General features: G+C 60.4%; 85 protein-coding genes and 8 pseudogenes. 49 read left to right on the top strand and 44 right to left on the bottom strand.

The annotated features are described in order from the left end of the window. Positions 1–196 precede the first annotated feature (196 nt). Both I2H38_RS18700 and I2H38_RS18695 read right to left on the bottom strand, forming a co-directional pair. A complete protein-coding gene (locus tag I2H38_RS18700; protein ID WP_196273382.1) occupies positions 197–1,192 on the bottom strand; it encodes a LacI family DNA-binding transcriptional regulator in 996 nt (331 codons plus the stop codon). A 144-nt stretch (positions 1,193–1,336) separates the two neighbouring features. Then, positions 1,337–2,053: an IS6 family transposase gene (locus I2H38_RS18695; protein WP_407664109.1), complete on the bottom strand. Its 717-nt coding sequence runs from the start codon at positions 2,051–2,053 to the stop codon at positions 1,337–1,339. 434 nt (positions 2,054–2,487) lie between these two features. On the opposite strand from I2H38_RS18695, the gene I2H38_RS18690 reads away from it, so the two are divergent. From I2H38_RS18690 to uxuA, 10 genes are all read left to right on the top strand, one after another. Next, positions 2,488–3,189 (top strand): 6-phosphogluconolactonase, encoded by a 702-nt coding sequence (locus tag I2H38_RS18690; RefSeq protein WP_196273393.1) that lies wholly within the window; start codon positions 2,488–2,490, stop codon positions 3,187–3,189. After that, positions 3,179–3,955, top strand: coding sequence for a sugar isomerase domain-containing protein (locus tag I2H38_RS18685; protein ID WP_196273380.1), 777 nt, complete (start codon positions 3,179–3,181; stop codon positions 3,953–3,955). Before I2H38_RS18690 ends, I2H38_RS18685 begins: the two co-directional genes overlap by 11 nt. Position 3,956: 1 nt before the next feature. Further along, positions 3,957–5,102, top strand: a complete 1,146-nt coding sequence (locus tag I2H38_RS18680; protein WP_196273379.1) for an N-acetylglucosamine-6-phosphate deacetylase — start codon at positions 3,957–3,959, stop codon at positions 5,100–5,102. After that, a complete protein-coding gene (locus tag I2H38_RS18675) occupies positions 5,099–6,352 on the top strand; it encodes a neutral/alkaline non-lysosomal ceramidase N-terminal domain-containing protein (RefSeq protein WP_196273378.1) in 1,254 nt (417 codons plus the stop codon). Before I2H38_RS18680 ends, I2H38_RS18675 begins: the two co-directional genes overlap by 4 nt. Positions 6,353–6,464: 112 nt before the next feature. After that, the gene (locus tag I2H38_RS18670; protein WP_196273377.1) at positions 6,465–7,790 is read left to right on the top strand and encodes an extracellular solute-binding protein; all 1,326 of its coding nucleotides are present in this window, start codon (positions 6,465–6,467) and stop codon (positions 7,788–7,790) included. 78 nt (positions 7,791–7,868) lie between these two features. After that, positions 7,869–8,753: a carbohydrate ABC transporter permease gene (locus I2H38_RS18665; RefSeq protein ID WP_196273376.1), complete on the top strand. Its 885-nt coding sequence runs from the start codon at positions 7,869–7,871 to the stop codon at positions 8,751–8,753. 32 nt (positions 8,754–8,785) lie between these two features. After that, complete coding sequence (locus I2H38_RS18660; protein WP_407664110.1) at positions 8,786–9,622, top strand: carbohydrate ABC transporter permease; 837 nt, start codon at positions 8,786–8,788, stop codon at positions 9,620–9,622. Beyond that, positions 9,619–10,854, top strand: coding sequence for an AGE family epimerase/isomerase (locus I2H38_RS18655; RefSeq protein WP_196273374.1), 1,236 nt, complete (start codon positions 9,619–9,621; stop codon positions 10,852–10,854). Before I2H38_RS18660 ends, I2H38_RS18655 begins: the two co-directional genes overlap by 4 nt. Before the next feature lie 4 nt (positions 10,855–10,858). Then, a complete protein-coding gene (locus tag I2H38_RS18650) occupies positions 10,859–11,953 on the top strand; it encodes an ABC transporter ATP-binding protein (RefSeq protein WP_196273373.1) in 1,095 nt (364 codons plus the stop codon). Positions 11,954–11,984: 31 nt separating this feature from the next. Next, a complete protein-coding gene (gene uxuA / locus I2H38_RS18645; protein ID WP_196273372.1) occupies positions 11,985–13,163 on the top strand; it encodes a mannonate dehydratase in 1,179 nt (392 codons plus the stop codon). 75 nt (positions 13,164–13,238) lie between these two features. On the opposite strand, the gene I2H38_RS18640 is transcribed toward uxuA, so the two are convergent. Together I2H38_RS18640 and I2H38_RS18635 are read right to left on the bottom strand one after the other, a co-directional pair. After that, on the bottom strand, positions 13,239–14,240 hold the full coding sequence (locus tag I2H38_RS18640) for a Gfo/Idh/MocA family protein (protein ID WP_196273371.1): 1,002 nt from the start codon (positions 14,238–14,240) through the stop codon (positions 13,239–13,241). A 591-nt stretch (positions 14,241–14,831) separates the two neighbouring features. Continuing rightward, on the bottom strand, positions 14,832–15,092 hold the full coding sequence (locus tag I2H38_RS18635; protein WP_196273370.1) for a hypothetical protein: 261 nt from the start codon (positions 15,090–15,092) through the stop codon (positions 14,832–14,834). Between the two features lie 1,558 nt (positions 15,093–16,650). Between I2H38_RS18635 and I2H38_RS18630 the strand changes: the two genes are divergently transcribed. The 5 genes from I2H38_RS18630 to I2H38_RS18610 all read left to right on the top strand — a co-directional run bounded on the left by I2H38_RS18630 (position 16,651) and on the right by I2H38_RS18610 (position 19,837). Beyond that, positions 16,651–16,998, top strand: a complete 348-nt coding sequence (locus I2H38_RS18630; protein WP_196273369.1) for an HPF/RaiA family ribosome-associated protein — start codon at positions 16,651–16,653, stop codon at positions 16,996–16,998. A gap of 160 nt (positions 16,999–17,158) precedes the next feature. Continuing rightward, on the top strand, positions 17,159–17,716 hold the full coding sequence (locus I2H38_RS18625) for a PTS sugar transporter subunit IIA (RefSeq protein ID WP_196273368.1): 558 nt from the start codon (positions 17,159–17,161) through the stop codon (positions 17,714–17,716). A 545-nt stretch (positions 17,717–18,261) separates the two neighbouring features. After that, positions 18,262–18,690 carry a nucleoside diphosphate kinase regulator gene (gene rnk, locus I2H38_RS18620; protein WP_196273367.1) on the top strand — a complete coding sequence of 143 codons (429 nt, stop codon included), beginning with the start codon at positions 18,262–18,264 and terminating at the stop codon, positions 18,688–18,690. A 110-nt stretch (positions 18,691–18,800) separates the two neighbouring features. Then, positions 18,801–19,391 carry a RidA family protein gene (locus tag I2H38_RS18615; RefSeq protein ID WP_196273366.1) on the top strand — a complete coding sequence of 197 codons (591 nt, stop codon included), beginning with the start codon at positions 18,801–18,803 and terminating at the stop codon, positions 19,389–19,391. Beyond that, positions 19,388–19,837, top strand: a complete 450-nt coding sequence (locus I2H38_RS18610) for a GreA/GreB family elongation factor (RefSeq protein ID WP_196273365.1) — start codon at positions 19,388–19,390, stop codon at positions 19,835–19,837. The genes I2H38_RS18615 and I2H38_RS18610 overlap by 4 nt, the downstream gene beginning before the upstream one ends. A 39-nt stretch (positions 19,838–19,876) precedes the next feature. On the opposite strand, the gene I2H38_RS18605 is transcribed toward I2H38_RS18610, so the two are convergent. The 9 genes from I2H38_RS18605 to I2H38_RS18565 all read right to left on the bottom strand — a co-directional run bounded on the left by I2H38_RS18605 (position 19,877) and on the right by I2H38_RS18565 (position 28,557). Beyond that, on the bottom strand, positions 19,877–20,173 hold the full coding sequence (locus tag I2H38_RS18605; RefSeq protein ID WP_196273364.1) for a sensor histidine kinase: 297 nt from the start codon (positions 20,171–20,173) through the stop codon (positions 19,877–19,879). A 41-nt stretch (positions 20,174–20,214) separates the two neighbouring features. Next, positions 20,215–20,919, bottom strand: a complete 705-nt coding sequence (locus tag I2H38_RS18600) for an IS6 family transposase (protein WP_196273363.1) — start codon at positions 20,917–20,919, stop codon at positions 20,215–20,217. Between the two features lie 36 nt (positions 20,920–20,955). Next, positions 20,956–21,504, bottom strand: a complete 549-nt coding sequence (locus tag I2H38_RS18595; RefSeq protein ID WP_196273362.1) for a chromate transporter — start codon at positions 21,502–21,504, stop codon at positions 20,956–20,958. A gap of 1 nt (position 21,505) precedes the next feature. Next, positions 21,506–22,111, bottom strand: coding sequence for a chromate transporter (locus I2H38_RS18590; RefSeq protein ID WP_196273361.1), 606 nt, complete (start codon positions 22,109–22,111; stop codon positions 21,506–21,508). 13 nt (positions 22,112–22,124) lie between these two features. Beyond that, on the bottom strand, positions 22,125–24,146 hold the full coding sequence (locus I2H38_RS18585; protein WP_196273360.1) for a tripartite tricarboxylate transporter permease: 2,022 nt from the start codon (positions 24,144–24,146) through the stop codon (positions 22,125–22,127). A 38-nt stretch (positions 24,147–24,184) separates the two neighbouring features. Further along, entirely contained in the window at positions 24,185–25,402 is a 1,218-nt protein-coding gene (locus I2H38_RS18580; protein WP_196273359.1) for a Gfo/Idh/MocA family protein, read from the bottom strand. 115 nt (positions 25,403–25,517) lie between these two features. Further along, complete coding sequence (locus I2H38_RS18575; protein ID WP_210324867.1) at positions 25,518–26,141, bottom strand: GntR family transcriptional regulator; 624 nt, start codon at positions 26,139–26,141, stop codon at positions 25,518–25,520. 83 nt (positions 26,142–26,224) lie between these two features. Continuing rightward, on the bottom strand, positions 26,225–27,631 hold the full coding sequence (locus tag I2H38_RS18570) for an MmgE/PrpD family protein (protein ID WP_196273358.1): 1,407 nt from the start codon (positions 27,629–27,631) through the stop codon (positions 26,225–26,227). Continuing rightward, a complete protein-coding gene (locus I2H38_RS18565) occupies positions 27,631–28,557 on the bottom strand; it encodes an isocitrate lyase/PEP mutase family protein (RefSeq protein ID WP_210324866.1) in 927 nt (308 codons plus the stop codon). Before I2H38_RS18565 ends, I2H38_RS18570 begins: the two co-directional genes overlap by 1 nt. Positions 28,558–28,747: 190 nt before the next feature. On the opposite strand from I2H38_RS18565, the gene I2H38_RS18560 reads away from it, so the two are divergent. The 3 genes from I2H38_RS18560 (at position 28,748) to I2H38_RS18550 (ending at position 34,252) form a co-directional block, all read left to right on the top strand. Next, positions 28,748–29,800 (top strand): Bug family tripartite tricarboxylate transporter substrate binding protein, encoded by a 1,053-nt coding sequence (locus I2H38_RS18560; protein WP_196273357.1) that lies wholly within the window; start codon positions 28,748–28,750, stop codon positions 29,798–29,800. Positions 29,801–29,869: 69 nt separating this feature from the next. Then, on the top strand, positions 29,870–32,503 hold the full coding sequence (acnA, locus tag I2H38_RS18555; RefSeq protein WP_196273356.1) for an aconitate hydratase AcnA: 2,634 nt from the start codon (positions 29,870–29,872) through the stop codon (positions 32,501–32,503). Positions 32,504–32,599: 96 nt separating this feature from the next. Then, positions 32,600–34,252, top strand: a complete 1,653-nt coding sequence (locus tag I2H38_RS18550) for a thiamine pyrophosphate-binding protein (RefSeq protein ID WP_196273355.1) — start codon at positions 32,600–32,602, stop codon at positions 34,250–34,252. Between the two features lie 281 nt (positions 34,253–34,533). On the opposite strand, the pseudogene I2H38_RS18545 reads toward I2H38_RS18550, so the two are convergent. Both I2H38_RS18545 and I2H38_RS18540 read right to left on the bottom strand, forming a co-directional pair. Next, positions 34,534–34,864 (bottom strand): annotated as a pseudogene (locus I2H38_RS18545) (transposase); the annotation flags it as partial. Positions 34,865–34,933: 69 nt separating this feature from the next. After that, the gene (locus tag I2H38_RS18540) at positions 34,934–35,326 is read right to left on the bottom strand and encodes a DDE-type integrase/transposase/recombinase (protein ID WP_196273354.1); all 393 of its coding nucleotides are present in this window, start codon (positions 35,324–35,326) and stop codon (positions 34,934–34,936) included. Between I2H38_RS18540 and I2H38_RS21570 the strand changes: the two are divergent. The 3 genes and pseudogenes from I2H38_RS21570 to I2H38_RS21105 all read left to right on the top strand — a co-directional run. Beyond that, positions 35,304–35,423, top strand: a pseudogene (locus I2H38_RS21570) (IS6 family transposase); the annotation flags it as partial. The gene I2H38_RS18540 and the pseudogene I2H38_RS21570 sit on opposite strands and share 23 nt — an antisense overlap. 211 nt (positions 35,424–35,634) lie before the next feature. Beyond that, complete coding sequence (locus tag I2H38_RS21110; protein ID WP_229426798.1) at positions 35,635–35,913, top strand: hypothetical protein; 279 nt, start codon at positions 35,635–35,637, stop codon at positions 35,911–35,913. Positions 35,914–35,948: 35 nt separating this feature from the next. Further along, entirely contained in the window at positions 35,949–36,095 is a 147-nt protein-coding gene (locus tag I2H38_RS21105; RefSeq protein ID WP_324617440.1) for a hypothetical protein, read from the top strand. A 466-nt stretch (positions 36,096–36,561) separates the two neighbouring features. Here I2H38_RS21105 and I2H38_RS18530 read toward each other — a convergent pair whose 3' ends face one another. Next, positions 36,562–37,416 carry an MBL fold metallo-hydrolase gene (locus I2H38_RS18530; protein WP_196273353.1) on the bottom strand — a complete coding sequence of 285 codons (855 nt, stop codon included), beginning with the start codon at positions 37,414–37,416 and terminating at the stop codon, positions 36,562–36,564. Positions 37,417–37,564: 148 nt separating this feature from the next. On the opposite strand from I2H38_RS18530, the gene I2H38_RS18525 reads away from it, so the two are divergent. Next, positions 37,565–37,771, top strand: a complete 207-nt coding sequence (locus I2H38_RS18525; RefSeq protein WP_196273352.1) for a tautomerase family protein — start codon at positions 37,565–37,567, stop codon at positions 37,769–37,771. A gap of 114 nt (positions 37,772–37,885) precedes the next feature. On the opposite strand, the gene I2H38_RS18520 is transcribed toward I2H38_RS18525, so the two are convergent. Further along, positions 37,886–38,587, bottom strand: coding sequence for a helix-turn-helix domain-containing protein (locus tag I2H38_RS18520; RefSeq protein ID WP_229426797.1), 702 nt, complete (start codon positions 38,585–38,587; stop codon positions 37,886–37,888). Positions 38,588–38,976: 389 nt separating this feature from the next. Between I2H38_RS18520 and I2H38_RS18515 the strand changes: the two genes are divergently transcribed. From I2H38_RS18515 to I2H38_RS18500, 4 genes are all read left to right on the top strand, one after another. Further along, on the top strand, positions 38,977–40,014 hold the full coding sequence (locus I2H38_RS18515) for an extracellular solute-binding protein (RefSeq protein ID WP_196273351.1): 1,038 nt from the start codon (positions 38,977–38,979) through the stop codon (positions 40,012–40,014). 110 nt (positions 40,015–40,124) lie between these two features. Beyond that, complete coding sequence (locus I2H38_RS18510) at positions 40,125–40,967, top strand: ABC transporter permease (RefSeq protein WP_196273350.1); 843 nt, start codon at positions 40,125–40,127, stop codon at positions 40,965–40,967. After that, the gene (locus tag I2H38_RS18505) at positions 40,964–41,752 is read left to right on the top strand and encodes an ABC transporter permease (protein ID WP_196273349.1); all 789 of its coding nucleotides are present in this window, start codon (positions 40,964–40,966) and stop codon (positions 41,750–41,752) included. The genes I2H38_RS18510 and I2H38_RS18505 overlap by 4 nt, the downstream gene beginning before the upstream one ends. Continuing rightward, positions 41,749–42,867, top strand: a complete 1,119-nt coding sequence (locus I2H38_RS18500; protein ID WP_196273348.1) for an ABC transporter ATP-binding protein — start codon at positions 41,749–41,751, stop codon at positions 42,865–42,867. Before I2H38_RS18505 ends, I2H38_RS18500 begins: the two co-directional genes overlap by 4 nt. A 672-nt stretch (positions 42,868–43,539) precedes the next feature. Here the strand turns inward: I2H38_RS18500 and I2H38_RS18495 are convergent. Then, positions 43,540–44,577 carry an IS110 family RNA-guided transposase gene (locus I2H38_RS18495; RefSeq protein ID WP_196273390.1) on the bottom strand — a complete coding sequence of 346 codons (1,038 nt, stop codon included), beginning with the start codon at positions 44,575–44,577 and terminating at the stop codon, positions 43,540–43,542. Positions 44,578–44,761: 184 nt separating this feature from the next. On the opposite strand from I2H38_RS18495, the pseudogene I2H38_RS18490 reads away from it, so the two are divergent. Next, positions 44,762–45,451 (top strand): annotated as a pseudogene (locus I2H38_RS18490) (IS6 family transposase); the annotation flags it as partial. Between the two features lie 320 nt (positions 45,452–45,771). Here the strand turns inward: I2H38_RS18490 and I2H38_RS18485 are convergent. The 3 genes and pseudogenes from I2H38_RS18485 to I2H38_RS18475 form a co-directional block, all read right to left on the bottom strand. Further along, positions 45,772–46,778 (bottom strand): annotated as a pseudogene (locus tag I2H38_RS18485) (IS110 family RNA-guided transposase). A 1,124-nt stretch (positions 46,779–47,902) separates the two neighbouring features. Next, positions 47,903–48,430: pseudogene (locus tag I2H38_RS18480) on the bottom strand (IS6 family transposase); the annotation flags it as partial. 96 nt (positions 48,431–48,526) lie between these two features. Further along, positions 48,527–49,795 carry a methyl-accepting chemotaxis protein gene (locus I2H38_RS18475; RefSeq protein WP_196273347.1) on the bottom strand — a complete coding sequence of 423 codons (1,269 nt, stop codon included), beginning with the start codon at positions 49,793–49,795 and terminating at the stop codon, positions 48,527–48,529. A gap of 240 nt (positions 49,796–50,035) precedes the next feature. Here I2H38_RS18475 and I2H38_RS18470 point away from each other — a divergent pair, with 240 nt between their 5' ends. Next, on the top strand, positions 50,036–50,740 hold the full coding sequence (locus tag I2H38_RS18470; RefSeq protein ID WP_324617437.1) for a Crp/Fnr family transcriptional regulator: 705 nt from the start codon (positions 50,036–50,038) through the stop codon (positions 50,738–50,740). A 140-nt stretch (positions 50,741–50,880) separates the two neighbouring features. Here the strand turns inward: I2H38_RS18470 and I2H38_RS18465 are convergent. Then, a pseudogene (locus I2H38_RS18465) lies at positions 50,881–51,513 on the bottom strand (IS6 family transposase). Between the two features lie 112 nt (positions 51,514–51,625). Next, a complete protein-coding gene (locus tag I2H38_RS18460) occupies positions 51,626–52,126 on the bottom strand; it encodes a MucR family transcriptional regulator (RefSeq protein WP_196273345.1) in 501 nt (166 codons plus the stop codon). A gap of 709 nt (positions 52,127–52,835) precedes the next feature. Here I2H38_RS18460 and I2H38_RS18455 point away from each other — a divergent pair. The 5 genes and pseudogenes from I2H38_RS18455 (at position 52,836) to I2H38_RS18435 (ending at position 56,135) form a co-directional block, all read left to right on the top strand. After that, the gene (locus I2H38_RS18455; RefSeq protein ID WP_196273344.1) at positions 52,836–53,441 is read left to right on the top strand and encodes a hypothetical protein; all 606 of its coding nucleotides are present in this window, start codon (positions 52,836–52,838) and stop codon (positions 53,439–53,441) included. Beyond that, positions 53,408–54,098: pseudogene (locus I2H38_RS18450) on the top strand (IS6 family transposase). The gene I2H38_RS18455 and the pseudogene I2H38_RS18450 overlap by 34 nt, the downstream one beginning before the upstream one ends. Before the next feature lie 57 nt (positions 54,099–54,155). Next, positions 54,156–54,797 (top strand): annotated as a pseudogene (locus tag I2H38_RS18445) (amino acid ABC transporter ATP-binding protein); the annotation flags it as partial. A gap of 62 nt (positions 54,798–54,859) precedes the next feature. Beyond that, a complete protein-coding gene (locus tag I2H38_RS18440; RefSeq protein ID WP_196273342.1) occupies positions 54,860–55,867 on the top strand; it encodes a succinylglutamate desuccinylase/aspartoacylase family protein in 1,008 nt (335 codons plus the stop codon). Between the two features lie 142 nt (positions 55,868–56,009). Beyond that, the gene (locus I2H38_RS18435; RefSeq protein ID WP_324617436.1) at positions 56,010–56,135 is read left to right on the top strand and encodes a hypothetical protein; all 126 of its coding nucleotides are present in this window, start codon (positions 56,010–56,012) and stop codon (positions 56,133–56,135) included. A gap of 117 nt (positions 56,136–56,252) precedes the next feature. On the opposite strand, the gene I2H38_RS18430 is transcribed toward I2H38_RS18435, so the two are convergent. Then, positions 56,253–57,407 (bottom strand): M20 aminoacylase family protein, encoded by a 1,155-nt coding sequence (locus I2H38_RS18430; RefSeq protein WP_196273341.1) that lies wholly within the window; start codon positions 57,405–57,407, stop codon positions 56,253–56,255. A 2-nt stretch (positions 57,408–57,409) separates the two neighbouring features. Beyond that, entirely contained in the window at positions 57,410–58,483 is a 1,074-nt protein-coding gene (locus I2H38_RS18425; RefSeq protein WP_196273340.1) for a pyridoxal-phosphate dependent enzyme, read from the bottom strand. An 82-nt stretch (positions 58,484–58,565) separates the two neighbouring features. Between I2H38_RS18425 and I2H38_RS18420 the strand changes: the two genes are divergently transcribed. Then, on the top strand, positions 58,566–59,054 hold the full coding sequence (locus tag I2H38_RS18420; protein WP_229426795.1) for an Lrp/AsnC family transcriptional regulator: 489 nt from the start codon (positions 58,566–58,568) through the stop codon (positions 59,052–59,054). 205 nt (positions 59,055–59,259) lie between these two features. Here the strand turns inward: I2H38_RS18420 and I2H38_RS18415 are convergent, their stop codons facing one another. Together I2H38_RS18415 and I2H38_RS18410 are read right to left on the bottom strand one after the other, a co-directional pair. Continuing rightward, the gene (locus I2H38_RS18415; RefSeq protein WP_196273339.1) at positions 59,260–61,893 is read right to left on the bottom strand and encodes an AAA family ATPase; all 2,634 of its coding nucleotides are present in this window, start codon (positions 61,891–61,893) and stop codon (positions 59,260–59,262) included. 4 nt (positions 61,894–61,897) lie between these two features. Then, positions 61,898–63,022, bottom strand: a complete 1,125-nt coding sequence (locus I2H38_RS18410; RefSeq protein WP_196273338.1) for a metallophosphoesterase family protein — start codon at positions 63,020–63,022, stop codon at positions 61,898–61,900. 233 nt (positions 63,023–63,255) lie between these two features. Between I2H38_RS18410 and I2H38_RS18405 the strand changes: the two genes are divergently transcribed. Together I2H38_RS18405 and I2H38_RS18400 are read left to right on the top strand one after the other, a co-directional pair. Then, the gene (locus tag I2H38_RS18405) at positions 63,256–63,489 is read left to right on the top strand and encodes an AbrB/MazE/SpoVT family DNA-binding domain-containing protein (RefSeq protein ID WP_196273337.1); all 234 of its coding nucleotides are present in this window, start codon (positions 63,256–63,258) and stop codon (positions 63,487–63,489) included. Further along, the gene (locus I2H38_RS18400) at positions 63,490–63,906 is read left to right on the top strand and encodes a type II toxin-antitoxin system death-on-curing family toxin (protein ID WP_196273336.1); all 417 of its coding nucleotides are present in this window, start codon (positions 63,490–63,492) and stop codon (positions 63,904–63,906) included. A 58-nt stretch (positions 63,907–63,964) separates the two neighbouring features. Here I2H38_RS18400 and I2H38_RS18395 read toward each other — a convergent pair whose 3' ends face one another. Further along, positions 63,965–64,378 carry a hypothetical protein gene (locus tag I2H38_RS18395; RefSeq protein WP_196273335.1) on the bottom strand — a complete coding sequence of 138 codons (414 nt, stop codon included), beginning with the start codon at positions 64,376–64,378 and terminating at the stop codon, positions 63,965–63,967. A gap of 35 nt (positions 64,379–64,413) precedes the next feature. Here I2H38_RS18395 and I2H38_RS18390 point away from each other — a divergent pair, with 35 nt between their 5' ends. Genes I2H38_RS18390 through I2H38_RS18365 form a run of 6 tightly spaced genes read left to right on the top strand, consistent with a single transcriptional unit; the run spans position 64,414 to position 68,319 of the window. Further along, on the top strand, positions 64,414–65,322 hold the full coding sequence (locus I2H38_RS18390; protein WP_324617439.1) for an amino acid ABC transporter permease: 909 nt from the start codon (positions 64,414–64,416) through the stop codon (positions 65,320–65,322). Further along, complete coding sequence (locus tag I2H38_RS18385) at positions 65,319–66,086, top strand: amino acid ABC transporter ATP-binding protein (protein WP_196273334.1); 768 nt, start codon at positions 65,319–65,321, stop codon at positions 66,084–66,086. Before I2H38_RS18390 ends, I2H38_RS18385 begins: the two co-directional genes overlap by 4 nt. 18 nt (positions 66,087–66,104) lie before the next feature. Then, positions 66,105–66,953, top strand: coding sequence for a transporter substrate-binding domain-containing protein (locus tag I2H38_RS18380; protein WP_196273333.1), 849 nt, complete (start codon positions 66,105–66,107; stop codon positions 66,951–66,953). A 45-nt stretch (positions 66,954–66,998) separates the two neighbouring features. After that, positions 66,999–67,475, top strand: coding sequence for a hypothetical protein (locus tag I2H38_RS18375; protein ID WP_196273332.1), 477 nt, complete (start codon positions 66,999–67,001; stop codon positions 67,473–67,475). Then, a complete protein-coding gene (locus I2H38_RS18370) occupies positions 67,475–67,912 on the top strand; it encodes a DUF3830 family protein (RefSeq protein WP_196273331.1) in 438 nt (145 codons plus the stop codon). The genes I2H38_RS18375 and I2H38_RS18370 overlap by 1 nt, the downstream gene beginning before the upstream one ends. Further along, on the top strand, positions 67,909–68,319 hold the full coding sequence (locus tag I2H38_RS18365) for a hypothetical protein (protein ID WP_196273330.1): 411 nt from the start codon (positions 67,909–67,911) through the stop codon (positions 68,317–68,319). Before I2H38_RS18370 ends, I2H38_RS18365 begins: the two co-directional genes overlap by 4 nt. Positions 68,320–68,436: 117 nt before the next feature. Here I2H38_RS18365 and I2H38_RS18360 read toward each other — a convergent pair whose 3' ends face one another. Further along, positions 68,437–69,399, bottom strand: coding sequence for a LysR family transcriptional regulator (locus I2H38_RS18360; RefSeq protein WP_196273329.1), 963 nt, complete (start codon positions 69,397–69,399; stop codon positions 68,437–68,439). Positions 69,400–69,551: 152 nt separating this feature from the next. On the opposite strand from I2H38_RS18360, the gene I2H38_RS18355 reads away from it, so the two are divergent. After that, the gene (locus I2H38_RS18355; RefSeq protein ID WP_196273387.1) at positions 69,552–70,436 is read left to right on the top strand and encodes a polysaccharide deacetylase family protein; all 885 of its coding nucleotides are present in this window, start codon (positions 69,552–69,554) and stop codon (positions 70,434–70,436) included. 13 nt (positions 70,437–70,449) lie between these two features. Then, the gene (gene speB / locus I2H38_RS18350) at positions 70,450–71,496 is read left to right on the top strand and encodes an agmatinase (protein ID WP_196273328.1); all 1,047 of its coding nucleotides are present in this window, start codon (positions 70,450–70,452) and stop codon (positions 71,494–71,496) included. A gap of 63 nt (positions 71,497–71,559) precedes the next feature. On the opposite strand, the gene I2H38_RS18345 is transcribed toward speB, so the two are convergent. The 6 genes from I2H38_RS18345 to I2H38_RS18320 form a co-directional block, all read right to left on the bottom strand. Then, positions 71,560–72,585, bottom strand: a complete 1,026-nt coding sequence (locus I2H38_RS18345) for an ABC transporter ATP-binding protein (protein WP_196273386.1) — start codon at positions 72,583–72,585, stop codon at positions 71,560–71,562. A gap of 2 nt (positions 72,586–72,587) precedes the next feature. Further along, positions 72,588–73,637 carry an ABC transporter ATP-binding protein gene (locus I2H38_RS18340; RefSeq protein WP_196273327.1) on the bottom strand — a complete coding sequence of 350 codons (1,050 nt, stop codon included), beginning with the start codon at positions 73,635–73,637 and terminating at the stop codon, positions 72,588–72,590. A gap of 40 nt (positions 73,638–73,677) precedes the next feature. Continuing rightward, on the bottom strand, positions 73,678–74,601 hold the full coding sequence (locus I2H38_RS18335; RefSeq protein WP_196273326.1) for an ABC transporter permease: 924 nt from the start codon (positions 74,599–74,601) through the stop codon (positions 73,678–73,680). Further along, positions 74,588–75,535: an ABC transporter permease gene (locus I2H38_RS18330; RefSeq protein ID WP_196273385.1), complete on the bottom strand. Its 948-nt coding sequence runs from the start codon at positions 75,533–75,535 to the stop codon at positions 74,588–74,590. Before I2H38_RS18330 ends, I2H38_RS18335 begins: the two co-directional genes overlap by 14 nt. 147 nt (positions 75,536–75,682) lie before the next feature. Then, positions 75,683–77,194 (bottom strand): ABC transporter substrate-binding protein, encoded by a 1,512-nt coding sequence (locus tag I2H38_RS18325; RefSeq protein ID WP_196273325.1) that lies wholly within the window; start codon positions 77,192–77,194, stop codon positions 75,683–75,685. A 43-nt stretch (positions 77,195–77,237) separates the two neighbouring features. After that, entirely contained in the window at positions 77,238–78,410 is a 1,173-nt protein-coding gene (locus I2H38_RS18320) for an NAD(P)/FAD-dependent oxidoreductase (protein ID WP_196273324.1), read from the bottom strand. A gap of 128 nt (positions 78,411–78,538) precedes the next feature. Here I2H38_RS18320 and I2H38_RS21540 point away from each other — a divergent pair, with 128 nt between their 5' ends. Together I2H38_RS21540 and I2H38_RS18310 are read left to right on the top strand one after the other, a co-directional pair. Further along, the gene (locus tag I2H38_RS21540; protein WP_407664107.1) at positions 78,539–78,943 is read left to right on the top strand and encodes a GntR family transcriptional regulator; all 405 of its coding nucleotides are present in this window, start codon (positions 78,539–78,541) and stop codon (positions 78,941–78,943) included. A 3-nt stretch (positions 78,944–78,946) separates the two neighbouring features. After that, complete coding sequence (locus I2H38_RS18310) at positions 78,947–80,119, top strand: MFS transporter (protein ID WP_196273322.1); 1,173 nt, start codon at positions 78,947–78,949, stop codon at positions 80,117–80,119. On the opposite strand, the gene I2H38_RS18305 is transcribed toward I2H38_RS18310, so the two are convergent. From I2H38_RS18305 to I2H38_RS18270, 8 genes are all read right to left on the bottom strand, one after another. Continuing rightward, the gene (locus tag I2H38_RS18305) at positions 80,104–80,958 is read right to left on the bottom strand and encodes a GNAT family N-acetyltransferase (protein WP_196273321.1); all 855 of its coding nucleotides are present in this window, start codon (positions 80,956–80,958) and stop codon (positions 80,104–80,106) included. The genes I2H38_RS18310 and I2H38_RS18305 overlap by 16 nt on opposite strands. 34 nt (positions 80,959–80,992) lie before the next feature. Continuing rightward, complete coding sequence (locus tag I2H38_RS18300) at positions 80,993–82,156, bottom strand: NAD(P)/FAD-dependent oxidoreductase (RefSeq protein WP_210324865.1); 1,164 nt, start codon at positions 82,154–82,156, stop codon at positions 80,993–80,995. After that, positions 82,153–83,547: an FAD/NAD(P)-dependent oxidoreductase gene (locus tag I2H38_RS18295; protein ID WP_196273320.1), complete on the bottom strand. Its 1,395-nt coding sequence runs from the start codon at positions 83,545–83,547 to the stop codon at positions 82,153–82,155. The genes I2H38_RS18300 and I2H38_RS18295 overlap by 4 nt, the downstream gene beginning before the upstream one ends. 1 nt (position 83,548) lies before the next feature. Next, positions 83,549–83,836: a (2Fe-2S)-binding protein gene (locus I2H38_RS18290; protein ID WP_196273319.1), complete on the bottom strand. Its 288-nt coding sequence runs from the start codon at positions 83,834–83,836 to the stop codon at positions 83,549–83,551. Next, entirely contained in the window at positions 83,833–84,243 is a 411-nt protein-coding gene (locus I2H38_RS18285; protein ID WP_196273318.1) for a helix-turn-helix transcriptional regulator, read from the bottom strand. The genes I2H38_RS18290 and I2H38_RS18285 overlap by 4 nt, the downstream gene beginning before the upstream one ends. Before the next feature lie 58 nt (positions 84,244–84,301). Then, complete coding sequence (locus tag I2H38_RS18280; RefSeq protein WP_196273317.1) at positions 84,302–85,462, bottom strand: M20 aminoacylase family protein; 1,161 nt, start codon at positions 85,460–85,462, stop codon at positions 84,302–84,304. A gap of 150 nt (positions 85,463–85,612) precedes the next feature. Then, a complete protein-coding gene (locus tag I2H38_RS18275) occupies positions 85,613–86,311 on the bottom strand; it encodes a cupin domain-containing protein (RefSeq protein WP_196273316.1) in 699 nt (232 codons plus the stop codon). 39 nt (positions 86,312–86,350) lie between these two features. After that, positions 86,351–87,838, bottom strand: coding sequence for an aldehyde dehydrogenase family protein (locus I2H38_RS18270; protein ID WP_210324864.1), 1,488 nt, complete (start codon positions 87,836–87,838; stop codon positions 86,351–86,353). Between the two features lie 779 nt (positions 87,839–88,617). On the opposite strand from I2H38_RS18270, the gene I2H38_RS18265 reads away from it, so the two are divergent. The 3 genes from I2H38_RS18265 (at position 88,618) to selD (ending at position 91,466) form a co-directional block, all read left to right on the top strand. Further along, entirely contained in the window at positions 88,618–89,304 is a 687-nt protein-coding gene (locus I2H38_RS18265; protein ID WP_196273315.1) for a D-lyxose/D-mannose family sugar isomerase, read from the top strand. Beyond that, a complete protein-coding gene (locus I2H38_RS18260; RefSeq protein ID WP_196273314.1) occupies positions 89,301–90,242 on the top strand; it encodes a carbohydrate kinase family protein in 942 nt (313 codons plus the stop codon). The genes I2H38_RS18265 and I2H38_RS18260 overlap by 4 nt, the downstream gene beginning before the upstream one ends. 177 nt (positions 90,243–90,419) lie before the next feature. Next, positions 90,420–91,466 (top strand): selenide, water dikinase SelD, encoded by a 1,047-nt coding sequence (selD, locus tag I2H38_RS18255; protein WP_196273313.1) that lies wholly within the window; start codon positions 90,420–90,422, stop codon positions 91,464–91,466. A gap of 501 nt (positions 91,467–91,967) precedes the next feature. Here selD and I2H38_RS18250 read toward each other — a convergent pair. After that, entirely contained in the window at positions 91,968–93,116 is a 1,149-nt protein-coding gene (locus tag I2H38_RS18250) for an amidohydrolase (protein ID WP_196273312.1), read from the bottom strand. Between the last annotated feature and the right edge of the window lie 2,263 nt (positions 93,117–95,379).

The raw sequence follows: 95,379 nt of genomic DNA, 5'->3' as shown, positions 1-95,379 counted from the left end.
CCACCTGCACCGCCTCCGGGCCATGGCAGAATGGAAAGCCGCAGCCGGTGTGCTTGCTTGAAATCAGCGAGGCAGGGTCCATTGCGTCCCCCTCCGGTTGCCGTGACATCCCCTTCGGCGCGCCGTTCGGGGCAGACGCCGAAATGCCCCTGCCCTTCACAACTTCCGATTATACGCAGCAGAGCCGTCTACCCCGTTATTCACCATGGCCAATGGTTGTGTTCCGCACGACCAAGTGGGTGTCGAGCACATAGCGAACGTCACGGACAGACTGACTCTGCATTAATTCAAGGAGGAGCGACAGCGCCGCCTTGCCAGCCTCCACAGACCGGTTCGAGACGGTTGTCAGGGACGGATATGTGGCGGCGCCCAGCACATCATCGCATCCTACGACGCCGAACTGTTCAGGGACTCTGATTCCGCGATCGGCCAATCCGGCGAGAATCCCCTGCGCCGTCAGATCGTCGAATGCGATCGCCGCCGTGGCTCCAGTCACGAGAATGGATCCGACAGCTTCGCGACCGGCCTCGAAGCTCGCAACAGCCGCCGCGACGATGTCCACCTTCAGCCCCAAAACGTCGGCGGCCATGCGCACGGCGCGCCGGCGCTGCTTGTTGGACCAGGATTTGGTCGGGCCGCTGACATAGACGATGTGCCGATGGCCGATCTCGGCCAGATGCGCGACGGCCTCGCGAACGCCTGATCCACTGTCGATCAGGACGCGGGGAATCCCCTCCACGTCACGGTTGATCAGAACCAAGGGGCGTAGTGCCGCATGGGCCTGAATGCGCTCATCCGAGAGGCGGGACGATGCGAGGATCAGCCCCTCCACTTGCCCTGTGAAGCGGCCAACGAGCTTGTCTTCCTGCTTCGGATCCTCGTCCGAATTGCCGAGAAATACGCACAGGTCCGATCGGTCCGCCTCCATCTGAGCGGCCCTGATCAAGGGAGGGAAGAAGGGATTTGCAACGTCCGGGACGATGAGCGCCACGTTGCCGTGGCGCCCGGTGCTGAGCGCACGCGCCGTTTGGTTGGGAACATAGCCGAGTTTCTCGGCTGCCTCCCTGATTCGCTTCACCGTTTCGGGACTCAGCATCTCCGGACGCGTAAAGGCGCGCGAGACGCTGGAGCGGGCCACACCGGCCGCTTCCGCCACCTGCTTGATTGTCAGCCCCTCTTTCTGCCCGTTCATCCTTCTTCCCTCACCGCGGGCCAGAAGACCGGCCCGGTCTTCCATGTATGCATGTTAATCGCACTTCGTTTGTGCGACATCGTCACAAAAGGGTTCCGTTGCAACCCCTGACGTAGGCCAAGCGGAGGCCGATAGGGACTCAGGTTAGGCAGCGGCGCTGAAGAGAGCAGTCACGAAATCACTCTGAGCCATCATGTCGTTTGCTGGGGCGCTCGCCACGTGGCCCTTGCACATCATCGCCATTGCCTCATAGCCGGCAATCGTCCCCGAGCCAGACACGAAGCTCTTGAAGCCCAGCCCGGGTAGGACTAGCCGCTTGATGCGCCGGTGATCCTGCTCAACGATGTTATTCAGGAATTTTACCTGTCGGAATTTGGCGAACCGCCCCAGTTCTCCATCCCGCTTCATGGCTTTTGCGGCGATCGGATAAGCGGCACCCTTGTCAACCGTGATGGTTCGCGGATTGACCGTATGAGGCTGCTTCAGTGCCTCCCGGAAGAAGCGTCTTGCGGCCGCGGCATCTCGTCTGGGCGAGAGCAGAAAGTCGATGGTCTGCCCGCGAGCATCAACGGCCCCGTAGAGATAGATCCACTGACCCTTCGCCCGAATGTATGTCTCGTCTACACGCCAGGATCCGTTTGTCATTTGGAGGTGTGGACGAACGCGCTTGTCAAGTTCGGGGGCATAAGCCCGGATCCAACGAAAGAGGGTCGTGTGGTCCACCTTGACGCCGCGATCCGAGAGCATGTGTTCGAGGTCTCGATAGCTGATCGGAAACTGCAGATACCAGCGCACCACCCACAGGATGATATCCGCCGTGAACTGCAGACCCTTGAACGGGTTCCTGTTATTTTGCTTCACCGCCATCCCCTCTTAACACCCTCACGTCATAGCTGGGGCGACGAAGCTTCAACGCTGCAACAGAACCAGGCGCGGGACACACTTGAACGCGCCACGCCGGCAGCCTCAGCGACCTGCTTGATCGTCATCCGCCCCTGCGTTCGGCATGCCCCTACCCTCGCAGACCCAATCCGGATGCAATACCGGCGGGCGGCTGAACGCGCAACCTATCCGGTGTCCGCGACGGGCCGTCCGACTTCCCCTCGCTTGACATGCAACCGGTTGCACGCAATATTTCATGCCATCGGCGACCGGAAAGAGCAAGCCCTTCCCACTGCCGTGCACCGCGAAACCAAGAGGTCAATTTGACGGATTCTATCGCTCCGGATCCCGCCCCGACGAGCCTACGCAAGGTCGATAAGCTCCTCATCGAAAGCTTTCCCACCCGGGCCGAAATGGGCGTCGCGAGCGCTCGGGCGGTTGCCGCCGAGTTGCGGGCCTGCCTAGAGCGCCAGTCCGGCGCTCGCATGATCTTCGCCGCGGCGCCGAGCCAGCTCGTGACACTGAAGGCCTTGTGCCACCTGCCGAATATCGACTGGCGTCGGGTCACCGCGTTCCACATGGACGAGTACATTGGCCTTCCCGCGCGTGCGCCGCAGCGGTTCGCGCATTGGCTGGAATCCAACCTCTTTTCTCAACTGCCCTTTGCTGTCGTGCATCCCATTCGTCCCGAGCCAGATCCGGCGACCGCGGCGAGGGTGTATGCCGAGCGCCTGAACGAAGCTCCAATCGACATCGTGTGCCTCGGCATCGGCGTGAATGGCCATCTCGCGTTCAACGATCCGCCCGTTGCTGATTTCGACGATCCGCTCGACGTCAAGATCGTCGAGCTCGATGATACTTGCCGACAACAGCAGGTGGACGACGAGTGCTTCGCAACGTTCTCGGATGTGCCGGAGCGCGCTATAACGCTCACGATTCCGCGCCTCCTCCGAGCGGGGAAAATGTTCTGCGTCGTGCCGGGAGCAGTAAAAAGGAATGCCGTGCGGGCGACCCTCCACGGCCCGCTGACCACCGATTGCCCGGCGAGCATCTTGCGCGGCCAGGCGAACTGCACGCTCTATCTCGATCAGGAGTCCGATCCCGATGCCCCTTGACGGAATTGATGCGGATGCGCTGTGCCAGGGCTACCTCGCAGCTTCGACCGGAATCATGCAACGGATCCTGTCCGAGGAGCGCCGCTCCCTAGACGAGGCGTCGGCGCGTCTGGCGGATCAGATCGCCGCGGACAGGCTTGTCCATATCTTCGGCCCGGGTGGTCATTCGAACCTCGCATCCCAGGAAGTCTTCTTCCGCGCCGGGGGGCTGATGCATGTGAGCGCTATCCTGGACGAGGGCACGCTCCTCTCCAACGGCGCATTGCGCTCGATGGCTGTCGAACGCACACCCGGCTACGGCAAGATCGTGATCACCAATCAGCGTCTGGGGGCCGGTGACCTTCTGATCCTTGTGAACGCCTACGGCATCAACGCCGCTCTGATCGATGCGGCGCTGGAGGCGAAGAGCCGCGGCGTCTTCTTGATTGGCCTCAGCTCGCGCGAGCACGCCGCCAGCACGGCTCCGAACCACCCAGCCCGGCACCCGACGAAGGCTAATCTTCACAATGTGGTGGATATCGCCGTCGACACGAAGGTGCCGATCGGAGACGCGGTGGTGAGGGTTCCGGGCATGGGCGAGAACATCGCGGCGATCTCGACTTTCGCCAATGCCTTCGCGTTGAACTGCCTAGTAATCCGGACGGTGGCGAAACTTGTCGAACGCGGAATCGAGCCTCCGGTCTGGCGCAGCGGCAATGCCCCGGGCGGAGACGAGGCGAATGCCCGCTTCATCGCCAAGTTCCACGACCGGGTCCGAGCCCTCTGACATGACTGGCGAGATCATGGGGCGGGATCCGTCAACCGGAAGAACCCTCGTTGTTTCGGTGGGCGACGGATACATCACGGCTATTGATTCACCACCGGTCGCGAGCTCTCATTACCTGGCCCCCGGTCTCATCGATCTCCAAGTGAATGGGTATGCTGGCCTCGATCTCAACGACGGTACACTGACCCCGGAGCGCGTAGGGGCACTCGCCGCAAAGATGTTGGCGGTGGGCGTCACCACGTTCCTGCCGACGCTGATCACGGCTTCGGAAGCGGATATCGTACGTGCGCTGTCGGCCATCGCCGCCGCTCGAAGACTTGATCCGTTGGTCGCCGGAATGGTGCCTTTCGTTCATGTAGAAGGTCCTTCGATCTCGCCTGAGGACGGACCACGGGGCGCCCATCCCCTCGCCCATGTTCGCCCGCCATCCCTTGATGAGTTCGCTCGGTGGCAGAAAGCGGGCAACAATCTCGTCGGCCTTGTCACCCTCGCCCCCGAGCATGAGGGTGCACTCGACTATATCCGCGCCCTGACCTCTCGAGGCGTCCATGTTGCTATCGGACACACTGCGGCGGATCAGTCTCGGATCCATGAGGCAGCCGAGGCGGGAGCCGTTCTCTCCACCCACCTCGGCAATGGCGCCGCCGCGACCCTACCGCGCCACCCCAATTTCCTGTGGAGCCAACTCGCGGACGACCGGCTGACGGCGAGTTTTATCGCCGATAGGCATCATCTGCCCGCTGACACCTTCAAAGCGATGGTCCGGGCGAAGGGGCTAGAACGCTCCGTTCTCGTCTCCGATGCGGTGTCGCTCGCCGGGATGCCACCCGGTCGTTACGATCAACCGGTCGGCGGGTCGGTTGAAGTATCGGCAGAGGGTCGGGTCGGGGTCACCGGCACCCCATACCTCGCGGGAGCTGGCCTGCCGCTTTGCGCCAACGTCGCTATCGCGATCTCAATGGCCGGACTGTCTCTCGCGAACGGGCTGGCACTGGCGACGAGAAATCCCGGCCGTTACGTGGGCGGGCGCGGCCGTCTCGAAGTCGGAGCAAGGGCCGACCTCGTGCTGTTCGACTGGCAGGACGGCGCCAGCCGCCTCGACATCGCGGCTACCTTCGTCGAGGGGCGAAAGGTGTTCACACGATGATCACAGCCGGCACTGCCTCAGTCGACATCACGCCGCCCGTCGGGCTTTCCTTATCGGGTTTCGCCGCGCGGAAGGACCCGGCGGTCGGCGCTCACGATCCTTTGACGGTCCGAGCACTCGTCGTCGGGGACACCGCCTTGGTGGTGGCCGACGTGATCGGTCTTCGAAGTGACATGACTGAACGCATTCGAGATCGGTGCACGTTGCCTGCAGACCGGGTTGTGATTGCGGCGCTCCACACCCACAGCGGACCCGTTTCCATGGCGGGTCGCCTGAGCCAGGACGCCGACCAAACCTATCTCGACCGTCTCGAGGCCGCTTGCGTGGAGGCGCTCGACACGGCCGCCTCCCGCGCCCGCCCCGCCTTCCTCACCGCAGGGTATGGACGCGATCCGGATGTCGCCCGCAACCGCCGCCATGCAGACGGTCCGATCGATCGGGCACTGCCAGTCCTGCGTATCCGTGACGCCTCTGGTGCCTTGATGGCCATCGTCGCCTCTTACGCCTGCCATCCGGTCGTCCTGGGCGCCGACAACCGGCTTTGGACAGCGGACTATCCCCATTTCGTGCGCCAGCGTCTCGAAGCGGGACAGGCCGGCGCGACCTCCTTCTTTCTCACCGGGTGCTGCGGCGACAGCAATACCGGCCATTCCGCACACGCGTCCGTCAGCCTCACGGCAAGCGAGTATCGCAGCTTCGCATCCGCCGAAGCCTTCGGCGAGCGGATTGCGGCAGCCGCACTCGCGGCACCGGAAGTCCCGTTGAAGGACCACGTATCGACCGCCAACGACGCAGTTTTTCTTCGCTATGAGCGCCGGGAAGCAAAGCCGCTCTATGCGCTCGCGAAACAATGGGCGAATGAGGAGGCGAGCGCAGATCCCGCACGAGCCGAGTTGCTACGTCATTGGCGCGCCTGGGCGAGCCGGGCGAACGGGCAGGCTCTCGGCACTCTCGCCGCGCGCGTGACGGTGCTGAATTGGGGCGGCATGCCGATCGTCGCGCTTCCGGGCGAAATTTTTGCTGAAACGGCGCTGGAGATCAGGAGCCGGATACCGTCCTCCCCGGCCTTCGTGATCGGATTCTGCGAGGACAATCCCGGCTATATCCCGCCCGCGGGCGAGTACGACTCCGGGGGATACGAGGTGGAGGAGGCGCACCGCTATTACGGCCAGCCTGCCACCTTCGCACGTGGTTCCGCAGAGATTTTGGCAAGCTCGGCGGTCGAGCTCCTTCGCCGCGAAGAGCTGTAAAAAAACCGCTCATCGTCCGCGAGGGCGCAGGCGGGCCGCTTCTTGACGTGCAACCGGTTGCATGACACCTTGCGTATGGTCAAGCTGGGACACCAAGAAAAAGGGGAACGGGATGATCAGCGCACCGAAAGTCAGAACTCACACTACGATCCGCCTGCACCGCCGTCGTGCCGCTCTATTTGGTTCGATTGTAACCGCCGTCGGCCTTCTGGTAAACCTGCCGGCTTTCGCCCAGACAATCACCGTCTGGAGCGGCTATCCGGAAATGGCGCCGTTTTATGAACACGTGGCGCAAGGCCTTAAGGCCAAGAATCCGAACCTCACCGTGAAGGTCGAGGCTATCGCCCTACGCGAACATGAGAAGCGCATCGCACTCGGCCTGACCTCCGGCTCGGCCGGCGCTACGGTCATCGAGCTCCAAGGATCTACCGTTCGCCGCTATCTCGAGAACGACCTCCTGCCCAAGGCGCCGGACGCCGTCGCCACCTTCGTCAAGAACCCGGCGAATTTCGGCGAATTCTTCTCGTCGAATGCGAGCTACAACGGCACCGTCTACGGTATCCCGCTCTTTCGCGGTCAGGCGGCTCTCTTCTACAACACCGACATGTTCAAGGCCGCCGGGCTTTCTGCGCCGCCGAAGACCGTGGACGAATACACGCAATACGCGGAGAAGCTGACGAAACGCGACGCGACCGGTAATGCCACTGTCTCCGGCTGGAGCCTGCGCCTCTCTGGCGGGGGGCAGGGTATTGCGGAAAAGTTCTGGATCAACCTGTTCCAATTCGGCGGATCCGTCCTTGAGCAAACTCCCGACGGAAAATGGCGCGCGAACTACGCCAACGAGGCCGGCCGCGCGACACTCAAGCAATACCTGCAGAACGTGCATGTGCTCAAAACGGTCACGCCGGAAATGCCTGCCGACGCTGAGGCGCTCGAACGCGGACAGACCGCCATGTTCATCCGCGAGTCGTGGGTCATCGGCGATATTGCGTCGAAGGCGCCGAACCTCAACTACGCCACCGCTCCCCTTCCGCGGGGCTCGATTGCCCTTCCGACAAATCTCTACGTGAAGGCAAATGGCGACGCGGCGAAGGCGGCCTGGGAATTCGCGCTCGCCACGAACGAGCCCGAGAATCTTGTCTGGCTGCTCAAGAATGTCGGTTGGCTGCCGAACCGGACAGGTGTCGACTTTAGCAGCGTCACAAAGGCCGCTCCGGCCTTCGCCGCCTTCGTCGACTATCCGAAGGACTACAAGTTCTTCACCCTTCCATCCATCGCGCCGATCGAGGAGGTGCTGACCCGGCTGGCGGCCCATCTCACGAACGCATTCCGCAATAGTGCCCTTGCCAAGGACGACGCGGCGATCGATGCCTTTCTGAAGACGGCTGCCGACGAGACTAATCAGATCCTTCGTCGAGAAGATCTCCTGGGCAAGTAACTGGCGAAAGCACACCTCCTCCAACGCTTCGTCCGGTGCGGCCTCCCGCACCGGACCGACCTTCGAAGGTTCTGACCGGTGCAGCGCAAGAAATGGATTTTTGCGACCCTCGCGATCCTGCCGACATTGGTGATCTTCGCCTACGTCCGCATCTATCCGATCGGCGATACGCTGCGGCTCAGCCTCCACAAATGGGACATCCTGTCGAAGAACAAGCCGTTCATCGGTCTTGCCAACTTCGAAGAGCTGATGGGTGATCCGCTGTTTCTGGACGCCTTCGTAAACACGACGGTCATCGCCTTCGGCGTCCTGTTCATCACCATTCCACTCGCTCTCGTCCTGGCTGCGCTGATTCACCATCGCACGCGCTCGCATTTCGTCGGATTCTACGAGACGTCGATCTTCATTCCGCACATCGTCTCTCTCGTGCCGGCCGCCATGGCCTGGAAATGGATCTTCGACGCCCGTCTTGGCCCTCTCAATGCCTTGCTGACCACATTCGGTTTCTCGCCCAAGGCATGGCTCTTCGATCCCGTGCTGTCGGTGATCTGCATCATCGTCCTCTGCTCGTGGCAGGCGCTCGGCTATGCGGTGATGATCTATCTCGTCGGCTTCAAAAGCCTGCCGACCTCACTCTACGAGGCAGCAAAGCTTGATGGCGCCTCCGGCCCGCAATCCTTCTGGCGCATCTCCGTTCCGTTGCTGAAGCCGATCACCCTCTACGTCTCCGTGGTGACCCTCGTCTCGGGCTTCAACGTCTATGCGCAGGCCTTCGTGCTCGCTTCCGATTCACAGGGAGCGCCCGGACGACAGGTCCGCGTTCTCGTGCTCGATATGCTTGAGAACAGCTTCCGCAACTACCGCGTAGGATACGCAGCTTCCGAGGCGGTGGTACTTCTGGCGATCGTGCTCGTCCTCACCCTCATTCAATTCAGATTGCTGCGCGAGAAAGGCCGCGCATGAGCACCGTGACCGACCGAACCCGTGCCCTTGGAATGGCCCGCATCCGGCGACGCAGCTTCGTCGACCTCTCGATCGACGTCGTGCTGACCCTGTTCTGTCTCCTGATGATCCTGCCGCTGGTCCTTCTCGTGTCGAATGCGTTCAAGACCCCGCAAGAGATGCTGGCTTGGCCGCCGACCGTCATTCCGGATGTGCCGACGCTCTCGAATTTCAAGGCCGTGCTCGCTGATACGCCGCTTCTGCGCTGGGTCGCCAACAGCCTCTCCTTCGCGCTGTTGTCGACCTTGTGCATCCTCATGACCTCCGCGATCACCGGATACATCCTCGGCAAGTTCCGGCATCGCCTGCTCAGCGTCTTCTTCGCGATCATTCTCGCAACGGCCATCGTTCCGTTCGAAGTCTACATGATACCGCTCTATTTCCAGGCGCAATCGCTCGGCGTCCTCAACAGCACCTGGGGTCTGCTCTTAGGCTATCTCGTCATGAGCTTCGGCATCTTCCTGGTGCGGCAGAACGTCATTCACTCCATCCCGGATGAGCTTCTTGAGGCTGCCCGCATCGACGGTGCGGGTGAGCTCTGGATCTTCTGGCGGATCGTACTGCCGCTGCTGCGCGGGACCCTTGGCGCCCTCGGTATCCTGGCCTTCTTCCAGGCCTGGACCTCCTTCGCCTGGCCGCTGATCGTCGCCACCACCCGTGAAACGTACACGATCGAGGTCGGTCTTGCCCTGTTTCAGACCGGCTTCACGGTGGATCTCGGCCGCTTGAGCGCAGCGTCGGCCGTCGTCCTCATTCCGAGCGTGACCCTGTTCGTTCTGTTGCGTCGCAATTTCGTTCAGGGCGTTGCAAGTACGGGACTCAAGGAATGAGTGATCAAGCGTCGTTCCTGAAAGGCGCGTCCGATCGCTACGTCGCGGCCAATGCCGCGACCCTGCGCTGGATGCTTGCGCGCCCCGGCCTTCACGGCCCCTTCCTCGACACCAAGGTCAGCAGCCTGACTCTGACCGACTATACGAATCGGGACGGCCTGCGCGGCCCGGATTACACCTATGGCTGGATCCAGGGCCGTGGCCTCGAGGCGCTCGCGAGCCATGCCGCCTTTTTTGCCAATCAAGATGCGCCCCTTGCGACGGCACTCGATAACAGGGGACGCCGCCTCTACGATGCCCTCCTCGCCCTTAAGCGGCGCGATGGGCACGCTTATTTTTGCTATGATCGCGCGCTCCAGCCGATCGTTGCCGATGCATCGGGTAGCGTTAGGCACCAGGACGCGGCACCGACGATCTTCACTTACTCGGATGCCTTCGTCGCCAAGGGACTGATCGCAGGTGCCGTGCGCTACGCACCACAGGATCTTCCTTTGCACCTCGATTATTTCATGCAAGTGATCGCGGCAATCGAAAGCGGCCGCTTCCAGATGGACGAGCGATGCCCCCTCTCCGAAGAAGCCGCAGCGGCGCAACCCGACGATTTCGGGCCCCGTATGATCCTCCTCGGAGCAGCGGGCCTGCTCCATCGACTCGGTCTGAGCGAGCACACGAACTACGCAGACCGCTTCATCGCCCATGTCCTCGAGCACCATTTCGAACCGAGCAGCGGCCTGCTGCGCAATGTTCCTGGCGATGACGCATGCAATGTCGGCCATGCGCTGGAATTCGTTGGCTTCGCTTATGACCATACCCAGGAGGACGGTTCGAGCGATCTCCTGGCTCGTCTCGAAACGATCCTCATCGCATCGTTCGACCGCGGTTTCGTCGGACCGGGCCTCGCACTCGCGGTGTCGATGACAACGGGTGCTCCGCTAAACCCCTACTGTCCCTGGTGGTCCCTGCCTGAAACGATCCGCGCCGCCTCCCTGTGCCATGCACGAACAGGAAGCGACGAAGCGCTACGAATCTGGCGAGATGCGGACGAGGCATTTTTCCAGCACTACTGGCGTGGCGCCATCGCGTATCAGGCGCTCACTTGCGACGGACCAGTGGACTATGTTCCGGCAACCCCGGATCTCGATCCGGGGTATCACACCGGGCTGAGCCTCCTCGCTGCGATCGGTGCCGCCAATCGAACGCTCACCTCCCTCCTCCCTCAAGCCGCAGGGTAGTTTCATGGCTTCGGTCGAGATTCAAAACGTCCGCAAATCATATGGCACGGTCGAAACCATCAAGGGGGTGAGTGTCGATGTTCCCGACGGCGCGTTCGTTGTTCTCGTCGGGCCGTCTGGCTGTGGCAAGTCGACCTTGCTACGGATGATCGCCGGTCTCGAAGAGATCTCGGGCGGGACGATCAGTATTGGCGGCCGGGTCATCAACGACGTGGAGCCGAAGCATCGGGACATCGCTATGGTGTTCCAGAACTATGCGCTCTATCCACACATGACTGTGGCGGAGAACATGGCCTTCTCCCTGCACCTGGCGAAAAAATCCCGGCAGGAAACTGATATGCGGGTGTCGGAGGCTGCCCGCATCCTCGGTTTGTCCGATTATCTCGATCGTTATCCGAAGCAACTTTCCGGCGGTCAGCGTCAGCGGGTCGCCATGGGTCGCGCGATCGTCCGCAATCCTCAAGTCTTCCTCTTCGACGAGCCCTTGTCCAACCTGGATGCGGCGCTGCGTGTGCAGATGCGGGCCGAACTAAAGGACCTTCATCGCCGCCTGAAGACCACGTCGGTTTACGTGACGCACGATCAGACTGAAGCCATGACCATGGCCGACCGCATCGTGGTTATGCGCAACGGCGTCGTGGAACAGGTCGGCGCGCCGCTGGACCTGTATGATCGACCTGACAACATGTTCGTCGCTGGCTTCATCGGTTCGCCGGCGATGAACTTCTTGCGCGGCACCGTTGCGGAGACCGGGGTCGACTTGGCGTTTGGGCAAGGCGCCCGGCTACCTCTTGGAGCGAGGCTCACACCAGGGACAGAGGCCGTCTTAGGCATCCGCCCGGAGCACCTGTCCGTTTCGGATCAGGGCGAAATCTCCGGGCAAATCACCAATGTCGAGCCGACCGGCTCGGAAACTTTCATCCAGGCGGAGGTTGGTGGACAGAAGCTCTCCACTCTCGTCCGTGATCGCATCGCTGCGAGGCCCGGCGATCCTATCGCCTTCAGCCTTAAGTCTGACACCGTCCATCTCTTCGATCCGGCGAGCGGCCAGAGAATCGGCCGGTCTCCCTCAGCAGGGTCGACACCTGCGACGCGCTAGCACCTCGAACTGAGAGATCAGGAAGACGATCATGAAGCAGACCTGGCGTTGGTTTGGACCGGACGATCCCGTGACCCTTGCCCATGTCCGCCAAGCGGGCGCGTCCGGCGTCGTCAGCGCCCTGCACCATCTCAACGACGGTCGGGCATGGCCTCTCGACGAGATTCTTAAGCGCAAGGCCGGGATCGAGAAAGCCGGGTTGGTCTGGTCGGTGGTGGAGAGCATCATCGTCCACGAGGACGTGAAGACCCGTACAGGCCGTTTTCGCGAGCTTCTTGAGAACTACAAGGCTTCCATCAGAGCCGTTGCAAAGGCAGGCATTACCACCGTCTGCTACAACTTTATGGCGATCACCGACTGGACCCGTACCGACCTCGATTTTCCCATGTCCCATGGGGGAACGGCCCTGCGTTTCGACATGGTCGACTTCTGCGCCTACGATGTATTCATGCTCAAGCGGACGGGAGCCGAAGCGGACCACCCCGCGGATCGCATCGCCGCCGCCCAGGCCCGCTTTGCCGCCATGAGCGAGAGTGACCGCTCGCGCATCGAGCGCAACCTGATCGAGTGGGTGCCTGCCCGCGAATTCGTCTACGATCGGGAGAGCTTCCGCCGGATGCTCGACATCTATGGCGAGATGACGACCGACGATTTCCGCAGCAATCTGTTCGCTTTCCTCGCTGAGATCGTGCCGGTCGCGGAGGAGGCTGGTGTCCGCTTGGCGATCCACCCCGACGATCCGCCCTTCCCTCTTTTTGGGCTCCCGCGCGTGGTCTGCCGGGCCTCGGACGCCAAGGCGTTGCTGGATGCAGTCGATTCACCCACGAACGGACTAACCCTCTGCACGGGATCCTACGGGGCGAGCGGCGCAAATGATCTGGTGGCCATGGCGGAGGCTTTCGCGCCACGAATCCATTTCGCACATCTGCGCAACGTGACCCGCGAGCCGGACGGATCGTTCCATGAATCGGAGCACCTCGACGGTGACGTGGACATGATCGGCGTCGTGGTTGCCCTTCTCTCTGAGGAGCGTCGGCGGAAGGCCGAGAGTCGCGCTGATTGGGAAATCCCCATGCGGCCCGATCACGGGCACGTCCTCCTCGACGATGTGGGAAAGAAAGTGAATCCTGGCTATTCAGGCATCGGACGGTTGAAAGGCTTGGCCGAACTGCGCGGCGTCATGCGCACCGTCGACGCACTCCGGCCCTGAAGAAGATCAAAGGTTTTCAAACCGCACGCGCAGACGCACGGCGGGGTGGGATTGTCCATCGCCCCGCCAGCGCCGTCATGAAATGCTCGGGCCCGGCAAGGGAACTTCGCGCCGCTCAGCGTTGGCTTGATACGCCGCCTCAATGCAGGCCACGACATGGCGCCCATAAGCCCCGCTCACGGGACTGGGCGTTCCTCGAATGATACTGGCAGCCATTGCCTCCCATTCCCGCTGCACGGCCTGCTCCATCCAGTTTGGCTCGATGGAATTGGGAACGGCGGTCCACTGCCCGTCCTGACCGACCATGACGCCATGGTCAAAATCGATCCGGAGTGATCCGTTCTCGCATATGAGATCCATAGCGGAAGCGACTGCACCATCGCGATAGCCAACGCTAGCGACCTGGCCGATCCGGCCGTCACGAAAGCGCAGCCCGATCAGAGCGGAGTCGTCCGCTTCCTGATCATGAAAGTAGGTGCCGGCCAATGCGGTTACTCCGGTCACGGGCTGCCCCATCAACCAGATCAGCCGGTCGAGTGCGTGGATGCCCGCTGTCAGCAACATGCCGCCGCCTGATCCTCGATGGAGATGCCAGGAACGCCGGTTGCTTTCCATCCAGAGCTTGATCATCCAGCTCGAACCGAGGACGGCGGCACCAAGCTTACCTGAATCGAGGATCTCTTTGGCCTTGAGGCACGGCAGCGCGAAATGCATCACGTGACCGATCATGAGCTTGATGTCGTTGACGCTGGCGGCCGCCGAGATGGCGTCACAAGCGGCGACGCTGGGCGCCATCGGTTTTTCGAGCAGGATGTGTTTGCCCGCCTGGGCCGCACCGATGGCGATCTCTTCGTGAAGGTGGTGGGGCGTTGCGATCACAACCGCGTCGACAGCAGGATCTTCAAGCAAAGTTCGCCAATCACGGTAGCTTTTCCCACCGTGTTCGGCAGCAAAAGCCGCAGCGGCGGCAGCATCCCCCCGACAGGAGGCCACGAGCCGAACGTCACTGACGCGGGCCATGGCGCGTGCGTGAACATGACCGAAATAGCCTGCCCCGATAATTCCTACACCGATCATGATTTCGCCTTCTCGTATGCGGTGCCCATGAGCTGCGTGGCAGATACGGCGGTCTCTGCCGACCGCAGGGGGAACCAGGGCCGGACAAGATGATACTCAGGACTGACGGAAAAGGCGATCAAACTGCTTGATCCTAATCCTCGGAACAAGAGCACTATGCCCCAATGACAGGGGGGAGGGTCAACAGTCCTCGGACTAGATCGTCAATCATGGCGTCGAGCGCGGCCTTGCCTTCGGCTTGTGTAGCAAGCGTCGGATCTCCCCGGGGCGCCTCGTGCCGTATAGTCCGCGCCAGAGCTCTCATCGGTATTGAAGATCGTGGCCTGGTAGAACACGGTCCTCGGCGGTCTTGTCGCAAACCCCGGACCGGGTCGAAAACATGCCGGTGCGCGTTCCTTGACGCTTATACCGCCAGCCGCTCAAACGGGGATGTCACGGTAACCGGAGGGGGACGCAATGGGCCCTGCCTCGCTGATTTCAAGCAAGCACACCGGCTGCGGCTTTCCATTCTGCCATGGCCCGGAGGCGGTGCAGGTGGGTAAAATGGCCCAGCCGAGAAGACATTATGCGGTGAACTTTAGATTCACGTGACTAGCGACGCTTATCAGCGGATATTCCTACTACCTGCGAGCGGTAGGTTTCGCGCGAGACCCAGGCAGCAAATGCGATCACGGCGGCAATGAACATCACCAGGATCCGCGGATCCTCGATCAGCAGGTAACCAAGGGCTCCAAGCTTGATCACAATCATTGCGAAGAGGACGGCAACGGTGATGATGATCTTCGACTTCGACATTTCTTCAGCTACGCTCTTCTGATTTCGTTTGGGACTAGCGGCGACGCCAATACGCACCGCTGCCTCTGTCTCAAGGATGCGTGGCTTCCCGGGCATGGGCGGTATGCGCGACTTGTCTGCGCTTGAAAGGAATTCCGGACCGGGAGCGCAAGCATGCCTCCAACAGGTCCGTACTAGACACCCGTTTGGAGGCGTCCTGCGCGGAGGTGGGATCTACTACGATGCACCAAGCTGGTCATGCGAGGGATCATGGCCCTTTCCCGCCGATTGTCAAATCTCCGAGATTCGGTGGCAAGCGCCATCTGATTTCCGCGACCTGATCGGGTACAGGTCTCACTCGGTCAGATGGCTTCTGACGGCATTAATAATCTGGGTTCGCTGACGCACCAGGAGATCACGGCTCACGGGCTCGAAACACCAGAGCGGCTTGTGTCTTTTCGCTGTTGGGTACCACGAAGTGCAAGGCCGGGGGGCTGAACCTCCTCTCAGTTCGCCTCGGCATCCGCTATGGTGCTGTGCTCCCGGCAATTCTGCTGACCGAGCTCGCACTGAGCCCAGCCGGATGCCGATGGTTGTGTAGCTCAGGCCCTGTGCCTTCAGCGCGATGACGAGCTCGGAACGTCTCTCGATCTCGGCTTCGCGCTTGGCTCGCTCCTCGGAGATCGTGACCAGATAGCTTAAGGTACTTTTCGCGACGCTTTGCTTATATTGCCCTGCTGCGCCGCACGTCCTGGTCTTCGATTTTTTGTGCTTTGGCTGCGTCATGTCTTTGCAGACATAGAGACACGCGGATCGATGCGCACCTCATGCTTCCGGATCTCTGTTATCTTAAATGTGGGTTAGGCTGCCGCAAGGCTTTGTCAAACGATGCGTTCTGACGCGGGCAGCAGCCTTGACATTGGTGGGGGCGCGGCCGAGATTGGCGGTGTCATGTCCACGATCCGTACCATTTCCGTATTTCGCGCGGGCCGTCTGAAGACGGGAGCCTGAGCCCCGGACGTCGCAAGTCCGGGGACCTTGGCACGCGGCAAAAAAACTCCGCCACATTGCTTTGCCATCCACCGCGTGGATCGTGCGGGTTGCCATCACAATTGGAACGTCAGAAACGGCCGTCTCGCTGAGACCGCCGATTGGTGAGGTCATGTCGATAATCGTCCTTGCAGCTTCTTCGCGCTGCCGATCACCCAGCTCATCCTGTGGGAGAGCCTAGGCGGGGTATTTGGATTCGCGGCCTATGTCGCCGCGAGTCATACCTTGGGCGCCACAGGCAGGAGCCGATAGGCGGGATCCCGCAAGACAACAAGGGCCCGGTGATGGTGGGACAGTGGCTCGTTCCACCCCGATCCAGACATCGCATGTGCACATTGGCTCCCCGGGGAACGGCCCGCGGCAGGATATGAATGATGCTGAGGCGCGAACGACGATCTGTCTGCAATATTTGCGGGCGCTGTTTACCAAGGGCCGCGGCGCGGTGCCCTTGGTGTTCCTACAGGAACGACGAAGCGACTCCCCAGCACTCCACGGTGCCCGGGCAACACGCTTCTTCCGCGGCTGATGAGGCGCACGCCCCATCAGGACATCCCCCACGACACCATCTTATGAAGGAGGTATACCCATGAAGCCAAATGGCGCAGGAACGCCGATCAAGGTCAACGGTTCCGGCATCGACCTTGGCGAGACATTGCCCCATGAGGTGCAGGCAAAGCTCATGCACGTTGTCGGAAGGTACTTCGACTGTTTGAACCACGGGACAGTCGGGTTCACTCGCGAGGGGCACTCGTGCGGCTGCACCATCAACGTCCATGTCGGCAATCTCAAGATGATCATCGCGGAGGGCTCTGCCACCAACTGCCATCTGGCGTTCGGTCAGGCTCTTGCGAATGTCGAAAAACAACTGCACCGGAGGAGGAGACGGATGGCGGATGGCAGCCGAATCCAGCCCCCGTCCCGAGCGCTCGCTTAAACCCTCGCTGGGCCGGAGGCGCACACCGGCCCTTCCCTATCTGAAGAGCACCATGGCCCCGTTCTCTGGAAACCGCACTCCAGGCCATCCAGGCGGCGGCGATGGCTCATGCCCGGTTTTTGAAACCTGAGGCGGCCCGAGATTCGGGCCGGCATTGATAATGGCATCCACCCTGATGGCGTCCCTCATCACCCCCGCACGTGTGGTTCCACGCCTGCGCGCGTGCGACGTTCGGCATGTTGTCCATGAACTCGTTCGCATCGCGATCGCGGAAACCGCTCTGGACCACGACGCGGTCTGCCGCGCGGTTCTGAATCGCGGCGAGGCGTCCACGTTCGGCTTCGGGCGGGGCGTCGCGATCCCCCATGCGGCGGTCTCAGGGCTCGACCGACCCGTTGGCGCCTTCGCGCGTCTTCACCCGCCGCAGGACTTCGGCGCAGCAGACCACATTCCGACTGATCTCGCCTTTCTGCTGTTGAGCCCGGATGGAGACGCCTCTACGCACCTACGAGCCCTGGCCTGCGTGGCGCGCCGGTTGCGCGACCGTGAGATTGCGGCGCACCTCAGGTCCGCGAGAGATGTGGAGGCCATCCACATTGTGCTGATGAGCAATGCCTGGCGCGAGTCTAACGAGGTCGGGACAGGACATTCCGCCACACTGAATGCCGGAGGTTTGACAAACGGATCTACGTGCACCAGCTTGGAAGAACTATGTTGAGCTTCGCACCATATCCCCGCGGCCTGCTTCGTTCGGGCAACCTCATCGCCGGCGAATAGCCCCGAGCTCGACGCGCACCGCGCCCGAGTTCGGGGTTGCGCGAGATCATTACGCATTTGGACATCTCATGAGGCCGGGTGCTGACGCATCCGGTGACGCAGCATGTTCAACACGTCTTCGAACTTATGATCCGCATCGCGGAGACAAACTCATTCATCCATCTAACCGGCGTAGACTGCCGGCGGAAGATGCGTGTCCGGAGTTGCGGTCTACCGCACCCGATTTCCCGACGCGCGCTCAGGCCGGCACTTGTTTGCCCCGTAGCCGACACACAGGAGGACGCGCCGTGCAGAAGCCCTCAAACGAACAGACTCCCCAGCCTGAAGGCCCGGATACGGAGCAGCCGGACGGGAAGGTCATCCGGCTGATATCGCGGCGCCCGGCGTCGGAGCAGGCCCCAGAACCGCCGACACCCGACGACGGTGACCCCGGCCCGTCGGCGGCCTGAGTCCCGCCTTCGCGTCCAACAGAACAGGAGCCTTCAAATGACGAAGAGAACCACCGGCGGCGCGAAGCCACTGATCATTCTGACGATTGCCGATCACGAGAAGCTGTCCGTGCTTGCCAATGCTGCCGCGAATACCCTGCCTGCAGTTGCGGCCGAACTCGCGGACGAGCTCGACCGCGCGCATGTCCTTACCAAGGGGCGCCATCCCATCGACACCGTCTGCATGGGTAGCGAGGTCGAGTTCCGCGACGAGATGACGGATCGCGTGCAGACGGTGACCCTCGTCTACCCGAACGAGGCCGACATCTCGCAGGGGCGGATCTCTGTGCTGACGCCCATCGGCACCGCCCTCGTTGGGCTTTCCGTCGGCAAGTCGATTGATTGGATCACGCGCGCCGGCGAGCTGAAGCGGTTGACGGTGCTGCAGGTGCGGGAATCAACCGTCACGGAGTCCCAGTCCGCGTAAACGCGCATGCCGCCAGCAAGCCGTGCGAACGATACGCGACGCGGCCTCTGCCGGCCGCGCGGCTCTCTATTTGCTGCAATCGGCAGGACGTCCTGCCAACGGAGAAATGAATGCCCGAAACCATCCGTCTCAGCGTGATTGCCACCCCTGGCACGCGCCCGCCGGCGCGTGGGTTTGAGAGTCACCCGCGTCACGCTGACAAGACCACCCCACTCCGGAAGATCGATCCTGCCAAATGGCCGAGCCCGCGCGGCTATTCGCACGCAGTTGCCGGCACAGGTACTTTCGTGTTCGTCGGTGGGCAGATCGCCACTGACAATGCGGGAAGAGTGAAGTCCGTTGGACTCGTTGCCCAGGCGCGCCAGGCACTGCGGAACGTGCGAACGGTCCTCGCGGAAGCAGGCGGGTCGCCTGAGCACATCGCGCAGATGACATGGCACGTGCTCGACATCGATCATTACCGCGCTCGGCTCCGGGAACTCGGCGCAATCTATCGCGAGATCATGGGAAGCCATAATCCGGCGATGGTAATAGTTGAGGTCTCCGCACTCCTCGAGCCGGCGGCCCTCGTGGAGATCGCGGCGACGGCGATCCTTCCCGTCGGCGGCGGTTCCTCGCCTGTGTGCGTTCATCCCGCCCTGTCAGGCGGCGCCTTTCCAGCGACGGCTGAGGCATCCGGATACGGGACTGCATCACCATGACCGCACACCTGCCATCCATCACCGTCACGAGGCGTGACCACCGGCGACTGATGCATACAGCGGAATGCCTTGCCGGACAGGCGCACCCGCTCGCGGCGCCGCTCCTGCGGGAGCTGCGACGGGCGACCTTGTGCGCACCCGACGAACTGCCGGACGACGTCGTCACGCTGGACACGTTCGTGACCTACCGGATCGCCGGCGAGGACAAATCAGAAAATCGCATGCTGATCCACCCGGATGACCGCATATGGCCCCCCGCCGAGTTGTCGATCCTAACGCCGGTCGGGCTGTCCCTCTTCGGGCTGCGCGCTGGCGACCGGATGCAGTTGAGCGGTACAGGCGGGGCAAGGGTTACGTGGGTTGAGGTCGACGCTGTCGGGCCACGAGCGACGGGAGCATTCGTCCCATTTGGAACCGCAGCTCCAGACCGTACCGGCGACAGTTGACGGTGATGCGGGACCGTTCACGCGCCCGCTGACGCACTCTCAAGACGTATGGCGTTGAGTGCCTCGGTTTGCTGACTCCTTGCTGATCAGCGCAGTGTCCTGTCTCTGGCCGGCCAGCAGAAATGCTTCGATCATGCAGATAACGCCGGTGGGTTCGTAGACGACGCGAACCTCGCCGCCGAGTTCCTGCGCCAGCGCCCGCTCAAGCAGGCGCGAGCCAAAGCCCTTGCGCTGCGGCGGGACCACTTGTGGGCCGCCGCGCTCCGCCCAACGCAAACTCAGCCGGCGACCGTCGGCGTCGCCTTTGAGGCGCCACACAATGTCGGGTGATGTCACGTAAACTTGCGGAGACCGCAGCAAGCCCTGCTTCGCTGGTTTCAGGCGATCACGCCTGCCGCGGCTTTCCACGCTGCCATGGCCTGGAGGCGGTGAAGGTGGGTGGCGAGAGCAGACTGGCTCGAATGGGGCAGAACGAACAGGTTTCTGACGGCTGAAAAGACTGAGGTGAACCGCTGCAGGCCTCCTACGGACCGAAAGCCTTGCATCATCCGCTCCCGCTTTCCCAGCGGGAGATGCGAGTTCTCGGCCCTGTTGTTCAGCCCCTTGTGTGAACGATGCTCGATCCTCGGCATGATCTGCCGCCGGGCGGCCGCATAGGAGCCGAGCTTATCCGTGATCATCCGTCGCGGTGGGCAGCCCTGCCTCTTCAACAGACGCTTCAGCAAGCGTTTGGCCGCCTTGGTGTCGCGCCGCGTCTGGACGATCTCGTCGAGGACGTATCCATCCTGATCAACGGCACGCCACAGCCAGTGCTGCTGGCCGGCAATGCTGATCACGACCTCGTCCAAGTGCCAGATGTCACGAGGGCTTGGCGTCTTGCGCCTGAGGCGGCGGGCGTGAGATGGCCCAAACTTCATCGCCCAGCGCCGCACGGTCTCGTAGGACACGACGATACCACGCTTCAGCAGCATTTCCTCGACCAAGCGCAAGCTCAGTGGGAAGCGGAAGTACAACCAGACAGCATGAGCGATGATCTGAGGTGGAAAGCGGTGGCGCTTGTAGCTGGTAGCCGGCAGGTTCATGCCGTTGGGCCTACCGTAGGATATCCTGACGTCAGGTTACCGTGACATCACCGGTATCAGGTGCTCGGCCGCCGACAACAAAGCTCCAAGGCATAGCAGGATCAACACGGGGAAATTTGGACGCCAAAGCAATAGCGCGGTCGAAAGAGTGGCGACGACAACTGCCATGACGCCACCGCCGGATAAGCGGAAGATCGTAATGCACCCGGCAATGACAAGACCGACTCCAACAGGCGCCAATCCTTCGCGCATGGCTCGATGCCATTTCCTGTCTCGGTGCGTATTCGTCAGTTTCAGCGTGGCGTAACAGAGCAAAGAGGATGGAGCGATCAGCGCAATGGTGGCGACTATTGCGCCAGGCCAACCAGCCACCTTCCATCCTATTAATGTCGATAGCATCGAGCCTGGTCCAGGCGCTGCCCGTGCTACGGCGAACAGGTCGACAAATTCCCGCGGGGTAATCCAGTTATGAACGACGACGGTCTCGTGTTGAATCCCGGCGATTACTGCCGAACCACCACCTATCGACATGAGCGAGAACGGTACGAAAACGGCGACGAGTGCGAATAATATGTCGTCACGCATGTCAGAGCCTCCGCCAAGCCATTCCCACCCCGATCGCCGCCATTCCAATCACGACCGGAATCAGCGGCCAATTCAGGACGCCAACAGCAACAGCAGTAGTGGTTACGACGCCGACCGAAGACGGGAATCGCATCGCGCGTTTGATGCCGCGGATGCATAGGATCATCATCAAACCGAGGGCCGTAAAGGCGACGCCGTTAGAAGCTGCCTGAACCAAGCCGTTGTTGGCGACACTCTCGAACAAAACGCTGACCGCGATCACAACGAAGAACGGACCAACCACAAAACCAACGAGGCAAGTCAGTGCTCCAGCTGTTCCGCGGAGTTGGTCGCCGATACAAATCGCCAGGTTCGCAACGTTCGGCCCAGGAAGCATCTGCGAAATGGCTTGTAAGCTGGCGAAATCATCGTCGCTCATCCAGCCGCGCAGAAGGACAAACTCGCGATAGAACCAGCTTGTCAAGCCGCCGCCGAAGCTTACTAGTCCGATCCTGAAGCACAACAGAAATAGTTTAGCCAGCGAAGGCGGAACTGTTGATGGGGAAGAAGCAGACGCGCTCCCCGGTTCGGGGAGCGCGTCTGGTGAGCCGCCGTTATCGGAAGGCATCGGTAACTTCTCGCTAGACCGAGGGGATCATCTTCAGAGCAGGAAACACTTGTCCCATGAGCGTTGGGGGCCATGGAATATGCATGATACGATCAAAGACGAAATAGACGAAAGCCGTCATTCCAATCGCCTGCGGCAACACAAGCGTCCAACGTTCTTCTGCCTCCAAGCGCATGAAGAGGATAACGAAAATCGGAATGCTCGGAATAAGCCCGATCACTGCCATCGAAATCATCAGACCGACGAGCCAGCCAAAGAATATCGCAGCACGCTTTACGATCACGCGGTTGCTCAGATGGGCAGTGTCAGACTCAAGATCCATGTGAAGGCCGTCGTCTCCAGATTGGGACGCTTTAGGCCGACGAGTCATATCGATCAGAAGACTTAGAACGGCTAGGGCCAGCCCAGTGTGACCGAGGATCGACGGCACAATTCGCGAACTTTCGTTCCAGCGGGGTACTTCAGAAAGTGCGAAAAGCAGCAGACAGATGACAAACACGTGGACGAGCTGCGATGGTCGAATCGTGGGGCGTCCGAATTCGGCGACAAATCCTGTGCCGCGACTGCGCAGGTTCCGAAGGATTGGCATTACGAAGCCCGCGATTGCCAACCCAAAGAACAGAACCACGATCGGGCGCAGCAACCATGCGTCATCGTAACGCGCGACCGAGATAAAGAGGTAACGTTCAATAGTTCCCCCAAGAACAAGTCCGAGAATAAGCGGTGGGCGGGCCCATTTCAGCTGCTTCATCGTCCAGCCAATCACCCCGAAGGTCAGCAGGGTATAGATGTCGCCCCACTGCCGTGATTCCTGGAATGCGCCGATATAGATAATGCAGAGAACGGTGGGCAGTATCAGTGTGTAGCGAAGCGTCGCAAGCTTGGCGAACTGACCGCTGAAGGCATAGCACAGACCAGCGCCCAGAATGTTGGCGAGCGCGATGCTCCACACCATAGAGTAGGTGACGTCGAGGTGCTTCGTCAGCATCGCAGGACCAGGTGTTAGGCCGTGCATCTGAAAAGCGCCGAGAAGGAGCGCCATACTCGCGGAGGCGGGGACGCCGAAGACGACTGTAGGCACCAGCGCGCCGCCTTCCTTGGCATTGTTGGCACTCTCCGAGGCGATGACTCCTCGGATGTCCCCCTTGCCGAACGTATCCTTGGCTCCGCGTTCGGTTTTCAGTGCATGTCCGTAAGCCAGCCAATCGATAACGCTTCCGCCTATACCGGGGAAGGCTCCGAACGCGGCACCGAGCCAGCTGCACCGCAAGATCAGCCACCATTTGCGGAAGCAGTCCAACGCACCCTGAAGGATACCAGACTTTGCGCTCTCGCTTATTGAGCCAGCGATAGCCGTGCGTGTGATAAGCAAGTCGCAGAGTTCGGGAAGTGCGTAAAGTCCAAGTACGACAGGAACAAGCGGTAGGCCGTCATAGAGATACAGCCCTCCGAAAGTCCAGCGCAATGAAGCGCCTTGCTGGTCCGAGCCGACCAGTGCCAGCATGACGCCGACGATCGCAGCCACGAGCCCACGTAGCGGTGATTTACCAGAAAGGATCGCAACCATCGATATGCCGAACACTGCAAAGGCGAGCAACTCCGGCGCGCCGACCAGCAGGATCACCGGCTTCATGACAGGTAGCAGCGCGGCCATGAGGATGGCACCAAATATCCCGCCAAGCATGGACGACATGTACGCTGCGCTTAACGCCCGACCTGCCTGCCCTTTCTTCGCAAGAGGCAGGCCATCCAGCACCGTTGCAGCGGAGCCCGCCCCACCCGGGACACCGAATAGAATGGCCGGGATAGGGTCACCGGTGGCTGTCGTTGCAGCGAGACCAAGCAAGAACCCGAAAGCCGTGTAAGGATCCATGCCGAAAGTGAACGGCAATAGCAGCGCGACACCGGAAAGTCCGCCGATACCAGGGATGATCCCGAGTATGACGCCGCAGACCACACCCAGTGAAAGGAATAGCAGCCGGCTGGGCTCTAGCATCAACCCCAGAGCATGAATCGCAACATCGATCGATTCCATATCGTCCCCCAAGTACCGCCGAAGAGGCGCTTCAATCTTTAGAGTTTTGAATAGTCAACCTTCTGCCACGAACCAGTAGCAACTGAACGTTCGGCGGCATCGAGGACGTAATGGATCTTGATAACGTCAGTGAAATTTGGGCTGGATGTCTTTTCGCCGCGAATGCCCTTAGCAAAGGACGACCAAGCCTGGGCGACCTCGAATGCAGCTTGCCCGTGACTGAATCCACTTACTGCCGTGTGGCGCGCAGGAATCTCAATTTCCTTGAACTCGCGCTGCAGGCGCTCGGGAGCGATTGGGTCACCGTACAGCTGCTCATGGCTTGCGCGCGCGCCATAGAGCTTGAGCATCCCACGGGTGGGATCGCCATCACCTTTTTGTTTGTCCCAATTCTTGGGCGTTTCTACCGCAGCAAGCATCAGCATGCCTTCTGTCCCGTAGATTTCGAACCGGGTGCCTGTTCCGAACCAGCTCGTAAGCGACGTCTGCATGGTTCCGATCACATCGCCCCCGACCCTGAGCAGGTAGTTCATGTTGTCAACCTGATTACCCTTGATCAGGCCGTCGGTGTCTGTGTTGCGGCGCTCGGGAACCATGACGCGCATCTCGGCGCATATATCGGTCACGTCTGCTCCAAGAACCGCCATCAACCTTTGAAGGCTTTGCCCGCTTCGATAGCCCGGATGTCCTCCATCCTCAGCCTGGAAGAGCCATTCGCGGTGCCCAGGTCGCGGCATGATGTAGGCGCCGGAGAAGAATGAATGGGAGAAGCTGAGCGGCTTGCCGATAAAGCCGGATTGAATAAGTTCAGCCATGTGCAATGACGCCGGCTCGAAATGATGCTGATACCCGACCTGCGACTTGAGATTCCCCGCCTTCGCAAGCTCATACATTTCTTGCGCCTGCGCCGTCGTCACTGCCATGGGGAGCTCGCAATAGACGTGCTTACCTGCCTTCAGCGCCGGTAAGGCCACGCGATGATGCACCGACGGCCTGACCGAGACGCAGACGATGTCGAGATCAGGAAGCTCGGCGAGCATTCTGTCCACACTGTCGAATGCATGTGGGATCCCGAAGCGCTGGCAGGTCTCAGATGCACTAGACATTTTGGTAGTGCAGACGGCGGCCAGATTGAAGGTATCCGATTGCTTGAGCAGCGCCGGAATATGAGCCCGGACCGAGAACCGTTCACGCCCATCTGGACTATGGGCGAAAGCAGCTCCAACAATACCAACGTTCAACCTTCCGTTCGACATTAAATTCCTCCCCAAGAATTCAGAATAAGTTGACATGTCAACTGTCGACAGTCAACGACCAAGCGCTCTGTTCGGACTCGCTCCTGCTTCAACTCAGAAGCGAACCATGGATTAGCTAACCAGGAAGACTATTTCTGATGCTCGCGTGAGCATTCAAAAGATGCTGACGCATAGCTGCTTCAGCTTTCTCCGGCGAGTGTTCGCTGAGTGCGTCGAAGATTGCCTGGTGTTCGCTCGCAACGCTCTCAGAGCGCCCGGGCCGACCACCCGAGCGGTAGCGATAGAACCGCATCAGGTAGTAGATGTCATCACGCAGAATGCTGATCAGCTTTTGATTGCCACTTGCTACAATAATCGCAAGGTGAAAATCCTGATCCGGAGACTGATGATAGCTGCGATCTACCGAGCTTCTTGAACGATTTCGTTTCAGGATCGCTTCCAGGGCCTTCAATTCGGCAGCAGTGATGGTCTGGGCTGCGAGCCTGCATGCCAAAGCCTCCAATGACTCCCTTATCACCAGAACCTCCTCCAGGTTCTGCGTGAGGAGCGTGGTCACGCGGGCTCCGATATTGGGGATGCGCTCGATTAGTCCGCGACCCTCCAGTCGACGCAGGGCTTCGCGCAACGGGCCACGACTAATACCCATACTGCTTGCAATTGCCTGCTCGGACAAACGCTCGCCACTGGCAAGTTCGCCAGTGATGATAGCCGACTCCAAGCGGTCAACCACCTGGTCCACGACCGAACTCGGTGCCACGACTTTTACAAGTGATGATGGTGCCTTCAAGGATGTGTCCGCCTCGTTAGAATCTGGATCGCAATCTATGTTGTTATATCTCGCCCCGATGCAAGACGCAGCAAGTGGCGGAGTTCCCTACCGTCAAGTGTTTCGATACGAGAGGCCATGTCAACGACGTCATCGATCTGGCCGCCAGATAGAAATGTCGCCAGACAGGTGCGTACTTTCGTCTCGTGCTCAGCTAGCGATATTGGCTCAGCCCCCCAGGACCCTCGGGGATTTGAACATCTGGCATGGAGAGCGCTGCCATCTGACATGTGCACCGCGACGTCCGCATATCGGCCCGTATTGTACAAGCTAGGCATATCGGGCGGCATCGATATCTCGATTTTCGACAGCATCCTCTGCATGTCGCCCCGGAAGAGCCGGCCGTCGGTAAATGTCTCCAGTCCAACGCTCCCATCGAGGAGCGCCGCCGCGATCGTGTATTGCACGCTGAACTTTCCGTCGAGCCCCGACTTTGGAAAAGGTCGATTACTCGACGGCACGTCTGCTACAACGATCTCGATACGATCGACATCGTCGGGATCGCCGATTTTCTCATGGAGTTCCAAAGCCGCAGAAATACCGTAGTGAGTACTGAACTTAGCGGGAAAAATCTTGATCGCGAAGCCCGGATCCAGAATCCTGTATCCGTTGCCGAGCTGGAGTAATTTCAACACATCGAATCTTGGCATGAATGCCTGCAGGTAGCCCTGCGTCGCGGCGTCAAAAACTGCATTGTCGGCGCTGAACCCTGCTCTCGTGAGAAGGGCGCTTTCCAGACCGCTCGATGCAGCGAACCCACAATGCGTCGATTTGGTCATTGTGCCGAGATTGGTGAACAAAGAACCACACCGCGACGCGGCCATTCCGATCGCGTTGGCCATTCCAGCTCCGTCGAGGCCAAGGAGTGTGCCGCAAGCTACAGCCGAACCAATCGGCCCTACTACTCCAGGAGGATGAAACCGCAGCTCGCGGGACTCTGATTGTCCCCCTTCACGCAACCATCCCTGGATCTCGATGCCCCTCACCAAGGCTGTAATGAGTTGACGACCGCCGATTTCCTTATCCTCAGCCAGGGCTAGGGCGGCAGCCAGCACCGGGGACAAAGCATGGGTTGCGGGACGCCACATTGGCTCGAAGTCGAGTACGTGCATGGAGGTGGCATTCAGCAAAGCCGCCGACACTGCGGACAGACCAAACCCAAGGCCAAGGACGGAAACGTCACCAGCCCCTCCTTGTGCTTGCAGGTGGGTTGCGAGGATTGGCGGAGCCTCTTCCAGCCGCGCTCCGGCGACAGCCACGGCGATGCCGTCGATAACCAGCATCCGGGCCGCCGCGATCAGTTCGTCGGGAAACCCGTCGAACGTCATTGCTTCTATTTTTGATATGACAGCTTCGGTGACGTTGCTGTAAATCGAATCCTTTGCCGCGATGTTCGAGCTCATTAGACGGCCACCCGTTCGTACTTCGCGCGCAGAGTGTCCTGCGGCAGAACCTTTTTCTCGAGCGCCCGCGCACCTTCGTAGTCCATCAGCTTCATGATATCGTCGATTCCGACGAGAAGGTCTGGGCGGTCAACGGCGATGCCCTGCTCATACGCTTCCTTCATGATACGTAGCGCGTCCGTCATGGCCTTTATCGCCGCCGCGGGTAACATGCGGGGGAGGCTGACACGGCGAACGCCCCAGGCACGCAGATCTGCCAAGGGGATCAACGGTGTGGTCGGACGTTTGCGGATGCCGAAGCCCATGTTGATGCTGAGTGCGATTCCCGCATCCACAAGGCGCTTGATATGCTCCTCCGAGCCTACGGCATCCGGAAAGATCAGATCGGCTCCCGCCGCAGTGTAGGCCCGTGCGCGTTGAATCGTAGCTTCCATTCCCTCGACGGCGAGCGCATCGGTCCGCGCAATGATGACGAATGCGTCGTCGCGGCGCGCCATGCACGCGGCCTCGATCTTCTTCACCATCTCGTCGAGAGGGATGACCTCTTTGCCCGACATGTGCCCACAACGCTTCGGGCTCACCTGGTCCTCGATATTGATGCCGGCGATGTCAGCTTCCTCGAAGAGCTTCGTTGTGTGATATACATTCACCGCATTGCCATAGCCAGTATCCGCGTCGCAGGTGAGCGGGATTGAGATCGAACGGGCAATGTTGCGGCAGTGATTGAGGTTTTCCGTGAGGCCCATCACACCGATGTCAGCAATTCCGAGTATCGCATTAGAAACGGCTGCACCGCTGGTTGCGGCGGACTTGAACCCAGCTGCCTCCACAAGGCGCGCGCTATAGCCGTCATACACGCCGGGAGAGACAATAAACTCGCCCTGCGTGAGAAGGCTTCTGTACTGTTGCGCTTTGGTCCGCATCATTTCCTCTTAACTTTGCAGCAACGAGCCATCATCCGGCCCATGCCTTGAACATAGCCCCATGATGATCCATGCCAGCGCATTTCGTCAACTGAAAACTGTTGACAGTTAGCGATACATATGACCTTCTTGAATCAAGGCTGCAATGTCGCAGCTCAACCATAGGGAGGGAGGCACCATGAAAAGAACAATAATGAGCCTGCTGACAGCGGCGATGACTTGGGTGGTGGCGCCGGCGAATGCGGATCCATATTTTGCCAACAAGGAATTTCGAATTGTAGTGGGTTTCGCTCCCGGCGGGGGGAATGATCTTTTTGCGCGCGTCTTCCCTCAGTACCTGCCGAAATACATTGAAGGTAAACCGGCTGTACTCGTCGAGAACCGGCCGGGGGCGGGAGGTGTCACGGCCCTGAACTGGTATGTGGATGCAGCGCCACGCAACGGGACCGTGGCATATGTGACCAGTGGTGGATTAGTCACCCGCATGGTTCTGGGATACGACGGTGTCACGGCGAAGGTGAGTGACCTGAAGCCGTTGATTGCGGGTCCATTGGGTCGCACAAACTATATCAGCCCGGCTACGGGCTATAGGCAGCCCAAAGATATAACGAAGCTGAAGGAGCCGCTCTTCCTCGGATCAACTGACCCGCTTTCGACAATCGGCTCGGTCATTGGGCTAACTATGCTCAAAGTGCCGTTCAAGGCTGTGAAAGGATACCCGGGAAAGAATGATGCCATGCTCGCCTTCCAGCGCGGTGAGGTGACCGTCGGCGATATTGCAACGCCGATCTTCAACGATTCGATGGCGCCACTTGTCAAGGAAGGCAGCGTAATTCCGCTCTACGCACAAGGCATTCTCGACGGGGATAATCTTGTCCGCGACCCCGCCAATCCGGATCTTCCGACAATCGCCGAGTTCTACAAGGAAGTGTACGGCGAGAATCCTTCAGGACCCGCGTGGGAGGCTTACAAGGCCGTTATCCGCGCGATCGGCAATGGCGGTAAGATCCTCATGATTCATAAGGATACGCCACCTGCGGCAGAGGCTGCGCTGCGCAAAGCCTTTGAGGACGTTCAGAAAGATGAAGAATTTCAGAAGAACGCGATCGCTGCGCTCGAAGGGTACGGCTTCTCGTTCGGTGACGCGTTGATACAGAACGTGCAAGCCATCGTCGATATCAAGCCCGAAACGAAGGCTTGGATGCAGGCACTGTATTCGCGCGGCTATGGCATGAAGTTTAACTAGCCAACAAGACTAGGTACCGGCACGCGGATGCAATCGCTCCGCGTGCCTGGCATTCTTGAGGATGCATTCATGACAATGACTGAGCGGTTCATCAGCGGCGGCGTCGCGTACGGCTTTGCGGATGTACGCAAACACCTGACGGCGGATGCTTTTGATCGTTTGCCGTACGCGGCCCGAGTGCTGGCGGAAAGTGTGGCGCGCCATCTCGGTGAACCTGGGTTCTCCAGCAAAGAACTCGATCTCCTTGCAAACCGGAAAAACGTGACGGGCCATAGTGCGATCGCGCTTCGCATTCCCCGAGTCATACTGCCGGATTCGTCCGGGATACCGGTGCTCATGGATCTGGCTGCCCTTCGCTCGGCCGTCGCGCGGCGTGGAATCGCGCCGGGTAGCGTCGACACATCGGTTCCAGTCGATCTGGTTGTCGACCATTCACTGCAGGTTGACGCGTCTGGTGTGCAAGGAGCGGATGCTATGAATCTTGTAAGTGAAATGAAGCGAAACGCCGAGCGCTACCGCTTCTTGCGCTGGGCGCAGTCGGCGTTCAGAAGTCTGACAGTATTTCCGCCCGGATCGGGCATTATCCACCAAGTCAACATTGAGCAGATCGCCAAGGTCGTTCGTACCGTTGCCGCGGGAGAACTTCCCATTGCCTTCCCAGACATGGTGATTGGCGGCGATTCCCACACACCGATGGTGGCGGCGCTTGGCGTCGTCGGCTGGGGCGTTGGCGGCATTGAGGCGGAGGCCGTCCTGCTCGGCCAAGCCTATATCCTACCAGTACCCGAATTTGTTGGTGTGCGGTTAAGCGGAAAGCTGCGGTCTGGCATCACCGTTACGGACCTTGCCCTGACGGTCACCAAGATTCTGCGCACCAAAGGTGTTGTCGGCAGTTTCGTTGAGTTCTTTGGGCCATCTGTACTGGATATGTCCGTGCCAGATCGGGCGACGCTGTCGAATATGGCTCCCGAATATGGCGCGACGACCGGATTCTGGGCGGTTGACCAACGTACCATCGAATATCTTCGGATCACTGACCGTTCTGAAGAACATATAGCCCTGGTCGAAGATTATTGCCGGGCTGCCGGCATGTTTCGCGATTCCTCGGCACCGGTCCCCGAATACGACCGGGTTGTAGAAATCGATATTTCGGAAGTGGGGAGATCTGTTGCCGGACCAAGCAAGCCACACAATCTCCGTCCGCCAGGAACGATGGCGGCAAGTCTCCAAGCGCGTTTAGAGGAGCGAAAAAGTCCGCTGCCGCAGGGGCTCGAAGGTATCATAGCCATGGCGGCTATCACGTCATGCACCAATACGGCCAATCCGCATGCGATGGTGCGAGCCGGCCTGGTGGCCAAGGCGGCGGCTATGCGCGGACTGGCGCCGCCAACCTGGGTCAAGACTTCCCTCGCCCCCGGCTCATTGGCTGTTTCTCGTTATCTGGCAGATGCGGGCCTCATGGCACCTTTGGAAAGGCTGGGTTTCCACGTCGTCGGATTTGCCTGCGCATCTTGCGGTGGGAAATCCGGCCCGTTGAAGCCCGAAACGATCAAGCTCGCGGAAGCGGAGCATCCACTGGTCGCCGTGCTGTCCAGCAACCGTAACTTCGACGGCCGCATTCATCCGATGTTGGATGCGAGCTATTTGTGTTCTCCTGCTCTGGTCGTTGCGTATGCTTTGGCTGGCAAGGTGAACATCGACATTGAGAACGACCCTATAGGCGCAGATGTGACTGGCGAGCCAGTTTATCTATGCGACCTGTGGCCGACAGACGAGTTGGTCGATGATATGGTAAAAAAGTACGTCACACCGGAGGTTTTCAAGAGCCGCGGTGCCGTACCGTCCTTAGCAGCCTGGCGAAAGCTCGAAGCGCCCGAGGGAGAACTATTCCCTTGGGATCTTGCTTCAGCCTACATTCTCGAGCCCCCATTTCTCGATCGGATGCCAAGCGGATCTAACAGCGAGGGGTCCATCCGTGGCGCCCGGGTGCTTGGCCTGTTCGGCGATGGACTCACGACAGATCATATCTCGCCTGGCGGTGAAATTCTGCTCGACAGTCCCGCCGGCCAATATTTGCAATCGATCGGAATTTCGAAGCCGGACTTCAACACCTATGTTGGCCGGCGGGGAAATCACGAAGTCATGGCCCGCGCCACATATGCGAACGTGCGAATTCAAAATCACATTGTCCCCGACCGAGAGGGCTGGTGGACAAAACTCTGGCCAGATGGCGAGTTGACGTCATTTTACGACGCCAGCGAGACCTATCGCGTGCGGGGCGTGCCTCTCATCATTCTGGCGGGAAATGATTTCGGCGTCGGCAGCAGCAGAGATTGGGCTGCAAAGGGGCCCGCTCTGTTGGGCGTAAGGGCTGTGATCGCGAAGTCGTTCGAGCGCATCCATCGTTCGAATCTGATAGGCCTGGGTATTGTTCCTCTTCTTTTTGGCCAAGGCGAAGGACCGGTCGAGCTCCGCCTGGACGGCAGCGAGACCTACGATATCGACGATCTTTCTGCGGCGATTGAGCAGGGCACGACTGCACGTGTACGGGCCGAGCGCCGTGATGGCACAATCGCGACCTTCAATATCAGGGTCGATATCCGTTCCGACGCAGAAGCGTCCCTTCTCGCCGGCGGAGGCATGTTCCAGGCTGCGCTGAACGAGATCGCTGAAACAGGGTCACAAGGCTCAGTGCCCTCCTGAGGTTTATCGCCTCGCCTGTCCGCCAAAGGTCCTCGGTGCGGAGTCACACCGCCCCTACCGATGGCGCATCCCTTCTGGACTGGAGTTTTTAAAACCATGAAGAGTGGCGGACAACTGATCGTCGACTCGCTCGAAGCGAACGGGGTCGACCGCATCTACTGCGTGCCCGGCGAGTCGTATCTTGCCGTGCTCGACGCACTCCACGATTCCAAGATCGAAAGGATTGTCTGCCGGCAGGAAGGTGGTGCCGCGATGATGGCCGACTGCTACGGGCGGCTCACCGGCAAGCCTGGCATCTGCTTCGTCACGCGGGGTCCGGGGGCAACCAATGCATCCGCCGGCGTCCACATCTCCATGCAGGACTCAGTCCCGATGATTCTGTTCATCGGCCAGGTTGCGAGCCATGCCAAGGAGCGCGAGGCCTTCCAGGAAGTAAACTATCGAGCTTTCTTCGGCGACATCGCCAAATGGGTGGTCGAGATCGACGATGCCGCGCGTATTCCTGAATTGGTGACGCGGGCTTTTTCGATCGCAACCTCCGGTCGACCGGGCCCGGTTGTCGTGTCACTTCCTGAGGACATGCTGACCAGTCAAGTCGAGACGACGACCGTCGCGCTGCCAGCAATACCGGTTGAGACCAGGCCCGGTGAGGAAGAGATCGCGAAACTGGAAGCACTGCTCAACGATGCAGAGCGCCCCTTCGTCATTCTCGGTGGCACACGCTGGAATGCCGAGGCTGTCGAGCGGATGAAGAGGATTTCGAAAGCCTGGGCGTTGCCCGTCGGCGTGTCCTTCCGGCGCCAGATGCTGTTCGACCATCTGCATGAGAATTACGCCGGCGACATCGGCATTGGCGTCAACCCAAAGCTTGCCAAGGCGATCAAGGAAGCGGACGTCGTGTTGCTCGTTGGCGGCCGTTTCAGCGAGATGCCATCTTCCAACTACACGCTGATAAAGAGTCCCTACCCCAACCAGACGCTGATCCATGTTCATGCCGATGCCCACGAGCTGGGGCGCGTCTATCGCCCGACGCTCGCCATTCACGCATCACCCGCGGCCTTTGTCGAAGCCTTTGCAAGACGCGAGCCTGCCGTGAGGCCGGCATGGGCAGATGTCGCCAAAGCGCTTCATGCGGCCTATCTCGAATGGTCAACGCCGCCACTCACCGGCCCTGGTGCCGTTCAGATGGGGCCTATCATGAACTGGCTGGAAGAGGTCCTGCCGGACGATGCAATTCTGACCAACGGTGCAGGCAACTACGCCACCTGGGTGCATCGGTTCCACCGCTTTCGTCGCTTCGCCACGCAAGGCGCACCCACCTCAGGTTCGATGGGCTACGGCACCCCCGCCGCAGTCGCGGCCAAGGGTCTTTTTCCTGATCGGGAAGTGATCGCGTTCGCTGGCGATGGCTGCTTCCTGATGAACGGACAGGAGTTCGCCACCGCCGTTCAATATGGCCTGCCGATTGTCGTTATCGTCGTTAACAACGGCATCTACGGTACAATACGCATGCACCAGGAGCGCGAATATCCCGGCCGCGTCGAGGCGACGGATCTTAGGAATCCAGATTTCGCAGCGCTTGCCCGCGCCTATGGCGGACATGGCGAGACCGTGCATGAGACCGCGGAGTTCGCCCCGGCCTTCGAACGTGCGCGCAACAGCGGCAAGCCCGCGATCATCGATATCAAGCTTGATCCCGAGGCAATCACGCCGACCCGCACACTGAGCGACATTCGCGAAAGGCGATGAACAGGGCTCTGTCTCGCTTCGATCCAAAGGTGCCGGAGATTGGCGCGGTGTTGTCACATTAACTCGAACATGATGACGCGCCGGCTAGAAAAGCAGGTCTTCCTCAGAGTGTGTGGTGAATTGCTCAGCGTAATGGCCATGCGTTATACGCGCGCGTGCGTGCGTTCCCGAGACAGGCGCGCTTCTTGCTGCGCTCCTGCATGCACGGGAAACGCGCCTTACCGCACGATTGGAAAGCCGGAGCCGGCAGATGGACTCCCACGAGTAGAGGCGGTAGCCTCTCACGCCGCTTTCGGCATAGGCATTCGGAACAGCTCTGCGAGTTTGCGGAGGTTTTGGGCGGCGGCTGCGAGGTGGAACTCGTCGCGGGCGCCGTTTGGTCCTCGCAGTCGTAGGCGATCAAACTTCAGGATGCGCTTGAGGTGGGCGAACAGCATCTCGACCTTCTTCCGCTCTCGGCGCTAGATGACATAGACATCCGCCGTGGCGATGTCGCGGGCCATGTCTCGAGCGCCCTCGTGGATCGACCGCAGGACCTTTCGGGCGGGAGCGTTCGGACAGCAGCGGCTTGAGGGCGCAGGCGTGGCAGTCGAGCTTTCTGGCGCGGTATCGATCCCGCGCTTATGCGGCTTTGTTGCAGTAACTTAGGTTGGGCACACCGAACCCACCCGAAGCGTTTCGTCAGGCGGCAAGATCGAACAGCTGATTGACAAGGCGGATTTCGGCTGTCGGTCCTGGCTGCATCAGGGCGCAGTGTCCACGTCGGATCATGCGCATGACCTCAAAGCCCTTCAAAGTCGCGTAGGCCGTTTTCATCCTCTGGAAGCCGCGCGTCGGCCGGATGAGGCGCTTGAGCGCCCCGTGATCCGCCTCGATGATGTTGTTCAAATACTTCGACGTCCGATGCTCAACATCTTTCGGCAGCCGCCCTTCGTTTTGCAGACGCCGGATTGCCTTGGGATAGGACGCCAGTTTGTCGGTCGTGATAGAGGATGGTGGGTAGGCGCTCATCGTCTTCAGGGCTTTTCGCAAGAAGCGGTAAGCTGCTCTGGTGTTCCGGCGATCCGCCAACATCGTTCCACCCCGTTCGCGCCGCTCCTCCCTTGCCACGCATCTGCATCGCCTCACCGCGGTGGCGGAATGGAAAGCCGTGATCGGCGCCACCGCTTGAACCAACGACGCCGTTAATCAAGTCTCATTGCGTCCAAAGGCGGTTAACGTGACAAGCCCACTGTCCCTCCAAGTGAACAAGACCGATCCCAATGACGCTCTGGGGCTGGCGCAAATCGTGCGCACCGGCTGGTATCGCGAGGTCACCGTCAAAAGCTTGGACAGTCAGGTTTGTCCGAAGCTTTCTCACCTCGCGTGCTCGCCTGGTCGAGATGCGGGTTGATCTGACCAATCAGATCCGCGGTGTGCTCGAACCGTTCGGGTTGATCGGTCCGCTCAGGGATGTCATTGAGGCGCTCCTGACTGCCTTACAGGCAGTCAGCCGGCAAATCGGCATTCTCACACGCCGTCTCATGGCAATGGCGCGCCAGGACCAAGCGGCCCGACGCCTGATGACGGCTCCCGGTGTCGGCTCTCTGGTCGCCTTGGCCTATATCAGCGCCATCGATGCACCAGAACGGTTCGCGAAGTCCTCTGGCGTGGGAGCTTAGCTTGGTCTGACCCCGAGCGCTATCAGTCGGGCGAGATCGACCGGAGCGGTCGGATATCCAAATGCGGCGATCCGCTGATACGAACCTACCTCTTTGAGGCGGCCGGAATCCTGCTGAACCGGGTCTCGCGCTGGTCTGCGTTGAAGGCCTCGGGCACGCGGCTTGCTAAGAAGGCTTGCTAAGAAGGTAGGTGGCAAGAAGGCGTCGGTAGCGGTGACGCGTAAGTTGGCGGTGATCCTGCATCGGATGTGGCGCGACAACACGGACTTCCGGTGGTCTAGCCAGAAAGGGCAGCCCGCATGAGATAGCCACCTCGAAAGATCCGCCAGAGCTGGCGGGATGATGTCCCTTGTCGGGACGAGGCAGCAGCCATCGCGTGGGCTCCGTTGCGGCCTGAGACCTGATCCTCAGGGAGCAGATTGACCACGTATGCAACATGGCGAGGCTGAGGCTTCCGACCCCATCCTGCGGCGGTGTCTGCCGACCGCGGAGAGAACCATGACCCGACAGGTGATATCACGCGAGCTGACGGAAACGGCCGCTCGAAGGGCTTGACTAAAATCCCCGGAATAAGAGAACGGTGCCCTTGCGCTGGTCCCATGCTTGCCGAATTTTCGAAACCGCATTCCACTTTCCGGGCCGACGCCCCTAGGGAGCGGTCGCGTATTGCGGGGCAAGCGGAAGCACCGGGCCGGGAATCATGCGCCCGATGCGGCCGATGACGTGACCGTGCTCGATCACCCCGCCATAATGATCGTGCGACGGATATAGGAAGCGGCCGAGACTGACGGCGAGCTTGATCGCGCGCTTCTCTTCCAATCTGCTCGTGGCGAAGTTGCCGGAGGTCTGCGGCTCCAACGCATTAAGCTGCCCTCTCCGCTCGACCAGGGCACCGTGAATGTCATAGACGACGTCGCCGCAGAGGCAGACGGCGCCGGCATCGGTTTCGACGACCACGGCCATGCTACCGGGCGTGTGTCCGCCAAGGCAGACCGCGCTGATGCCCGGCAGGATTTCGGCACGCTCTCCGAAAGCGAGATCGAGGCAACCGAGGGCGCCCGGCGTATAGAGCCGCTCGACGACGTGGTGCAGATCCTCCGGCGCATAATCCAGCCGGCCAACCCCGCTATAAGCGAATTCGAGCTCCCGGCGATTCACGATGACCGGCACGCTCATCAGGAACCGATCGAGAAAGCCGGCGTGGTCGACGTGCAGATGCGTCTGGATGATCATCCCGATGTCCTCCTTCCGGACACCGTGCTGCGCCAGCTGCGCCTCCAGCCCATGCTCCTCTCCCCAGATCGTCTCGAGGCCGAGCCCCAGGCGCGTGAGCGCTTCGGTGCTGCGGGAGCCGGCATCGACCAGCACCGGGAATTCCCCGCCGAGAATGAGGAAGGCGTTGGTCGGCGTCTGAACCCGCCGGCCCGGCGGACGCCCCGCGAGCTGCGCTGTCCAGTCCCCCCTGATGTCGCCGAAATTCAGCACGCGCACTGACAAGTTCATGACTCTCGCCTTTCATTTCATATACACACCATAGTTTCCTATTAGAAACTTGTTCTCTTTACAAGGGATAGAGAAGCCGCTTAGGGCTCACCCTATCTCCCGGCGCGACGCATTCTCGCGCCATACCGTGCCGATTGGAGGATGAGAGATGCCGGTGCTGCGCGTTTCGATGATCGAAGGCCGTGACAACGAGCAGAAGGCCAAGGCCGCCGCAGCCCTGACGGTTGCGCTGGAGGCGCATTTAGGCTGCCGCCCCGAAGACGTGACGATCATCTTCGAGGAGGAGCCGCGCGAAAACTGGGCGATTGCCGGAAAATTGCTCTCGGAAAAGCGCCCAGCTCCGGAGCGGCCGTAAACGGCAGCCAGCGCTGGCCACCCGCGCTCAGATCAGGAGGATGGCGCCAATCCACGGCCCGGCGGTGAAGCTGCGACCCGGGCTCTCTGTCCTGCGTGTCAGAGCAAGGCGCAGCTACATCGCGCCCGAGGAAACCCAGACGACCTCGGCGTCGCCTTCGCCGACAGACACGACGCAATGTCCCATGCGGCTGTCGAAATAGATCGCATCACCCTGATCGAGATGTGCCGGCGCGTAATATTCGGTGTGCACCTCGACCGCCCCGGAGATGACGATCAGCATCTCCTCGCCGTCATGGCTCTCCCAGCCGTCGAACTCGTCGAGCGAGCGGGCGGTAATGGTCGTCCGGAAGGGCAGCATCCGCTTCTGAGAGATATCGGTCGCCAGCAATTCGTGCCGATAGGTCTTCGTGAGGTTGAGCTTGCCCTCGCCCCGACGTGTGATGCTGCGCCGGCCGCGCGGCTCGAAATCCCGGCGGCGTTCATCAAACAGATCGACCAGGTCGATTTCCATTCCGCGCGTGATCTTCTTGAGGAGGTCGAGCGTGGGAGACATCAGCCCGTTCTCGATCTTCGACAGCGTCGAGCGACCGACTCCACTTCGCTTGCTCGCATCCTGCAGCGTCCATTTCCGATCATGCCGGATCGTCCGCAGTCGCTCCCCCAGAGACGTTCCGGATGGGCGCCGCGCCTCGTCGCTGCGCTCCATCTCGGCAAATCCAGGGCTGACGGAGCGCTTCCTCCGAGCACTCCCTTCGGAGCTCGCCGGACTATCGTCGCCCTTGGGAAGACCCGCGCCATGTTCCGCAATCTTCATCGGTCTACAATCCACATTGCGGAAAAGCGCGCTCATCGCCGACAGGATCGCTGCAATGAGAGAGGCGCGCCGGTCGGATATCCGAATCGCAAGATAATACGCAATTTATCGCATCGGATACATGCGACGATTATGCATTAGGCGAGGACGGGGCGGCCCATCAACCTCCTTCTTCAAACATCGGTCGAGATTCGCGAGTTTCAGGCCCGATCTTGATCAGCCGCGCTGCGCCATACGGGCCGCCGAGAATTCTCTTGCATATCCCAAAAGAAAGAATATTCCTTATCGGAAACAAAACCAAAAAGACATCCGGGACAAAACGCTTGGGACCGTCGGCACGGCGACATCGCCCGCTCCGCAGCGGGACCGTGGCTTCATGGGAGGAGCAAATGACAACATTGAGTCGCCGCCACACCCTCAAGCTCGCCGCCGCCAGCGGCTTGGTGGGATATCTGGGCCAGATTGGCTTCAGCCAAGCCCAGGCCAAGAAGCTTCTCAAAATCATCGCCTGGGGAGGTACCTACGGGGATGCCATGCGTTCCTCGTGGCTGGAGCCCTTCGCCGCGGCATCCGGCATCCAGTCGGAAATCCAGCTCCAGTCGTCCTCCATGGAAACGCTCGCCTCGCTGCGCGCCAACAAGAACCGCAACGATGCCGATCTCTGGTTTTCCGCGATCGCACCGACATCGCTCGCGAAGAACGACGGGCTGCTGAGCCCCATCCCCGTCGGCCAGCTGAAGAACGCCTCGCAGCTGCCGGCCGCGGTCGTCAACGACACCTATGTCGGCATCTGGAGCCTGCCTTACGGCATCATTTACAATGCCAAGACGGTCCCGTTCGAGATCACGAAATGGGAGGACCTCACCGACAAGCGCCTGAAAGGCATGGTGAGCGCTCCCTACGGCGCCAACTACAACGGCATGTTCATCGCGCTGCTGGCGCTCCTGGCCGGGGGAGACGAGAAGAACGTCGATCCGGGCTTCGAGCTGGCGAAGAAGATGAAGCCCAACTTCTCGATCTTCACCACCTCCGATTCCGAGCAGATCCGCCTGCTGACATCGGGAGAGGCCGACGTCGTGGCCTTCGCCCCGGTCGCCAACTACTTCGCGGCCCGCAAGGCGGGCGCGCATTTCCGCTTCGTCTGCGCGAAGCCTTACATCCCCGTCAGCATCAGCAATGTCGCCATCCTGAAGGATGCGAATGTCGAGGCGGCGACCCGCTTCATCGATTTCGCCATCAGCAAGGAGCCGCAGCAGAAGATCGCGCAGCTGCTTGGCTGCCTGCCGATCAACACCCAGTCCGACGTCGCGCCGGCGCTGCGGGAAGCGGTGCCGGCCGACACCGAGTTCCGCTTCCTGCAGGAAGGCGTCATGGCCGGGCAGCTTTCCGGCTGGAACGACCGCTGGCAGAGGGAAATCCAGCGCTGAAGGGCGAGCCCAATTGGAAGCCTGTGATGGAAGCCGATGCCGCATGTCCGTAAAGCCGAACGACTCGGCGAGGGCATGCGCATCGCAGTCCCAAGCCTAAGGACCGCGCGATGTTCGCACGGCTGATGCCGTATACCCTGGTCGCGCCAGCGCTGCTGCTCATCTCCACGCTGCTGATGGGCCTGTCCTCGGTGCTGGGCTGGAGCTTCCAAGGCGGGTCAGGAAGCGAGGCCGCGAGTCTTATCCAGTACGAGAATCTGGCGACGAACGAATCCTATCGCCATTTTTTCACCTACTCGCTCTGGCTTGCCGCCGTCTCCACCTTCGTCGCGCTGATCCTCGGCTTTCCCGTGGCCTATTACATGGAGATCAAGGCATCTCCCCATCAGAGGAGGCTGATCTTCGCCGGGCTGCTGGCGATGTTCCTCAGCGACTACGTGCTGAAGATGTTCGGCCTGATCCTGATCCTCGGCCGGTCGGGGCTGGTCAATCGCCTGGCGATGGGGCTCGGCCTCGCCGATAGCCCGCTCAGGTTGATGTACAACGAGTTCGGCGTCCTGGTCGGCCTCGTCTCCGGGATACTGCCCTATATGATCCTGTCGCTGAACGGGGTGATCGCCCGGCTCGACAAGCGGCTGCAGGAGGCGGCGGCGCTGCTGGGGGCCCCGCCCTGGCGCATCTTTCTCCTCGTCACCCTGCCCCTCTGCATCCCCGGCATCATCGCCGGAACCATGCTCAGCTTCCTGCTGTCGCTGAATTCCTTCGTCACGCCGATGCTGCTCGGCGGCGGCAGGGTCGACATGATCGCAGTGCTGATCTTCGACCAGGCGATCAACCTCGCCAACCTGCCACTCGGCTCGGCCGCGGCCGGGGTGCTCTTCCTGATCTCCGGCGCGGTCATCCTGCTGCTCAGCCTGCTCGGCGACCGCTATCAGAAACGATTCCAGCGATGAGCAGGTCGTTCCAATTCTCCTTCCTGCAGGCGCTGACCTTCGGCGTGCTGCTGTTCATGGCCCTGCCGAACCTCATCGTCCTGGCGATCTCATTCAACCGCGAGGCGACACTGGCCTTCCCGCCCTCCGGCCTGTCGTTCGCGTGGTATCTGAACGTCTTCAAGACACCGAGCTTCGCCGTCGGCCTGCAGCAGAGCGTCCTGCTGGCTACGGTCAGCAGCGCGATCAGCCTGGCGCTCGGCATCCCCGCCGCGCTGGCCATCGTGCGCTTCCGGTTCTTCGGCCGGCAGGCGGTCAACGTCTTCGTCATGGCGCCGCTCTTCGTACCAGAGGTCGTGATGGGCATCGCCATGCTGCTCTGGGCCAATGCGGTCTCGACGATCTCCAACACCACGACGCTCGTCATCCTGCATTGCCTGATCGTGCTGCCCTATGTCGTGCGGCTGGTCGTCGCCAATCTCCAGGGCATGGACCCCAATCTCGAGAATGCGGCGATGCTGCTGGGCGCCAGGCCGTTTCAGGCATTCTTCCGGATCACGGTGCCGCTCATCGGCAAGGGCCTGCTGGGCGCGACGGTCTTCGCCATCGTCATGTCGTTCCACAACTTCACGGCCACGATGTTCCTCATCGGCAGCCGCCCGACGCTTCCCGTCGCGGCCTATCAATACATCCGAACCGAAAACGATCCGACCGTTGCGGCGCTGTCCACCCTGATGATGCTGGCCGGCATCCTGGCCGTCTATCTGATGGAGCGCTGGATCGGCCTTGAAAGACTCGTGCGATGACTCTCTCCCTCAGCTTCAAGAAACGCGGCATCACCCTCACCGGCCTGTCTGTCGAGCTCCAGGGCAAGCCGATCCTCGACAACGTCGATCTCGAGATCCTGCCTGGCGAGATCATCGCCCTGCTCGGCCCGAGCGGCTGCGGCAAGACGACGATGCTGCGGGCGATCGCGGGGCTGCAGCGGCCGACGGCGGGCGAGATCGTCGTGGGCGGCCAGGCGATGAACGACGTGGCGCCCTACCGCCGCAATGTCGGCATGGTGTTTCAGAGCTATGCCCTGTTCCCGCATATGACGGTGGCGGAGAACATCCTGTTCGGCCTGAAGATGCATGGCGTGGCGCCGGCCGAGCGCCAGGGCATTCTCGAGGCGACCTTGAGCATGCTGGAGCTCGGCAGCCTGCGCGATGCCTATCCGGCGCGGCTTTCGGGCGGGCAGCAGCAGCGCGTCGCGATCGCGCGCAGCATCGCGACGCAGCCATCGGTCCTGCTTCTCGACGAACCGCTTTCGGCGCTGGACAAGAAGCTGAAGGACGATATGCGCAACGAATTGCGCAACCTGCTCAAGAAGGTGGGCATGACCGCGATCATCGTCACGCATGACCAGGAAGAGGCGCTGGCCATCGCCGATCGCGTGGCCGTGATGGAGAATGGCAGGATCGCCCAGATCGGAACCGGGGGAGATCTCTATCACCATCCGAACTGCCGCTTCGTCGCGGATTTTGTCGGCTACATGAACTATTTCGACGGCCGGGTCAGCGGGCGGTCGGATCGGTCGGTCGATCTGGATATCGGCCGGGATCGCAGCCTCAAGGCGCGAGCCGCCGCCATCGCGCCCTCTCAAGACGACGTCATCGTGGCGGTTCGCCCGGAAGCGATCAGGCCGGTCGTGAATGCGACGCCGATCGATCGCGAGGCGTTCAACAGCGTAACCGCGCGTCTGATCGGCGAAGAATTCCTCGGCATCATCACCAATCTGCGTTTTCAGGACGATGAAGGGCGAGAGCTACTGGTCATCCGGAGCGGACATGATAATCGAACGCAGCTACGCGCTGGCGAGCGGTACGCGCTGATCTGGCCGATCGATGCGACAATCCTGATGCCGACTGATGCCTCATGAACGTGAGGGTACTGTCAGGGGATCTGACGGGGTCGCCTAATCGCGGGCCACTTTGCAGGCGGTTTCTTCAAATTTTCACCGGCCTGAGCCTGAGGTCAGGATCGAGGGAGCATTGAAGAGGTCCCGAACAGCGGATCAGAGGCGCTATGTGAGCGTGTGCTGGGTGCAGGTTGTCTTCGCGGTCGACAACAGTCGCCGCATGATGGAGCTTCGCGGGAAGAGCCTTCCTATGTGGATGACGCACTCGGCTGAGCCAGCGGTGCACCCTCATCAAGCGGAATGGCTTGGCCCACGTCCCGGCAGGGACGTCTCAGCGCGCTCAGAGACTGAACGCTATCGGCACGCCGTTGCTCCGGTGGTCCGGTCGAAGAAGGGGTTCTTCTCTATTCGGCGATTTGAGGTCAAGCGCTTTCAGGCCTTCCACGTTGCCGATGTTTGACGTCACTCGCGGGTCCTTGCTTCTCTTCGGGATCAGCTCTCGGGCTGTCCCATGATGGGATCAGAAGAATGGGGCAGCCCAATCTGTCGCGCGTTCTGATCGCGCCAGGCGCGACCGACACAAGAACCCTAGCGAACTCACCTCATCCATCGTCCCGCGAGGGACATCTCTCCACCGGCTGGCGGAAACTCGTCTACCTTTCTGTTCGGGTGACAGGCTGTGCCAACGGCCGATCAGGCGGTCGCCACGGCACTCTCCCTCGCCCAGCGGAACTCGGTGCCATCGCTCCAGAGGCGGTGCATGATCACGGCCAAGCGACGCGCCAGAGCCACGATGGCCTTTTGCAGGCCGCGCCGTCGGGCCACGTTCACGGCCCAGGCCTTCAGCCACGACCATTTCTGCACCCGGGTCAGCAGCACTTGAGCCGCCTCATAAAGCAGCGCTCGCATCATGGCGTCTCCGCACAGCGAGATGCGCCCTATCCGATGACTCTCGCCGGACTGATTGAGAACCGGCGTCAGCCCCAGTGCTGGGCCGACGGCCTTGGAATTCTTGAACCGAGCCGGAATGTCGATTGTGGCGCTAAAGGCCAACGACACCACGGGGCCAACACCGGGAATGGTCATCAGGCGCCGGCAGACGTCATCATCCCGGACCGTCGCCAGCACTTTGCGGTGAAGGGCAGCCAAACGCTCCCGCAGGCTCTGGCGGGCCTCGAGGAGGCAAGCCATGATCTCGGCCAGCTCCGGAAGGCCCGCCACGAGTTCCCGGATCCGGTCCTCGAACCTGACCTTACCAATGACCCCGACCTTGAGCCCAAAGTTGCGCAGCAGACCGCGGATGTCATTCTCAATGGCAAGGGCTTTCTCCTGCAACAACTTGCGAGCTGTCAGAAGGGCGCGTCGGTTCTGGCTGGCCAGGGTCTTCACATGCACAGGTCGGAACAGGTTGACGCGCATCATCTGAGCAATGCCACGAGCATCGTTGCGGTCCGTCTTGTTCACCTGCGCCTTCAGGAAGGCTTTGGTGTGACGCGTCTCGATGCAGATGACCGGCAGTCCGGCCGCGGCCAGCCCGCTGTAGAGCCACTGCGACAGCGGACCGGCTTCGAGCCCGACCCGCTCGAGCCGCCAGGCCGGATCCCGGAGCACCTGCACCAGGTCGTCTGGATGGCTAGTCACCTTCAGTTCGCGACAGACCTTGCCCGTCTCGTCCAGAATGCACAAAGAAGTCTCTTTGACGGAGACATCGAGGCCGGCATAATGCTTCATGCTGCGCTTCTCCCACTGATGCTTGTGGCTGGTCCTACCCAGACCACGTTGTACCATCAGCCTGAAGCGCAGCACCTCCGACAGTCGATGAAGATGGCGCGAAAGCCGAATACCCCATCTGTCGCAACTCTTTCTTTCCGAGCGCGGGCTTATGGCCTGCGTCGGCGGGAGGGAGTGAGACAGAATGTTTGAGGGCAGGCAATTCGATCGGTCGGTGATTCTGCTGTGCGCGCGGTGGTATCTTGCTTACAATCTCAGCCTCCGAAATCTCGAAGAGATGATGGCCGAGCGGGGCATCTCCGTGGATCATGCTACGGTCGGTCGCTGGGTGGTCCGGTACTCACCCCAGTTGCTCGAGCGGTTCAATCGCCGCAAGCGAGCCGTCAATGGCAAATGGCATATCGACGAAACTTACATCAAGGTCCGCGGCCAGTGGCGCTATCTCTATCGCGCGATCGACCGCAACGGTGACACGGTCGAGTTCTGGTTCAGCGAGCGACGCAATTTGACCGCGGCCAAACGCTTCCTCTCCCGCGCGCTCAAGCGGCATGGCCGGCCTGAACGGGTTGTCATCGATGGCAGCCTGACCAATCGTGAAGCCATCCTGTCATGCGACACGACGGATCGGCTGGCGAAGAGGTCAAGCAGGCGCCTCAAGCCGATCCAGATTCGGCAGAGTCGCTACCTCAACAATCGCATCGAACAGGATCATCGGCGCATCAAGCGTCGCGTGCGACCGATGCTCGGGTTCAAGTCGATGAACAGCGCTCGTGCCATCTTGGGTGGGATCGAGATGATCCATATGATCCGAAAAGGAAAGGCGAAATATGCCTCCAATCCGCGAGCGTCACTCGCCGAGCAGTTCGAGGCCTTGCCGTATGAATGCCGAGTGAGATTTGCTTCTATCTTCGGCTCGAGTCCGAATTTGCGACGTGTGTGGACGCCCCGTGAAACGCAAGAAGAATCTTCAGGTTTGATACAGCGCGTGGTCAGGGCTGACGTGTGTGCGGCCTCAACTGCGGCCATTCATACGCCGCGGGCCCGGATGGGAGTTCGCGGACCAAGTCCAATTCGGAACCACGCGCTCAAGGCGCTCGTCGCAAAGCTGGTTTTCCTGATCCCGTCTCATTGACCGTTGCGCCATCTCTCTCCTTCGACCTTCCTACGCCCCAACAGCCTCACAGACGCAACTACTTATGCAGCCGCGGCCGGAGCCTGATAAATCCCGCCACTCGCCATCAGGGCCCAGACAATGCGAGCCATCTTATTGGCCAGCACCACCCGTACCAGCATCGGTGGCTTGCGTGCCACCATACGAGCGATCCACGAGCCTGCCTGAGCTCCATTGCGCGCCACCCAGCGAACAACAGCACTGGCGCCGATGATCAGCAAGCGACGCAAGGTTCGCTCACCCATCTTGGAAGTGGCGCCGAGCCTCTGCTTGCCGCCGGTCGAATGCTGGCGCGGCGTGAGCCCTACCCAGGCGGCAAAGTCCCGCCCGCACTTGAAGGTCTCGGCCGGTGGGGCGAGCGCCGCCAAAGCCACCGCGGTTACCGGGCCGACACCGGGGATGGTCATCAGCCGCCGCGCCGTCTCGTCCTCTTTGGCCCGCTGGGCGATCTCGCGGTCTAGTCGAGCGATCTGCTCGTCGAGCCGATGGAGTATCTCAATTAGCATCTGGAGAACCGGACGAGCGATCTCAGGAATAGGCTCGTCCGGATCCTCGACAGCCCGCACGAGGTGTGGAACGTGAGCCGGGCCTTTGGCCACGACCAGGCCGAACTCGGCTAAGTGGCCTCGGAGCGCATTGATGATCTGGGTTCGCTGCTTCACCAGGAGGTCACGGCGGCCTGGGTCTGCTCGCTCTTGGGAGCCACGAAGCGCATGGTCGGGCGCTGAGCCGCCTCGCAGATCGCCTCGGCATCGGCGGCATCGTTCTTTTGACGTTTGACAAAGGGCTTCACGTAAGCCGGCGGGATCAGCCTGACCGCATGCCCGAGGCGGCCGATCTCGCGCGCCCAGTGGTGGGAGCTGGCACAGGCCTCCATCGCCACCGTGCAGGGCCGCTGGGCCGCGAAGAAGGTAAGAACCTGGTGCCGCCGCAGCTTCCTGCGGAACAAGACCGTACCGGATGCATCGGCTCCGTGAACCTGGAACACGCTCTTCGCCAGATCCACCCCAATTGTGCTAACTTCTCCCATGGACCCCTCCCTCAAGTGGTGCTCAACACCTCCACTTTGGCACATCAAGGCCGTTGGGGGGCGTCCACCCTATCGGAACCTCCGGTGAGACGATGCATAAAACAAATGGTTGCGCGGCTACGATCCGCTGGATGCCGATCGATCTTTCAGCCTCTGCAGCCTGCGGCGGGTATCGGGACTCACTCGCCGCTTCCGTGCCAAAGTTGGCCAATGTTGTAATATTCTACCTGTGCCATTCTCGGTAGATCACGATGACCTACCTCTCAGCCATTCGGCCGCGCGTCGCTGGGGTCACATCCCAAGCTTGAATCACGCAGCCCCTGCTTTCAGATTCTCCTGGATCATACTCGGCGCAAGGCCGGGCAACTCGGCGAGGTGGCGGACGCTCATCGTCAGTTTCCTCTTGGCAGGCATCCAACTCTCCACCGTTCGGGATGAGGATCGTGATGCCCGAGTTGCTGACCGAGACCTTCAGACCGTCGAAAGTGACCGGTAATTGACCGGAACGGTGGCCGGCTTCAAATCGGAATACCCTTCCGGTTTGAATCGGAGGCCGCATCCGACACCTCTTGCTGTTCGTTTAGGAAGCCGATCCGATAAGGCTTTTCCTCAATGACGCGGGCCGCGACAAAGGCGATGCTGACCATCGTGTAGTGCTGAAGCAGGCGGATCGGGTTCTGGTGCTCGTCGATTCCGCTCAGGATGATGATGTCGGGATTGCGGAACGATATGCTCCGAACATGGATTGTCTTCATCATGCCGGATGAGAGCACGACGGCGCCAATTTCAGCGTTGTCTTTCAAGGCTTCCTGAAACGCCAGCGCCTCTTGGGCAATATAATGATACATGGCTTCGGCCGCCTGCATGGTGTGCCGGGCGGCGATCACCAATCCGCTCTGGGCCGCTTCGGATTCGCCGGGAACCCATAGGTTCGATTTTGACATAAGACCTGGCACGTGGCTCCTCCTGCGATCGCTCTTCAACATCCGTACCTGGCGGCAAGAGCAAAGCCGCACCTGCCTGCAGTCACCTATCATTGCCCATGCGGTTACGGGAAGGACCACTGGTCCGATTAGTCTGACTACCGTCGATCGCGGCAGTGACGTTGCGCCGGAGCTATGGCGGAGTCGAGGACAGGCGCGGTAGCTGGAGCGGATCCGTCGCAGGCATCCCACAGACCGGAAACCTTGCATCATCCGTTCCCGCTCTCGCAACGGAACATGCGAATTCTCGGCCCGGTTGTTCAGACCCTTGTGCGACCGGTGCTCGACCCCTGGCAGGATCTGCCGCCGGGCTGCGCTGGTCAGCAAGCGCTTGGCAGCCTTGGTATCGCGTCGGCCCTGCACGATCTCGTCGAGCACGTAGCCGTCCTGATCGACGGGCCGCCAGAGCCAGTGCTTCTTGCCCGCGATGCTGATGACCACCTCGTCCAAATGCCAGACGGGCGGCTTACGACGCAGCCGACGGGCATGGCCCGGCCCAAACTTCTTTCCCCACCGGCGGATCGTCTCATAGGAGACGAGGATACCGCGCTCGAGCAACATCTCCTCGACCAGCCGCAGGCTCAATGGGAACCGGAAATACAGCCAGGCCGCATGGGCGATGATCTGGGAGGGGAAACGGTGGCGTTTGTAGCTGATGGGCTGGGGCATGCCTCAGCAATTAAGCCAGAGATCCCTGACCAAGAGTTACCGTGACATCCACCTCCGGAGCGTGTCACCGGTCCGGTTTTCGACTTCATTGCCGCGTCAGATGCGCCGAACCTCTTCGAGGAAGTTGTGAACGGCGGCAGTAACCTTTTCCGTCTGGCTGTCTACGGTTTCGGCCGCGCCAAGCATTCCCGCTGCGGCTGCAGTGGAGTGTTCGGCGGTCGTGAGGACCTCGGCGGTTGACTGACTGACCGAGCCTGTGCCAACTGCCGCCTCTTCCGCACTGCGCGCAATCTCTGCAGCCATTGCGGTCTGCTCCTCGACCGCTGCCGAAATCGCCGTGGAGGCGGTATCGACACGGTGGATGATATCGGCAATCCGCCTGATGGCCGCTACGGTCTCCGAGGTCGAGCCCTGGATGGCCTCGATCTGTGCCGTGATATCCTCTGTTGCCTTGGCCGTCTGCCCCGCCAGCGCCTTGACCTCAGATGCGACAACGGCGAACCCTTTGCCTGCTTCACCGGCTCTCGCGGCCTCGATGGTCGCATTAAGGGCCAGCAGATTGGTCTGTCCTGCGATAGTCCTGATGAGTGATACGATGTGCCCGATCTTCTGCGAGGATTCGGCGAGAGTCTGAACCTTCTCTGAGCTTTCTTGTGTTTCGCGCACCGCCGCACGAGTCGTTTGACTCGATTGCTCGATCTGGCGACTGATCTCCGTGATCGACGCGTTTAGCTCCTTTGCCGCCGATGCGACGGTCTGGACGTGATGGCTCACCTCCTGCGCCCCCGAAGAGGAGTTCGCCGCCGACGAGGATGTGTCCGCCGTAGAATCAATGACGTTCGTTGCCGCGCCGCGCATCAGTTCATTCGCTCGGCGAACCTCCTGCGTCGTGGACAGCATGGTTTCGTGAAAGCTGTCGATGGACCGCGTCAGGTCGGTTATCACCGACCATGTCAGAACGGCTGCGATGTAGCGCCCAGTGCGATCCCGCACCGCGGAAACATGAAGGTCCATCGTCTCCGGCCCCAGCTTGATCTTCGCCCGCCACGGCAGGCGGGAAGGGTCCGCAACGATCGCGCGCTGATGGCTCGGATTCTTGTGAAAGACGTCGAAGCAGACGCCGACGATGCAGTCTGGGTTCACGTCCGGCGGCAGAAGAGCTGCTATTTTCTTCAGCGTCTCGATACTGCGCGCGTTGGCGAATGTGATGGTTGCGGTCTGCGGATCCAAGGTTAGGACGTTGATCGGTAGTGACTCAAGAACCAGCCGGAGATCGGGCTCGAGGGGCGAAGCCTTCTCTGTGCTCGTTCCTGACGCCTGACCTGATCCGTCGGCGCGCGAGCGCCGTTGTAAGAGTGAACGCATTTCCAAATCCCTCCGGTTGGCGAATATCGCCGGCTCCTGTTTTCAGGCGCGAAAGGGCCTTCAATAGCCTCTTATTTACGATACCGTACATATATCGGCTTAACGCTTAGTAAAGTGTTCCTATTGACTCCGGGTCGCCCGATGAACCAAAGGCCGTTCCCGCTTCTGGAGGGCCGGAAGGCTTCATGATTGTGTCGGTAGACGGGGGCCATGCCGGCGCCCCAGAAAGGAGAATCCTCAGTGAACCAACCAACCGCCGACCAACCGGTCATTCGGAACCGCCTTATTCTGTCCCTCAGGCCCGCTGCGTTGGAGTTCCTGCAGAAACGCTTGATCACAAGGAGCATGTCGGTCGGCGAGGTTATCTACGAGGAAGGCGCGCCATTCACGCACGCCGTCTTCCCTCACGAAGGGGTGATCTCACTGATGTCGCAGATGCAGTCCGGTCGCACTGTCGAGAAAGCCTCAATCGGCTATGAGGGTTTCGTCGGTTTTGCCCTTATCCTCGGTGGCGGTAACGCGGTCAGCCGATCTACCGTTCGGATCGCCGGATACGCATCCTGGTTAGCGATCGAGGATCTGGACGAGGCTCTCGCCGAATTTCCGTGCGTGAGCGACGTAATGCTGCGATATTCGAAATCGCTCATCACACAGTTGCTCGAATCCGTTGCGTGCAACAGCCTTCATACGGCCCAACAGCGCATTGCGCGCTGGCTTCTCCACGCGCATGACCGTGTGCAAGGCGATACCTTCTACATAACCCAGGAGGCTCTCTCGGAGGTTCTTGGACTGAGGCGGGCAACCGTCAGCGAAGCGTGGTCCCAGCTCCAACACAAAGGCGTCATTAGTTACAGTCGCGGGTGCATAACTATTCATCACCGGCAGATGCTCGAGGAAACCGCCTGCGAATGCTTTCACCGTATTCGCGGAGGCTTTGCCTCCTGATCTGGCGCTTTGAACCCCTTCACGCGCTCGCGAGGGATCTGCGGCAAGCTCGCTCTGGCCCGCTCCACCGTGGCAGCCTGGCTGACGGTTATGTCGCAAACTCGAAACGAAGACGCGACAATTGCGACAGTTCGACGTGTTCACGCCGCCAGCAGAGCAAATTGCTCGGCGAGGGATGGCTGCGGATTGCGAGCGTAGATCGCCTGTTGTTCACGCATCATGTGGATCATCTCGATTCCACCCAGGATTACGCGGGCGCTGTCCATGGACTTGAAACCCAGCATCGGACGGATGCGCCTTTTGATCGCTCGATGATCCTGTTCGATACGATTGTTGAGATACTGGCTCTGTCGGATCGAGATTGACGTCAGCTTGCGTCTTGATCTCGCTCTGAGCCGGTCTGTGGTATCACAGGTCACGATTGCTTCACGGTTGGTCTGGCTGGCGCCGATGACGATCCGCTCAGGCCGACCATGCCGCTTCAGTGCTCGGCTCAGGAACCGTTTGGCGACCGAGAGATTTCGCCGTTGCCCCCTGACCTTGATGTAAGTTTCGTCGATATGCCATTTGCCATGGACAGCGCGCTTGCGGCGATTGAAGCGGTCGAGCAACTCAGGCGAGTAGCGAACCCATCTGTGGATGGTCGCGTGGTCCACATCGAGGCCCCGTTAGGCCATCATTTCCTCCAGGTTTCTCAAGCTCAGACCGTAGGCCAGATACCATCGGACGCACAGCAAGATCACCGACCTGTCAAAGCGCCTACCCTTGAACATCTGTTCCTCCGCACCCGTACCCCAGCGCACCATAGGGACGAAACCGAAACAAATGTTTGCGACAAGCGGCCACCTCGTTAGTAAGGATGGTTAGATGTTCGACGAACGAACCTTACTCGCCTTTCTTAGCGGGAGCGCGGCGCTTCGGCTTTGTGGCCTCGCCGGACGCACTAACGGCGTCTTGGGCAGCCGACTTTGCAGCGGCGTGCCTGCCCCGAAGCTGTCCGAGTCCCGCGCTCTTCGCGAGTTCCGACCGCCTTTTTGCGTAATTGGAGGCAACCATCGGGTAGTCCTGCGGAAGGCCCCATTTTTCGCGATACGCGTCCGGAGTTAGACCCTGGCCGGTGAGATGGCGCTTGAGCGTCCTGTAGGGTTTGCCGTCTTCAAGGCTGTAGATGAAGTCGGGTGTCACAGACTTGCGGATGGAAACGGCCGGCTGCGGCTTCTCGGCTTTGGGCTGCTTGGGAGCAACGAGGCCCTGCAAGGCTGCATGCACGGACGTAATCAGGACTGGCAGATCGGCACTCCGGACAGAGTTCTTCGTCACGTAGGCCGAAATGATATCGGCGGTGAGTCCGGTAAAATCGACTGCAGGCGGTTGAGGCAGGTCCATAGTTCTTTCTTCCAATACTGTGGTCTATCGGCCATGTTGATCTTCGACTTTAGTACTAAGGTCAAGCTTGGTATTGTCGCAGAGGCCCGGGCTCCCGTCGGGCCTTTTACCCCCCGTTCGGACGCGCCGGTCACGACGCCCTGGCCTTAGCCTTTCGGATGGCTGGACTCTGTGATCACCGCGCGATCACCATGGGGCATCTCTACCTAGAATGAGTGCCTTGTGAGCCGGTCCCGACTGCCAACTGTCGTCGCCCTGAGCTTGGCTCTACAGACCTCGGCTCACGCCGACTGCGGGCAGGCAAGCCAGCAGCACGCTACGGCTATCGGCGATATCGGAAGCCATCTCCGACACTATGCCGAATGCGTCTCGACCAATGAAGCCATCACAGCTTGCAATCCGGAATACGAGCATCTTCAGAGCGCAAAGGACGCCCTTCGGAACGTCTTAAATCAGCTTCAGGCCGAATGCGATTGAGGTGACTTCGGCTGTTATCGATGGGCAGCGATGATCAGCCGAGGCCCACGCGCCATGAAAGTCTGCCGCTCTGTCCGCCTCATCAGCGCAGGCCGCCCGAACTTGGAAGCTGTGGCCAATTCGGTTAGACGTCCCTCCATTCATCCGCACAGCTCCCTGAGAACGGCCGAGACAATGCCTTTGGTGAGCCGCGTCCCATTGGAAACTTATCACGATCATTAAGGAACTTTTGATGCCGGGCATCGCACCTCAGTTCGAGCCACAAATCACCTGCAGCGGCGGCATTCCCTCTAAATATCGTTTCACCATGCGATGCTCCGCTTGTGCCACGACAGAAACCTATGAAGCCGGAAGAGCTGTCAGCGATGCCGAAGTCAGACGCTACTTCGACGGGCGCGGCTGGATTTTGGGACGAAGACGCTCGGATGATCTGTGCTCGGCATGTCTGGAGACATCCGGCAACACCCGGCCACCCCAGTCGCGCAATGAATCTCACCGCCACCGGTTCGTCTCACCGGTGAAGGAGGCGGACAGGACCACCACCCCGGCGGACAAGCGCCATCAGGACACCGCCGAAATCCTGGCCCGGCACCTGGGCAAGCCCGAGGCTTTGGCCGCGGAGGTCTTCCGGCCCAGGGAGGCGCAGGCTCCTCACCATGCCACTTTAAACTCATCACCGCACCCAGTACCGCCCCCCGCCCTATCACCCGAGATGGAACGGATCCTGAGCGGCAGGATCTGTCGCAACTTTTTCTTTCCTATCGCTCCGGTATGGCCTGCGCTGGCAGGAGAGGACGAAGCGAGATGTTCAAGGGCAGGCAATTTGATCGTTCGGTGATCCTGCTGTGCGTGCGCTGGTATCTCGCCTACAATCTGAGCCTGCGTGACCTCGAGGAGATGATGGCCGAGCGGGGCGTTGCGGTCGATCACGCGACCATTCACCGATGGGTTGTGCGCTATTCGCCTGAGCTGCTGGAGCGCTTTAACCTCCGCAAGCGAGCGGTCAGTAGAAGGTGGCACATCGACGAAACCTACATCAAAGTCCGGGGTCAATGGAAATATCTCTACCGGGCCATCGACAGTCATGGCGACACCGTCGAATTCTGGTTCAGCGAACGGCGCAATCTTGCGGCGGCCAAGCGGTTCTTGAGCCGAGCCTTCGAACGACATGGCCGTCCTGAGCGGATCGCCATCGATGGCAGCCAGACGAACCGCGAGGCGATCCTGTCCTGTGATACGAATGATCGGCTGCTGGACCGATCGCGGCGTCGACTGAAGCCGATCCTGATCCGCCAAAGCCGCTATCTGAACAATCGCATTGAGCCGTGCCGTGAAACGTCGGGTTCGCCCGATGCTCGGCTTCAAGGCGATGGACAGCGCTCGCGCCGTGTTGGGCGGCATCGAAATGGTTCACATGATACGGAAGGGACAGGCGAGGTGCGCCCGCGATCGGCAACTGTCGCTCGCTGAGCAGTTCGAGCGGCTCGCCGCATAAGCATCGCGGGCCACTCCGGCATCGTTACGCCTGAAATCAGAATTTGCGACAAATCCCCAGCAAGTTGTGATTTGCGGACCGTCAGGCTCCGGCAAATCCACGATGATCCGCTGCATTAATCAGCTGGAGCGCCATCAAAGCGGTAGCATCTCCATCCATGGACAGGAGATCAGACCGGAAGCGAAAAATCTGCACGAGTTCCGTCGCGAAGTCGGGATGGTCTTTCAGCACTTCAACTTGTTTCCGCATCTCACCGTGCTGCAGAATTGTACCCTGGCGATGACGCGCGCACGAAAAATACCGCGGCGAGAGGCCGAGGACATTGCTCGGCATTACCTGGAGCGGGTGAGGATCCTGGATCAGATCGGCAAATACCCGAGTCAGCTCTCGGGAGGCCAGCAGCAGCGCGTCGCAATCGCCAGGGCGCTGTGCATGAAACCTAAAGTCATGCTGTTCGATGAGCCAACCTCTGCTCTCGATCCCGAAATGATTAACGAGGTGCTCGATGTCATGACGGAACTTGCACAAGATGGCATGACAATGTTGTGCGTGACCCATGAGATGGGGTTCGCCCGCAAGGTCGCTGACTCAATCGTCTTCATGGATGGTGGTCGCATCATCGAAAGCGCTCCCCCCAGCGAGTTCTTCGACAATCCACAGAATGAGCGAACGAAGAAGTTCCTCAGTCAAATTCTCTAGACCGGGAAACCATCCCGCGCGCTGGTTCAATAGCAACCTCGGGGATCTTGGAGGCAGGCAACGTGTCTACAATAAGCAGAGTTTGGACGGCGATCGACTTCAACAAGATCGGCAGGCAATCTGACTTTCTTCGTCTCCCATATTCATCGAATATGTCCGCTTATGGTTGGATTCCAACTCCGCTCATCTGCATCAAGAATGGCACCGGCCCGACAATCCTCCTGACCGCCGGCAACCATGGCGACGAATATGAGGGGCAGATTGCGCTGATCAAGCTCGCGCAGGACATTGACCCTGCGGAGGTGAACGGGCGCATCATCATCTTGCCGGCGCTGAATTACCCAGCAGTCGCTGCGGGGCAGCGCGTTTCACCCATCGATGACGGGAACCTCAATCGTTTGTTCCCCGGGAACGCCAACGGGTCTCCGACCGATATGCTCGCCCACTATATCGACGACGTGCTTTTTCCAATCACGGATGTCGTCATCGATCTGCATTCCGGAGGGAGATCGCTTGAGTATTTGCCACTAGCGCTCGCCCGACCGGGCCTGACGCCGGAGCATCGGCAAGCTGTGCGTAAGCTACTGAACGTCTTCGGAGCTCCTATCGGGGTGCTGACAGATGGCGGTGGAGGTGGCGGGGCAACCACATTGTATGCCGCAGCGGAACAACGCGGGATACCTGCGCTAACGACCGAGCTTGGAGGCGGGGCAACGCTTTCGCCGGAAGGTCTGGCGATCGCGGAACGCGGTGTAAGACGCGTTCTGAAGCACTATGGTGTGGTCCCGGAGATGAAAGTCGAAGCGTCAAGCGGCTGCCGCTTGATGGAGTCACTCAGCCGCGACAGCGCGGTATATTCGCCGGAGAATGGTCTGTTTCAACCCGCTGCGGAAGTGGGCGAAATGGTGTCCGAAGGGCAGGAGGCGGGCCGCATCTATTTCTATGACGATCCGATGCGGCCGCCCATCATCCTGAATTTTACGGCACCCGGGATGGTCAGCTGCCGCCGCTTCCCCACCATCACAGCGCGTGGCGATTGCCTCTATAACCTGATGTCGGACATACGCTGATCGCCTTGGGAGCATTTGCTGCAGCTTAGACTGCGTGAATGGTGCGGCCGGCGAATGATATCGGCTTGGGCCTCAAACGGGCTCTGATATTGGCGCACCCGGTTCACGGTTCGACGAAACATCCATCGCCGCGCAGTTCGGCGTGTCGCGCACGCCGGTGCGCGAGGCATTGCACATCCTGTGCGGCCGAGGGCTTGCCGAGCGAAAGCCCTACAGGGAAGTCGTCGTGACGCAGATTTCCGCCCAGTGCATCGATGACATGTTCTAAGCTACCTGTGGGCGGCTCTCCTCCCATCGGATGACCCGGCTGATGCGCAAGCGCGACAGCAAATGGGTGATCACGCTCAATCATGTCTCGCAGATCGAGCCGAAATGAACCCAGCCCTCAAGCGAGACGCCGGCGCACGACAGCCGCAAAATATCGTGCTCCGAAAGGAAGTGCAGCATCGTTAAAATCGAAGGCCGGATTGTGCAGTGGCATCGAGTCTTCGCCATTTCCGATAAAGGCAAAGCACCCTGGCACATGTTCCAGAAATCGGGCGAAATCCTCTGAGGCGGTCTCAGGCGTTCTGTCCGCATTGATCGCGCCGAGCTCAAATACTGTTTCAGCGGCCGCCAGAGCTTGGCGAGTGGTTTCGGCATCGTTGATGAGGGGGATGAACTCGCGCGTGTAGTCCACCTCGGCGGTGCAGTTATAGGTCAGACCTGTTCCCTCCGCGATGATCCGCATCTGCTTCTCGATCTCGGCGCTCACCTCCGACCGGAAGCTGCGCGCATCTCCCAAGATGCGGGCCAGGCCCGGGAGCGCATTCCGTGTTCCGTCCGTGATAAGCTCGGTCACCGAGACCACGGCCGTATCCGTGGGAGCAACGCGACGTGAGACGATGGTCTGAAGGTTGGTAACAAGCGCGCACGCGGCTACCAGAACCTCGCGTCCACCCTGCGGACGGGCGGCATGGCCGCCAAGACCACGCAGGACGATCTCGAAGTTATCCTCAGCCGACATGATGGGCCCGACGCGGGTTGCGAAATGCCCAACAGGCATGCCGGGCATGTTATGCAGCCCGTAAATCTCATCGAAGGGAAAGCGCGTCATCAGACCATCGGCCAACATTGCGAGCGCGCCTTTGCCCCACTCCTCCGCCGGCTGAAAGATGAACCGTACGGTGCCATCGAAGCCCCCCTCCTTGGCGAGCAACTTGGCGGCACCGAGCAACATAGCCGTGTGCCCATCATGGCCGCACGCGTGCATCACCCCCGGATTCCGGGAACGATAGGGATGTGTGCTCTGCTCGGAAATGAGCAAGGCATCCATGTCAGCCCGCAAGGCAACAATCCTGTTGCCGCTACCCCGCCGGAGCGTCCCGACGACGCCGGTTGGTCCGACGCCTTGCGCCACTTCGTCCAAGCCGAACTCCTTGAGTTTGGCCGCAACGAAGGTGCTGGTGCGCCTCTCCTCGAACCCGAATTCGGGGTTGGCATGCAAATCATGCCGCCAATCGCGCAGCTCCTTCCAAAGGGCGTCATGGTCCAGCCGCATCTTCATACATCCCTTTCGAGGTCTGTTTCCGTCACGATCAGCAGAACCCGGCTCGTCTCATCAAGCGCGAGCTCGGACGACAGGCCTGGGTTTGCGGCAACGGCCGCAAGGCCAGCGAGACCGGCCGCCCCCGATGGGGTCGTTTCTGGGCCGCCGCGAGCCCGAAGCAATGTCACGGCATCGCCGAGTTCTGCTTCTGACACCGTGACAGCCTGCGCCGCGCCTTGTTGAAGGATTTGCAGCGCCGGTGCGCTGGCTTCGCCGCAGGCCAGCATTCCAGCCGAGGTGGCGAGATCCCCAGACACCCGCTCGGAGTGTCCGTTCAACAGGGCCAAGCCGACACAGGCCGCTTTTTCCGGCTCTACGACGACGACCATGCCAGGATCCGCCAACCACGCTTTCAGGCCGGTCATCATGGCGGCCGCCAAGCCACCAACTCCGGCTTGTACGAACAGATGGGTCGGCCTCAGGTGACCTGTCGCGTGCACGTGCTTTCGGATTTCTGACGCGAGCACGCCGTAACCGGCGAGAACATCACCGACGGCAGGATCGACCGGATCGATGGAGGTGTCCGCTACCAGGATTCCCTCGCCGGCATCGGCCGCAGCCTGCGCCCTGTCGACCGCGTCGTCATAGGTGCCTTCGACCCACACGATCTCAGCGCCTTGAGCCTCGATGCGACGGACCCTCGTGGGTGCGACATCCGCGTATAGGTAAATCCTTGCCCTCCCCCCCGCGAATTTGGCGGCCGCGGCCACTGCAAGTCCATGATTGCCTGCGCTGGCTGTGATCAAGGTAGGCAGCGGCCCTCGGGAACGCCCCTCGGAGAGCAGGCTGGGAAGATCAACGTTGGAAGCCCTGGCAAGGGCGCGCAATCCGGCATAGGTGCCGCCGAGCGACTTGAAGCTCCCAAGAGTGCGGCGACCTTCGTCCTTGACCAGCAGCTGTGCGACGTTGAAGTGAGCCGCTAGGCTGGGCAGGTCGAGCAACGGCGTTTCGGCGTAATGTGGCGACAGGCGCAGCAGTTGCGCTGCGATCTGTTCAGGGTCTTCGCCCGAGATTGTGATCGTGTCCATGCCGGGATACTGCACGAAAACGGATGGGGAGTTGCGCCTATTTCCATCGACCCAGCGCCTGTTTTCGTCATATGCTCCCGCGATGATGACAAATTCCGTTAGCCTAGACCGTTTCGACCACGCCCTGCTCGCGTTGGTTCAGCGCAATAATCAGACGCCGGCTCGCATTCTTGCTGAGCAAGTTGGGCTCTCTGAAAGTGCCGTGCTGCGGCGGTTGAGACAGCTCCGACGGACCGGCGTGATTGCGGCGGATATTGCTGTCGTGCGACCGGCTCTCATTGGCCTGCCGTTGACGGTGCACGTGCTCGTATCGTTGGAACGTGAAAGTGCAGCGGAGCTGGATGCTTTCAACCGCAAAATCCGCAGTCGCTCCGAGGTCCGACAGGCATGGTACGTCACGGGTGAGGCTGACTTTGTTCTGCACCTGCAATTGTCGGGTATGGAGGCTTACGACACCTTCGCACGGGAGGTTTTCCACGATGACCCAAACGTGAAGGCGTTTCGCACCATCGTGGCCATGCGCGAGGTCGTAAGCCAGGTGAATGCTAGAGGTTTGTCGACTTCCGAGTAGCCTCTAGGTTTTTTGAAATTTGTCTCAAACCCGGGCTTGAAGGGCATCGTCATATCTCGACGGCGCGTTTAGGCCGCGAGGCTTCTCAACACCGCCGAAGGCGCGGTTGCTCGGCGAAAAGCAATATTGAACTCTCCGACAAATCCCGCTGGGGTCGTTCCGAACACCGGCGGATCCAGATCGGTTCAGCCGACGTCTGGATCGTTCAAATCCGTCGGATCGGCGCCCCGAGCTGGAGAAAATCCCGTTCCCGACAGGTGAGAATCAGGATCTGCAGAGCGCTTGCGGCCTTGTGCAAAACGAGGTGCATGCGATCGAGACGCTGCTCATCAGTGTTGACGAGGGCATCGTCGAGAATGACCACGGATGGCTGTCCCGATCCTCGGAGGATATCGGCTAGGGCCAGGCGCGTGATGACCGCGGCTTGCTCCCGCGCGCCTATGCTGAGACCTTCGAAGGGTTCATCGACGCCTTTCCGCACGAATTTCTCAATTTCGAGTGTCTCTTCGTTGAGAACGATATCGCTATCGGGCTGAATGAGCTTCAGATAGGGAGCAACCCGCTCTCGCACGGGACCCAGCCAGCGATCCTTGGATTCCTTCTGGGCTTTGGAAAGGGTCTCATAGAGAAGTCGAGCGCCATCGGCTTCTGCCTTTTTGGTTTCGGCCTGGCGCTGTTTGAGAGACAATTCGCCTTCAATTTCGGCAAGTTGTTCGCCGAGGCCGTCGCGGCCGAGCGCTTTGAGCTCGACCTCAAGGTCGCGGACTTCGCGGGAGGTCTTGTCGATATCCAAGCGAATGGATTCCTCAGCGAGTTTGGCCCGCTGGAGGGTCAGGATTGCAGCCTCCGGATCGGCCTCATCAAGGGCCAAGGCTGCTTCGCTTTCGAGAGAAATGGCCGCTCGCAGGGCAATCTGCGCGGCTTCAAAAGCAGCACGCATCTCCTCATCCGACATTTTCTCGCGGGCCGCGTTAAGTTCACCAACTTTGAGGTTCAAATCCTGGGTCGCCGCAGCGACACGTTCGGCTTTGACCGCGACGTCCTGGCTGGCGGTTTCACGATTGGCCCGGTTGCGGGAGGCATTATCTTCGGACGTGGCCTCGACCTTGGCCGCGATATTTTGCTCCTGGCGAGCGAGTTCAAGCATTTCGTCAGTAGCGTCGGTCGGTGAGAGATTGTGGGTCGCGAGCCGCCGGGTAAGGACCCGTTGGGTTTCGACTTCTTGACGGAGCGCTTCGAGACCTTTGGGTGCGCTGGCAGCGATCAGTTTTTTCTGAAGCTCAGCCTCGGCGAGGGCGTCCAGTTTACGCTGAAATTCGGCTTTGGCTTCCGAAACGCTTGCAAGACCCGCCTGCTGAAGGGCTCGCTGCAGAACGTGTTGCGCATCCTGAAGCGATTGAACAAGTTCTGTGACACCACCCCCTGGATGGATTGTCAGACGGCCGAAACCTTCTAGTTCAAGAATTGAATCATCTGCGAGAAGGAGAGGAACGCTTGGGTCACGGGCTGTTCCCTCGATCGAGATTTTCTGGTTGCCGATCGGATGAAAGACAATTTGCACGCTCGCGGCATCGATGCGTGCCTTGAGCCGGTTGCATTCGTCCACGGCCTGCTCGAGCTTGGCGAGCTGCTTCTGGTCAAGCGGCAAGGAATCCGCCGTCGCGAGAGCTTCCCGGCGCTTGGCATCGGCGCTTTCGACTGTGGTGAGCTGCTGTTCGAGACGCGCGAGAATGTCTTCGGCGCGACGGTGATTGATGGCTTGCTCGATCGAGGTGACGCGCCGATCGTTCTGAAGTCGCGCTGCGCGAGCCTGAACCAGTTGATCATTGGCCGCCTTGTCTACGGTTTCAAGTCGGGCAAATGCGGACTTGGCTTCATCGGCTTCGGTCGCCGCTTTGTTGAGAGCCGTACGGGCGGATTCGACCTGCTTGATGAGTTTTTCGCGTGCGTCCAGGCGATCGGATGTCGCCCGTTCCTCGGTCTCAAAGCGCTTGCGCTTTTCAGCGGCTTCGCTGACGGCGGTTTCGAGTTTCTTGGTCCGGGTGATGGTCTGCTGAGCTTTGCTCAATGAGGCGACTGCTGATTCCAGAGAGGCGTCGCGTTCATGTCGAGCAAGAATGTCGCGCTTCTTCGAGAGCAAGGCGATCTTTTCATCATAGGTGGAAAGCCGGGTCTCAACGTCCTCTTTGCGCGCCTTTAGCTCCTCGACCTCCTCGATACGCGCCTTGTAGTCGCCTTTTGGCTTGGGCGTGTCGCGTCTGTCCCAGTAAACATTACGACGGGCCTCGGCGGCGGCCAGAAGGGCCCTGCCCCGCTCGCCTCCGATGACTTGCCCGACCTCGCTCTCAAGGGCTGAGGCAAGGGACTCGCGGCCGGCACCGACGCCAAGAGCGCGGTGGGACGCACCCTGCTCCACCCAAAGCAGACCATAAATACCCTGGTGGTCCTGCGGCTTTGAGGCACCGCGTCCTGGCGGAGTGAAGCCAAAGAGCTGCGCAAGGCGCTCCTCGGCTGGATCGCCGGTATGGCGCTCTCCCGGGCCGATCAATTCGACTTCTGCCTTTTGGCAGAAAGCCTTGCGGAGCTTCCAAGGATGTCCGTCGAGATCGAAATCGACAAGGATTTCGGGTCTGACGGATTGATTATATGGCAACATGGCTGCAGCCGCTTCACCCCCAACCCGATGACGTTCGAAGAGCGCGGCGCGCAGGGCGGCCAGGATCGTCGACTTGCCGGCTTCATTGTCACCGGAAATGACGTTGAGACCGTCCCGAAGGTCGTCGATCACGACATGCTGGATCTTCCGGAAATTGCTGATTTCGATGCGACGGAGATGCATAGGATCAAGCGCCCTTGGCAAAATGGTCGAGATACATCATGCGCAGTGCCATTCGCGCCGCGGAGGATTCAGGATCGCCTGGGTCCGAGGCGCGCAAGCGAAGCCGCTCGACGGCAAGCCGAACGAAGCCGGTATTGTCCAGGGCATCAAGATCGTCAGGTGTGGGTTCGTCGATGAGGCCGCTGTCATCGATTTCGAGATGATGAACCCGAGCCTCCCATTTTTTCAGCTCAAGTTCGAGGCGGCGGCGCTCGGCCAAGCTGATAGCGCCGGTGAGATTGAGGAAAACCACACAGGTCCGATATTCGTTCGAGAGACCCTCAAGGGCCTGAAGAGCGCGTTCGCATGTTCCGTCGATGAGTTCGATGTCGATCCGGATCCAGTAATAGCGGCCGACATTCAGGGTCTCGACCCGTTCCGGGGCGCGAGGCCGGTCGATATCGACGATGAAGATTGACCCCGCATCGTTGGCCTTATGACGATCGGGTTCTGGGGCACCTGAATACCAGGTGCGGGGCGCAATCTTGAGGGCGCCATGCCAATCGCCGAGGGCGAGATAACAGAGCCCGGCCCGTTCGGCTCTGTCCTCGGGGATTTCGTTGGAGGAGTCGGCGTTCCCGGGCAACCGGTTCGCAACGCTTCCATGGGCCAGGCCGATCCGGCAGCTCCCATCTGAGGAGGGCGCTTGGTCAAACCACTCGGTCTGGTCAAGCGATTCACGGCGGCGGCGCAAGGGTGCTGGCAGGACGGTGGCGCGCCCATTCCAACGGTCGATCGGTTCCGGTTTGTCAGCAATGACGATGTTGCTGGGTAACCCCATCGCATGCATTCGGGTCCAAACACTATGGGCGAGTGCTGCATCGTGGTTACCAGGCAGGAAGATCCAGGATCCGGAAAAGGGGGCGAGGGCCTCGATGGTTCGAACGATCGTCCGATCGGAAACCTCATTGCTATCGAAAGCATCACCGGCAACCAGGATAGCATCGACGGCGCGCTCGTTGGCGATCTGAGCGATGCTCTCAACCGTCTTGATGCGTTGAGAACGAAGCTCCGCCCCGGAATCGCCCGCGATGTTGGCGAAAGGCTTTCCGATTTGCCAATCGGCCGTGTGGAGAAAGCGAAACGCCAATTTAGCCCCCTTGATGTCTTTTGCCGTTTGGCACAGGTTTGGCTTCTTGTGATGATTTGGAGGCTAGACGTTACGAAAAGCAAACGCTAGGCGCGCGGTGTTCTGGTTATTCGTCGCATCCTCCACAGCGACCAAAGCATACCTGACGCGGGATGCGGTTTTTTACCGCCCTTGCGAAAACGTCTAGGGGCGGCTATGGTTATAACAATCGTTATGACGCGAAGGAGGGCCACATGTCTACAGTGCTTAAGCTCAAGCTGACGCAAGTAGGAAACTCTGTCGGAACGACCTTTTCCAAAGAAGCACTTGCTCGCCTAAAGGTCGATAAGGGCGATACGCTCTTTCTGACGGAGAGCCCTGATGGCTATCGTCTGACGCCATATGATCCAGAATTCGAAGGCCAGATGGAGGCCGCGCGCCGCATCATGCGGAAGCGCCGCAATGCCCTGAGAGAGCTAGCAAAATAAATGGCTCCGATTTGGGTGGCCAAAGCCACCGTGCTCGCGCTCCATGATGAGCAGATTGCCGAGCATGGTGGCCTTTCCGGTATCAAGGATGAGGGGCTGCTGGAATCCGCTCTGGCTCGTGCGCAGAACCTCTCGGGATACGGCACTCCCAATACCGTTGATCTCGCTGCCGCCTATGGCTTCGGCATCGCCCGGAACCATGCCTTCGTGGATGGCAACAAGCGAACGTCCCTCGTCGTCACGGAACTGTTTCTGGACCTTAACGGCCTCGAGCTGACCGCCACCGACGCCGAAGTCGTCCGCGTCTGGATGGCGTTAGCCGACAGCCGAAGCGACATGACTGAAGCGAAGTTTGCTGAGTGGCTTCGGGCGCATGTTGAAGATCGCCCAACCTGCAGCACACCGAAATCCCGGTAGCGTATGAACTACGCGCATGATTCAGAAGAATCCGGTTTTCTGATGAAATCATGCGGCTTCAAATGCCGAGAGGAGTGAGGTCAGCCTCTGCTCGATCCGTGTCAGAATGGCGTCGTCGATGCCCAGCCGCGCAAAATACCGGACCCGACTGGTTCAGATGGCCAAGCGTTTCGACGCATGATGGCTTGCAGGCCGGATAGCTATCCACCCAATCAGGAGGCATCCCCGGCGACGCCACCGCCTCCGACAGCATACGATCGACGAGCGGCGACGCGACGGATTCCGTGAGGCGTAATCCTGACGGTGTCGTTATCGGCCCCGACAGCGGCCTGTCCTTGCGTGCACCGCAATGGAACAGCACGGCCCCCTCTTGGCGAGATACATTCAAAACCATCAATAGAACAATTCCGACACGGATATTTACGCGGATGGGATCTGTTCGCAGGATGGTCTCAAGGAAGAACAATAACAACTTAGCTTCCTACTAGAGGGCCTTCACGCGTGATCATTCAAAAAATCAAAAGATCAGATCCGGATCCACAGAATCCAGGAGAGAAATTGCTGCATCTCAAGCGGGTGCGACAGCCTCATTACGGGCGTTATCTGGGCGGATTGATCCTGATAGTGTTGATGTTTCTCATCGCGCGTGCTTTTGCCGGGGGGAAGATCGACTGGGAAATTGTCGGCGAATTCCTGACGGCACGCAGTATTCTAAACGGTCTAGTTAAGACGATTATCATGGCCCCTCTGGCCATGGCGGTAGGCGTCGTGCTTGGACTCATTTTTGCGCTGATGCGCATGTCGGAGAACCCGGTCGCTCGCTACTCCGCAATTCTTTACATGTGGATCTTTCGCGGCAGCCCGCAACTCCTGCAGCTCTTTCTTTGGTTCAATCTTGCCCTGATCTTTCCGGTCATTGCGATCCCCTACCTGTTCGAAATCTCGACGGTAACGGTCATGACGCCCTTTGTCGCGACTCTGCTGGGTTTGGGCATCTGCCAAAGCGCCTATACGGCGGAGGTCATTCGGGCCGGTATCCTTTCCGTTGATACAGGGCAGGGAGAAGCAGCTGACGCCCTTGGCATGACACGCCACCAAGCTATGCGCCGCATCATCCTCCCGCAGGCGTTGCGCGGGATCATTCCCCCGGTTGGCAACGAATTCATCGGCATGGTCAAAGCGACATCCTTGGCCAGCGCGATCCAGTTCACGGAAATTCTAAATGCCGCTCAGCGCATCTACTACGTGAACAATTACATCATCGAACTCCTTATCGTTGCGACCTTCTGGTATCTGCTCGTCGTCAGTGCCCTGACTGTCGGACAGTACTTCCTTGAGCGCCGGCTCAGCCGCGGCTTCTCGAGCCGCACGTCTCTCGCTCAACGCAGCATTGAAGGCGGAAAGGCACAACGATGAACGCCCCCAAGATAGTCATTCGCGGGTTGAACAAATATTTCGGCTCTCTCCAGGTCCTTCATAACATCAATCTCGACATCGCAGAGGGCGACATCGTCTGTCTGATTGGTCCTTCCGGCTCAGGAAAAAGCACGCTGCTGCGCTGTGTCAATCAGCTCGAACGTGCCGAGGACGGACTTATCTGGATCGATGGCGTGCCTCAGGGGTGGAAGGAAAAGGCCGGTCGGCTCGTGGAGCTGCCGACGGTCGATGTGGTGCGCCAGCGTGCCAAGATCGGCATGGTGTTCCAACGGTTCAATCTCTTCCCGCATTTCACTGCGCTCGAGAACATTATCGAGGCGCCGATCCGGGTCAAGAAAATCGCCCGGCGCGACGCTGAGGCGCGTGCGCTCGCCCTGCTGGACAAGGTGGGTCTGCGTGACAAGACACATGCATATCCCTCTCAGCTCTCGGGTGGCCAACAGCAGCGCGTGGCGATCGCCAGGGCGCTGGCCATGGAGCCGGATGTCATGCTGTTCGACGAGCCCACCTCCGCGCTCGATCCAGAACTTGTCGCAGAAGTCCTCACCGTCATGCGCTCACTGGCCGAAAGCGGCATGACCATGCTGGTGGTGACGCACGAACTCGGGTTCGCCCGGGAAGTCGCCAACAAAGTGGTGTTCATGGACAAGGGATCAATCGCCGAGCAAGGCGAGCCAGAGGCCGTTCTGTTTGCGCCACGCAACAGTCGCACGAAGGACTTCATCTCGTCCGTACTGAGATGAAAACAGAGAGAGGGAAAAATGAAAAAGATACGTTTGACGACGAGCCTCGCCGCCGGCGCGATTGCTGCAGGCCTGGCAACCCATCCGGCCAATGCCAAGGATCCAATCAAGCTTCCAGAGAAATTCGAGACGAGCAAGACTTGGAATGTCGGTATGGAGACGAACTCTCCGCCAATGGAATACGAAGACATCAAAACCGGCAAGCTGATCGGCTTCAATGTGGAGCTGGTCGAAAGCATCGCGAGCAAGCTTGGTCTCTCGCTCAAGTTTCAGATGATGGATGTGCCGTCCATGAGTCCGGCGCTGGATTCTGGCCGCATCGATATGATCGGCTCGCATTTCAACGACATCCCCGGGCGTCATCGCAAACTCTCGTTCGTCGATTATCTGAGTACGGGCCCGGTCTTCTATACGACCAAGGAAAACGCCGCCGTGTACAAGGATCCGACGCAACTGTGCGGCAAGGCGCTGGGAGCTCCCGAGCACACCACTTACTTCCGTCTGATACAGCAATGGGGCGAGAAGAACTGCCCGGCGGACAATCAGCCGCTGATCCTCGGAACGAAGGGTCTGCCCGATACACAACTCCAGATCCGCCAGGGCCGTCTCGTTGCCGGAGCCATCGGCGCGGAAAAGATCAATTACTGGGCGGACGATCCAAAGAACAATTTCGCTGCCATCGGCAAGCCATTCCACAAGCAACTCTATGGATTTGCGTTCACTCACGAGAATGCCGGTCTGCGAGACGCCGTCAAGGGCGCCCTGGATCAGCTTGTGGCCGATGGTGAGTACAAGAAGATCATCGAAAAATACAAGCTATCCGAGCAAATGCTCGGAGAAATCACAATCGACCAGGGCACGGATTAGTCATCGGCGAAAATCCGCGACTGCATACGAGAGAGTAAGAACGCAATGAACGCAATTCATATATCAGGCGAAAGCTTCGATATTGAGGTCCTCGACAAGTGGGCCCCCAAGACTGTCGCCGCGTTGCGCAAAATCGGTCACCTCGATCTCAACCTCACCCGTTCGCACTGGTGTGGGCCGGCGTTACTCGCCGGCCTCGACCAAGGCCCGGTGCTGGACATCGAGGAGGCCGAGCAGCCAGTCATCTCGCTTTATCCGGGCATCATCTGCCTTCGCCCCATCGAACGACGCAACTCGACTTACCAGACGGATGTTTGGGCGCGGCTTCCCGCGATCTATTCCGCGACGGCTGAAATCGTCGTGGCGTTCGGTCACGCCGAATATCGCAACGCTATTGGGCCGTCCTACGTAACGCCCTTTGCGCGGATCGCCGATTTTGGACCGGACGCCGCGGCTTATCTTGAAAAGATGTCCGATAGGGGCGCAGCAACCGGCTTCTTGACGATGAACGGAGAACGATAATGCAACGTCGGCTTCACTTCAAAATTGGCGACGTTGCCGGATCAGCCATCCTTTACGACGATGCTGCGCCCAAGAACATCGCCGTCTTATGGAATGCACTTCCCATTCATGGCCCATTGCGCCACGCGCGCTGGAGCGGTCAGCAGACCTACATGAAAATCGATCCGCTGGCGCGCCTGTGCGACAGGGTGGAAAACCCCGTTTCTCTTGTCTCCCGCGGTCAGGTGGTCTTTCGGCCTGAACGCGGCATGTTCAGCGTCTGCTATGGGCGGGCGCAGCAGCGAGATCAGCCCCTGCATCATCGGGTCGTCAATGGCTATGGCTCGCTGATCGGTCTTGTCGATGAGAATACAGATGCCCTGCTGGCGGCTTTTGCCGAGACCGATTTCAGGGGCTCCATTCCCATCGAAATCTACCGTGGAGAGTATCCGGAATGATTAAAATCTCGATTGGCGACAAATCCGTCTTTGCTGAACTGTTTGAAAAGCAGTCACCGTTGTCGACGCAGGTCTTCAAGTCGGCGCTGCCGCTGACAACCAAGCTCAGAAGCCACAGCAATTGGTCCGGGCGCTGCAGCACCTTCGACCTTCCGGGCGCCGGTGAACTGACCGCGCTGGAATCGGCGGTTTGCTCTCTCTATCCTGGGTATTTAGCCTTGCGCCCCGATCAGGGTGTCATTGAAATCGGCTATGACGCGGCCGAACTGCGTTCAGAGCTCGGGCGGGAATACGGATCCCTGATCGGTCGCTTGATCGGCGACAGCGTGGATGAATTCCTCGCCTACCTCGATGCCATGCACTACACCGAGGGCGATCAAATCCTGACTATTACCCAAGAGGATTGAAGGCCCACGAGCTGACCGCGTGAGGTCGCGGTCGAACTTCGAACTGGACCCTCAGTGTACCGTGACGGAGGATGACCACTCATCCGGCTTCCTCATCCTGGCGCGGTCATTGCCGCGTCATCCGCGCGCGACAGCCGCGTCCTTCGAGAGCATTAGCATGGTTTCATCGACGCAGGCGAGAAACGCGCGGACCAAGCGGGACATCTTTCGGTTATGACGACGATAGATCGTAATTTTCCTCTCGAACCTCATCTCCGGCAGGTTCACCGCCTGCATGCGGCCGGAGGCCACCCAGCGTTCGGCCAGATGCTCTGGCAGAAAGCCGACGAAATTGCCGGTAAGGATCAGCGTGATCGCCGCTTCCGCCGTATTAACGACAGCGGCGGCGTTCGTGCCACTGAGACAGCGCGCCTCCTTTGGGTCGGAGTAACCCCGTCTAATGACACGTGCGCCGAGCACGTCTTCCAGATGAGGCGTCTCGTTCGCGCACAGGGGATGGTGCGGAACGGCGTAGAGACGATGCTCCTCCGTATAAAGGTTCCGCCCAAAATACAGTTCAGGCTCGTTAAAATCGCCGATGACGACATCGAGGCGCGATTCATTGAGTCTTTGCTCGAGTTGGGGGGGATCGGCATTCATCACGCTCAAACGAACATCGGGCGCCTGTCGTGAAAAACTCGTGATGATCGGTTCAACATAGGGATTTTCATCACATAAGAGACCATCTGCAATGCCAAGCCGGAGTTCCCCTAGCAGGACCTGCTGCAGTGAAGTCGTCTCGTTCTGGAAGGTTTCGATCGAGGCGAACAGCTGTTGCGCTGCGCGGTAGGTTTCCTCGCCTTTCAGCGTGAGGCGGAATCCTGACCGACCTCTATCGCAAAGACGAAAACCTAGACGCCGCTCCAAAGCAGAAATCTGATTGGAGATCGTCGGCTGGCTCACATTGAGAATGGTCTGGGCTTTGGAGAAGCCACCACACTGAACAATGGTCGAGAACACCCTTAGGAGGCGAAGGTCAGTATCTGTCAGCCGCATTTTGAACCGCAAGATAAGGTGATTGCGCTCGATCTCCGAGGCCAATGGACACCGCATGGTCGAGTCGCGATAGCGGAGCCCGGTCGTTCCAGTGTGCAATCTCAAGGTCAGCCGTGCTTCCCCACGTTAGCGAGGACGCAAATCGCCGCACTATCATCAACCGCGCTCCGCAACAACCCATCAAGAGAAAAGAGCCCATGCAGACCCTAGTGCCACGTCCCGCCAATCTAGCCCCGCTCGCACCGGAATTTCCCTGGCCTGACAGCAAGAAAACTGTCCTCTTCACCGGTTTCGATGTTGATGCGGAATCAGTATGGATCGGCATGGACCGGAAGAATACAGACCGTCTCGTTACCATGTCCTACGGCGGCTACGAGGCGCGTGTCGGCGTTCCCAAACTGCTTGAAGTATTGTCGCGACATGAGGTCAAGGCAACCTTCTTCGTGACGGGCTGGACGGTTGAGGCGCATCCGGCCATGTGCGAGGCAATCCTCGCCGATGGTCACGAAATTGGACATCACGGCTATCTTCACCTGCGCCCAGAGCCGGGCAACATGGATGTGATGATTGAAGAAGTCGATCGGGGCCTTGAAGCGCTGAAGCGCGTGCTTGGAGTCACCCCCAGGGGCTATCGCGCTCCTGGAGGAGAGAGTTACACCGAATTGCTGGAGCTGTTGGTCAGTCGCGGCATCCAGTACTCCAGCTCCTGGCGTGACGATATCCGCCCCTATCGGCATGTGTTGCCAGGAGGAGCCGGTCCCATCGAGATTCCGGTCAATTTCAGTTTCGACGATTGGAATTTCGGGATGACCCACCGGACCGGCTCGCGCGCCCTATTCGGACGCGAGGATGTGCTCAACATCTGGAAAGACGAATTCGACCAGACCCGGGAATGGGGTGGCGTCACCACCATGGTCATGCATCCTCAGGTGAGCGGTCGACCGATGCGTATCCGCATCCTGGATCAGTTCCTGACCTATGTGCGTGCTTATGACGATGTCTGGATCGCGACGGGAGCTGAAATCGCCGAGCATTTCGCGACGCATGAAGCTGCGGGTCAAAAGACTTGCGACGTTGAGTGAGGAGACTGGACATATGAGCGCAGAAAAACTAGCCGCCTTGCGGGCCCGTTACGCCGATGCGGCCGGAGGCGATATTGACGATCCTGATTTTAGAAAAGCCGCCAGCCTGCAATTCGCGGAGAGCGATCGCCGCAAATGGCCCTTTGCCGATCCGGCGACTTTTCTTGATGCACCATTCCGGTCGGCGGCTGGAGGAGATGACCTGCATGGTCTCGACATTGCCCTGATCGGCGTGCCGATGGACCTCGGTGTTACCAATCGCGCGGGCTCCCGGCTCGGGCCGCGGGCGGTACGGGCGATCGAGCGTGTCGGCCCTTATCACCATGTCCTGCGCATGACACCGATGGCTGACTGCCGAGTGGCGGATGTCGGCGATGTGCCATTCCGCAGCCGGTTCAGTCTCGAATCCTGCCACCAGGACATCGAAGACTTTTACCGCATGGTGGCTTCGGCTGGAGTTCTGCCGCTGTCAGTCGGTGGCGACCATTCGATCAGCCGTGGCATTCTCGCGGCACTCGGCAAGGACCGTCCAGTCGGCATGATTCATATCGATGCCCATTGCGATACCGGCGGCAACTACGAGGGCTCGAAATTCCACCACGGTGGGCCGTTCAGGCAGGCTGTGCTCGAAGGGACGTTGGATCCCGAACGCACGATCCAGATCGGGATCCGCGGTGGCGCCGACTATTTGTGGGAATTCTCTAAGGTGTCGGGCATGACCGTAATCCATGCCGAAGACGTGCCGCGTCTCGGCATTCCCCGCATCATCGAAGAGGCGCGCAAGATCGTCGGTGATGGACCCACCTACATTTCGTTCGACATCGACAGCCTCGATCCAGGGTTTGCGCCTGGAACAGGCACGCCGGAGATCGGCGGCCTGCAGCCACGCGAAGTTCTCGAACTGCTCAGAGGCCTAAACGGGATCGATATGATCGGTGGCGATGTCGTGGAAGTCGCGCCACAATACGACGCGACGTCCAATACCGCCCAGGCCGGGGCGCAGGTCCTGTTCGAACTGTTGTGTCTCGCCACCACAGCGATCGCCAAGAAAAGAATGTAATCCTCACGGGCGCGTGTTTCGATGCGCGCCCGCCAGGGTCCGGGCTCATTGAGGCTCGGGCGCCTATACTTCGGGCTTGCGACCGGACTGCGGAAAGTGGCAGGCGGCCCAATGGGCGCCGCCGACAGTGTCGAGACGCGGAGGAAGCTGCCCGCACAGAGCCTCGCGGCGTGAACAACGGGGGTGGAATCGGCAGCCTGAGGGGGGGCGGATCGGACTCGGCGTCTCGCCTTCGGGCACTTCCGGCAATCCGCCCACTTCCTCGCTGTCAAGCATCGAGGCCGCGATGAGAGCCTTTGTATACGGATGTGCGGGATTCGAGAACACGACGTCTCGCGAGGCGAGTTCGACGACCTTGCCGAGATACATGACCGCGACTCGGTCGCAGATGTAGCGCACCACGCGCAGATCATGCGAGATCATGATCATCGTCAGGCCAAAGCGCGATTTCAGATCCATCAGGAGATTCAGGATCTGCGCCCGGATCGATGCATCGAGTGCCGAGGTCGGCTCGTCACAGATGAGAAGGCGTGGTTTGAGCAACAGGGCCCGGGCGATGACGACGCGCTGGAGCTGACCACCCGAGCATTCGCTTGGCTTGCGCGGGAGGAAAGTCTCATCGAGGCCGACCTCGTGCAGCATCGCAACAATGGCGGCATTGCGTTCGGCGGGCGTACCGATCCGATGTTGCGATAGGGGCGCCATCAGACTTTGCTCGATGGTCATACGCGGATCGAGCGCCGCATAGGGGTCCTGGAAGACGATCTGAACGTTGCGCCGGAACGATTTTAGCCGGGCACCCGAAAGAGTCGCGAGATCGGTTCCCTCGAAGAGAACGCGTCCGTCGTCGACCGGTGTCAGTTTCAGAATGGCGCGGGCGAGTGTGCTCTTTCCGCAACCGGATTCGCCCACAATGCCGAAGACCTCTCCTGGCATCACGTCAAGCGAAACACCGTCCACGGAGCGAACGAGATCCTGGCGCCCGAGACGGCCGCGGATACGAAAATGCTTAACGAGATCGTCAACGCTCAGCATCGGTGTGGCCGGGCAAGGATTCGCTCTGTGGTTGGCGAGGCTGGTATCAATCATGTTCATTGCATGCCTCCTGCCGTGACTTGCACGCCCCAACAGCGGCTCTGATGACCTGGCGATGCCGATGCAGTTGACAATGATGGTTCCTGCGATCGGCACCGCTCCTCGATCCCGAGGCTCCGGGCCGCCTGACAGCGCGGATGGTAACGGCAGCCGCAGGACAGGCCGCGTGCGGCAGACGCGCTGCCGGGAATTGCGTAGAGTCGGCCGTCTTCCTCCGCTGCCAACAGCGATGAGCGCAGCAGCGCCTGGGTGTAGGGATGTCGGGGCGAGCGCAGAACGGCACGGGTCTCGCCCTCCTCGACGATGCGGCCGGCATACATGACGGCGACACGGTCGGCGATGGCCGAGACGACCATGAGGTCGTGGGTGATAAGCAGGACCGCGAGCGAGGCTTCGTCACGCTTGCGCACGAGAAGCTTCAGGATCTGCGCCTGCACCGTGACGTCGAGTGCTGTTGTCGGCTCGTCCGCGATGAGGATGTCGGGCGAGGCGCTGAGGGCTGCCGCGATCATCACGCGCTGCGCCATGCCGCCCGAAAGTTGATGGGCGTAGGACATGGCGCGCCGCTCGGGCTCCGGAATTCCGACATCGCGCAGTGCCTCGATCACATGAGGCCATGCATCCTTGAGCGAAAGGCCGCGATGAATCTGAAGCGGCTCGGCGATCTGACGGCCGATGGTCGCGGTCGGGTCTAGCATGATCTTCGGCTGCTGGTAGAGCATAGCGATCTCGCGACCGCGTACGGCATTCATGGCGCTGGGCGGTAGTGCGAGAAGGTCGCGGCCATGGACCCGCACCTCGCCGGAGATGATCCCGGCCCCAACGGGTAGAAGCCGCATCGCTGTAAGCGCGGTCATACTTTTCCCGGAGCCGGACTCCCCAACCAACGCGACGATTTCGCCACGGCGGACCGTGAGGTCGAGCGCGTCGATTGCGATGAGGCGGTTACGCGCGAATCCGACGTTGAGATTGCGGATGTCGAGGATTGGCTCAGCGAGCTGCACCGCGCCCACCTCCTTCTTCGCATTGAGGACGATGCTCGTCATCGCATACACTCCAACTTGCGCGCAGCAAAGTAACGCCGTTTCATTTCAAGTAAGGGGACGAAGCGTTCTCGTCTCTTCCCCTGTTGCGCTCGAGTTCGATGCCTTTGCCGATCAGCGTCACGCTGAGCGCTGTGATGAAGACCGCGAGGCCGGGCGTGATCATCAGCCAGGGCATGCGATCCATAAAATTGCGCGCATCTGCAAGCATGGCGCCCCAATCGCTATTCGGCGGCTGCACGCCGAGACCGAGAAATGACAGAGCACCCACGGTGATCAGTTTGTGGCCGAAGCGCAAAAAGGAAATCGCGAAGATCGGTCCCAGTGTGTTGGGAATGATGTGTCTGAAGATGATAAACCACCGCGAGCAGCCCAACGCTTCCGCCGCCTCGATGTATTCCTTCGTATTAACCTCGAGTGTGAGGCCGCGCATGAGCCGGGCGAAGGGTGTCCAGCCGGTGATGGTGAGCGCAACGATGAGCGTGCCGTAACCGGGGCCGAAGACCGAGATCAGGAAAAGCGCGATCACGACATCCGGGAAGGCGACGAGCAGATCGACGAGGCGCATCAGCAGTTCGTCTGCCGCGCCGCCTGCCCGCGCGCTGATCGCGCCAATAATGGTGCCGACGACTGCACACAGGATGAGCGTAATTGCTGCCATGGCCACTGAGAAGCGGCCACCGTAGAGAACGCGTGTGAACACATCGCGACCAAGCTGATCAGTGCCGAACCAATGGGCCGCGCTCGGCGAGGCAAGCCGCTTCAAGATATTCTGCGAGGATGGATCGAACGGGGCGATCCATGGCGTGACGAGGAGCGTAAGCGCGATCGTTGAGAAGATGGCCGCGCCGATAAGCAGCATCCAGTGCACGCGGAAGATCCGCGTTGAGATGAGGGTCCAGGAGCGGATACCGCGGCGGGGATTCGCTGCGCGAATGTGGCCGAGGTCGGCGTCAAGCCTTGTCATGGGTGAGCCTCACCGATGGATTGAGGAGCGCGTAGCCGATATCGGTGATCGTGTTGATCAGGGCAGCGAGCGCGACGATAAAAACGATGCTGGCCTGGATGAGCGGCGCGTCGTTGTTGAGGACGGCGTCGTAGAGGAGCCACCCCATTCCCGGGATGCCGAAGATGACCTCGACCACAACGGAGCCGCCGAGAAGGCTGGTCAACCAAAGCGAGAACATCGTGATGACCGGGAGCATGCCGTTGCGCAGACCGTGCCGCACCAGCGTTTGGCTCGCTGTGAGGCCCCGTCCGCGGGCAGCGCCAATATACGGTGCGCGCAGCACCTCCACCATTGCGGACCGGGAGACCTGTGTGAAATAGGCGATGGGGCGAAGCGACAGGACGACAACGGGAAGGATCGTCGAGTTGAAATCGCGCCAACCCGCAGAGGGCAGCCACCCCATATGGATAGAGAAGAAGAGGACGAGAAGCGGGCCGGCCCAATATTCCGGAATTGCGATGAGCGTCTGGGTAAATACGGTCACCGCGTTATCAAACATACGGGCGGGACGCATTGCCGCGATGGTGCCGAGGGGCACTGCAATAACCATGGCGAGGATGAGGGCCGAGATCGCGAGAAGCGACGTCACCTTGAGGGCCTGGACGAACATGACATCGACGGCTGTGCGGGTCGCGAAGGAATATCCGAAATCAAGGTGGAGCGCTCGCCAGAGCCAGCCAAGATATTGCGCAATGAGGGAGCGGTTGAGCCCGAGTTCGGCCCGTAGCGCCTCGATCGCCGCGGGGTCAAGCGCATCATCGACAGTTCTCGCGCGCAGGATCGCCCGAGCAGGATCGTCACTGCCGACATAGGGAACGAGGAAGGCAAGGATAGAAACGATGAGTAGCGTGATAAGGACGATCACGAACTTCTTGGCGACGAAAACGTTCATAACGATCGCATCCATTCTCTCCTGGAGGGACCGACGGCGATGTGCCGTCACACTTAGGGATCCATCCCCTCGCTGTATTCACGCCCGGCTCATAGGCCGGATCGTTGATCGCGCGGCGGATCGCAGGCCCCGCCGCGCGTCCTACGATCATTCGAGGTCAAGTTCCTCGGTGACGAGGTAGTAGCCTAGTTGATCGAGATCGAAATTGCGAACGCGTTGACTCATGCCGTCGATCTGCTGCTCGTGCACGAGGTAGACCGCCACTGCCTTGGCTTGGAGTTCCTCAGCGATGGCGCGGTAGCGCTTGTTACGTTCGGCATCATCCTTGATCGCCATGGCATCCTTGATGTCTTTGTCGATCTTGGGGTCGCAAACCTTGCCAAGATTGTAGCTGCCGTCGCAGGAGTAATCCGCGATGAGATAGCCCGATGGATCGGACATGTCGGTAACGGCGCTGCGTGACAGGAGACCGGTATCGAATGTTCCTGCGCGGAAATTCGGCTCGATAGCGGGCCAGTTGGCGACCTTCACGTCGGCATTGACGCCGATCTTCTTGAGTTGAGCCTGAATCACGGTCGCGAGGACGGGGAGCTCTGCGCGATCGGTGTAGGCCATCAACTCGAGCTTGAGCTTCGCGGGATCTACACCCGCCTCTTTAAGCAGCGTCTTCGCTTTCTCAGGATCGTAGGGGATCGCCCTCTCGTCGCCATAACTCCAGGGCTGGCCAGGACCGAATGGTCCGATAGCCGGTGTGGCGAAACCTTCGAACACGCCCATAGCGATCTCGTCGCGATTAATCGCGTACTGCAGTGCCTGCCGCACTCGGACATCCTTGTAAGGTTCGCGGCTGTTGTTGACCACGAGCTTCGTCGTGCGCGGCAGTGTCGTAGTGACGACCCGAAGATTCTTATTGCTCTTCAATGTCTGTGCATTGGCGGCGGGAATGCCCATCACGAGGTGCGCCTCGCCGCTTCTGAGTTGTGCAACGCGCGTACCGCCATCACTGATAAAGCGGAAGTCGATCGAGGTGAGCTTTGCCTTATTGCCCCAATAATTGTCGTTGCGCACGAGTTGCAGCGATTGCTTGGGGTTTTCTTTTGCGATGGTGAACGGCCCAGTGCATGTGCCGATGATATTGATACCGTCAGGGCGATAGGCCGCTTGAGACAGAATGCCCGTACTTGGCCCAGCGAGACGATAAGGGAGCAACTGCACGGCTGTGGGAGTTGAGATGCGCAGTGTCATCGAATCGACGATGGTAATGCTCGAAATTTCAGCTGGCGTGAAACCGCGTGGCGGCGTTGTCGCCTTCAAGACATGATTGAGGCTTGCGGCGACCGCCTCGGCGTTGAGGCTCGTCCCGTCCTGGAACTTCACGTTAGGACGGATCTTGAAGTCCCAGCTGTTGTCGTCAATCTGCGTCCAGGATTCCGCAAGCGATGGCGCAAGGCGCCCGTCCTTCGCGTATTTGGTGAGCGTCTCAAGGCAGCCCGCACGCATTAGGACATAGGTGTCGGCGGTCTCCATCGCATAAGCCGAGGCGGGCAACCGGTAATGCACCACGACCATGTCTTTTGGTCCGGCATTCGCCGCCTGCGGCATCGCGAGGGTGATCGGCCACGCTACGGCGCAAGCCAGCCATAAACTTGATCGTGACATGTTTATCTCCCTTGTTGTTTGTCGTGTTCCCAGCGTTTTTGTTTTATGCGCTTGCGGCGGCCGGCTGAGTGTTGCCGAACCGTGCGACGCGGAAGGTCCGCAGCTCATCGCATTCGGTGTCATCCACCACCTCACGCGCAACCAACTCCCCGACCCAGAGGCATTGCGTTACGCCGCTGTGCATGACAGCCGAATAGAAGTTCGTCGTACGATCCATGAAGCCGATCACCGGCTTACGGTCGATCGGGATTGGCCGCATCCCGATCCGAGAAGCTTCGGCCGTGACGCCCTTCATGCCCGGGAAGACTGCGGCAGCACGTTCCAGAAGTGGGGTCGCCGCCGCAAGGTCAAAGATGTAGCGGCCATTCGCGTCGCGCCCGACCTTGTCATCGAGACCGTCGTGCTTGTTGATCTCGCGGTCGATGCCGTGATTGTGCAGGCAGAAGCGGCCGCCACCGTCTGCGCGGAGGCTTAGACCCGGAGCGTGGATGACACGCCTGACATTCACCGCACAGGGCGCTGTGTAGACCTGTACGCCGACCTGCTCTTGAAGGAGCGGGATCGAGAATCCGGCAAGAGCGGCGACGTCGTTCGCAACCGGGCCGCCGCAATTGACGACGACATCGGCCTCGAGAGACGTACCGTCCGAGAGACGCACATGTGTTATGCGCGCGCCGTCAAATGTGAAGCCGGTAACCTCAACCGGGACGACGACCCGCGCACCGTCCGCCCGCGCATCGGCGAGAAGCCGAGCAACGAGAACCGGCGCATCGATCCAACCTTCCTGCGGATAGAAGACGATATGTGCGCCACTCAGCACAGTGGGGTCAATCTCGGGCTCAAGGTGCATCAATTCGTCGGCCGTGATCCAACGACCATCATAGCCGAAGCTCTGCATCTCTTTGAGGACCTGGCTCTGCGCCTCGGTCTCCTTCCCGCTCATGGTCCATTCGACATTGCCACCCGGATAGTACCAGGGCGCCGAGTTGTGCCAGGCTGCGTATTCAGCGTGCATGCGCATGCCCTGCACGTTCATGTCGATATATTCCCGAGGATATTTCTGAAGTGCATTCAGCCACGCGAAGGAAGCGCTCGATGTGCCCGAGCCCAAGCGGTCGCGGCTGATGACAGTGACATCCGCGCCGCGTCGTGCGGCCGCAGCAGCAACGGCCGCCCCGACTACGCCAGCACCGATAACGACGATTTTCTCACCCATAGACGCATTCACCCATAATTTGGAAAGCTTGTGAAAATTTGACAGTCGCAAGTTTATAAATGGGCGGTTCATAGTATAGTATGTTTTTACTGCCGTTCTATTAAATTGAAATCAGCAAACCTTACTATGTGGCAAGGTTGGCTCATCTGGCGAGTTTATTTAAAACGCTATTTCCTTACCAGAGGTGGCTGTTTCGTATTGAAACCTTACGGCATTCGAGGTTCGTGACCGGGAAAGTACACCAAGAGTGCAGGGTAAAGTTGCGGCGACATGCGATAATTGTCTATACAAAATATCTGTCATGGGGTAATTTTCGTTCCATCGAAGTCGTCAAGACTTCATCCGTCCCGCTCCATCTCGAAATCCTCCGCGCGACCGAGAGACACGTCATCTCAGGCAAGCTCAAATCGGGGCACGAACTCCCCGACGAGCACAAATTAGCCGAGCGCTACGACTTCTCTCGCATGACTGCAAAGAAAGCATTGTCGAGATGTTCCGGAGCCCTGTGCAACGACCGTCCCCGTGCGGAGTGACACATGCCCGCCTTCCCCATGACACTTCCGGCGCTCGCCGCTGTGAGCTATAGCGCGGCGCTTGCCGTGTTCATGCTCGACCCGATGCTCGCACGCATCGTGTCAGATCTCGATGCCGACGCGGATCGGGCTTTCCTCGTCACAACCGCTTTCGCCCTACCCTATGCGCTCGCGCAGCCCTTCATCGGCGCCCTTGCTGACCAACTTGGGCGCGTGAAGGTCATGCTCACGAGCCTCGCAGCGGCGGTCATCGCGACTGCACTCGGTGCGGCGGCGCCGTCGCTCGACATGCTGATTGTTTCGCGCTTTGCCGCCGGTTTCTTCACGGCGGGCGCGTCGACGCTCTGCTTTGCGGTCGCGGGGGATCTCCTCTCGGAGACAAAGCGGCAGATCGGCTTCAGCCGGATCAGCGCTGCCGGTGTGGGAGGTTCGCTTTCCGGCGCAATCGCTTCGGGTCTCGTCGCGGATCTTCTGCATTGGCGCGCCGCAATTCTCATTGTTGCGGCGGCTGGTGCGCTGTCGCTCGCCGGAGCCTTCCTTGTGCTGCAAAGCCAATGGAGCGTTCCGCCCCGTCGTTTCGTCTTGAAGGAGGCCGCGACGGCCTTTGGATCGCTCTTTCGGATCGCGGGACTGCGCTGGTGCTTCGCAGCGCAGATGGTTGCGACGGGCCTCATGATGGGTCTGTTCCCGCACATAGCATTTCTCGTTGCTTCCACGGGTGATAACCGGGCCTTCGTTGTGAGCACGATCCTCGCTGGTTTCATGGTAGGCAGCATCCTCTACGGCCTGGCTGCCGGGCTCATCCTTGGTTCTCTCGGCCGTGTAGGGGCCATGCGTTGTGGCGGCGTCCTCGTCGCAGCGGCGCTCGTCGCGTTCGGCGCACCGCCCGATCCGGCTCTTCACTTTTCAGTTCTCGTAGCGGCGGGTATCGGTTACCGCGCCCTCCAGAACCCGCTCCACACTTTCGCGGCAGAGGTTGCGCCGGCCCTGCGCGGGTCGGCGCTCGCGCTTTATGCGATGTTCTCCGTTCTCGGCCAGTCGATCGCACCGCTCGCGTATGCGCGCGGCTTCGCCGTTATCGGTACGATGGAGACGCTCATCATCGCGTCAACTCTCTTCGCGGCGCTCGCGCTCCTGGCGTCGCGCCTCCTGCGACCATCTCAGCCCAGCGCCTGACTCACGAGACCGTAATTGCGCCACGGCGATGCCGTCAGCGGCGCACGCGGCGGCCGCGACATCGTCGTCACCGCGCTCACGCGCGGCAGTCCTATACTTTCAAGAAAGGTGCCGAAGGCGGGAACGTCAGCCTGGATATCGAGGCGAAGGAAATCAGCGACATCCGATCCCAGTGCGCAGACGAGGCGGATCGCATCCTCGTCGGAGGCGGCATGGACAGGGCCGATCACCGTGCCGCGTCCGGCTTCGCGCCGCATCGCGAAACCTTTCATCTCGCCGGCTCGATGCAAGCCCACGCCACGGCCCGCCCCGAGTAACGCGGCCATGAGATCGTGGCGTGGCGCGCCGAAAGCAGCCTCATCGACCGCAGTAATCCGAGCGAGTTGCGCTTCGTCAATCTCGACGAGCACCGATCCATCATCCGGCATCGTGGGAAGGTGGGACGGGTCGAAGTGTCCCTGATGCTGGCACAGGCCACCCGACTCCTCGAATCCAAGCCCGAGATAAAGCGGCAGTCCGGCCTCCGTTGCGTTGAGCTGCATAGTGCGCCCATCCGCATCGTTGAGCGCCGCATCCATCAAGCGGCGTCCTAAGCCCTGACGTTGCGCGCGCGGCGACACGATCACCATGCCGATGGTTCCGAAGGCATCACCATAGGGCCACCAGAAGGCGGTACCGACGAGACACCCTTCGCTTACGGCGGCAAAACCGCGCCCGACCTCTGCAAGGAGCATCCAATCCGTCAGGCGGTGCGGCCAACTCACTTCGCCGCTGAGGCGATGAGCTGCCACGACGTCGTCGGGACGGAACCGTCTGATCGTCGCACGTTGCTGTGCCATGTCCATGTCCCTCACAGTGTCTCTCCGCATATCGTCATTCGCTCAGCTCCACTTCCGGCAAAGCGATCGGAGCAGCCTCTGCGAAACGCTCAATGCGATACGGCGCGAGGTCAATCTCCGTCGTTCCAGTATCAATAAGCTCAGCCATAGTCTCGCCGACGCCGGGGCCGAGTTGGAAGCCGTGGCCGCAAAAGCCAAAGGCGTAGTACAGACCTGGCACCGTCGGACTTTCGCCCATAATCGGGCAGTCATCCGGCAGATAGCTCTCGATGCCGCTCCATACACGGATGAGGTTGAGGCGCCGGATGTCTGGCACCAAACGTCCAAGTTGGCGAAACTGGTTGAGAATGTTGCCGGGCAGGACATAGGCGCGACGCGCGGTGGCATCGGCCGGGCCACGGCCGCCGCCGCCGAACACGATATTGCCGCGTGTCACCTGACGCAGATAGATCACCTCGCGCGGATCGTTCGTCATGACGCCGACGACGGGCTCGACCCGGTAAGGCACGGGTTCGGTTACGCCCATTTGTGGGCCGCGCACGACGAGTGGCGCGGTCTCGCCGAGTTGAGCTGAAAGCTGTGTCGCCCAAGCGCCCGCGGTGATGAGAAGAGTGGGTGCCGAGAAGCGCCGCCCGTCTGCAGACTCGATGAGAAAATCCTCACCGCTTCTTGTCACGCCGACGACCTCGGTATTCTCGTGTATCTGCGCGCCCGCGGATCTCGCTGCCCTTCCAAAAGCGGGGGCAGCGAGACGCGGATTGGCGTGGCCGTCCTGCGGAGACAGCGAGGCAGCGACAATTTCTGGGCCGAGATAGGGATAGCGCGCGATGAGCGCCCGTTGCGTCAGCAATTCGAGATCGAGGCCATATTCGCGCGCATGCGTGGCGTAGGCCTCAAGTTCGCCGACATCCTCGCGCCGGTAGCAGATCCGCAAATGTCCCGTCGCGAGGAACTCGCAATCGGTGCCGATGAGTTCGGTGAGCCGCGACCAGATCGCGCGCGAGCGGTTGGCGAGCGGCAATTGCGGGAGATAGCGGCCCTGACGGCGCACATTGCCGAAATTCACCCCACTCGCCTGCTGGCCGATGAGGCCGCGCTCGAGAAGGATGACGGAGCGCGCCCGTTGCCGGAGGAAGAAGGCGCTGGCAGCTCCCATGAAGCCGCCGCCGATGACGACGACGTCCGCCTTTTCCGTCATGATGCATCCTCCGGAACGGTGGCGATGGGAAGGGGCTTGACGGGGGCCTGCCCGCGCAGGCGGCCAACCCCATCCGTCGACTTCCCGAGCACGGCGGCGAGGATCTCGGCGCTTGCGGGGCCGCAGAACCGGCCCTGACAGCGTCCCATGCCGACGCGCACGAAGGCTTTGGCTCTGTTGACTTCCGGTGCGCCGAGCGCGGTGGCTGCCATGCGGAGCGAGCCTACCGTGACGCTTTCGCAACGGCATAGGATGGTGTCGTCGGGAAGCGCCTCAGCGAGATGTGCGGGCCAGGGAAATCCCTTGGCAAGACCGCGCCGAAAGCGGTCCATGCGCCGGTGGGAGGTGAGGAGTTTCTTGACGCTTCCTTCCGCGCCTCGCCCTGCAGGATGAGCGGAATGAAGATCGGCGATCGCCGCGTGGGCGGCGAGACGTCCTGCGATCTCCGCGGCATCGGCGCCGGAGATTTTTACACCGTCGCCCGCGACATAGATGCCGCGAACGCTTGTGCGTCCCATCGCATCTGTCATGGGCGACCAGAGATGCGTCGCTGGATCGAAAGAGAAATCGCACCGAGCGAGATCGGCGAGTTGCGTTTCCGGTCGCAGGTGATAGCCCATTGCGACCGCATCGCACATGAAATTGCGGTCGCGTCCGCGTGCGTCCCTCACATGCACGCGCGCAACGTTGCGGTCCGCCCCCGCCTCGATGGCGATGGGACGGATACCGGTGAGCATCGTGATGCCCGCGAGTCGCAACTGCGCGATGAGCGCAAGTCCCTTGGCTAGCGCGTCAGGCCGCGCGAGAAGAAGCGGAAGCGCCGCGAGGCGGTGACCGAAGGCGGAGGTATCGAGTACGGCTGCCACCTCGGCACCTGCCTTCAGATATTGTGTCGCGACGAGATAAAGAAGAGGGCCAGTCCCTATGAAGACGACGCGCCGACCGATGGCGCAAGCCTGTGCCTTGAGTGCGATTTGCGACGCACCGAGAGAATAGACGCCAGGTGTCGTCCAGCCGCGGACAGGTAAGAGTCGATCTGTCGCTCCGGTCGCTAGGATCATGCCATCGAAGGGAACGGCATTCGAAATACCATTGTGTACGATATGCAGCGCGCCCTCGGACAGATTCCAGGCGAGTGTGCGCGGGCGATAGTCCATTTTCTCGCGCAAAGCGTCGAAGGTTTCGTGGAGATCGCGCGCACGGCGGTGTTCGGTACCGTAGAGCTGCCGGAAATCGCGTTTGAACCCGTTTGGCTGGCGCCGATAGATCTGTCCGCCCGATGCCTCGCCCTCGTCAATCACGACAGGCCGCACGCCAGCCTCGACGAGTGTCTGCGCCGCTCTGATTCCCGCAGGTCCGGCTCCTACGACGATGATGCGCGGCGCGGTCATGTCATTCGACCTCAGGCGTGGTGAGAATGGAAAGATCGTTCGCGACGAGCGTCGAACAGGCACGCAGCCTGCCGCCTTCCGCTGTCGTCACCCAACAATCTTGGCAAGCGCCCATGAGGCAGAACCCAGCTCGCGGTCCATCGCTGAATTCTGACCAGCGCAGAATGAACCCGTTGAGGCGCATGGCCGTCAAAAGGGTATCACCTTCAAGCGCAGTCACTCCTCTACCGTCGATGCGGAAACGGATTTCGGCGCGGTCATGTTCTGCCAGACGAACGAAGCGGTTCATGCCAAGGATGCCCCTATCGAGATGGCAGGCAGCGGCAGCGGCGCGTGTCGCTCTAAGCCTCCCATCTTCGCCATGAACTGCCCCGGCGTCTGCCCGCACCAGCGTTTGAAGTGGCGAGAGAAATGGCTCTGATCAAAAAAACCGACCTCGTTGGCGACACAAGGTAGCGACATGCCTTCGCAGATGAAAGTTTTTGCCCGGCGGACTCGCTCGCGGCAGATATACTGATGCGGTGAGATACCGAGTTCGTCGCGAAACACGGTCATGAAGCGCGAGATGCTAAGGTCGGCCACGGCGGCCAGTTCACTGAGCGGCAATCGCTCGGAGACGTTCTCATCGATATGGACAAGAACACGGCGGATACAAGCTGATCTGGCGCCCGCGTCATCGAACGTCATCGCATTCATCGTGTTCCTCCCTCATCTTCGTCGCGTCTGGCCTCTGGGTGGTATGAGATGGGCGTCATCACGCCGCCAATTCTCGTTCCGCGAGCGCGGCGAACCAAGCCACGCCCAGGGGGATGACATCGTCGTTGAAATCGTATCGCGGATGGTGGAGGGGTGGTTCGTCTGCGCCGCGCCCCTGCCCGAGCCAGACGTAAGCGCCCGGGCAGGCTTCGAGCATGAAGGCGAAATCTTCCGAAGCGAACGACGGGGAATCCGCCTCAATGGCGTTTATGCCGCAGTCTCGCCCCGCCGCGAGCGCAGCGCGTGCTGCGCCTGCGTCGTTGCGTGTCGCCGGGTAATAGCGATCATAGGTAATGTCGGCGGAAAGACTGCCTTCAGCGCATTGCGCGGCGACGATGGCACGCAATGTGGTTTCGAGCACATCGCGCACGGCTGGATCGAAGGATCGTGCCGTGCCCCCGATGCGCGCAGTCGCGGGCAGGACATTGTGCGAGGTGCCGCCCTCCACCCGCGTGACGGAAAGGACAGCCTGTGCGGCGGCGTCGAGACGTCGTGAGACGATGGTATTGAGAGACAGCACGATCCGGGACGCCGCAAGGAGAACGTCGTCCGCCAGATGTGGCAGTGCAGCGTGACCTCCCCTGCCGGACAAGGCAATCTCGAAACGGTCGGCCGCTGCCATGATCGGACCCGTGCGCGTCCCCAAGGTGCCGACGGGCAATTGCGGCCAGTTGTGAAGTGCGAAGATGCGATCGCACCCGAAGCGTTCGAACAAGCCGTCGTCGATCATTGCTTTTGCACCCGCGCGGCCCTCCTCGGCGGGCTGGAAGATGAAGACGACGGTCCCATCAAAGCGGCGCGTTGCAGCGAGAAGGCGGGCGGCTCCGATCAGCATGGTGGTATGGCCGTCGTGACCGCAACCGTGGAACATGCCGGAATAGCGGCTCGCATAGGGCAGGTCTGTCGCTTCGCTCATCGGGAGCGCATCCATGTCGGCGCGAAGACCGATACGTCTGTCCGACGAGCCGGCCCGCAGAAGGCCGACCACGCCCGTTCCGCCGACATGGCGGTGAACCTCAATGCCTAGCGCAGCCAGTTCACACGCGACGATGGCGGAGGTTCGGTGCTCGGCAAAAGCGAGCTCGGGGTGCGCGTGCAGGTCGCGTCGCAGCGCGATTAGCTCGTCCACGCCTTCGATCGGAATCGGCTCGCCCAACATCGCGCATCCCTCAGATCAGAGTTATGATGTGTAGAAATATTTCACTAAAAGCTTTGTCGAACTCCTTTGGGTATCAAGCACCTGTTGCCTTGCGATACCCAATAGGATGGCCTTAATAGCTGCGACGCGCGCGAAAACATGCAGATCTCATCAAGGCGGATCTTGCACGACGTATATTTTCTTCACATCAACGTCGCTGTTCCAGCCGCAAGGCATCCCCTTCGGAATGAACACTGCCTCGCTCGCCCTCACTTCGCGCCTCTCCCCCGAACCCATAGTGAGAACGACACTGCCTTCGAGAAGCAGCATGAATTCGTGTACGCGATGCGGCATGACCTTGCGGGCATAGGGCGTCGAACGCCACACACCGACCTTGAACCGCGCCACCGGGTCCTCAAAGACGGTGGCGCCCGCACAATCTGGCATCGCGCTCAACATGATTTCGGGCGCAGGCTGGGGCGTGGGCGAGACTGCGACACAGGGATCGACAAGGACCGGTCGACCGGACGCGGTCTCACCGCCATTGAACGCTGTGATGGCGAACCATCGCGTCGGACCGGCAGCGGTCACGAGGGTGTATGCGTCGGAAGGAAGCACAAGAACCTGCCCTGTCTCGAGGTACCAATCTTCCTCGCCAACGCGAAGGGTGAGCGCGCCATCGAGTACCGCGAGGGCCGTCGCGCCACCGGAACCGCTTTCGCTCACTCCGCCATCGACACGACATGTCTCGACGCGAAGGGTTTCACTCTCGAAAATGACGTTGCGCGAAAGATTGCTCGGGGTCTCCGAAATCGTTTTCGCCGACTGGGCGCCCGACCCTGGTTGAAAGGAAATACTTTCTAAACTCATCGCGTATCCTCCCGTGAATCAGCTCAAGCTTCTTGTTATTCACGCTTCCGCAAAGTCGATTAGCGTCGTCTTGAGCCGAAGATTGGCCTCAACTGCTTGGCGACCAAGATCCTTACCGATACCGGAGGAATTGAAGCCGCCGGTTGGAAGCATGAAGTCGGCGCTGCGCCCGTAACGATTGATCCAAACTGTGCCTGCCTCGAGTGTGCGAACACTACGCAGCGCACGATTGAGGTCAGACGTGTAAACACCCGCCGCGAGCCCATAAGAGGGATGCTCCGCCAGCGCCAATGCCTCCGCCTCGTCATCAAACGCCTGCACGGTGAGTACCGGCCCAAATATCTCCTCACGACATGCCGTCATGTCCGTGTGGACGCTGGTCAAGATCGTGGGTCGGTAAAACGAGCCGCGCGACATCTCGGCGACTGGTCCGCCGCCAGTCAGCACGATCGCACCTTCGGCAACGGTTTCTTGAACCAGACGATGGATACGCGCAGCCTGCCTTGCCGAAACGATCGGGGGAAGCGTCGTCTCCTGGCTCCAGGTGGCGCCAGGACGGAGCTCATCGAATTTCTTGATAACAAGCTCTAGGAGATGCTGTTCTATGCTGCGCTCAACGATGAGGCGGGTACCCGCGACGCAAACCTGACCAGCATTCGCGGTAATCGCGCGCGCGATTGTTTCGGCGACTCGATCAATCGACCGGACGTCTGCGAAAACGATCTGCGGACTCTTTCCCCCGAGTTCAAGTGTGACCGGTTTCAGGCCACTTTCGGCAGCGGCCTGCATAATGGCAATACCGGTTTGAGTTGAACCCGTAAAAGTCACCTTCGATATGTCCGGGTGGCGAACAAGCGCGCCGCCGGTTATGTGGCCGCTGCCGCTGATGACGTTAAAAACTCCCGGCGGCATACCCGCCTCCACGGCAAGTTCGGCAGCCCGCAGGATCGAGAAAGGAGTCAGTTCGGATGGCTTGAGCACGACCGCGTTGCCGGCAGCTAGCGCCGGTCCGCACTTCCACGAGGCCATGACCAGTGGAAAATTCCATGGCGCGATCGCAGCAACAACCCCGTACGGTTCGGAAATAATCAAACCCAGGTTGTCGGAACGGGTTGCAACGACGTCACCTCCGAGCTTGTCAGCGTGCTCGGCAAAGAAGCGGATTCCTTCCGCTGCAAAATGGATGTCCCAGGTTGCCGCCTCACTGATCGGGCGTGTTGACCCGACAGCTTCCAGGCGACTCAATTCACCGACATTCGAGTCGATAAGCTCGGCCCAACGGCGCATGACACGTGCGCGCTCTCGCGGCGGGCGCGTGGCCCAGCCGCTTTGGTGAAATGCCCGTTTGGCGGCAGTCACGGCGCGATCCACCCCGCTCGGGCCCGCTTCCGGAATAGCGCCATAAGATGAATGATCGGACGGGCGCTGGACATCGATCTCCGCGATGTCGGTATCCATCAACCGCCCATTGATGAAGTGCCCTCCACGGAGACGGATACCGTTAGGATCAAAGCTCAACACGCTCATGATGGTACTCTTGGAAGGGCGATGGGTGGAGTGGCAAGCCCGGTTCGTAACCTGCGTCGCGGATTGCCCGCTCGACGACGCCCGCATCGCTTGCGACGGTCACAGGCGCCCGCCAATCTCAATCGAGATTGCGGAGATGGGGCATACAGGTTCGGGCGTCTTGCAGGTGCCGCCCGCGTAGTGATCGCAAGTCATGTTCAGCGACGTCGAGGATTGCGCCCTTGGTCGCGACGGCAGCGGCAGCGTGTTCGGCGGGACGGTGATTATCGCACATTGCAATCCCCATGACGTGCATAAGACGTTACGTAAGGTCAGGGTTGCCATCGTTGTAAGGTCAAGGAGAAATTTTAGGGATCTCTGAGGATCGCCTCGGACGCATCCCCTCTGAGGGCGGTGATCGGAAAAGTGAGTGGAGGGACGGTCTGGAAGGTTCGGTGGCGGAGGGATGTATTTATTCCGCGCGATCGACAACTCCGGGAAATGTTGGAGCTCATGTTTAGCGCACGCCGCGACCTGTCCGCCGGGCTTCCTGGCATCAGGCGACATGCCATTGTTCACCTCGTGTCCAGTTTGCGACGAATCCTGATGTTTCGTCGCAAACTTGGACTGTTCCGGGGTGTTTGGTCTTGCCCCCTGACGAAAGCCTTGGGTAGGGTCATCGGACCCTGGCCGGAGCGACCGTTTCTGCGGGGCGGGATCTGAACCACGACCTGATGGCTGGAGATTGCTCCGGTTCATAGGCAAGGCGCCACGACGACGAGCATTCAAGGCCACGACACATGAAACGATCCGAGATCAATGAGATTATCCGCGAGGCCGATGCGTTCATTCGGTCCTTTGGCTATATTCTCCCTCCCTTTGCCTATTGGTCGCCCGATCTCATGAAGGCGCGCCGCGAGGAGGCAGCCGGGATCCTTCAGTCGCGACTGGGATGGGATATTACGGATTACGGCCAGGAGAAATTCGATGACCTCGGTCTTTTCCTCTTCACCGTTCGCAACGGCCGCCTTGCGGACATGAAGACCGGATCGGGCATGCTCTACGCGGAGAAAATCATGATTTCCCGCAAGAACCAGTTGTCGCCCATGCATCGCCATCTGAGCAAGGCGGAGGACATCATCAATCGTGGCGGCGGCACCCTCGTCCTGGAACTGTTCATGCCCCGTCAGGACGGCGGGATCGATGAGAGCGCCGACGTTTCAGTTCCGGTCGACGGGGTGACGCGTCGCCTTGCGGCAGGCGGACTGCTCAAGCTCGATCCGGGCGAGAGCGTCACGCTTTTGCCGGGCGTTTGGCACGCCTTCTGGGCCGAAGGGAGGGATGTTCTGATCGGCGAGGTATCGACGGTCAACGACGATCTCACCGACAACGTGTTCCGGGACCCTATCGGCCGGTTCTCGACGATCGAGGAGGACGAAGAACCGTTGCACCTCCTCGTCTCCGACTACGATCGGTGGATTCGATGATTCTGTGCTGCGGTGAAGCTCTGATCGACATGCTGCCCAGGGGCATTGGGTCGAACGGCACCGCGTTCCTGCCGGTCGCGGGAGGCGCGGTCTTCAATACGGCCATCGCGCTCGGGAGACTTGGAGAGAGGGCCGCTTTTCTGTCGGGCATCTCCAGCGATCTCTTCGGGGAGATTCTGATGGAGACGCTGGTCGCCTCCCGGGTCGACGCGTCGCTTTGCGTGCGCTCGCCCTTCCCCACTACGCTCGCCTTCGTTCAATTTGCGAACGGAGATGCGAGCTATACCTTCTACGACGAGAACACTGCGGGACGGCGCCTGTCCGAAGCCGATCTTCCAAAGCTCCCTGATGAGGTCGCCGCCATCCATTTCGGCGCGATCAGTCTGATCCCCGAACCCTGTGGCAGCGCCTATGAGAGCGTGATGCGGAGAGCGCAGGCGCACTGCGTCGTCTCGCTCGATCCGAATATCCGTCCAGGCTTCATTAATGACGAGATCGCTTATCGCGAGCGGCTTCGCCGGATGATTGGGATGAGCGATATCATCAAGGTGTCGGAGGAGGATTTTCTCTGGTTGGAGGGAGATGTCGCGTTCGAGATGGTGGCGCGGCGATGGATCGACGGCGGGGCCGCAGTCGTTATTCTGACGAGAGGCGCCGAAGGGGCAACCGCGATAACGCGAGATCACCGGCTTTTTGCAAAATCCGAGGCGATCACCGTCGTCGATACGATCGGAGCCGGAGATACCTTCAATGCCGGATTCCTCGCAGGTCTGCGGGAGCGCGGCCGGTTGACCAAGGATCAGATCCACAACCTCTCGCAGGACGATCTGCACCATGCCCTCGCTCTCGGCAATGGCGTCGCGGCAATCACCGTGTCGCGGGCCGGCGCCAATCCTCCCTGGCGCCATGAGATCATGGCCGCCTGCGTGCCTCTCTGAGGTGCTGGGCGAGGATTTCGAACTCGGATCAGAGATAGCGCCGCCTGTCCGTTGCGCGCCGTGCGTCCCGCCTCAACTCGGTCCAAGATGGCGCGAGCGCTGGCGAGTTCCGACCCCAGGAGTTTGCTTCATGCCGTAAGCTCTGACACGATAGATCCGGCTGCGTGGAGGACGTCGATGGATACGCAACGGTTCCGGCTCACTCACCTCGCCCATGGAGGCGGCTGCGGGTGCAAACTCGCGCCCTCGGTCCTGCAGCAATTGCTCTCCGAGCCCTCCTCCATCAGCCCTTTCCGCGAATTGCTCGTCGGCACGGAAACCGCTGATGACGCCGCGGTCTGGCAGCTTGACGATGACACTTGCATCATCGCGACAACCGATTTTTTCATGCCGATGGTGGATGATCCGCGCGATTTTGGCCGGATCGCCGCGACCAACGCCATTTCGGATGTTTATGCCATGGGCGGACGCCCGATCATGGCGCTTGCGATCCTCGGGATGCCGGTGGGCAAGATCGCGCCGGAGATCGTGCGCGACATCCTGAAAGGTGGCGCTTCGATCTGCGCGGAGGCGGGTATTCCCGTGGCCGGCGGCCATTCTATCGATTGTCCCGAACCGGTTTACGGACTTGCCGTGATCGGCATCGGTCGCCCCAGCGAGATCAGGCGCAACAGCGGTGCGAGGGCGGGCGATACGCTGATCCTCACCAAGGCGCTCGGCGTCGGAATCTATTCGGCGGCATTCAAAAAGGATTCTCTATCTGCGGAAGCGTATGAAGAAATGATCGCTTCGGTGACGCTCCTCAACAAGGTCGGCACTTTGCTCGCGCGCGACAGTGATGTGCATGCGATCACGGATGTGACCGGTTTCGGGATTCTTGGCCACGGACTGGAGATGGCCCGAGGATCAGCCCTCACGCTGCGCATTGGATTCGATGATCTGCCCCTCCTGCGCGAGGCGAAATCCCTGGCGCAACGAGATTTTGTGACCGGCGCCTCGAACCGCAACTGGAACAGCTATGCCGAAAGCATTCACCTGCCGGATGATTTCACGCCCTGGAAAAAGCATCTCCTGACAGATCCGCAGACATCGGGTGGTCTGCTCGTGGCTTGCGCCCCGGAGCGGGCCGAGGACGTTCTGCAATCGATCCTCCATGCAGGCTACCCGGCATCAAAGATCATCGGGGTGGCAGAAAACGGTCCTCCAGCGGTCAAGGTAACCTGAGGAGACCCTGGAACCGCGGATGCTGCGGGACGTTCCTTTCCCTCCGACGCGAAAGGAGCACCCCTCATGCGCGCTGCGCTTCCTGCCCTCATAGCGGTCATCGTTGGCCTTTCCGTGCCGGCCTTATCGCAAAGCCAACTGCAGGCGCCCTGTCCCAGCGCTGGCCCTTCTGAGGGAGCCACCCAGCCGGACGCGGGTCACCCTGCCTCAGGCACCTCGCCCGGTACAGCCGGCTCTACCGGATGGACGGGCGGTGCAGGCGGATCCCAAATCGGAACGACAGCCAACGGGCCGACGCCGGCGTCACCCTCAGCCGACCACCCCGCCACGGCGACAGGACTCGATCCGCTAAAGCCCCGAGCCTCCAATCAAAACTGTTAGACAGGTTCTTCACTCATCCCAGACGCTAAGGTATCAACCAGAACTGCGGCCAAGGGGAGGAGTGCGACTGTGGCCGATCTTCCAGCCGTTCAAAACCATTTGCAGCAATGACGGTGTGACCTATCCCAACAGATCGCGCAGCGTCCGCATGAACACCCGAGCGCCTATGCCGATCAGATCGTCCGGAAAGTCGTAGTCGGGATTGTGCAGGCTCGGATGCTTTTCGCCAGCACCGAGGAAAAACATCGCGGCCGGCGCGTTCTCGCCGAAACGCCCGAAATCCTCCGATGCGCGCATCGGCAGATTACCGCGGTCGTAAGGTACACCCTCGGCCTCGAGGGCGCGGCGGAGATGGCCGACTGCTTCGGGCGCGTTCTCACAATGGTGGAAGATGTCGTCATAGACGATCTCGATCTCCAGGCCAGTCCCCTTCGCGGCGCTTACAACCAAACGCTCTGCCCTCTCGCACAGATTTTTCATCCCCGAGTCGGTCAGCGTTCGCAGGGTCGCCCAGATTTCGGCGCGTCCGGGAGCGATGCCAAATGCGGCCTCACCCAGCGCCACGTGGGTCACAGTCACCATCGCGAACCCCTCATTCATCGGGCCGCTGGCGCCCAGAGCCGTCAATGCCGGCATGAGGCTCGCCACGGCGCTCATCGGAGAAATTCCGAACTCGGGCATCGAGGCATGAGCGGTCTTGCCCGTGAGGATGATGCGCATGCCGCTGGACGCACAATTGACGGGTCCCTCGGCCAGTGAGACATGACCTAACGGAATTCCGGGCAGGTTGTGCAATGCGAAGGCAAGGTCCGGCGCGATCTCGCGAAACTTCGGGTCGGCCACGACGGCGGCGCTCCCGGATCCATTCTCCTCGGCCGGCTGGAACAGCAGAATAGCACGGCCGCGCTGCGGGCGCTTGCGTTCCAGGCCTCGCGCGAGGGCGGCCAAGATCGTCATGTGCCCGTCATGACCGCACAGGTGCGCCTTCCCTGGCACAGCGGAGCGATGAGGAACTGCGGATACCTCTTCGATAGGCAGGCCATCGAGCTCCGCGCGGAACATCACGGTCGGTCCCGGCTCCTTGCCTTGGTAGATAGCGGCGACGCCGTGCCCGCCGAGCTCCGTGACAATCCGATCCGCGCCGGTCGACGAAAGGAACGCCCGGACCTCCCGGGCGGTCTCCTTCTCTTCCCCTGATAATTCGGGCATGCGGTGCAGCTTGCGCCGCCATTCGACCAGTTCAGCCAGGTTTTGGTCGGTCAGAAACATGGACTACCTCCGCCCCGAAGGACATCAGAAAGGGTATGGCTGCGCAGACGGTCTGGCTGCCATCGATCACGATCTGCCGAGACGGTTACTCCGCTTTCGGCGGTGGGCCACGAACCGCTTGGCCGCGGTCGGGTTCCTCGAAAGGCCTCGACTGCATCCCTGTCCCTAAGTCATTGATAGGCCATAACTTGGTTTTTGTTAAAGAAGCTAAGTAGGAGATTGCTACGGCATCGGCGATGGCTGCACCGTGCTCGAAAAATTGCGCTCTGGCTTCGCATTTACCGGCGACTCCAAGGGAATCGCCTCTATTAAGCCACTTCGAGGCAACTGAGGGAACCCCCGCCCTTCATAGTTAGTAAACGAATTCCTAAAACGTCATACAAAGCGTCATCATACTAAATTTGAATCCGCATTGTCCGCGTTCGAAGAGGATGGAGAGATCTGGCTCGGCTTGAAGAAGGTTGGGGCACAGACTGGCAACAAAAATTCAAGCATTCACTCTCGATCCCGGCCGCATAAGCGCTGTCTCCAAAAGCGCTCGATTGGCTACGCGCCGTGTCCACGGGAACAAAGCCCCCTCCCCGATCAAAAGCTTTGGCTGAATTGATGAACATGGCTAGTCAGGTTTTGTGGAGAGCGATCATGGCGGGTTATAAGGGTTGGGTGACGTTACAAACGGGCTGATGCGATGTCCTGCCGTAGACCACGGCCGGGTGCCGTCGTCGCGCGGGCGATGACACCTCATCGGGGGCAATCCCTGATGTTCTATAGACCTACTCGCGGGGTTCGGCTGCCAACGCCCCTTGAACTGCGGTCACGACGCAAGGTCTGGGCAATCTGATTGAAACCTCGCGATCCGTTCCTTCGAGTGATGACTTCAATACCATCGACTCCACGGCGGCCAAGGCACGCCGCCGGCCGCCGACGAAAGCTGCGGGCGGATGCGTAGCCATTTGCCAGCCTGGCGGCAACAGAACCACTGACAATCCGAGGCTGAGGGGAAGTGCCGGCCGGCCGCTTCGCGCAATATCACCCTCCCCCCGAGAAGACCCGTGTCGCCGAGCTTATCGCGCTGGCCAATGCGGCAGTCTCTGCAGGGCCTGAATTGCTGAAGATGGGGACAACCGAGGGGCCCCTGACCGGGGCGGTGGGCAAGATGGTCCCCGCAGCATTTGGCGTTTGGTAGATGCCATTCGCCTCAGCGCTCCCTCGCCGCTCCCCTGAACGGTCATCACCTCATGGCCCCAATTTCACCTTGAGCTATCGGTGTGCGACCTCCCCCCGTCGCCCTGCTCTAGCAAGCAACAGTTCCGTTGGCTCAGAAAGCTCCGTCACGCGTGCCGGTCTCAGGGCGCGAAATGAGCGGCATTGATCATGCCAGAGAACAGGCATCCCTGGATGCGCGCCTCAACCGCCCTTGATGGCAGCCGTGCGCGGTAGCGTGGGCATTCATCATGTCGCAGGAGAAGTCAGGCGTCGGCGAGATTGCTATCAGTATCTTCCGGGGTGCGGTGACTGAGGGGCGCACCGCAGCTGCTCAGCATCGGGATCGACTCCGTTGAGCCTCGATTTGGACGAGGGACAAGCGGCTGGGGGTACGCGTCGAAGCGATTGGGACCGGTCGCAGGCCTCGGGTGCTGCAGCCCAGATCCGACAGCTACTGAGAACCCCGCGCACCAGCTGCAATCACGACGGTTCGGGGCGCGTGGGAGCGCTTGGGAGACTGATTGCGATGGTCGGCTACCCCGCCGGAGCTGGGCCTCCAACGCCGTCGTCGCGATCGAAGGCGACTATGGTTTCAAAGTGAAGGCTGTCATTCGCTGCAACAGCCGACCAGGGCTCTGGCCCTCAGCGACGCTTGAGACACTCCCGTAAAGTCCTCTCGCGCGTGACGGACCCGAGGCGGGTCGTGAAACTCGCGGACGAACAGAGCTCGGGGATCGGCTCAGTCCTCTCTCCGGGACGTTCCCCGAGATAGCGGCCGTTGAAATCGGCGCGTATCAAAAATGGGCGCTCGAACGAGCGTAGGCCTCCTGCCGATACTGCAATTTCACCGCGTGGGCCGACCGTTGGTCTCGATAAGAAGCCTCGCCGCCGAACGGATTTCCATTTCTGGCTTTCGAACCCAAGCAATATATGGACCTTTCGATACCGCCGCGGCCCGGAGGAATCTATTCGGGATTTGGGTGTTGCAACCACTTTGAAATGTCTCAGGTTTTTGCAATTTAGAAATGTCACAGGGTGCTACGGCGCCTCTGCCGGG

Origin of the sequence: Microvirga alba (genome assembly GCF_015694465.1) — a bacterium.
Classification (GTDB): domain Bacteria; phylum Pseudomonadota; class Alphaproteobacteria; order Rhizobiales; family Beijerinckiaceae; genus Microvirga; species Microvirga alba.
The sequence above is the reverse complement of the archived record's forward strand: the minus strand, read 5'-3'. Positions and strand labels throughout refer to the sequence as shown.

Coding starts and splice junctions, on each gene's coding strand:
- I2H38_RS18405 (WP_196273337.1), top strand. CDS start 63,256: ATGTCTACAGTGCTTAAGCTCAAGCTGACGCAAGTAGGAAACTCTGTC.
- I2H38_RS18615 (WP_196273366.1), top strand. CDS start 18,801: ATGCCCGAAACCATCCGTCTCAGCGTGATTGCCACCCCTGGCACGCGC.
- I2H38_RS18580 (WP_196273359.1), bottom strand. CDS start 25,402: ATGTCGAACGGAAGGTTGAACGTTGGTATTGTTGGAGCTGCTTTCGCC.
- I2H38_RS18460 (WP_196273345.1), bottom strand. CDS start 52,126: ATGGACCTGCCTCAACCGCCTGCAGTCGATTTTACCGGACTCACCGCC.
- I2H38_RS18640 (WP_196273371.1), bottom strand. CDS start 14,240: ATGATCGGTGTAGGAATTATCGGGGCAGGCTATTTCGGTCATGTTCAC.
- I2H38_RS18530 (WP_196273353.1), bottom strand. CDS start 37,416: ATGAACTTGTCAGTGCGCGTGCTGAATTTCGGCGACATCAGGGGGGAC.
- I2H38_RS18385 (WP_196273334.1), top strand. CDS start 65,319: ATGAACGCCCCCAAGATAGTCATTCGCGGGTTGAACAAATATTTCGGC.
- I2H38_RS18690 (WP_196273393.1), top strand. CDS start 2,488: ATGGGCGTCGCGAGCGCTCGGGCGGTTGCCGCCGAGTTGCGGGCCTGC.
- I2H38_RS18595 (WP_196273362.1), bottom strand. CDS start 21,504: ATGCGTGACGACATATTATTCGCACTCGTCGCCGTTTTCGTACCGTTC.
- I2H38_RS18585 (WP_196273360.1), bottom strand. CDS start 24,146: ATGGAATCGATCGATGTTGCGATTCATGCTCTGGGGTTGATGCTAGAG.
- I2H38_RS18670 (WP_196273377.1), top strand. CDS start 6,465: ATGATCAGCGCACCGAAAGTCAGAACTCACACTACGATCCGCCTGCAC.
- I2H38_RS18675 (WP_196273378.1), top strand. CDS start 5,099: ATGATCACAGCCGGCACTGCCTCAGTCGACATCACGCCGCCCGTCGGG.
- I2H38_RS18510 (WP_196273350.1), top strand. CDS start 40,125: ATGTTCGCACGGCTGATGCCGTATACCCTGGTCGCGCCAGCGCTGCTG.
- I2H38_RS18655 (WP_196273374.1), top strand. CDS start 9,619: ATGAGTGATCAAGCGTCGTTCCTGAAAGGCGCGTCCGATCGCTACGTC.
- I2H38_RS21110 (WP_229426798.1), top strand. CDS start 35,635: ATGCGGGTTGATCTGACCAATCAGATCCGCGGTGTGCTCGAACCGTTC.
- rnk (WP_196273367.1), top strand. CDS start 18,262: ATGACGAAGAGAACCACCGGCGGCGCGAAGCCACTGATCATTCTGACG.
- I2H38_RS18600 (WP_196273363.1), bottom strand. CDS start 20,919: ATGAACCTGCCGGCTACCAGCTACAAGCGCCACCGCTTTCCACCTCAG.
- I2H38_RS18275 (WP_196273316.1), bottom strand. CDS start 86,311: ATGAGTTTAGAAAGTATTTCCTTTCAACCAGGGTCGGGCGCCCAGTCG.
- I2H38_RS18330 (WP_196273385.1), bottom strand. CDS start 75,535: ATGAACGTTTTCGTCGCCAAGAAGTTCGTGATCGTCCTTATCACGCTA.
- I2H38_RS18570 (WP_196273358.1), bottom strand. CDS start 27,631: ATGAGCTCGAACATCGCGGCAAAGGATTCGATTTACAGCAACGTCACC.
- I2H38_RS18520 (WP_229426797.1), bottom strand. CDS start 38,587: ATGAAGATTGCGGAACATGGCGCGGGTCTTCCCAAGGGCGACGATAGT.
- I2H38_RS18660 (WP_407664110.1), top strand. CDS start 8,786: ATGGCCCGCATCCGGCGACGCAGCTTCGTCGACCTCTCGATCGACGTC.
- I2H38_RS18415 (WP_196273339.1), bottom strand. CDS start 61,893: ATGCATCTCCGTCGCATCGAAATCAGCAATTTCCGGAAGATCCAGCAT.
- selD (WP_196273313.1), top strand. CDS start 90,420: ATGGATACGCAACGGTTCCGGCTCACTCACCTCGCCCATGGAGGCGGC.
- I2H38_RS18680 (WP_196273379.1), top strand. CDS start 3,957: ATGACTGGCGAGATCATGGGGCGGGATCCGTCAACCGGAAGAACCCTC.
- I2H38_RS18340 (WP_196273327.1), bottom strand. CDS start 73,637: ATGACGAGCATCGTCCTCAATGCGAAGAAGGAGGTGGGCGCGGTGCAG.
- I2H38_RS18560 (WP_196273357.1), top strand. CDS start 28,748: ATGAGCCTGCTGACAGCGGCGATGACTTGGGTGGTGGCGCCGGCGAAT.
- uxuA (WP_196273372.1), top strand. CDS start 11,985: ATGAAGCAGACCTGGCGTTGGTTTGGACCGGACGATCCCGTGACCCTT.
- I2H38_RS18345 (WP_196273386.1), bottom strand. CDS start 72,585: ATGATTGATACCAGCCTCGCCAACCACAGAGCGAATCCTTGCCCGGCC.
- I2H38_RS18430 (WP_196273341.1), bottom strand. CDS start 57,407: ATGCGGCTGGACCATGACGCCCTTTGGAAGGAGCTGCGCGATTGGCGG.
- I2H38_RS18280 (WP_196273317.1), bottom strand. CDS start 85,462: ATGTTGGGCGAGCCGATTCCGATCGAAGGCGTGGACGAGCTAATCGCG.
- I2H38_RS18365 (WP_196273330.1), top strand. CDS start 67,909: ATGATTAAAATCTCGATTGGCGACAAATCCGTCTTTGCTGAACTGTTT.
- I2H38_RS18420 (WP_229426795.1), top strand. CDS start 58,566: ATGATGACAAATTCCGTTAGCCTAGACCGTTTCGACCACGCCCTGCTC.
- I2H38_RS18650 (WP_196273373.1), top strand. CDS start 10,859: ATGGCTTCGGTCGAGATTCAAAACGTCCGCAAATCATATGGCACGGTC.
- speB (WP_196273328.1), top strand. CDS start 70,450: ATGAGCGCAGAAAAACTAGCCGCCTTGCGGGCCCGTTACGCCGATGCG.
- I2H38_RS18610 (WP_196273365.1), top strand. CDS start 19,388: ATGACCGCACACCTGCCATCCATCACCGTCACGAGGCGTGACCACCGG.
- I2H38_RS18505 (WP_196273349.1), top strand. CDS start 40,964: ATGAGCAGGTCGTTCCAATTCTCCTTCCTGCAGGCGCTGACCTTCGGC.
- I2H38_RS18370 (WP_196273331.1), top strand. CDS start 67,475: ATGCAACGTCGGCTTCACTTCAAAATTGGCGACGTTGCCGGATCAGCC.
- I2H38_RS18455 (WP_196273344.1), top strand. CDS start 52,836: ATGCCGGGCATCGCACCTCAGTTCGAGCCACAAATCACCTGCAGCGGC.
- I2H38_RS18300 (WP_210324865.1), bottom strand. CDS start 82,156: ATGACGGAAAAGGCGGACGTCGTCGTCATCGGCGGCGGCTTCATGGGA.
- I2H38_RS18685 (WP_196273380.1), top strand. CDS start 3,179: ATGCCCCTTGACGGAATTGATGCGGATGCGCTGTGCCAGGGCTACCTC.
- I2H38_RS18335 (WP_196273326.1), bottom strand. CDS start 74,601: ATGACAAGGCTTGACGCCGACCTCGGCCACATTCGCGCAGCGAATCCC.
- I2H38_RS18290 (WP_196273319.1), bottom strand. CDS start 83,836: ATGAACCGCTTCGTTCGTCTGGCAGAACATGACCGCGCCGAAATCCGT.
- I2H38_RS18495 (WP_196273390.1), bottom strand. CDS start 44,577: ATGAAGCATTATGCCGGCCTCGATGTCTCCGTCAAAGAGACTTCTTTG.
- I2H38_RS18515 (WP_196273351.1), top strand. CDS start 38,977: ATGACAACATTGAGTCGCCGCCACACCCTCAAGCTCGCCGCCGCCAGC.
- I2H38_RS18320 (WP_196273324.1), bottom strand. CDS start 78,410: ATGGGTGAGAAAATCGTCGTTATCGGTGCTGGCGTAGTCGGGGCGGCC.
- I2H38_RS18295 (WP_196273320.1), bottom strand. CDS start 83,547: ATGACCGCGCCGCGCATCATCGTCGTAGGAGCCGGACCTGCGGGAATC.
- I2H38_RS18355 (WP_196273387.1), top strand. CDS start 69,552: ATGCAGACCCTAGTGCCACGTCCCGCCAATCTAGCCCCGCTCGCACCG.
- I2H38_RS18625 (WP_196273368.1), top strand. CDS start 17,159: ATGGCATCCACCCTGATGGCGTCCCTCATCACCCCCGCACGTGTGGTT.
- I2H38_RS18500 (WP_196273348.1), top strand. CDS start 41,749: ATGACTCTCTCCCTCAGCTTCAAGAAACGCGGCATCACCCTCACCGGC.
- I2H38_RS18380 (WP_196273333.1), top strand. CDS start 66,105: ATGAAAAAGATACGTTTGACGACGAGCCTCGCCGCCGGCGCGATTGCT.
- I2H38_RS18630 (WP_196273369.1), top strand. CDS start 16,651: ATGAAGCCAAATGGCGCAGGAACGCCGATCAAGGTCAACGGTTCCGGC.
- I2H38_RS18265 (WP_196273315.1), top strand. CDS start 88,618: ATGAAACGATCCGAGATCAATGAGATTATCCGCGAGGCCGATGCGTTC.
- I2H38_RS18525 (WP_196273352.1), top strand. CDS start 37,565: ATGCCGGTGCTGCGCGTTTCGATGATCGAAGGCCGTGACAACGAGCAG.
- I2H38_RS18305 (WP_196273321.1), bottom strand. CDS start 80,958: ATGGCACAGCAACGTGCGACGATCAGACGGTTCCGTCCCGACGACGTC.
- I2H38_RS18310 (WP_196273322.1), top strand. CDS start 78,947: ATGCCCGCCTTCCCCATGACACTTCCGGCGCTCGCCGCTGTGAGCTAT.
- I2H38_RS18540 (WP_196273354.1), bottom strand. CDS start 35,326: ATGTTGGCGGATCGCCGGAACACCAGAGCAGCTTACCGCTTCTTGCGA.
- I2H38_RS18700 (WP_196273382.1), bottom strand. CDS start 1,192: ATGAACGGGCAGAAAGAGGGGCTGACAATCAAGCAGGTGGCGGAAGCG.
- I2H38_RS18475 (WP_196273347.1), bottom strand. CDS start 49,795: ATGCGTTCACTCTTACAACGGCGCTCGCGCGCCGACGGATCAGGTCAG.
- I2H38_RS18285 (WP_196273318.1), bottom strand. CDS start 84,243: ATGAATGCGATGACGTTCGATGACGCGGGCGCCAGATCAGCTTGTATC.
- I2H38_RS18250 (WP_196273312.1), bottom strand. CDS start 93,116: ATGTTTCTGACCGACCAAAACCTGGCTGAACTGGTCGAATGGCGGCGC.
- acnA (WP_196273356.1), top strand. CDS start 29,870: ATGACAATGACTGAGCGGTTCATCAGCGGCGGCGTCGCGTACGGCTTT.
- I2H38_RS18550 (WP_196273355.1), top strand. CDS start 32,600: ATGAAGAGTGGCGGACAACTGATCGTCGACTCGCTCGAAGCGAACGGG.
- I2H38_RS18590 (WP_196273361.1), bottom strand. CDS start 22,111: ATGCCTTCCGATAACGGCGGCTCACCAGACGCGCTCCCCGAACCGGGG.
- I2H38_RS18260 (WP_196273314.1), top strand. CDS start 89,301: ATGATTCTGTGCTGCGGTGAAGCTCTGATCGACATGCTGCCCAGGGGC.
- I2H38_RS18325 (WP_196273325.1), bottom strand. CDS start 77,194: ATGTCACGATCAAGTTTATGGCTGGCTTGCGCCGTAGCGTGGCCGATC.
- I2H38_RS18270 (WP_210324864.1), bottom strand. CDS start 87,838: ATGAGCGTGTTGAGCTTTGATCCTAACGGTATCCGTCTCCGTGGAGGG.
- I2H38_RS18400 (WP_196273336.1), top strand. CDS start 63,490: ATGGCTCCGATTTGGGTGGCCAAAGCCACCGTGCTCGCGCTCCATGAT.
- I2H38_RS18565 (WP_210324866.1), bottom strand. CDS start 28,557: ATGATGCGGACCAAAGCGCAACAGTACAGAAGCCTTCTCACGCAGGGC.
- I2H38_RS18425 (WP_196273340.1), bottom strand. CDS start 58,483: ATGGACACGATCACAATCTCGGGCGAAGACCCTGAACAGATCGCAGCG.
- I2H38_RS18375 (WP_196273332.1), top strand. CDS start 66,999: ATGAACGCAATTCATATATCAGGCGAAAGCTTCGATATTGAGGTCCTC.